Raw genomic sequence first — 110,982 nt, forward strand, 5'->3', positions numbered from 1 at the left:
GCCAACCGCTGTTTTAGGTCAATCCCCCCCGCGTATGGCGCTCCCGCCCCTCGCTCGGCCGCAAGGACCAGCACCGGGGGCAGCGCACCGGCCCCGGTCCCCACGTCCAGGGGCCGCTGCCGCGGCTCGGGCCAGTACGCGCAGGGCAGGTTCATCCACGCGTTGTCCCAGGTCTCGAAGGGCGCGCGGCGGGCCAGCCGGGTGTTGTCCCGGTCCCAGACCGCCCAACTCGTGGGCCAGGGCGCGTCGTTGCACTCGACGGCCGTGTACACGGCGCCGCCGTTCTCCGCCGCCGCGGCCGCCTTGGGATCCGGCGAGGCCAGCGTGACCAGCGGCTTCGGGTCGCCGTGCAGATAGGCCGAGAGCGCGGCGGCCCGGCCCGGCCAGTAGCTGTCGTAGTACGCGGCCGTCAGGAACGCGTTCTGCAACTGGCCCGGCCCGACCTTCCCGCCCGCCGGTCTCCGGGCGAGCCGCGCGGCGGCGGTGTCGTAGCTCGCCTGCACCTTCCGCGGCGTGTCACCGAGCCGGTAGACGCCGTCGTGCCGGGCGATCCAGTCCCGCACGTCCGCCCAGCGCCGCTCGAACGCGGCCGACTGGTCGAGGTTGCCGCGGTACCAGATCTTCGCCGGGTCCGGGTCCACCGGGGCGTCCAGCACCATGCGGCGCACATGGGAGGGGAACATCGCCGCGTACAGGGAGCCGTAGTAGGTGCCGTACGACGCGCCCATGAACGTCAGCCGGTCCTCGCCCAGCGCGGCCCGCAGGACGTCCAGGTCCCGCGCGTTGTTCAGGGAGTTGACGAAGCGCAGCCCGGAGCCCGAGCGCCGGGCGCAGCCGCGGGCGTACGCCTTCGCCTCCGCCACGCGCCGGCGTTTGTACGACTCAGAGGGCCGCGTCGGCGCCAGGGTGGGCGCCTTGCCGTACTGCCTCGGGTCCTCGCAGGACAGCGGCGCGGAGCGGCCCACCCCGCGCGGGGCGTAGCCGACGAGGTCGTACGCGGCCGCGATCCGTTTCCACACGGGCAGCGTGCCGGCCAGCGCGAAGTACATGCCGGAGGCGCCGGGGCCGCCGGGGTTGTACACGAGGGCGCCCTGCCGGGGGACCGCGCGCCCGCCGTCCTTGCCGGTGGCCGGGGTGCGGCTGACGGTCAGTTCGATCTGCTCGCCGTCCGGGTGGGCGTAGTCCAGGGGGACGGAGACGGTGCCGCAGCGCAGGCCGGCCGGGGGATGCGGGACGGCCGGCACCTCGGCGGGGTCGCAGTCGCCGTAGCGGATTCCGGTGGCGCGGGCGCGGAGGGCGGCGACGATGGTGCCGCGCAGCTCGGCGGCGGCGCCGACCGGGCCCGGCGCGGCACTCGCCGGGGCGGCGGTCAGGGTGGCGAGCAGCAAGGACGCGGCGGCCGAGCAGCGGGCGAAAGCTTTCATCCGGCATCCCTTCGGGCGCGGCGAGGCGGCGGACACCAGGGATGTTTCGTTCCCGCGCCGGGGAAGGCAAGCACCGCACGGGCGGTGTCGGCCGCCAACGCGCCTGTGCGCCCCCCGGAGAGGTCTTAGTCCCGGTGTGGCGCGTCGCGGTGGGTGAAGGCCGCGCGCAGCTCCGGTTCGCCGATCGCGCGGATGCCGCGCAGCGCGACCCGGACGAGGAACGGCCGCTCGGCGCCGCGCCGCCGCAGCAGCGCGCCCAGCAGCCGCTGCCCGGCGGGGGAGGCCCAGGGCGAGTACGGGTGCACCTCGAAGCGGGCCAGGACCAGGCAGCTCAGCGACAGCGTGAGGGGCAGCAGGAACCACAGGCCGACCAGCAGGCGCGAGGTGCCGGCCTGGACGGGCAGCAGCAGCGCGGCGCCGCCGAGGACCGCGACGGCGAGCGCGGCGGCCCGCACCTGGCGCACCGCCGCGCCGATGGTGAGGCCCCCGGTGTCGGGCACGGCGAGACCACTGCGCACGAGGCGGTCGGCGAGGCGTCGTACGGCGTCGGCGCGGGCGGTGCGGGTGCGCACCGGCGCGATGCGCGACTGCCCGTCGGGGCCGATCGCGCCTATGACGGACCGCTCGATGTCGTCCCGGCCGTGCGGGTCGACGACGGTGGCCCAGCCGGTGTGGGCGAGGTGCAGGCGGCGCTGGCGGGCCATGGCGAGGAGGGAGACGTCGGCGACCCGCTGGGGTCCGCCGGACAGGAACGCCGCCTCGTACAGGGTCAGTTCGTGGTCCGCGCCCACCGCTTGGGGATCCGGGTCCGAGTCCGCGGCGCGCACCGCCGCGAGGCAGAGGCGGGCACAGGCCGTACCGGCGAGCGCCCAGGCGGGGAGCAGAAGGAGGAGCCAGAGCATGAGGTGTTTTGTATGTGAGGGATGAGGGCGTGCGCGAGGTGATTTTCACATGCGGAGGGGGGTCGTGCCGGTTGGCTGACCGCCGTCGGGCGCGGGAGCGTCGTGGCTGGTCGCGGCTGCGTGTCGAGACAGTCCCGCGCTCCTTCCGGCCGCCTCAGGACCGTCCCCGCAACAGCCTCCGCGCCGTGCGTGCCACCCGCCCCCTCGGTGCCGGGCCCGACCGGTCCAGCCACCACTGGCGCAGCTCCCGCCGGGGGAGCCCCGGCCGCTTCCCGTCCAGCAGGAACGCGGCGAAGTCCAGCGCGTCCCACCGGTAGCCCCCGCGCATCGGCCGCTTTCGCGCGTACTCCAGGAACGCCTCCCGGTACGACGCCCCCAGCAGCACCGGCAGTTCCGGCGCCACCTTCGCCACCACGTCCGCCCGCTTCGCCGCGAGCGCCCGCGCCTGCACGCCGAGGCGTACCCGGTCGAACCCCTCGGGCACGGGCGTCCCGGCCACCAGCGAGGACAGCACGGCGGCCTGGGCGACCCCGAGCCGCTGCCGGGCGTCCTCGGCGTCCGCGTAACCCGACGCGTCCGCGTCGTCTCCGGCGTCCGCGTCGTCCGCGCGGTCCGTCCTCTCGGCCGGAACGGACCGCTCGACCCCCTCGGTAACCTGCCGCCCGCCCTCCACCACCTTCCGGATCGCCGCCAACTCCCGCTCCAGCTCGGCCGGTTCGGGGAAGTTCTCGTCGCGTTCCAGCAGCACTCCGGGCGGGGCGGCACGGGAGGCGAGGTCGGCCAGGATGCCGAGCACCGCGTCCGGCACCGGGTGCGCGTGGCTGTCGTGCCATACGCCGTCGCGCTCGACGCCGCCCGCGACATGGACGTACGCGATCGCCTCCAGCGGCAGCCCGGCCAGCGCCTCGGCCGGGTCCTCGCCGCGGTTGACGTGGTTGGTGTGCAGGTTGGCCACGTCGATGAGCAGCCGCACGCCGGTGCGCTCCGCCAGCTCGTACAGGAACTGCCGCTCGGTCAGCTCCTCGCCGGGCCAGGAGAACAGCGCGGCGATGTTCTCCACGGCGAGCGGCACCGGCAGCGCGTCCTGGGCGATGCGCACGTTCTCACAGAGCACGTCGAGCGCGTCGCGGGTGCGCGGCACGGGCAGCAGATGGCCGGCCTCCAGATGCGGCGAGGCGGTGAGCGCGCCGCCCGCCCGGACGAACGCGATGTGCTCGGTGACCAGCGGCGACCCGAGCGCCGTCACACGCTCGGCGAGCGCCGCGAGCCGGCCGGGGTCGGGCCGCTGCGCGCCGCCGAGCCCGAGGGAGACCCCGTGCGGCACCACGGTCACCCCGCGCTCCCGCAACCGCACCAGCGACTCGGGGAGATGGCCCGGACAGACGTTCTCCGCGACGACCTCCACCCAGTCGATCCCGGCCATCCGCTCCACGGCTTCCGCGATCTCCGGCCGCCAGCCGATCCCCGTCCCCAGTCTCCCCACGACCCGTCCCCCTCTCCGCCCCCGGCGCACGCGTCATACATGACCCGGCCACCCGGCCCCGAACCCTTTGCGCGCCGCCTTCAGAGCAACATTTGAGGTTCAGGCCGACCGCACGTCCCGGCCGATCCGGTTGACGCGGTACAGGTCCGGGACGCAGAGGTTGAGCAGGGTCGCGGCGGCGATCAGCGCGGCGCACGCCAGGAGCACCCCCTGGCTGCTCCACACACGGGTCGCGAGCGCGGTGAGGAGATAGCCGAGCGGGATGGCGAGCCGTTCCCCGACGCCGTTGAACGCGCTCATCCGGCCCTGCTCCGCCGTCGGCACATGCTGCTGGAACGCGGTGTTCCAGGCGACGACCGCGACATCGAGCGCGACGCCCGCCAGGAAGGCGGCCCCCACGACGAGCGGCAGCGGCAGGCTCCAGGCCATGGCCGCCGGCGGGAGCGCGAGCCCGCCGCCCGCGGCGACCGCGACCGCGAGCAGCCGGTACGGTTTCCACCGCAGGCAGACCAGGGTTCCGGCGAGCAGGCCGCAGGAGAGGGCCGCCTGGACCAGACCCCAGTCGCGTGCCCCGGCGTACCGGCGGGCGGCGACCAGGGGGCCGAGCAGTTCGAAGCCCGCCAGCCACGCGGCGACGAGGAGCGTACCGGCGGCCGTGTACGTCCACAGCCAGGTACGGGACCAGAAGCCGGTCCACCCCGCCCGCAGGTCGGCCAGGACGCCGCGCGCGGTGGTGGGCGGGGCCGCCAGGCGCAGGCCGAGCAGCAGCACGGCCGCAGCGGCGAAGGTCGCCGAGTCCCAGGCCAGGGCCCATGCCGCGCCGCTGAGGGCGACGATGAAGCCGCCGACGACCGGAGCGAGCACCCTGACCGTGTTGCCGGGGAGCCTGAGCAACACGTTGGCCTGCTGCACGTGCTCCTCGGGCACGATCTGTGCCACGGCACCCTGTGTCGCCGGGACGATGAACGACGCCGCTGTCCCCGACATGAAGCCGCACACCGCGATAGACACCGTCGTCGCCTGTCCCGTGGCCACGGTGACGGCCAGCGCACCCTGGGCGGCCGCCGCGACGAGATTGCCCAGGAACAGGATCCGGCTGCGCGACAGACGGTCGGCGAACAGGCCGCCCATGAGCAGGAACAGGATGGTGGGCACCGTGTTCACGGCGAGCACGAGCCCGAGCGACCCCGCCCCACCGCCGCCCTCGATGACCGAGTAGGCCAGCGCGAGCGGCGCCATCGCGGACCCGCTCGCCGAGATGAGATTCGCCGCCACGAACCGCCGGAAGGCGGGGATCCTCAGCGGCGTACCGACCGGCTTCGGCGGCTCGTTCGCGGTCCCCACGTCAGCGCAGCGCCGGATGATCCGCCACCACCGTGCACGAATCCGGGGCGATCTCCGTGAAACCGGCGTCCCGGACCAGTGGCAGGTCGCTGTGGGTGAGGCGGGTCCAGTCGGCGGGGGTGGCCGTGCGGACGGAGAGGGGGTAGCCGGCGGCCCGCCAGGCGGTGCGGGCGCTGTCGGGCAGGGCCCACCAGGCGAGCTGGGCGCCGTGGCCGGTCTGCGCCATGGTCTTGCCGGCGGACATCGCGAGGTGGGGGTTGAGCCAGAGGACGGGGGCGGTGCGATCGGCGTCCGAGGGCGGCTCGGGGTCGTCCAGTTCGGTGCCGGAGACCTGGAGCTTGGCCAGGTCCTTGGGCCAGCCGTCCAGCGGGATCGGCGGGAAGACCCGTACCTCCGCGGACCTGCCGGTCACCGTGATGCCGGGCAGCGTCCCGGCGCGCCGCCACTCGGCGCCGCGGGCCCGCCGGACCACCTTGCGGATCCGGGCGTCCTCCCAGTTCCGCACGGCCTGCGCCCATTCGCCGTCGCCGCGGGCCCGTTCGTCGCCGAGCAGGGTCAGGACCGCCCGCGCGGACGTCTCCAGGGCGTCGGTACGGGCGGGCGGCGCGTCGCGCTCGATGCGGACGACGAGGGGCAGCACGTACTGCGGGGCCTCGTCACGGGGGTTTTCGGCGGGGACCGGAACATCGCTCACGAGGGGCCACCCTACGAAGCCGGGCGTGCGCCGATCAACGCGCGTCCCGGATCGGGCCATCCGGATCGAGCGTCCCGGATGGCGAGGACCGTCCCGGTGGCCCGGCGGCTGAAGAAGAATGAGCCCATGCACCGTGACCTGCGACTGACCGCCGTGGGCCGCCGTTACGGCGTCCGCGGCCCCTGGGTGTTACGAGGCGTCGACCTCACGATCGCCCCCGGCACCCTGACCCGGATAGAGGGGGCGAACGGCACCGGGAAGTCGACCCTGCTGCGCCTGCTCGCCCGGCTCGACGCGCCCACCGAGGGCCGGATCACCGGCCGCCCCCGCACGGCCTATGTGCCGGAGCGGTTCCCGTCCGCGCTGCCGTTCACGGCCGCCGGGTACCTGACCCGGCTCGGCACCGTCCAGGGCCTGTCCCGCGCGTCCGCCGCCCGCGCCGCCGGGACCTGGCTGGAGCGGTTCGGCGCGGCCGCGTACGCCGGGACGCCGATGGCGCGGCTGTCCAAGGGGAGCAGCCAGAAGATCGCCGTCGCGCAGGCGCTGCTCGCCGACCCCGAACTGCTGGTCCTGGACGAGGCGTGGACCGGGCTCGACGCGGCCGCGCGCGACGAGCTGGAGTGGGCGGTGGCCGAACGGACCGCCGCGGGCGGCGCCGTCGTCTTCGTGGACCACGACCCGCGACGGCTGGCGGGGGCGCCGGACGCGACGTACACCGTGGCCGGCGGCGGGGTCCGGGCCCGGACGGGCGGCGGCGGTCCGGGCCTCGGGGCGCTCGCCGTCATCGTCGTACAAGGCGGCGGACCACTGCCGTCCGACGCGGCACGGCTCGTCGCCACCGCCGCGGAGACCGGCCCCGGCCGGCACCGGCTGACCGTCCCCGCCTCCCACTCCGACGTCCTGCTGCGCACCCTGCTCGCGACCCGCCCGCCCTGGCACGTCGTCAGCGTCACACCACCCCCCGACGCCGGGTCGCCGCCCGGTGCCGAGCCGTCCCACGATTCCGGGAGCCGGGCATGAGCGCCCTCCTGCGGTACCACGTCGAACTGCTGCTGCGCTCGCAGCGGTGGCTGGCTCCGGTGATCCTGTACGCCGCGTTCCTCGGGGTCGGGGTGCAGAGCGGCCAGCCGGTGCTGGACTCGCTCGGATACACGGCCGCCGGGCTGCTGCCGGTGGCCGCCTGGCTGGTGCGGATCTGCGTCACCGGCGAACCGCCCGCCGCCCGCGCCGTCGTGGCCGCGCCGCACGGACCCGCGCGGGCGCACCTCGCCTGTCTGCTGACGGCGCTGCTCGCGGCGGCCGTCCTCGGTACGGCGGCGACGCTCGTCGTCACCCTGATCAGCAACCCGGCGAGCAACGGCGCCCAGATCAGGGTGGACCGGCTGAGCGCCGGTGCCGCCGGGCTGGCCGCCGTGTACGCCTGCGCCCTGCTCGGCGCGGCCGTCGGCGCGCTCACCCACTGGCCGCTGCTGCGCTCCGCCGGGCGCGCGGTGCCCGCGATGCTGCTGGGCGCGCTGCTGGCGACGGTGCTCGCCGGCTCCCCGGCGCAGGCCGCGGTCAGCGGCCTGGTCACCGGTTCGCAGTCCGGGCGGGTGCCGGTGCCGCTGCTGCCGCTGGCCGGGGCGGCCCTGCTGGCGGGCGCGGCCTTCGCCGTGGCCTGCGCGTGCACCGCCCGCAGGACGCCCTGACCGTCAGCGGTGGCCCTGGCTGGCGGCGATCATCTGGGAGACCTTCACGAAGGTGTAGCCGCGCTTGCGCAGCTCCGGTACGACGGTGCGGACGACCCGCTCGGTGGTCGGGGCGGCGCTGCGGGTGCAGTGCATGATGACCACGGAGCCGGGCCGCACCCCGTCCAGCACCTGCTTGGCCACCGCGTCGGCGTCGGTGGCGAACGCGTCCCCGCTCACCACGTCCCACTGGATCGCGGTCACCCCGAGTCCGCTGAGCGCGCGCAGCGACGGCTGGTCGTAACAGCCGCCCGGAAAACGGAAGTACGGCAGCGCGTTGCGCAGGCCCGCCTTGCGGAAGGCGGTGTACGCCCGCTCGACGTCCGCGCGCGCGTGGTCCGCGTCGATGGTCGGCAGGCCGTAGCAGCTGGGGGTGAACGCGTAGTGGCTGTAGGAGTGGTTGGCGACCTCGAACTGCGGGTCGCCGCCGAGGCTGCGGGCCTCGTCCGGGTACTGCTCGGCCCACCGGCCGGTCATGAAGATGGTCGCGGGCACCTTCAGCGTGTGCAGGGCGCCGATCAGACCGGGGTTGTCGAAGTGCTCGCCGGCGGCGGCGCGCGGCCCCTCGTCGGCGGTCATGTCGGCGTCGAAGGTGAACGCCACGATCTTGCCCTTGTCGCGCGGGCCGTGTTCGAAGACCGGGGTGAGGCCGCCGGGGCCCGGAGTGAGCACGGGCGGGCGGGTGGCGGACGGGGAGGCGGAGACGGGGGACTTCACCGCGGCCGGGCGGGTGCCGGCCGCGGGGCCCGCGGTACCGCAGGCGGCGAGGGCGGCGCCCAGGGCGCAGGCGGCGGTGGCGGCGGAAAGACGGCGTGCTAGTGGGATCACCGTACGAACGTAGGACTGATTGACCGTTTGTATGGCGATATGTTCTGCGGCGCGGCGGTATGATCACCCGCGCGGCGGTCGTCTCGAAGGCGCCCTGGTTGGCCGCGGCCCGCTCGGACCCGCCGCTCACTCGACGTCGCGCTCGGCGTCCTCCGGTGTGCCGCTCGGCGCCTCTTCGAGGTCCCGCTGCTCCAGCGGCCGTACCGCCGGGCCCTGGAGCACCCGCCCGTCGACGTCGAAGCGGGAGCCGTGGCAGGGGCACTCCCAGGCGCGTTCGGCGCGGTTGAAGGCGACCAGGCAGCCCAGATGGGTGCAGCGGGCCGAGACGGCGTGCAGCGCGCCCGCGTCGTCGCGGTGCACGGCGAGCCGCTGCTCACCGGCCCGCACCAGCGCGCCGTCGCCCGGCTCCAGGTCGTCGAGGGCGACGGCGGGCTTCAGCCGGTCGCCGACGAAGTGCCGGGCCACCTCCGCCTGCGTCTTGAGCAGCGCGGGCGCCTCGCGCACCACCGACTTCAGGCGCCGGGGGTCGTACAGCTCCCGCCAGGGGCAGTCCCGGCCGGTGATCAGCGCGCTCAGCAGCAGCCCGGCCATGATGCCGCCGCTCAGGCCCCAGCCGCCGAAGCCGGTGGCCACGTATGTGTGCCGGGCGGCCGGGTGCAGCGGGCCGACCAGCGGCACGGTGTCGGTGGCGTCGTTGTCCTGGGTGGCCCAGGCGTGGTCGAGGCGCACGCCGGGGAAGTGCCGCTCGGCCCACCCGGCGAGCCCCTCGAAACCGGCGCCCGGATCGCCGGTGCCGGGTGTGAAGTGCTCCCCGGTGACCACGAGCAGCCGCCCGCCGTCGTATGGCGCGGTCCGCACCGACCGGGTGTTCTCCTCGGGCGTGATGTACATGCCCTCCGGGTCCGGGCCGTCGCCCAGCGGCCCGGCGACGACCAGTTCGCGGCGCGGGTGCAGCCGGGCGAACAGCAGCGCGCGGTCGAAGATCGGGTAGTGCGTGGCGACGACGACGTCCCGCGCGGTGACGGTGTGGCCCGTCTCGGTCGTCAGCTTGCAGGGGCCCGAGGCGCCGCCCTCGTCCAGGCCGACGACCCGTGTCCCCTCGTACACCCGGCCGCCGCGCGCGATCAGGTCCTCGGTGAGCGCCCGCAGGTATTTCACCGGGTGGTACTGCGCCTGCCCGGTCACCCGCACCGCGCCGGCCACCGGGAACGGCAGCCCGGTCTCCGTGGTGAACGACGCGTCCAGGCCCGCCTCGCGCGCGGCCCGCGCCTCCGCCCGCACCTCGTCCGCCCGCTCTGGGTCCCGGACGAAGGTGTACGCGTCCCGCGTCTCCCACTCGCACTCGATGCCCAACTCGGCCACCAGGCGCGCCGCGTGCTCGATCGCCTCCGACTGCGAACGGGCGTACAGCCGGGCACCCTCGGGCCCGCGGGTGTGCCGCAGCCGGTCGTAGATCAGGGTGTGCTGGGCGGTCAGCTTGGCCGTGGTGTAGCCGGTGACCCCGCCCGCCACCCGTCCGGCCTCCAGGACGACGACCCGCAGCCCCGCCCTGGCCAGCTCGTACGCGGTGCTCAGGCCGGCCATCCCGGCGCCGATCACGGCCGCGTCGGCCTCGGTGTCCCCGGTGAGGGCGGGGTGGGCGGGGCCGGGGGCGGTGCCCAGCCAGTACGACTCGGTGACGGTGCGCATGCCCGCCGGGTACCCCCGGCCGGGGGCGGCTCACGTCTCCTTCAGCAGCCGCTTACGCCACTCGGCCGGATCGAGGCGGGGCTGCGGGTACTTCGGGTCCAGCTCCCGCAGGTGTTCGAGGAGCAGCCGGCCGACGGCCCAGTTCCGGTACCACTTGCGGTCGGCGGGGATCACGTACCAGGGCGGGGTGGCGCAGTGGGCGAGGGCCAGCTCGTACGCCTCCTGGTAGGCGGGCCACAGGGCGCGTTCGCCGATGTCGGAGGGGGCGAACTTCCAGCGCTTGTCCGGCCGGTCGAGGCGGCGCAGCAGCCGGCGCCGCTGCTCCTCGTAGGACAGGTGGAGGAAGCACTTGACCAAGGTCACGCCGTCCTCGGCGAGGGTGCGCTCGAAGTCGTTGATCTGGCCGTAGCGGCTGCCGGTCACGGCGGGCGGGACGAGGTGCCGTACGCGGGGGACCAGGACGTCCTCGTAGTGCGAGCGGTCGAAGATGCCGATCTCGCCGGGCCGCGGGAGTTCTTTGCGCACCCGCCACAGGAAGTCGTGCCGCAGCTCCTCGGCGGTGGGTGCCTTGAAGGCGTGAATGCGGCAGCCCGAGGGGTTGAGGTGGCCGATCACATGCTTGACCGTGCCGCCCTTGCCGCTGGTGTCCATTCCCTGGAGCACCAGCAGCACCCGGCGCCGGTCGCCTGCGGTGCCCGCCGCCCACAGCCGCTCCTGGAGTTCCGCCAGTTCCTTGCCCATGCGCTCGGCGTCGGCGAGCGAGGCGTGTTTGCCGCCGGGGGCGCCGGGGGTGGCCGCCGGGTCGTGGGCGGCCAGGTCGACGGGCTCGCCCGGCGGCAGGCGCAGCCGGTGCCGCAGATCTCGTTTCGCCACGGGCGTCCCTTCCGGCTCGGTGTGCTTCGGCTCGGCGCCCTTCGATGGTGCGTCGGCCGGCGCCCGGCACGCCAGCCCGCGGCCCGCTCAGCGGCCGTAACGGCCGGTCAGGGTGCCGGTGGCGAGGGTGTGGCCGGACAGGGCGCGCCGGAGATCGCCGGGGGAGGCGCCGGGCGAGGCCGCGGGGGAGAGGGGCGGGCGGCGGTCGGTGGCGTAGACCGTGAGGACGTAGCGGTGCGGGTGGTCGCCGTGCGGCGGGCACGGCCGCTGTAGCCGGTCCTGCCGAAGCTGTTGCGGCCCTCGACGGCGCCGTGCGGGTGCGCCCCGGCGGGCAGCCGGCGGGTGCCCGCGGCGATGTCCCAGATGAGCCAGTGGGTGAACGTGCCGCCCGGCGCGTCGAGGTCCCGCACCGTCACGGCGAGGGAGCCCGTGTCCGCGGGCACCCCGGAGAGGGCGAGCGGGGGCGAGACGTCCGCGCCGTCGCAGGTGAAGCGGCGGGGGACGGTGCCGCCGTCGCGGTACGCCGTGCTCGTCACGGTGAGGTGGCGGGCGGGGGCGGGGGACGTGGCCGTCGTGGTCGTCGCGTCCCCGGGGGAGGCGGTACCGGCTCCGCAGCTCGTGACGGCGGCAAGGACGACCGCCGTGATCGCCGGGCTCTTGCGCATACCGGGAGGCTAGTCGGGGCGGGGGCCTCCGCCGGGGTTCGGCGCGAGACTGCGGCGGGCGATCTCGGGATCGGGACCCGGTGCGCCGTTGAGATCCGGGGCTTGGGCCCGGTCGCCGTTCGGGGTGGTCTCCCGAGGGACGGCGCTTTCCGGCGGGGTGGTCTCAGGGGCGGCGGTTTCCTGAGGGGTGATCGCGGGCGCGCCGGTCTCCTGGGGTGCGATCCGAGGCGCGGCGGTTTCCTCGGGGGCGATCTCCTTGGGGCCCTGATCCGCGTCCGGGTGCGACGACCCGACGGCGGCCGGCGCGTCGGTGGCGCGCGCCTCGGCGGCCGGTGCCTCCCCCCGGTTGCCCCGCTCCAGGAAGTGCAGCAGCTCCACCGGGATCGGCAGGACCAGCGTGGAGTTCTTCTCGGCCGACACCGCCATCACCGTCTGGAGCAGCCGCAGTTGGAGCGCGGCCGGGGTGCCGGACATCTGCTGGGCGGCCTCGGCGAGCTTCTTGGACGCCTGGAGCTCGGCGTCGGCGTTGATGATCCGGGCCCGGCGCTCCCGGTCCGCCTCGGCCTGGCGGGCCATGGACCGCTTCATCGTGTCGGGCAGCGAGACGTCCTTGATCTCGACCCGGTCCACCTGGATGCCCCAGCCCACGGCCGGGCTGTCGATCATCAGCTCCAGGCCCTGGTTGAGCTTCTCGCGGTTGGAGAGCAGATCGTCCAGGTCGCTCTTGCCGATGATGGACCGCAGCGAGGTCTGCGCCATCTGCGAGACGGCGAACTTGTAGTCCTCGACCTTGATCAGCGCGCTGGCCGCGTCGACCACCCGGAAGTAGACGACCGCGTCCACCCGCACGGTCACGTTGTCGCGGGTGATGCCCTCCTGGGCGGGGATCGGCAGCGTGACGATCTGCATGTTGACCTTCGCCAGCCGGTCCACGAAGGGAATGATCAGCGTGAACCCCGGTGGCCGCACCTCCCCGGCCACCCGGCCGAGCCGGAACAGCACCCCGCGCTCGTACTGCTTGATCACACGGGCCGACATCCCCGTGTACACCAGGGCGACGCAGAGCAGTGCGACGATCGCCCCCACCAGCTCCTGGACCATGACGACCTCCTCACACAGAGGTCAGATTCGTCTGTCGATGTAACGATATGCCTTTTTTGGGCCAGGGGGATCGCGAGGAGATCGCCGGGGGATCAGAGGGATTCGAAGGTGTCGGTCTCCGCCCGGTGGGCCCGCACCGCGCCGGTGTGCACCTCGTAGTACCACCCATGCAGTCCCAGCCGGCCCTCGGCGAGTCCCCGCTCCACGCACGGGTACGAGCGCAGCCGCAGCAACTGCGTCAGCACATGGCACTGCACGGCCTCGGCGACCTCCGGGTCCTCGGGTGCGCCCGACGGGCGCGGCGCGGCATGCGCCAGCCAGTCGCGCACGGCCGGTACGGCGGTGAGGTCGTCGCCCCGCACCAGCGCGCCCACCGCGCCGCAGTGCGAGTGGCCGCAGACCACGATGTCGCGGACGCCGAGCACCTCCACCGCGTACTCGATGGTGGCCGCCTCGCTGGTGGGGTGGGAGGAGGTGTACGGCGGGACGATGTTGCCCGCTGTGCGCAGCTCGAACAGCTGGCCGGGGCGGGCGCCGGTGATCAGGGCCGGGACGACGCGGGAGTCGGAGCAGGTGATGAACAGGACCTGCGGAGACTGGCCGTCGGCGAGCCGGGCGAAGTCCTCGGGGCGGTGTCCGAAGTTACGGGCATTGTCGATGAGGGGCTGCATAGGGGTCCATGCCTCTCGTGCGAGCCAACCATTGGTCAACGGCAGGTCAAGAAAGACATTAGCGTGGCAAAGCCGCCTGTGGGCGGCAATTCACCCTATAGAGGGACGCCAGCCCTCTGCTCGGACACCACCGGCCCTCTCGCCCTCTCCTCAGGAACCGACGAGCCCCTTCGCGTCGCGGGCGAGCGCCGTGAGGCGGGATATCGCCCGGAAGTACTTCTTGCGGTAGCCGCCGTTCAGCATCTCCTCGCTGAACAGCTTGTCGAACGGCAGTCCGGACGCCAGGACCGGGACCTCGCGGTCGTAGAGCCGGTCCGCGAGCACCACCAGGCGCAGCGCGGTCGACTGGTCCGGCACCGGGCGCACACCGGTGAGGCAGACCGCCTTCAGGCCGTCGGTCAGCGCGCCGTACCGGCTCGGGTGCACCTTGGCCAGATGGTCCAGCAGATGCGGGAAGTCGTCCAGGGAGGCGCCCTCGGTGGCGTACGCCGCCTTGGTCACCTGCTCGTCGGTGAAGGGCGCCGGCGCCTCGGGCAGGCCCCGGTGGCGGTAGTCCTCGCCGTCGATGCGCAGGGCGCGGAAGTGGGCGGACAGGCCCTGGATCTCGCGCAGGAAGTCGGCGGCGGCGAACCGGCCCTCGCCCAGCTTGCCGGGCAGCGTGTTGGAGGTGGCGGCGAGCGCGACACCGGCCTCGACCAGCTTGCCGAGCAGCGTGGAGACGAGCACCGTGTCGCCCGGATCGTCCAGCTCGAACTCGTCGATGCACAGCAGCCGGTGCCCGGACAGGGTCTGCACGGTCTGCTGGAAGCCGAGGGCGCCGACCAGGTTCGTCAGCTCCACGAAGGTGCCGAACGCCTTGCGGGAGGGCTCGGCGGGGGTGGCGTGCCACAGGGAGGCGAGCAGATGGGTCTTGCCGACGCCGTAGCCGCCGTCGAGGTAGACGCCGCGGGGGCCCGCCGGGGTTTTCGGCGCCCTGGCCCGGCCGAAGCCGAGGAAGCCGCGCCGCCCCGCGCCAAAGGCGTGCGCCCCGCCGAGCCCGGCCGCGAAGCCCTCCAGGACCCTGACGGCCTCGGTCTGGCTGGGCTGGTTCGGGTCCGGTATGTACGTCGAGAAGCGGACCGCGTCGAAGCGCGGCGGCGGCACCATCTCGGCGACCAGCCGGTCCGCGGGGACGTGCGGCTCGCGCTCGCACAGGGAGAGGGGGCCCGCTTCGGTCGGCGCGCTGGATCCGGGGGCGGTGGTGGAGGACGACACGATTACCCATGCTAAGCGCCGTGTCACACTGCACGACATGCGACGCCTGTTCCCTGTGACCGACGAAACACCAGCCCAGGCTTCCGGTGGGGGCGAAACCGGCGGGGGCAAAAGGGGCGCCGCGGGCGCCGACCGCGAGTGGAGCCTCGCCGAGCTGGCCGCCGCCTACGCCTACCCGGCGAAGCGGCCCTGGCTGCGCGCCAACATGGTGTCCTCGCTCGACGGCGCCGCCCAGCACGACGGCCACTCCCAGCCCATCTCCAGCGCCACCGACATGCGCGTCTTCGGCACGCTGCGGGCGCTGGCGGATGTCGTGGTCGTCGGTGCGGAAACGGTACGGCAGGAGGGGTACCGGCCGGCCCGCGCACGGGCGGAGTTCGCCGCGGCGCGCGAGGCGGCCGGGCAGGGCCCCGCACCGGCGATCGCGGTCGTCACGGCGAGCCTGGAGCTGGATTTCTCCCTCCCGCTGTTCTCCTCGCCCGTGGTGCCCACGCTCATCCTGACCGGCGCCGCGGCCGCGCCCGAGAGAGTCGCCGCCGCCGAGAGGGCCGGTGCGCGGGTGGTCGTCGCCGGTGAGGGCATGGGCGTCGACCCCGAGCGCGCGGTACGGGCCCTCGCCGGGCTCGGCCACCACCGGCTGCTCACCGAGGGCGGGCCCCGGCTGCTCGGCCAGCTGATCGCCGCCGAGGTGCTCGACGAGCTGTGTCTGACCCTCTCGCCGACGCTCACCGCGGGGGACGCGCAGCGCATCGCCGGGGGCCCCTCGGTCGCCGTGCCGCGCCGATTCGAACTGGCGTCCCTGCTGGAAGAGGACGGATTTCTGTTCGGTCGTTACCGCAGGCCCTGAAATCAGCGGAATCTTCCGTTCCGTTTGACCTTCGGCGGGCACACTTAGTCCCGCAGTACCCGTGCAGGCGCGGGGAAAAATGGTTTCCGCAGGGGGCTGCCGTGGCCCACGGAGGAGAAGAGGCGTTTGGTGTTCACAAGCGTACTGATGATCGAGAAGGCGCTGACGTCCGCGGACGTCGAGTTCGTCACCACCTTGCACGGCGACGAGCCGGTCGCCTTCCATGTGCTCCTCCAGCCGCGCGGCGACCAGGCGGACCGCCTGCTGCGGGCCATCGACGACATCGCGCTCGGCGAGCTGGACGAGGCGGTGCGCGAGCACGAGACCCCGGAGGGGGAGGACGCGCGCAGCGTCGGCCGGCAGGCCCTGGACGTCTCCGTCGCCGCCCTGCGGGCCTCGGGCAGCGCGGCGGACGGGCGGCTGGTCGAGGACCATCCGCTGGACGCGCTGAAGGCGATGGTGGCGGAGGTGGGCGCGGACGAGGTGATCGTCCTCACCGATCCGCACTACGTGGAGGAGTTCTTCCACCGGGACTGGGCCTCGCGGGCCCGGCACAAGGTGGGAGTGCCGGTGCTGAAGCTGTTCTCGCACAGCAAGGCGTAGGGGCTTCGCCGAAGTCAGGGGCCGAGCGCATAGGCTAGGCCCCGCTCAAGCTCGTACCGTCTCTGGGGAGAAACGCATGGCACCCGGCCTTCCTGCCGCCATGGACCGACCGCACTTCATCGGCATCGGCGGCGCCGGGATGTCGGGGATCGCCAAGATCCTCGCCCAGCGCGGGGCCGAGGTCGCCGGCAGTGACGCCAAGGACTCGGCGACCGCGCGGGCGCTGCGCGCGCTCGGGGTCACCGTGCACCTCGGGCACGCCGCCGGGCACCTCGCCGACGACGCCAGCTGTGTCGTCGTCTCGTCCGCCATCCGCGCGGACAACCCGGAGCTGGCCCGCGCCGCCGAGCTGGGCATCCCGGTGGTGCACCGCTCGGACGCGCTGGCCGCGCTGATGGAGGGGCTGCGCCCGATCGCCGTGGCCGGGACGCACGGCAAGACGACCACCACCTCGATGCTGGCCGTCTCGCTCGGCGAGCTGGGCCTGAAGCCGTCGTACGCCATCGGCGGCGACCTGGACGCGCCCGGCTCCAACGCGCTGCACGGCGAGGGCGACATCTTCGTCGCCGAGGCGGACGAATCGGACCGCAGCTTCCACAAGTACGCGCCCGAGGTCGCCATCGTCCTCAACGTGGAGCTGGACCACCACGCCAACTACGCCTCGATGGACGAGATCTACGAGTCCTTCGAGACCTTCGCCGGGAAGATCGTGCCCGGCGGCACCCTGGTGATCTCCGCCGACCACGAGGGCGCCCGCGAGCTGACCCGGCGGCTGGCCGGATCGGTGCGGACGGTGACGTACGGCGAGGCCGCGGACGCCGATGTTCGGGTCACCGCCATCGTCCCGCAGGGGCTGAAAAGCCTGGTCACCGCGGTGCTCGACGGCGAGGAGCTGACCTTCGCGGTCTCCGTGCCCGGCCGGCACTACGCCCTCAACGCCGTCGCCGCGCTCGCCGCCGGTGCCGCGCTCGGCATCCCGGCCGCGCAGCTGGCGCCCGCCATCGCCGCCTACACCGGGGTCAAGCGGCGCCTCCAGCTCAAGGGCGAGGCCGCCGGGGTGCAGGTGATCGACTCCTACGCCCACCACCCCACCGAGATGACCGCGGACCTGGAGGCGATGCGGGCCGCCGCCGGCGACACCCGGATCCTCGTCGTCTTCCAGCCGCACCTGTTCTCCCGCACCCAGGAGCTGGGCAAGGAGATGGGCCAGGCGCTGGCGCTCGCCGACGCCTCCGTGGTCCTGGACATCTACCCGGCCCGCGAGGACCCGATTGACGGGGTCACCAGCGAGCTGGTCATCGACTCCGCGCGGGCCGCGGACGCCCAGGTCACCGCGGTGCACGACAAGGCGGAGATCCCGGCCGTGATCGCGGGAATGGCCCAGCCCGGCGATCTCGTTCTCACCATGGGCGCGGGCGACGTGACCGACCTGGGCCCGCTGATCCTGGACCGCCTGTCGCAGCAGTAAGGGGCTGAGACCCATGTCGTACGACATCGAGAAGCCGGACGAGCAGTGGCGCGCGGAGCTGAGCCCGAGCGAGTACGCGGTGCTGCGCCAGGCCGCGACCGAGCCGGCCTTCACCGGTGAGTACACGGACACCACCACCAAGGGCGTCTACTCCTGCCGCGCCTGCGGGGCCGAGCTGTTCACCTCCGAGACCAAGTTCGCCTCGCACTGCGGCTGGCCGTCGTTCTTCGACCCGAAGGACAGCGACGCCGTGGAGCTGGTCGAGGACCGCTCCCACGGGATGGTCCGCACCGAGGTGCGCTGCGCCCGCTGCGGCTCGCACCTCGGGCATGTCTTCGCGGGGGAGGGGTATCCGACCCCCACCGACCAGCGGTACTGCATCAACTCGATCTCGCTGCGCCTGGCGCCCGAGGAGAGCTGACACACCTCGAACGCGCCGAAGGAACCGGGCCGTTGCCGTCTAGACTCTCGCGGCAGCGGCCCGTGCGTCGTAGGCCGTGCCGTGGCCGCGGGCGGGCGGAGAGCTGTCAGACCCGAGGGGTGTTCGGCGTTTTGATACGGATAGATGCAGTCACGAAGCGGTACGACGACGGCACGGTCGCGGTCGACCGGCTGTCGCTGGAGATACCGGACCGCGCGATCACCGTCCTCGTCGGGCCCTCCGGCTGCGGCAAGACGACGACCCTGCGGATGATCAACCGGATGGTGGAGCCCACCGAGGGCAGCATCGTCCTGGACGGCGCGGACATCCGGCAGCAGCCGGTCAACTCCCTGCGCCGCTCGATGGGTTACGTCATCCAGAACGCCGGTCTCTTCCAGCACCGCACCATCCTCGACAACATCGCCACCGTGCCCCGGCTGCTCGGCTGGAGCAGGCAGAAGGCGCGCGGGCGGGCGGCGGAGCTGATGGAGCGGGTCGGGCTCGACGCCTCGCTCGCGCGGCGCTATCCGTACCAGCTCTCCGGCGGCCAGCAGCAGCGCGTCGGGGTGGCCCGCGCGCTCGCCGCCGATCCGCCGGTGCTGCTGATGGACGAGCCGTTCTCCGCCGTCGACCCCGTGGTCCGCAAGGGCCTCCAGGACGAACTGCTGAGGATCCAGGCCGAGTTGGGCAAGACGATCGTCTTCGTCACGCATGACATCGACGAGGCGATCAAGCTGGGCACCATGGTCGCGGTGCTGCGCGAGGGCGGTCGGCTGGCGCAGTTCGCCCCGCCGGCCGAACTGCTGAGCGCACCGGCCGACGCCTTCGTGGAGGACTTCCTCGGCGCCGACCGGGGCATCCGGCGGCTGTCCTTCTTCCCCGCCGGCGGGCTGGAGTTGACGGCCGCGCCGCTCGTCCCGCTCGACGCGGACGCCGAACGGCTCGCCGCCGCCGGCGGCGCCCCCTACCTCCTGGTCACCGACGCCGCCGGGCGCCCGCTCGGCTGGGCCACGCCCGGCGGCCCCCTCGACCGGGACCGACTCCTGGACCATGGGCGGCCGTTCCGGCCCGGCACCGACTCGCTGCGCACCGCCCTGGACGGGGCCGTGCTGTCGCCCACCGGGTGGGCGGTCGCGGTGGACGGCGAGGGGCGCGCGGTGGGCGTCGTATCGCAGACGGCCATCGGGGAGGCGATCCGCGCCGCTCACGGCCGGGCGGGCGCCGAGGCGAAGGCCGCCTCATGAACGGCTTCTTCGATCTGCCGAGCGACCTCCAGTACAGCTATCTCGGGCTGGTCGGACTGCATCTGCGCGAGGCGCTGATCCCGGTGCTGGCCGGGCTGCTCGTCGCGCTGCCCATCGCCCAGCTGTGCGCCAGGTTCCGCTGGGTCTACCCGCCCGTGCTCGGCCTGACCACCGTGCTCTACTCCATCCCCTCGCTGGCCTTCTTCGTCGTCCTCATCGACTACTTCGGGCAGAGCGAGACCACGGTGATGATCCCGCTCGCCGTCTACAGCCTGGTGGTGCTGGTCCCCGGCATCGTGGACGGCGTCCGCTCGGTGCCGCAGGAGACGCTGGCCGCCGCCGAGGCGATGGGCTTCGGCCCGCTGCGCCGCTATCTCCAGGTCCAACTCCCCATCGCCGCACCGGCGATCATCGCCGGCCTCAGGGTGGCGGTCGTCTCCAGCCTGTCCCTGGTCAGCGTCGGCATGCTGATCGGCAACCAGGGCGCCCTGGGCAACATGCTCTACGACGCCAACGCCTACCACCGGCCCGTCCTGGCCGCCAACTCGGTCCTGACCACGGCGGTGCTGGCGATCCTCGCCGACGCCCTGCTGGTGCTCCTGCGCCGGCTGCTGACCCCCTGGACGCCGAGGAAGGGCGCCACCCGGTGAACGTACTGAACCTCGTCCACGCCTTCTTCGGCGACGGCGCCCACTGGCACGGCTACGACGGCATACCGGCCCGGCTCGCCGAGCACGTCACCTACTCGCTGGAGGCGCTGCTGGCCGCCGCCGTGATCGGGCTGCCCGTCGGCCTGCTCACCGGGCACTACGGCCGGGGCGGCAACGCGCTCGCGCTGATCGCCACCGCGGGGCGGGCGCTGCCCAGCTTCGGGCTGCTGGTGCTCATGGTCCTGTGGCTCGGGCTGGGCCTGGTGCCGGTGATGATCCCGCTGGTGGTGCTCGCCGTACCGCCGATCCTGGTCACCACCTACGAGGCGGTGCGCGCCGTCGATCCGGCCCCGGTGGACGCCGCCCGCGGCATGGGGATGTCGGAAGCCCGCGTGCTGTTCCGGGTCGAGGTGCCGGTCGCGCTGCCGCTGATCCTGTCCGGGCTGCGCACGGCGGCCGTGCAGATCATCTCCACGGCCACCATCGCCGCGTACGTCGGTCTCGGCGGGCTCGGCCCGTACATCATCGGCGGTCTCGCGCAGCGCGACTACGAGAAGGTCGTCGGCGGCGCCGCGCTCGTGGCCGGGCTCGCCCTGCTGACCCTCGCGCTGTTCTGGGCGGTGGCCCGGATCACGGTGTCGCGGGGCGTACGCAGAAGCGCCTGAGCGATCGGCCGGCTTCTTCATCAAGAATGCGTTACAAGAGCCCGGCGCGCGGTTGACTCCGTGTCAAGCCCGTGGATTGGATCAGGTGGTGACTTCAACAACCCAGATCAGCAGGACCATACGGAGGAACCGGGGCGCGGCGGCGGTGGTCGCGCTCGCGACGGCCACGGCCCTGCTCGCGGGCTGCTCCGCCAAGTCCGGCGGCGTCGTCGTCGGCTCCAACAACTTCCCCGAGAGCAACCTGCTCGCCGACATCTACGGCGAGGCGCTCAAGGCCAAGGGGGTCGATGTCACGTACAAGCCGAACATCGGCAGCCGGGAGACCACGTACGGTCTGCTGAAGAACGGCTCCGTCGCCGTGCTGCCGGAGTACAACGGCGCACTGCTGGCCTACCTCGACCCCAAGGCGACGCCGAAGACCGCCGAGGCGACCACGGCGGCCATCAAGGCCAAGCTCGACTCCAAGCTGACCCTGCTGGACGCCTCGGCGGCGCAGGACAAGGACACCCTGGTGGTCAACGCCGCGACCGCGCGAAAGTACCACCTCACCACCCGCTCCAGCGCCGCCGACCTGAAGGCCGTCGCCAAGGACCTGGTGATCGGGGGCTCGCCGGAGTTCCAGACCCGGCAGCAGGGCCTGGTGGGCCTGAAGTCCGTCTACGGGCTCGGCTTCAAGTCCTTCAAGGCCCTGGACGCGGGCGGCACGCTCACCCAGACGGCGCTGAAGAAGAACGACGTCCAGGTCGCCGACCTGTTCAGCACCGATCCCACGATCACCAAGGAGAAGTTCGTCGTCCTCCGGGACCCCGAGAACCTCTTCGGCTTCCAGAACGTCCAGCCGCTCGTGTCGAAGACCGCTCTGCCCAAGAAGGGCGTCGCCGCCCTGAACGCGGTCTCCGCCAAGCTCGACACCACGACCCTGCTGAGCCTGGACGCGCAGGTGCAGCTCCAGCACAAGGACCCGCTGGACGTCGCGAAGGCGTGGCTGAAGTCCGCGGGGCTCGACTGAGCCGTCCGGCACAGGAGGGGGGGGGGGGGGGGGCGGGGAGGGAAACCCACCCCCCCCCCCCCCCCCCCCCCCCCCCCCCCCCGCCGCGTCGGCTCAGAGGTCGAACTCGTGCGGCGGCAGCTCCAGGGTGTAGCACGCCTCGCGGACGACGGCCTGCTCGGTCTTGTCGAAGTCGCCGTCGGCGCCGCCGATGACGATGCCGATCTGGATGACGGCACGGGCCTCGGCGGGCTTCTTCTTGGCCTTGGCGATCTCCTGCAGCACGCTCACCTTGCCGAAGGCGAAGTCGGTGGTGAGCTTGTTCAGATTGTCCTCGAAGCGGCGGCGCAGGTCGTCCGCGGGGAAATTGGCCAGCACGTCGTTGGTGGCGATGAGCTGGGCCACGCGCTGGCGCTCGGCGGGGTCGATGGTGCCGTCCGCGGCGGCCACGAGGGCGCACATGGCCATGCTCGCGTCCCGGAAGGCACCGCTTTTCAGGTCGTTCTTCTTCGCCACCAACTGGGTCTGCATCTGCGACGCGGACTCCTTGACGCGGTCCCACAGGGCCATGCTCGCTCCTCGTATCCACGGCGGATGCCCCGCGGCACCCACCGGCAACTTCTACAACACCGTAGAAACTGACGGTGGGGCCGGAAAGTTCCGGGACGTCAGGCCGCGGTCGTCCCGCCCTCCTCGGCGAGGGCCCGCGCCTGGCGGCGCCGCTTGCGGCGGCTGGTGCGCGGCTCCTGGTCCGGCAGCCAGCCGAAGGCGAGGCAGCTGCCGACGACGCCGAGCAACAGCCCGATGAAGAAGCCGCCCAGATTGGAGGTGACCCAGGTGCCCAGCGACACCAGCACCCCGAGGATGGAGTAGAAGAGTCGCTGGGCGGGGTTGAAGAGGATCAGCAGCCCCAGCAGCGCCATCAGGCCCGGCAGCAGATAGCCGGCCAGCCCCTGCATGCCGATGTGCATCACGACCTTCAGCGACGCCTTCTCGGTCAGCAGGATCTCGCCGCCGGCCAGGGCGAGCAGCAGCCCGCCCCAGAACGGCCGCCGGGACCGCCAGGCGCGGAAGGTACGCCGGGGACCCGGTCGGGGACGGTCCGCCACGGCGCTCAGCAACCCGAGTCGCTGAAGCGCAGCTTGAGACCCGGCAGCTTGAACACCCCTGCCGTGGTCGCGTAGTTGGTCTGCCGCAGGTTCTTGATGTACACGCTGTCGGCCTGCTGGCTGAAGACGCCCTTCGGGCCCTTCGCGTTGGCCTCGGTCAGCTCGCTCGCGTCGTTGCCGATCTCGATGTTGTTGAACGACGCGTCACCCGACATCTCGGTGGAGTCGGTGGTCAGATCGGACGCGCTGACCTGGGTGCTGCCGTTGCCCGCGGTGATCAGCAGGTTGGTGCCGCCGAGGTCCACGCTCTGGCACAGCTTGGACAGCGTGGCCTTCTTGATCGCCGAGGTGACGATGAGGACCTGGCCGCCGGTGTCACCGGCGTTGGGGCTGCCGTCGGCCATGTTGTCCAGGCCGCCGAACTGTTCGAAGCCGGTGCCGTGCAGCTCGTTCGCGGTGACCGTGAACGGCATGCCGGAGATCGAGAACTGCACGCCGAGCGCGCCCTGCGCGGTGAGCACCGCGAGGCCGGCGGCGACCAGGGTGGCGGGCACCGCCATGATCGCGGCGCGCCGGGCCCGGACGCGGCCCCGTCTGCCGGCCGGGGGCGCCGTGGTGGCGCCCGGTGCCTGCGACGGGGAAGCGCTCTCCGGGTTCTCGGGGGTGTTGCCGGTGGACGGGTTGTCCGGGGACGAGGCCATGTCTGCTCCCATGGGCATGGATCAATGCGGGTTGGGCTTCAGTGGCACGATGTCCTGGCGCGGACAGCGGCCGCCGCGGACGCCTCCTCGCACTCCCGGCGGGCGCAAGGGCTTTCTCGTTACGCGGCGGTAGCCTTTCGAGGAAGTTACCGCCGGTTACATTTTGGGGTCAAGGGAGATGTGAAAAAAGGGTGTCGGCGGTGCGTGCGGGCCCGCGCGGACCCCCTGGGCCTCCAACTTCCGCCGCATATCGCGGTGTTGACCGGTCCGACGGGTTGACGCCGATGGTTGACGGCGTTACAAATTCTTCAGATTCCATGGATCCGTGGCGCCGGATCCCCGAGCGGCAGCGGCCGTGTCCGGCAAGGGCACCGGCCGCGTTCCCGGCCCTTACGCGGCACCCGCTCCAGCACACGGCGACCGATGCGAACCGCCGGTCGCCGCGCACGCCGGCCCCCTGAGCGGCGGCCGTTCACGCACGGTGATCTTCCCGTACTTCGCGCGAGCACGGCACGGACAGCTCCCCCACGGGTCCGTACCGGCACCTCCCTCGTTCGTCCGGCCCGGCCGATTCCCTCCGGGCACCGGCCGGTGTCCGGCCCGCCGCCGTCGCCGGTCCGTCGCGTAAGGAGAAGGCGTGACGGACCCGCGCCGGCGGCGACATTCCCACCGCACCCGCACCGCCGCGCACCGCCCCCGCCCCCCCCCGCGTCCCCAAATCCCCACCCCCCACCGCCCCGTTTCCCCACATCCATCAGAGAGGCACCCGCATGCGTACGCGTACCCTCATCGCTCTCGCCGGCACCGCCACCGCCACCGCGCTCGCCCTCGTATCGGCCGGTCCCGCCTCCGCGGCCGGTACGGTCCTCACCACCGGCAGCGCCGGCGGCACCGCCGTCGCGGTCGGCGACACGCTCACCGCGCCGCTGGCGAGCGGCACTTCGGCCACCTTCTACTCCAGCTCGACCGGGACCAGCGGTGTCAAGTGCGGCACCTCCCAGTTCACCGCCAAGGTCACCGCCAACCCGGCCGCGCCGGGCACCGCCACCGAGTCCCTCACCGGGCAGACCTTCAGCGGCTGCACCAGCAACGTCACCGGCGTCCTCGGCGTCGGCAGCGTGACCATCGACAACCTGCCCTACACGGCGTCGGTCGCCTCCGCCGGCACCCTCACCGTCGCGCCCCCGAGCGGCTCCGTCATCCAGTCCACGGTCAAGCTCAACACCCTGCTGGGCAGCGTCACCTGTGTCTACCAGGGCCCGAGCCTGTCCGGGAAGGCGGCCAACGCCGACAACAGCATCAGCTTCACCAACCAGCAGTTCACCAAGACCTCCGGGTCCTCGCTCTGCTTCTCCACCGCGTACTTCAGCGCCAAGTACGCGCCGGTGACGGACAGCGGGGCCTCGGTCTACGTCAACTGACGTCCCCCGGTCGGTCATTTCGGGCCAATCTGAACGCAGCGCCCAGGCGGCGCCGACGCGGTGCATTCCGGCATCGCGGCGGCGCCGCCCTGCTGTGCGCGGTCCTGCCGAGGACGGCCCTAATCCCTTACGGCGCAAGGCAGTTGCGCTTTTTCGACCCTCCGGCGAGACGCCGTTGAGGAGCCGGACGCCGGCCTCGTATCGTGGCGATCATGGGGCTCCCGTTGCCATGCGGTGAGTTATCGTATGCAAGGGGTTAAAAACAAACCGCACGTCCCGTTCGTTCGTCTCGCGAGGAGGGGTCCCGACATGGCGAGGCAGTTACGCGCCGAACAGACCAGGGCCACGATCATCACGGCCGCCGCCGATCTTTTCGACCAGCATGGCTATGAATCCACCAGTCTGAGCGACATCGTCGCACACGCGAAGGTGACCAAGGGGGCCCTCTATTTCCACTTCGCCGCCAAGGAGGACCTGGCGCACGCGATCCTGGAGCTGGAGGCCCGCGCGGCCCGCCGGCTGGTGGCCGATCTCGACGGCCGCGGCTACTCCTCCCTGGAGGGCCTGATGCGCACCACCTTCGGGATCGCCCGGCTCGCCGTGGACGACCCGGTACCCCGCGCCGGGCTGCGCCTCGCCACCGCCGACGTCACCGTGCGGCCGCCGCTGCGCCACCCCTACACCGAATGGCTGGAGTTCGCCGGCCGCAAGTTCACCGGGGCCGTGCGCGAGGCCGATGTGCACGGGGACCTCGACGTCTCCGCCGCCGCCCACTCGCTCGTCTGCTTCTTCTTCGGCACCCGTGTCGCCGGCCGCTTCGAACCCGTGGGACGCCTGCCGCGCCGGGTCGCCGAGATGTGGCACCTGATGATCCGCGGCCTGGTCCCGGTGCACCGCCGCCCCCGCTACGTCACCCTCGCCACGCAGCTGGAGCGGGAGATCAGGACCGCGTGAGACGCGCGGTACGGTGACGGGCATGCCCGAAACCCCGTTCGCATCCGTGATCCTCGGCAACGAACCCGGATCGTTCCCGCACGGTGTGCTGGCCGAGCGGCACCCGGCGATCATCCGTCAGGTGCGGGACTGTCTGCCATACGGCCCCGATCGGCACCGGGCGCTGGACGAACTGCTGAGGAGCTGCACCGAGGGGACCGTCGAACCCCTGCCCGCCGACGCCCCGGACCGGGCGGCGTGGCACGCGTGGGGTCTGGCCGAGTACGCCGGGCGCTCCTGGTTCGACGTGCCGTGGCTGTGGTCCGAGAGCTACTTCTACCGGCGACTCCTCGAAGCCGTCGGCTACTTCGGCGCCGGGCCCTGGCGGGGCATCGACCCCTTCCGGCCCGTCAAGCGCGCGGAGCTGGACGCGCCGGAGACCGACCGGGAACTCGCCGCCCTCGACGGCCTGCGGGAGCTGCCGGAGCCGGAACAGGGCCGCGCCCTGCTGCACGGCTCGCTGTGGGGCAACCGCGCCGACCTGGGCTTCCGGCTGTCCGCCGAAGGGGCCGAGGCCGGGGAACCGGCGCCCGCGCTGGTCGCCGACGACAGCGAGCGGCTGTGGTCGCTGCTGCCGCCCGGTGGCGCCGCCACCCTGGTCCTGGTCGCGGACAACGCCGGCCGGGAACTCGTCCCCGACCTGCTGCTGCTCGCCCATCTCATCGCCGGGGGCCGGATCGCGCGGGCGGTGCTGCACGTGAAGCCGTACCCGTACTACGTCTCGGACGCGGTCATGGCCGATGTACTCGACGCCCTGGAGCGGCTGAGTGCGGCGCCGGGCGCGGCCGGTGAGCACGGGCGGCTGCTGCGCTCCGCGATGACCGACGGGCGGCTCGCGGTGCGCGCCCACCCCTTCTCCTGCGCCCCGCTGCCGTACGAGCGGATGCCGCCCGAGCTGCGCGCGGATTTCGCCGCCACCACCCTCACCGTCTTCAAGGGCGACCTCAACTACCGCCGCCTGGTGGGGGACCGGCGATGGCCGCCGACCACGTCCTTCGCGGCGGCGACCGCGTACTTCCCGGGCTCGGTGGCCGCGCTGCGCACCCTGAAGTCGGAGGTGGTCACCGGGCTGACCGCCGCCACCGAGTCCCGGCTGGTGGCGGCGGAGGGACAGCGCTGGCGGACGGCCGGCACGCATGCGCTGATCCAGGTCAACCCGCGCACAGCGGAAGCGACTTGAGCCCGTTGATGAAGTTCGACACCAGCCGCTCGGGCGGACCCGCGGGCCGCAGGACGGGGAGTGCGCGCAGCACCTCCGCGTAGAGCAGCCGCAGTTGCAGCCGGGCGAAGTGGGCGCCCAGACAGACGTGCGGGCCGTCCCCGAAGGAGACGTGCGGGTTGGGGGAGCGGGCGAGGTCCAGCCGGTCCGGGTCGGCGAAGGCCCGCTCGTCGCGGTTGGCCGAGGCGTGGAAGACCACGACCTTCTCGCCCGCCGCGATGCGCCGGCCCGCCAGCTCGGTGTCCCGTGCGGCGGTGCGCCGGAAGGTCAGCACGGGCGGGTGCCAGCGCAGCAACTCCTCGACCGCAGCGGTGAGTTCGATCTTTCCGGCGCGCAGCAGGGCGTACGGCCGCGGATGCCCGGCCAGCGCCAGCAGGCCGCCGGGGGCCGCGCCGCGGACCGTGTCGTTGCCCGCGACGGTGAGCAGGAAGAAGAACATCTCCAGCTCGGGGGCGATGAGTTCGGGGTCGGTGGCGAGGGTCGTCATGATGTCGTCGGCGGGGTGCCGGCGCTTGTGCGCGGCCAGTTCGTGGGCGTAGCCGAACATGTCCCGCAGCAGCGCGGGGGAGCGCGGGTTCAGCGGCTTGCCCGAGCCGTCCAGCACCACGGGGGCGGCCTCGTCCGGGTCCTGGTAGCCGATCACCCGCCGGGTCCACTCCAGCAGCAGCCGCCGGTCGCCCTCCGGAACGCCCAGCAGGTCCGTGAGGTTGAGCAGTGCGTACTCGTCGGTGACGGCCGCCACCAGATCGAGGGTGCCGTCCTGGTGCGCGGCCCGCTCCAGCGCCGCCGCGAGCAGGGTGCGCGCCCGGCTTCGGGCGAGGGCCGCGAACCGCTCGATCCGCCCCGGCGTGAACGCCCGGCTCACCAGCCGCCGCAACCGCCCGTGTCCCGGCGGGTCCTGATTGAGCATCATGCGCCGGATGAACGGCAGGTCCGCCGGATCGGGGTCCCGGATCTGCGTCGCGCCGAGGTGCGAGGAGTACGTGGCCGAGTCCTTCAGGACCCGGACGACGTCCGCGTGCCGGGTCACCGCCCAGAACCCCGGCCCGGCGGGCCAGCCCAGCACCTCGGGCTCCGCCTGCCAGGCCACCGGGTGCTCGTCGCGCAGGACGCGGTAGGCGTCGTACGGCACCCCGGTGGCGTACCGCCGCGGATCGAAGACGTCCGGCACCGGCGCGGCCTCGCGCACGCTCATGCGGGGCCGTCCGCGCGCAGGAAGTCCTCCACCACCCGGATCAGCTCCAGCGGTGTCTCGTCCATCGCGTAGTGCCCGGCACCGGGCAGGGTGACGAGCTGTCCGTTGCGGTACCAGGACAGCCAGGTCTCCCGCAGCAGTGCGGGCGACATGGCCGGGTCCAGTTCGCCCGCCACGGCCAGCGCGGGCACCTCGCTGCCGGTCACCTCGGTGTGAAAGTCCTCGCCCGCCCACGAGTCGAGCCAGGCCCGGAACGCCTTCGGGTCGCTGCGCCCGAGGGAGAGCGCGACCATCCGGTCCAGCCAGGCGTCCGGGCGGCGCCCGCCGGTGGTGAAGTCGATGATCGCGCGCCGGTTGGCCGCCTTGTGCGCCGCGTCCGTGAACAGCGCGCCCTGCTCGCCCGAAAGTGGCATGCCCGCGGCGGGCACTGGGGAGACGCCGACGATCCGGCGCAGCCGCTCGGGGGCGAGCGCGAGCAGCCGCTGGGCCACCGCGCCGCCCATGGAGTGCCCGACCACCGAGAACCGCCCCCAGCCGAGCCGGTCCGCCAGCGCCACCAGGTCCCCGGCCGCGCGGGTCGTCGTATACGGTCCCTCGGCGTCCGCGGCCTCGCCGTAGCCGCGCAGGTCGACCGGCACATACGTGAAGGCGGCACGGTCCAGGTCGGGCAGGACGGCCGCGTAGGCCGAGCGGTCCGCGAACCAGCCGTGCACGGCGAACACCCGGTGGGCGCCGTCGCCGTGCACCTCATGGGGCAGTACGAAGGAGTTCATGCGCCTACCGTGACCCGGACGCCCGAGCACGGCAAGGGCGCGGACGGGGCACCTCTCGGGGTCGGTTCACGCGATGGTGTGATCATGTCCCGTGCGGGGGATGGGTGTTCGGGGCCGGGGGTAGGGCCCTGCCATGACGCAGCCGTTCGAACTCCCGCACTTCTACATGCCGTTCCCCGCGCGGCTCAATCCGCACCTCGACGAGGCCCGCGCCCATTCCACCGCGTGGGCGCGCGAGATGGGGATGCTGGAGGGCTCCGGGATCTGGGACCAGGCCGACCTGGACGCGCACGACTACGGACTGCTGTGCGCCTACACCCACCCGGACTGCGACGGCCCCGCCCTGTCGCTGATCACCGACTGGTACGTGTGGGTGTTCTTCTTCGACGACCACTTCCTGGACATGTTCAAGCGCACCCAGGACCGCGCCGCCGGCAAGGCCCACCTCGACCGGCTGCCGCTGTTCATGCCGATCGACCCCCATGCCCCCGTGCCCGAGCCCGAGAACCCGGTCGAGGCGGGTCTGAAGGACCTGTGGGCGCGTACGGTGCCCGCGATGTCCGCCGACTGGCGCCGCCGCTTCTCCGTGGCCACCGAGCACCTGCTCAACGAGTCGATGTGGGAGCTGTCCAACATCAACGAGGGGCGGATCGCCAACCCCGTCGAGTACATCGAGATGCGCCGCAAGGTGGGCGGCGCGCCCTGGTCCGCCGGGCTGGTGGAGTACGCGACGGCCGAGGTGCCCGCCGCCGTCGCCGGGACCAGGCCGCTGCGGGTGCTCATGGAGACCTTCGCCGACGCCGTCCACTTGCGCAACGACCTCTTCTCCTACCAGCGCGAGGTCGAGGACGAGGGCGAGAACAGCAACGGCGTGCTCGTCCTGGAGACCTTCTTCGGCTGCACCACCCAGCAGGCCGCGGACATCGTCAACGACATCCTCACCTCGCGCCTGCACCAGTTCGAGCACACCGCGCTCACCGAGGTGCCCGCCGTCGCCCTGGAACACGGCCTCACCCCCGCCGAGACGGCCGCGATCGCCGCCTACGCCAAGGGACTCCAGGACTGGCAGAGCGGCGGCCACGAATGGCACCTGCGCTCCAGCCGCTACATGAACAAGGGCGCGCGGGACGACTCGCCCTGGCGGCTGCCCAGCGGCCCCGGCACCTCGGCCGCCCATGTCGGCGCCCTGCTCGCCGCCGCCGCGCACGAACGCCTGCGCGCCTACTCCCATGTGCCCCACCAGAAGGTCGGCCCGTCCATCCTGCCCGAGTTCCACATGCCGTTCGCCCTGCAACTCAGCCCCCACCTCGACGCCGCCCGCCGCAATCTGCGCGCCTGGTGCGACCGCATGGGCATCCTCCAGGAGGGCGTCTGGGACGAGGACAAGCTGCGCGCCTGCGACCTCGCCCTGTGCTCCGCCGGACTCGACCCCGACGCCACCCCCGAGGCCCTCGACCTCAGCGCCCAGTGGCTCGCCTTCGGCACCTACGGCGACGACTACTACCCCCTGGTCTACGGCCACCGCAGGGACCTGGCCGCCGCCCGCCTCACCACCGCCCGGCTGTCCGCCTGCATGCCCCTCGACGGCGAGCCCCCGCTGGTGCCCGCCAACGCCATGGAGCGCTCCCTGCTCGACCTGTGGGCCCGCACCACCGCCCCGATGAGCACCGGGCAGCGCCGCACCCTCAGACAAGCCGTGGACACCATGACCGAGAGCTGGGTGTGGGAACTGTCCAACCAGCTCCAGAACCGCATCCCCGACCCGGTCGACTACCTGGAGATGCGCCGCGCCACCTTCGGCTCCGACCTCACCCTCAGCCTGTGCCGGATGGGCCGGGGCCCCGCGGTCCCGCCCGAGCTCTACCGCAGCGGCCCGGTGCGCTCCCTGGAGAACGCCGCCATCGACTACGCCTGCCTGCTCAACGACATCTTCTCCTACCAGAAGGAGATCGAGTACGAGGGCGAGATCCACAACGCGATCCTGGTCGTACAGAACTTCTTCGGCGTCGATTACCCGACCGCGCTCGGCGTCGTCCACGACCTGACCACCCAGCGCATGCGGCAGTTCGAGCATGTGGTCGCCCACGAACTTCCCGTGCTCTACGACGACTTCGGGCTGTCCCCGCAGGCCCGCAGGGCGATGGACGGCTATGTCGACGACCTGCGGAACTGGCTGGCCGGCATCCTCAACTGGCACCGCAGCGTGGACCGTTACAAGGACTCCTGGCTCGGGCGGCGCGCCCACGGCTTCCTGCCCGACCGCCCGCCCGCGCGCCCGCTCCTCGCTCTGGGCTGACCGGCCGCTGGGGCACATGGGCCGAGCCGGCTCCGGGCCGGGGCCGGTGCGCGGGGCGTCCGTAGTGACTACCCGCCGCCGGCCTCCGGGCAGTCTCACTCGTTCGTGTCTCGTCGCGGGCCGGTGCGCCGGGTAGGTCACCGGCCGGAGGCGAGCGAACCATGGAACACACTGCGTTGCGGCCCAGGCCGCTGCCGGGCCGGGGACCACGGGCGGGCGGCAGCCTAGCCCACCACCCGCACGGCGCGTCCCGGCGCGGTCGGCGGCTGCGGACCCTCGTGCTCGGCGCCTGCGCGGGCACGCTCCTGGTGCTGTCCGGCGTGGGCATCGGCGCGGTCGGCGCCACGGTGCTCGGCGCGGGCCGCGGCACCGGGGCGGGGCCACGGGCGGCGGTCGCGCGGGAGAGCGGGCCGGGAGCCACCCTGGGCGTGGAGGCCGTCGACTACGGCAGCCCCGGCGCGCTGGTGGTGGGCGTGCACACACCCGGCCCCGGCTACCGGGCGGGCCTGACCCGCGGGGACGTCCTGCTCCAGTTCGGCGGCGCCCGCGTGGACACCGCCGCCGACCTGGCCCGCGCGGTCGCCCACGCCCGCCCCGGCAGCGAGGTCCTGCTCACCGTGCGGCACCGCGACGGCGGATTCCAGCAGCTGACGGTGGTACCGGGGGTGGTGACGTGAGTGTGCCGGACCTCCGGGGCCTGCCCGAGTTCACCGGGTGACGGCCTGAGGCTGCCCGAGTCCGCCGGGCTGCTGGGTCATGTCCGGTGACCCGCGATCGGCCGATGGGGTCGCGTGGCCCGGTCCGGGCGGGCAGGATGCTGCCCTGGGGGCGCCGACGGTGCCCGCACCCGCCCGACCAGCCAGAACCGCCCGGAGGCCCGGATGACCGGCAGTACGACCACGCCCTTCAGCGCAGCCGACCACAGGGCCCGCATGGAGCGCGCCGCGCGTGCCGCGGCCGACGCCGGTCTCGCCGGGCTGCTCGTGGCACCGGGTCCCGACATGGTGTGGCTGACCGGCTACACCCCCACCGCCGTCACCGAGCGGCTCACCCTGCTGGTCCTCGCCCCCGGCCAGGACCCCGTACTGGTCGTCCCCACCCTGGAGGCCCCGGACGCCGAGCACTCCGCCGCCGGCGGGGTACTCACCCTGCGCGACTGGACCGACGGCAAGGACCCCTACGCCGTCACCGCCGAGCTGCTCGACGGCCGCGGCCGCTACGGCATCAGCGACAACACCTGGGGCATGCACGTCCTCGGCCTCCAGCGCACCCTGCCCGACAGCTCCTACGCCGCCCTCACCGACGCCCTGCCCATGCTGCGCGCGGTCAAGGACGCCGCCGAGGTGGAGCTGCTCGCGGCCGCCGGAGCCGCCGCCGACGCGGCGTTCGAGGAGATCCGCAAGGTGACCTTCGCCGGGCGTCGCGAGTCCGACCTCGCCCGTGACCTCGCCGCGCTGCTGCGCCGCTTCGGCCACTCCCAGGTCGATTTCACCATCGTCGGCTCCGGCCCCAACGGTGCCAACCCGCACCACGAGGTCGGCGATCGCGTCATCCGGCGCGGCGACATGGTCGTCCTCGACTTCGGCGGCCTGAAGGACGGCTACGGCTCCGACACCACGCGCACCGTGCACGTCGGCGAGCCCACCGAGGAGGAGCGCCGGGTCCACGACATCGTGCGCGCCGCCCAGGAGGCCGGCTGCCAGGCGGTACGGCCGGGCACGGCCTGCCAGGAGGTGGACCGCGCCGCCCGCGAGGTGATCACCGACGCCGGGTACGGCGAGTACTTCATCCACCGCACCGGACACGGCATCGGCGTCACCACGCACGAGCCGCCGTACATGATCGAGGGCGAGGAACTGCCGCTGGTGCCCGGCATGTGCTTCTCGGTGGAGCCCGGCATCTATCTGCCCGGCCGGTTCGGGGTGCGCATCGAGGACATCGTCACGGTGACCGGGGACGGCGCCCGCCGCCTCAACAACACGATGCGCGAGATGGTCATAGTGGACTGACGGCCCGAGCCCCGAGCCCACGACGGGCCCAGGGCGACCACACCCGACGACACCCGGAACGGCGACGCGCGATCCATGACCCAGGCACCGACCCCCACCGCGGACACGGTCCGCCAACTGGTCCGTACGCTGCTCAAGGAAGGGCCGCAGGGCGACGGACCCGACGTACGGCCCGTGCGCGAGGAGCACCCGTACACCTGGTGGGTCGGCACCCGCCAGGTGCTGCGCCTCGCCCCCGACCGGGAGGCGTCCGCCCGGCGCCGCCGGGAGCTGCGGCTGCGCGCCCTGGTCCGCCCGCACGTCCCGGTCGCGGTGCCGGTCAGCGTCGCACACGCCGACTGGGCGCCCGGCCTCGCCTGCACCCTGGACACCGTGGTGCCCGGCGGCACCGCCGAGGAGCACGAGGTGTCGGCGGCCGGCGAGGCCGATCTCGCTGGGCTGCTCACCGGGTTGCGCGCGGTGCCGGTGCGCCAGGCCGAGTCGCTCGGCGTGCCGCGCGCCGCCCCGCGCTCCCTGGAGGCGCTGCGCCGGATGGCCGTGCACGCGGCCGAACGGCTCGCCGCCGCCGACGAGTTCGACGCCGCGCCGATGTACCAGCTCACCCCGGCCGGCGCCGCCCAGCTCGCCGCGCAGCCCGGTGCCGCCGTGCTCACCCACCACGGGCTGACCGGCGAACACGTGGTGGTCGCCGCCGACGGGCGGGTGCGCGGCGTCCTCGACTGGACCGAGGCGACGCTCGGCGACCCCGCCGAGGACATCGCGGGGCTCGCCGTCGCCGTCAGCTCCCCGGCCGCCGTCCGCGCCGCCACCCTCGCCGGATACGGCGCCCGCCCCTGCCTGCGCGGCCTGTGGCTCGCCCGCTGCGACACCGTGCTGCGCCTCGCGGACCGCCTCGACGGCCGCACCGCGGGCGACCCGGCGCTGCCGCGCACCCGGCTGCGCCGGGCGTGGGAGCCGATCCTGCTGGAGCGGGTGACGGACTTCAAGACGGCGGGGGAGGAGCCCTGACCGCCGCTCAGGGCTGGCTGAGCACCACGCACGACTCGCCGGGCAGCTGGAGCACGCCGTCCGCGCCCGGCGCGGCCACCGGCTCCCACGCGGCGAGGACCAGCGCCGGGCGGGTGCCCAGGGGAATGGCGGCCGGCTCCTTGCCGAGGTTCACCGCGACCCGGACATCGCCGCGCCGGAACGCCAGCCAGCGGGCCTGCCCGTCGTAGGCCACCTTCGTGTCGGCGAGATCCGGGTCGGTGAGGTCCGGCTGGTCGCGGCGCAGCGCGATCAGCCGCCGGTACCAGTCCAGCATCCTCGCGTGGTCCGGGCGTCCGGGCTCCGACCAGTCGAGGCAGGAGCGCTCGCGGGTCGCCGGGTCCTGCGGGTCCGGTACGTCCTCCTCGGCCCAGCCGTGCGCCGCGAACTCCCGGCGCCGGCCGCGTCGTACCGCCTCCGCGAGGCCGGGGTCCGTGTGGTCGGTGAAGTACTGCCAGGGCGTGCCGGCCGCCCACTCCTCGCCCATGAACAGCATCGGCGTGAACGGCGCGGTCAGCACCAGCGTCGCCGCGCAGGCCAGCAGGCCGGGGGAGAGGAGCGCGGACAGCCGGTCGCCCCGAGCGCGGTTGCCGATCTGGTCGTGGGTCTGGGCGTAGCCGAGCAGCCGGTGCCCGGCGAGGCGCGCGCGGTCCAGCGGACGCCCGTGGTGCCGCTCGCGGAAGGCGGAGTACGTGCCGTCGTGGAAGTAGCCCCCGGTGAGCGTCCGGTCCAGCGCGGCGAACGGATCGCGCGCGAAGTCGGCGTAGTAGCCCTGGGATTCGCCGGTGAGCGCGGTGTGCAGGGCGTGGTGGAAGTCGTCGTTCCACTGCGCGTGCAGCCCGAGCCCGTTCTCCGCGCGCGGTGTGATGAAGCGCGGGTTGTTCAGGTCGCTCTCGGCGATCAGGAACAGCGGCCGGTCCAGCTCCGCCGCGAGGTGGTCGACGGCCGCCGACAGCTCCTCCAGGAAGTGGACGGCGCGGGTGTCGTACAGCGCGTGCACCGCGTCCAGGCGCAGCCCGTCGAGCCGGAAGTCCCGCAGCCACGCCAGTGCGCTGCCGGCGAAGTACGCCCGCACCTCGTCCGAACCGGGGCCGTCCAGGTTCACCGCCGCGCCCCACGGCGTGGAGTAGGCGTCGGTGAAGTACGGCCCGAAGGACGGCAGATGGTTCCCGGAGGGCCCCAAGTGGTTGTGCACGACGTCCAGTACGACACCGAGCCCCAGTTCGTGCGCCCGGTCCACGAACCGCTTCAGCGCCTCGGGGCCGCCGTACGGCTCGTGCACCGCCCATGGCGCCACCCCGTCGTACCCCCAGCCGTGCCGTCCGGGGAACGGGCACAGCGGCATCAACTCGACGTGAGTGACGCCCAGTTCGGCCAGATGGCCGAGGCGCCGCGCCGCCGCGTCCAGGGTGCCCTCGGGGGTGTACGTGCCCACATGCAGCTCGTAGAGCACCGCGCCCGGCAACTCCCGCCCCGGCCACGGCACCCGCCACGCGTACCGCTCCTGGTCCACGACCGCGCTGAGCCCGTCCGGGCCGTCCGGCTGGCGGCGCGAGCGCGGGTCGGGCAGCACCGGACCGTCGTCCAGCGCGAACCCGTACCGGGCGCCGTCGCCCGCCCGCGCCTCTCCCTTCCACCAGCCCGCGCGCTCCGGATCGCGCGCCAACGCCTGTGCGGCGCCCTCGCACTGGAGCGTCACCCGGTCTGCCTGCGGTGCCCACACCTCGAACTGCACGGACGGTTCCCCTTCGTCTGCTCACCGTGATGTCCCGCGTTCCCATCGTGCCCGCCCGCGCCGCCGATCCCCCCTTCCATCGGGGGCTTTTCACCGGGTGTCGTGCGATGTTTCCCGGCGGGCCGCACGGAAGTACCGGCGCGGGGGCGCCGATTGCCCGCTTTCTGGACACTCGCCGCCCGCTGACCGACAATCACAGGCGTGACGTCGTCCTTCGAGTTCCCCACCGCCCCGGCCCCGGCGTCCGCGCGGCTGTCCGACACGGAGCGGGAAGCGGCGCTGGAGGTGCTGCGGGACGGCGCGGCCAAGGGCCGGCTGTCGCACGACACGTTCGTGCGCCGCATGGAACTGGCGCTCGCCGCGCGCCACGCCGGTGAACTCGCCGTCCTCGTCGCCGACCTGCCCCGCGAGAGCCGCTTCTCCCGCGCGGTCTTCGGCACCGTGGAGGCCGTCTCCGGGTTCACGGTACGACTGCGCCGCGCCTGGCAGGCCGAGCGGCTGCCCAAGCTGCTGCTGCCGGGACCGGACCACATCCGCCCGCTGCGCATAGGCCGCGACCCCGGCAACGGGCTGCGGCTGACCCACGAGACGGTCTCGCGGGTGCACGCCGAACTCAGCCACCAGGGCGGGCTGTGGATCCTGCGGGACCTCGGCTCCACCAACGGCACCACCGTCAACGGCCGCCGGGTGATCGGCGCGGTCGCGGTCCGCGAGGGCGACCAGGTCGCTTTCGGGCGGGTGGCGTACCGGCTGTCGGTGAGCTGAGCGCGCGGCCGCCACCGCGGTCGTGCGAACGGGTGACCCGCACTGCGGAACCGGGGGCGTCCTGCCGATGCAACGGGCATGACGCACTTCACCACCAGAGCGGCCGCGGCCGCCGGCGTGCTGCTGGCCGCCGCCGGTCTCCTCGTCGCGGGCCCCGCCCAGGCGGCACCCCGTCTCCACGGCAACCGGCTGCACCTCACCATCACCCCGTCGGGCGACCGGGCCGGCGGCGAGCACAGCACCCTGCTGCGCTGCCTGCCGCCGCACGGCCACCCGTACGCGGCCGAAGCCTGCGCCGAACTGACCGCCGCCCGCGGCGACATCGACCGCATCCCGGCCCGCAAGGTCTTCTGCCCCCGGATCTACTCCCCGGTGACCGCCACCGCGCACGGCCGCTGGAACGGTCGGCTGGTCGACTTCCGGCGGACGTACACCAACTCCTGCGAACTGCGGGCGCGCACCGGCTCGGTCTTCGCCCTCGGCGGCTGATCCGCCGGCGACCTCACTGATACGCCTGCTCGCGGGCCTGCCGGGCGGCCAGCAACACCGTGCGGGACTGGTGTTCCACCTGGTGGTCCAGCGGCACCCAGCGGGCCCGGAAGCGCCGGGCGAAGGCGTCGGACCAGGCGGCGACGAGCCGTTCGAGGTCCGGCGCCGCCCGGTCCCCGCTCTCCCGCAGCACCCGCAGCAGCATCGCGGCCGCCCGCAGCGGCAGCCGCCGCCCGAACGCGTCCACGCTGCCCACGTACGCCATCGTGGTGGCGGCCGGCGCGGTGCGGGTCCAGTCCTCGGCCAGCCCCGGAATCAGCTCCAGCGCCCAGCGCGCCGCCCGCAGCAGCGGCCCGTCGGCGCCGTCGAGCCGGGGCAGCGCCTGCGCGAGCACCCGCTCCACCTCCAGCGAGTCCCGCAGCAGCCGCCGGGCCAGCCGCCGCATCGCCGCCGCCGGCGCCGGGTGCGGCGCCGGGTCGTCCACCAGGTCGCTGGCCCACATCGGCACCTCCACCACCGCGGTCAGACCCCCGTGGCGGTGCGCGTGGTACCAGGTGCTGTGCCGGGCGTCGTCCGGCATGCTCGGGTAGGCCGCGCCCGTCTCGGGGCCCGGCATCACATGCACTCCGGGCCCGGACGCCGGCCAGCCCGCGGCGTCCGAGGCGCCGGTCTCCACCGGGATGTGCAGCTGCGCCGCCGACTTGGCGAACGGCTCCGCGAGGCCCGGCACGTCACGGGTCAACTGCACCCAGCTGCCGCCCAGATCGGTGCCGTGCAGGGTCACCTGGAGGTAGGGGCGCAGCTCGTCGATGACGTCGGTCAGGGTGCGGGTCTCGGGCGGCAGCCGGTCCGGGGGCAGCACGGACGGCGACCACTCCGGCTGCTCGGCGTTGGTCGGCCGGTAGAAGCCGAGGTGGTAGTCGAGCAGGGTGCGCGGGGCGGGGGTGACATGGAGGGCGGCGCCGTCCGGGTCCGCGCACAGCAGGAAGTGCCAGGAGGTGCCGGTGCGCAACTCCCGTTCCGCCAGAACCCGTCGGGCCAGCGCCCGCAGGGTCGAGCCGCCGGCCGGCTCGTTGGCGTGGGCGCCCGCCACCACCAGCACCGACCGGCGTGCGTGCCCCACCGACAGCAGGTGCAGCGGCCGTCCCGCGCGCGAGCGGCCCACTTGCCGCAGCACGCACAGCCCCGGCTCCGCGGCGGCCAACGCCCGTGCGCAGGCCACCAGTTCGGGAACGCTGGGATAGCGCAGCTCCGGCAGGAGACTCACCCCCGATGCGTCCGCCCTGCTTCGCCCTCCCAGTCCCGCACGGTGCGCGGTGACTGTCAAGCGTTGAACCGGATGCCCGCACGGCACATGCCAACCGGAGCCGGAGCCACCGCGTCCGCCGTGCTCACCGCTGGTGCAAACCCCGTCCCGCGAGCGCCAGGAACACCTCGCCCACCGCCTCCGACAGCGTCGGATGCGGATGCACGAGCCGCGCCACATCCGCTGCTCCGGCCTCCCAGCCGACGATCAGCTGGCCCTCGGCGATCAGCTCCGAGACGTGCGGGCCGACGCCGGGGTTCACCCTGCGGACAGCGGTGCGGACCGAGCAGTGATCGATGTCCGTACGGCACCCACCGTCGCCGCCTTCACCGAGCTGCTGCGCGTCCGCTGGGCCGCCCTGGGCGGTGTTCCGGAGCGGCCCGGACGGCTGTCGCTCACTCCCGCGTGACCCGCTCCAGCAGCGCCACCGGCAGCGGCCCGAACAGGTCCGCGAGGAGCACGCGGCCGGTGAACTCCCGCTCCGGCGCGAGCACGTCACGCCACCGGCCGGGCGGCAGCGGCAGGCCGGTGTCCCGCCAGCCGCCCGACTCCGCCAGCCGCAGCGACAGCCGGGTCACCGCCGTGATCACCTCCCCGGAGCGGCCGAAGGCCGTGCAGTGTTCCGCCGCCGGGCCCTCGGCGGGCAGCGGGTCGTACGACGCGGACGCCCCGAACGCACCGGGCCTGCGGGCCCGCAGCCCCAGCGCCGCGCGCGTCAACGCGCCCTTCTCGCCGGGGGTTTGGGGCGGCAGGGGCACCGGTCGGCGGTTGTCCGGGTCCACCAGCGCGCGGAACTCGCCCTCGGCGCCCTGGTAGACGTCCGGGACGCCCGGCATCGTCAGGTGCACCAGGGCCGTGCCGAGGACGTTGGCCCGGATGTGCGGCTCCAGCGCCTTGCGGAAGGCGGTCACGCGTTCGCCGGGCGGCCCGCAGGGACCGGCCGCGACGAACGCGGCCACCGCCTCCTCGTACGGCGCCTCCCGCTCGGTCCAGCTGGTGTACATGCCGGCCTCGCGCACGTGCTTCAGCAGGTACTCCCGCACCCGCTCCTCCCCTGCCGGGCCGAGCCCGAACACCGTCTGCCAGGCCGCCCACACCAGTTGCCCGTCCGGCGTGCCCTCCTCGGGCCGGGTCACCCCGGCCACCAACTCCGCCCAGCGGCCGGGGCATTCGGTGAGCACGGCGAGGGCCGCGCGGACATCGGCGCTGCGCTTGGTGTCGTGTGTGGTGACGGCCGTACCGGTGAGCGGCCACTCGCTCTGCACACGGGCGCAGTACGTGTGGAACTCGCGCGGGGAGATCCCCGGCCGGCCCGGATCGCCGCCCACCTCGTTCGCCGACAGCAGCGGCACATAGCGGTAGAACGCTGTGTCCTCCACGGACTTGGCCCGCAGCGCCGAGGCCGTCTGCGCGAACCGGGTGCGCAGCTCCAGCCGGTCGGCGTGGTCCGGCGCGGCCGGGTCGCCGGGCGCCTCGACGAGCAGGTGCCGCACCAGGTCGACCGCCTCCGCCTCCTCCCGGACCACGAAGGCGAGCCGGGCCTCCTCGGCGGCCTCCTCGGTGATCACGGCGGCCGCGTCCCCGGAGGCGTACGGCCGGTAGACCCGCATCCGGACCAGGAGTTCCTCCAGGGCCGTGCGCAGCGCCCAGGGGGCCCGGTCGCGCAGCGCCAGGTCCGGCGAGGTCGCGCACAGCCGCGCCGCGACCCGCGTGAGCCGCTCGGTCTCGGTGGCCAGCTCGTGCGTGAGCACCTTGTAGGCGGCCCGGCGCGCCGTGGCGTCCCAGAACCCGCCCCGGTCCGCCTGCGGGGCCGCGAACCTCCGGTACTCGGTGAGGAGTTCGGCGGCTCCGTCCGGGTCCGTGAACAGGCCGTCCACCCGGCGCAGGGCGTCGTAGCCGGTGGTGCCCGCGACCGGCCAGGAGGGGGGCAGGCGCTCGTCGTCGGCGAGGATCTTCTCGACCACGGTCCAGCGGCCGCCGCTCGCCTCGTGCAGCCGGGCGAGATAGCCGTCGGGGTCGGCGAGCCCGTCGGGATGGTCGACGCGCAGCCCGTCGGCCACGCCCTCGTCCAGCAGCTGGAGGATCTTGGCGTGGGTGGCGTCGAACACCTCGGGGTCCTCCACCCGCACCCCGATCAGCTCCGAGATGCTGAAGAACCGCCGGTAGTTCAGCTCGGTCCGGGCCAGCCGCCACCACACCGGGCGGTACCACTGGGCGTCCAGCAGCTCGGGCAGCGGCAGCCGCTCGGTGCCCGCGCGCAGCGGCAGGACGTGGTCGTGCACGCGGAGCGTGTCGCCCTCGATCCGCAGGTGCTCCAGCTCGGCGCCGAGCGGGGCGCCGAGGACGGGCAGCAGCACCCGGCCGCCCCCGGCGTCCCAGTCGATGTCGAACCAGCGCGCGTACGGCGACTCGGGGCCCTCGCGCAGCACCTCCCACAGGGCGCGGTTGTGCGCGGGCGCCATCGCCATGTGGTTCGGCACGATGTCCAGGACCAGGCCGAGGCCGTGCTCGCGGGCGGTCCGGGACAGCGCGCGCAGCCCCTCCTCGCCGCCCAGCTCCGCGCGGACGCGGCCGTGGTCCACCACGTCGTAGCCGTGGGTGGAGCCGGGCACGGCCTCCAGGACGGGGGACAGGTGCAGATGGGAGACGCCGAGCGAGGCCAGGTACGGGACGGCCGCCGCGGCGGCCGCGAACGGGAAGGCGGGCTGGAGCTGAAGCCGGTAGGTGGCCGTGGGCACCCCCGGTCCGGGTCGGGCAGAGGTCATGGGGACCTACGTACCCGCCCCGCCGCGTTTCGTGTCACCCGAGGCGGTGCCGGTGGGCGAGGCGGCTCATTCGCGCTCACCCACACGGCCTACGGCGCCGCACGCCGTGCCGCGCCGTCCCCCGCAGGACGGCGCTCCGCGTGCTCCTACTCCGGCCGGCGCAGGACCAGGAGGCTGCGGCCCTCAAGGGTGAGCCGGTCGCCCGCCCCCGCCTTCGCCCCCGAACCCGGCGGCACCCCCTCCGCGCGGGCCGTGTCGACCACCACCTGCCACTGCCGGCCATGGTTCACCGGCACCCGGAAACCGAGAGCCTCCGGGGAGGCGTTGAACATCAGCAGGAAGGAGTCGTCGGTGATCCGCTCCCCGCGCGGGCCCGGCTCGGAGATGGCGTTGCCGTTGAGGAACACGGTCAGCGCGGACACCCGCGCCGCGTCCCAGTCCCGCCGGGTCATCTCCGCCCCCTCCGGGGTGAACCAGGCGATGTCGGACAGCTCGCCGTGGCTGCCCTCCACCGGGCGGCCGTGGAAGAAGCGGCGGCGGCGCAGCACCGGGTGGTCGCGGCGCAGCCACACCATCGTGCGCACGAACTCCAGCAGCTGCCCGCCGTCCTCGGGGCCCTCGGGGTCCTCGGGCCAGTGCAGCCAGGAGATCTCGTTGTCCTGGCAGTAGGCGTTGTTGTTGCCGCCCTGGGTGCGGGCGAACTCGTCGCCGTGACTGATCATCGGCACGCCCTGCGACAGCATCAGCGTGGCGACGAAGTTGCGCATCTGGCGATCACGCAGCGCGAGCACTCCGGGGTCGTCGGTCTCGCCCTCCACCCCGCAGTTCCAGGACCGGTTGTGGCTCTCGCCGTCCCGATTGCCCTCCCCGTTGGCCTCGTTGTGCTTCTCGTCGTACGACACCAGGTCGCGCAGCGTGAAACCGTCGTGGCAGGTGACGAAGTTGATGGAGGCCAGCGGGCGGCGGCCGTCGTCCTGGTAGAGGTCGGAGGAGCCGGTCAGCCGGGAGGCGAACTCCGCGAGCGCGCGCGGCTCGCCCCGCCACAGGTCCCGTACGGTGTCGCGGTACTTGCCGTTCCACTCGGTCCACAGCGGCGGGAAGTTGCCCACCTGGTAGCCGCCCTCGCCCACGTCCCAGGGCTCGGCGATCAGCTTCACCTGGGAGACCACCGGGTCCTGCTGCACCAGGTCGAAGAACGAGGACAGCCGGTCCACCTCGTGGAACTGCCGGGCCAGCGTGGCCGCGAGGTCGAAGCGGAAGCCGTCGACATGCATCTCGGTGACCCAGTAGCGCAGCGAGTCCATGATCATCTGGAGCACGTGCGGGGACCGCATCAGCAGCGAGTTGCCGGTGCCGGTGGTGTCCATGTAGTAGCGGGGATCGTCCGCGAGCCGGTAGTACGACGGGTTGTCGATGCCCTTGAAGGAGAGCGTCGGGCCCAGGTGGTTGCCCTCGGCGGTGTGGTTGTAGACGACGTCCAGGATGACCTCGATCCCGGCCTCGTGCAGCGCCCGGACCGCCGACTTGAATTCCAGCACCTGCTGGCCCCGGTCGCCCCAGGAGGCGTACGCGTTGTGCGGGGCGAAGAAGCCGATGGTGTTGTAGCCCCAGTAGTTGCTCAGGCCCAGGTCCACCAGCCGGTGGTCGTTGACGAACTGGTGTACGGGCATCAGCTCCAGCGCGGTCACGCCGAGCCGGGTCAGGTGGTCGATGACCGCCGGGTGGGCGAGCCCCGCGTACGTGCCGCGCAGCTCCTCCGGAAGACCCGGATGCCGCATGGTCAGGCCCTTGACATGGGCCTCGTAGATCACCGTGTGGTGGTACTCGGTGCGCGGCGGGCGGTCGTCGCCCCAGTCGAAGTACGGGTTGATCACCACCGAGGTCATGGTGTGCGGCGCCGAGTCCAGGTCGTTGCGCCGCTCGGGCGCGTCGAAGTGGTAGCCGTACACCTCCTCGCCCCACCGCACGGCGCCGCCGACCGCCTTCGCGTACGGGTCGAGCAGCAGCTTCGCCGCGTTGCAGCGCAGCCCGCGGCCGGGGTCGTAGGGGCCGTGCACCCGGAACCCGTAGCGCTGTCCCGGCATCACCCCCGGCACGTACGCGTGCCGGACGAACGCGTCACTCTCGCGCAGTTCCACCGCCGTCTCCGAGCCGTCGTCGTGCAGCAGACACAGCTCCACTCGGTCCGCGGCTTCCGTGAACACCGCGAAGTTGGTACCGGCGCCGTCGTACGTGGCGCCGAGCGGATACGCCTCTCCAGGCCAGACCTGCATGGTGACGACTCTCCCAGGTGAGCGGCGCGCGCGGGGGACGGTTCGCGCGACGGCACGAAGTCTCCCCGAAAGCAGGAACGGGCCCGGCCGGGTACCCCCGGTTATGAAACCGCTCACTCCCGGCGTCCGGGCGGTGCCAAACGGCCCGGAAACGCCAAGCAGTTGAGCGAAGCAGCCGGGGAACCGACCTGTCCATCCGGCTGCACCGCGCGGCGCTCCCGGAGTACCCTTCCTTGATCGTTGAGACGGGAAAGGCCCCGGTGGCGGAAGGCGGTGCACGGGTGGGCTCGGGAGGGCTGGAGCTGCCCCCTGGTGGCGAGGGTCACGAGGGAGACTCCGCGGACGTCCCGCCCGGCGCGGTGTCCCTGGCACGGCCGATGGACGCGGGATCCATCGGCCCGGAGCTGGACTGGGGCGCCGACGCCTGGCACGAGGTGCGCACCCGCGCCCAGCGGGCCGGCCGGGCCTACATCTGGCTGAACCTCGTGGAGCAGCGGCTGCGTTCGGTCGTCGCCGCCGTCCTGCGGCCCGTCTACGAGCCCGTGCACGGCGACGAATGGGTGGTCGCCGCGGCCGGACCGGCCGGGCAGGAGTGGGTGCAGCGCGCGGTCGCGGTGCGCGAAGTCAGCCGCCGCAAGGGCTACTTGCTCGACCCGGCCGACGACAACGTGCTCAGTTTCCTCACCTTGCCCCAGCTGCGCGAGCTGATGGTGCAGCACTGGCCCTGCTTCGAGCCGTACTTCGACGAGCGCCGCGACCTCGAACTCGCCCTGGACGAGCTGGAGGTGACCCGCAACGTCGTCTCCCGCAACCGCGCCCTGTCCGAGGCGGTGCTCGGCCAGGCGGAGCGCGCCTCGGCCCGGCTCCTGGAGATGCTCGGCGCGGGCGGCGACGTGCCCTCCGCGCGCCGGCTGCCCGTCGACGCGGTCGAGGACCTGGTCGGCGACCGGTACGCCGACGTGGTCGCCGTGCACCCCGACCGGGTGCGGCTGATGCGGCAGTTCCCGGCCGAGGACATCTTCGGCGGCGCCCGCCGCCTGGACGCCATCGGCATCGGCCTCAACCTGCTGGTGCAGAACTTCTCCGGGCGGCGCCTGGTCCGGCTCGCCGAGTCCGGCTGCCGGGTCCGGCTGCTGTTCCTCAACCCCGCCTCCAGCTCGGTCAAGCGCCGCGAGCGCGAACTCGGGATGAAACGGGGCGAACTGAGCCGCTCCGTCGAGATGAACATCCTGCACATGCGCCGGGTGCGCTCCCGGCTGCGCGATCCGGGCGCCTTCGAGATCCAGGTGTACGACGAGACACCGCGCTTCAGCGCCTACCTGGTGGACGGCGACGGCACCGACGGCGTCGCCGTGGTGCAGTCCTATCTGCGCGGGGCGCGGGGGATGGAGTCGCCGGTCCTGGTGCTGCGCAACGGCAGCCGGCTGGTCACCTCGGACGACACGGGCGAAGCCGGACTGTTCCCGACATACCGCGAGGAATTCGAGCTGGCCTGGGCGGATTCGCGCCCTGTGTCCTGAAGTGCCCCCCTGGCTCCGGCGCGAAGCGGAACGCGGTCCTTCGATTGTCAGTGCCCCGTGCGAGGGTTATGACCACTGGGGGAACGCACCATCACGAAGGGGGACCGCCCATGGGCTGGCACCAGGAGCTGCTGGTCGGCTTCGACCTGGAGACGACCGGCACGGATCCGCGCGAGGCGCGCATCGTCACCGGCGCGGTGATAGAGGTCAGGGCCGGTGAGCCGCTGGGCCACCGGGAGTGGCTGGCCGATCCGGGTGTCGAGATCCCGGCCGACGCGGTCGCCGTGCACGGGATCAGCGGCGAGCGGGCGACCGCCGAGGGCGAACCCGCCGACCGGGTGGCCGACGCCATCGCCGGGGCACTGGTGTCGTACTGGCAGGCGGGCGTCCCGGTCGTCGCCTACAACGCGGCGTTCGACCTCACCCTGCTCTCCGCCGAACTGCGCCGGCACCGGCTGCCCTCCCTCGCCGACCGCCTCGGCGGCTTCGCCCCGGCACCGGTGATCGACCCGTACACCATCGACCGCTGGGCGGACCGCTACCGCCGCGGCAAGCGGAACCTGGAAGCGGTCTGCGCCGAGTACGGCATCGTCCTGGACGCCGCGCACAACGCGTCCGCCGACGCCCTCGCCGCGGCCCGGCTGGCCGCCGCGATAGCCGTCCGGCACCCGAAGATCGCCGCCCTCGGCCCGGCCGAACTGCACCGCCGGCAGATCGAGTGGTATGCCGAATGGGCGGCCGACTTCCAGGCCTTCCTGCGCCGCAAGGGGGACGGGGCGGCGGTGGTGGACGGGCTGTGGCCGCTGCGGGAGCTGACAACCGAGGCGGTGTGAGGCCGAGGCGGGTGTGAGGAGGGTCCCCTCCAAGGGGGCGGCGGATCGCAAGGGCCGGAGCGGAGGGACCCGGACCCGGAGGGGTCAGAAGGGGTACCAGCGCACCGACTCGTCCCCGTCCCGCAGCGACGCCACCCGGCGGCGGAACTCGGCCAGGGCCTTGGGATTGCCCGGCGCGTGCTGGGCGACCCAGGCGCAGCTTGCCGTCTCGCGGGCCCCGCGCAGCACCGAGCAGCCCTCCCACGCGCGCACGTCCCAGCCGTAGGTCTCGGTGAAGGCGTCGTAGGACGCGGCGGGCAGCCCGTAGCGGTCGCGGGAGAGGGCCATCACCACCAGGTCGTGCTCGCGCAGATCGGCGGAGAAGGTCTCCAGGTCCACCAGGACCGGGCCCTCGGACCCGATGTGGACGTTGCGGGGCAGCGCGTCACCGTGGATGGGACCCGGCGTCAGCTGGGGCGTCAGCGCGGCCGCGGCCGCCGCGAAGCCGTCCCGGCGCGCCCGCAGATAGGCCGCGTCCTCGGGGTCGATCGCCGCGCCCGCGAGCCGCAGCCAGCGCTCCACCCCGCCAAGGAGTTCACGCCGGGGCAGCGCGAACGGGGGCGCTGGCAGGGCGTGCACCAGGCGCAGCAGCCCGGCCAGGTCGCGCGGCTCGGCGGGCCGTACGGCGTCCGGCAGCCGGTGCCACACCGTCACCGGATGGCCCTCCACCAGCAGCGGCTCCGGCTCGGCCGCCCGCACCGCCGGCACACCCGCCGAGGCGAGCCAGTCGGCGATGGCCAGCTCCCGCCGGGCCCGCTCCAGCAGCTCCGCGTCCCGCCCCACCTTGACGACCAGGTCACCGGCGGCGAACACCGCGTTCTCGCCGAGTGCCAGCAGCCTCGCGTCCCCGGTCGGCACCGCGGGCAGCCCCGCCGTGGCCAGTACCCGCCGCGCCCGTGCCTCGTCCATCGTGGTGCCTCCGTGCCGCCGTCTTCGCCGAGCCGTCGTCCGGGGACCCGGCAGCCGCCGTTCCCCCCGGTCAGTCTCCCATCCGGCCGGCGCCGGCCGGGCCGGGCGTCATGGGATGTCCGTTCCGCCGTCAGAGATCCACTTTGTGATTACGAAAGCTTGTTGAACAAGTCACAGCTGTGTTCAGAGGTTGATCCGGCCCCCGCCGAACCGGCATTGTTTCGCGCAGCCCGCCCCCACGGGGCCGGGCCCCGGCCGTCGTGCCCGCCCCCACGGGGCACGACGGCCCCTCTAAACTGATGCCGTGACGACCTATGCGGCGCTGTTGCGCGGGATCAACGTCGGCGGCAACCGGAAGCTCCCGATGGCCGACCTGCGCGCCCTGCTCGCCGCCCTCGGCCACACCGGCGTGCGCACCCATCTCCAGAGCGGCCAGGCCGTGTTCACCACCGGCCGGGGCGACGAGGATTCCCTGGCCGCGGAGTTGGGCCGGGCGATCGAGGAGCGCTTCGGCTTCGCGGTGGACGTGCTCGTGCGCGACCACGCCTATCTCGCCGGGGTGGTCCGCGCCTGCCCCTTCCCGGCCGCCGAACTGGCGGCCAGGCAACTGCACGTCACCTACTTCTCGGCTCCCGTCACCGCCGACCGCTACGCGCACATTGACCAAGTCGCCCATCTTCCCGAAGAGTTCCGCCTCGGGGACCGCTGCCTGTACCTGTACGCCCCCGACGGCCTCGGCCGCTCCAAGCTCGCCGAGGCGCTGAGCCGCCCGCGGACCGCCAAGGGCCTGATCGCGACCAGCCGGAACTGGAACACCGTGGTGAAACTCGCCGAGCTGACCGCCTCCCCGGCGTGAGCGCGGTGTGATGGGATCGGGATCATGCGCTACATCGTGATCGGGGCGGGAGCGGTCGGCGGTGCCGTCGGCGGACGGCTGGCCCAGGCCGGACGCGAGGTCGTCCTCGTCGCCCGCGGCGGACATCTGGCGGCACTGGCCGAGCACGGGCTGCGACTGCGCGTCCCGGAAGGCGAGTTGACCCTCCGGCTGCCGGCCGTCGCGGGGCCGGAACCGCTCGGCGAGCTGCGCGCCGACGACGTCCTGCTGCTCGCCGTGAAGACCCAGGACACCGCCGCCGCCCTGGACGCCTGGGCGGGCGCCCCGGTGGCCGGCGGCGGCACCGCCGGCGAACGGCTGCCGCTGCTGTGCCTCCAGAACGGCGTGGAGAGCCCCCGGATGGCGCTGCGCCGCTTCCGCCGGGTGTACGGCGTCTGCGTCTGGCTGCCCGCCGGCTTCGTGGAGCCCGGCGTCGTCTCCGCCGCGGGCACCCCGCTCACCGGCATCCTCCACCTGGGCCGCGCCGAGGGCGGCACCGACGACACCGCCCGGCGGATCGCCGCCGACCTCGCGGCCGCCCGCTTCGAGGCGCCGGTCGTGCCGGACGTGGCCCGCTGGCAGTACGCCAAGCTGCTCGGCAACCCCGCCAGCGCGCAGGAGGCCCTGAGCGGTCCCGTCCAGGGCGCGGACGCCGAGGAGCTGTGCGCGAGGGTGCGGGCCGAGGGCGAGGCGGTGCTGGCCGCCGCCGGGATCGCCCACGCGAGCGCCGCGGAACAGCGCGCGGTGCGCGGCGACAAGGTGACCCTGGTGCCGCTGGCCGGCGCCCCGCGCGGCGGCGGCTCCTCCTGGCAGTCCCTGGCGCGCTCCACCGGCAGCATCGAGGCGGACTACCTCAACGGCGAGATCGTCCTCCTCGGCCGGCTGCACGGAGTTCCCACACCCCTGAACGAACTCCTCCAGCGCCTCGCCGGCACCTTCGCCCGCGAGCGCCGGGCGGCCGGCTCCCTGCCGCTCGCCGACCTGATCCGGATGGCCGACGAGGCCCAGCGGGCGTCGGCCTGAACCACGCCCGGCGCACGGGGGGGGGGAACGGCCCCGCGCGCCGAACTCCACTTGCCCTGAAGCGGAGTTCGAACCACCCCCCGCCGGTGTGGCCGATAACCGCCCCCGCACCGCGCCGACTTGGCCTTCCCCTGTGACACCCCGCTCGTCCGGAACGCAGAACGGAGTGCCGCCGCGGTCCGACGTCACAGGGGAACGCCGGACCGCGCCGGCCTTTTACCACGGGCCTCACCCGTAAGGGGACGGCTCGGCGAACAACGCGACAAGTCCATGCCGTTGTCCCTAGGGTGAAGCACGCCGGACGGCCGGAACGGCACCGCCCATTCCCGCGCCGGAGCGCGTGCGCGCCGTTCCGCTCCCGAGTCCGGGGCCGTCGACCGACCCCCGGCCAGCCGCGGAAGTGGCGATTTTCGGCCTACCTCCGATCCACGAACGAGGACTGGACATGAGCACCTATGACTACGGACACCACAACGGACCCGGACAGTACGGTGAGTTCCTGCGACTCGACCTGACCCACGGCACCCCGCCGCTGGAGGCCCTGATCGAGGTCTCCGCCCGGCTCACCGAGGCGCTGCGCCGGGAGTGCCCCGGACTGATCCGGCAGGGCCAGATCATCGAGGCCGCGTTCGCGGAGTCCGCCGACGACGGACTGCCACCCAACCGCGGCCGCATCCGCTCCGCCCTGGACGACATCTGCATCGGGGCGTCGGCCGGCACCGTCAGCCTCGCCTACACCCGGCAGCTGGTGCAGGCCCTCGGGCTGTGACACCCGGCCGCGTCCGGGCGGCCGTCAGGCGCCGAGCACCTGGAGCGCCGGGCGGCACGCGGCGTCGTACCGGCGCAGCAGCAGCCGCGCCACCTCCGGCGCGGGCCCCAGCACCTCGGCGAGCACGTCCGCCCCGGCCGCGCCGCGCGCGATACGGTCCGGCAGGAAGCCGGGGGCGAGGACGTACGGCGCCACGGCGACCCGCGCGCAGCCGAGCGCGCGCAGCTCCCGTACGGCGTCCTCGGTGCGCGGCAGCCGGGCGGAGGCGAACGCGGGCCGCACGGCGCACCAACCGGTGCCCCACCACTCCCGCGCGATGTCGGCGATCACCGCGCTCGCCTCCGGGTCACTGGACCCCGCCGAGGCCAGCACGACCCCGGTCGAGGACTTGTCGGCGGGGCCGAGCCCGGCCTCGTACAGCCGTCGCTCCAGCGCCCTGAGCAGCAGCGGCGACGGGCCGAGCACCGCGGCCTGCCGGATCCGCAGCCGCGCCGGGGCCGCCCGCAGCACCGCCGGGATGTCGGCCTTCGCGTGGAAGGCGCGGGTGAGCAGCAGCGGCAGCGCCACCACGTCCCCCACGCCCTCCGCCGCCAGCGACTCCAACACCCCTTGTACGGACGGCACGTTGAAGTCGAGGAAGCCGGTCTCCACGCGCAGTTGGGGGCGCTGCGCGCGCACCCGCTCCACCAGGTCGTGCACGGTGGCGGCGTGCCGCGGATCGCGGCTGCCGTGGGCGATGACGAGGAGCACGGGCGCTGCCATACGGATCAGCCTTTCACCAGCAGGCCGCGGCTGCGCAGCACCCACCGCTCCAGCGGGCTGAAGATCAGCAGGTCGATGGCGATGCCGACGAACAGGATCAGCAGGATGGCCTCGAACACCATCGCCATGTCGCTGGCGGTGCGCGCGTTCTCCAGGAGCTGGCCGAGACCGGTGCCCAGGTCGGGGAAGTTGGCGATGATCTCGGCGGCCATCAGGGAACGCCAGGAGAAGGCCCAGCCCTGCTTCATGCCGGCCACATAGCCGGGCAGCGCGGCCGGCAGGGTGATGTGCCAGGTGCCCTTGACGCCGGTGGCGCCGAGCGTGCGGCCCGCGCGCAGGAACAGCGGGGGCACCTGGTCCACCCCGGACACCAGCCCGTTGGCGATGGACGGCACCGCGCCGAGCAGGATCACCGTGTACATCATGGAGTTGTCCAGGCCCAGCCAGATCACGGCCGGGGGCACCCAGGCGACCGACGGCAGCGACTGGAGGCCGGACAGGATCGGCCCGATGGCCGCGCGCACGAACTTCACCCGCGCCACCAGCAGCCCCAGCGGGGTGCCGATCACCAGGGCGAGACAGAAGCCGAGCAGACCGCGCGAGACGGAGGTCCAGATGTAGCCGAGCAGCTTGCCCTGGAGCCAGTCGTCGCGGAAGGCGGCGAAGACCGCGCCCGGCGTGGGCAGCTTGGTCGGGTCGTCCACGATCTTCAGCGTGATCAGGCCCTGCCACACCGCGAGGACGACGACGATCGCGGCGAGCGGCGGCAGGATCTTGTCGATCAGGGTACGGCGGAAGGGGGGCCGGCCCGGCTGCGTGGTCTCCAGCGCGTCGAGGCCGGCCTCCACGCTGCCCGTGGCCGGGGCTTCGGTGGTGGTCGTGTCAGTGCTGGCCATGGCGGCGGATCTCCCCACGCAGTACTTCGGTGATCTCCAGGGACAGTTCCGCCACGGGCGCGTCCTCGATGCGGCGCGGCTGCGGGATGCCGACCTCCCACGCGCGGGCCACCCGGCCCGGCCGGGAGGACAGCAGCACGACCCGCTGCGCGAGGCGCACGGCCTCGCGCACGTTGTGGGTGACGAACAGCACGGACAGGCCGGTCTCCGACCAGATCCGGGTCAGCTCGTCGTGCAGCACGTCCCGTGTGATGGCGTCCAGGGCCGCGAACGGCTCGTCCATCAGCAGCAGCCGGCTCTCCTGGGCGAGCGCGCGGGCCATCGCGACCCGCTGCCGCATGCCGCCCGACAGTTCGTGCACCCGCTTGCCGTACGCGCCCTGGAGACGGACCAGTTCGAGAAGTTCCTCGGCCTTGCCGCGTCGCTCGGGGCGGGAAACTCCCCGCAGTTTCAGGGCGAGTTCGATGTTCTTCCCGGCGGTCAGCCAGGGGAACAGGGCGTGTTCCTGGAACATCAGCGCGGGGCGGCCGTCGGTGCGGATGGTGCCGGCGGTGGGCTGGTCCAGGCCCGCCACCAGGTTGAGCAGCGTGGACTTTCCGCAGCCCGAGGCGCCCAGGAGGGTGACGAACTCGCCGGGCGCGACATCGAGGCTGATGCCGTCCAGGACGAGCTGGGAGCCGCCCGGCGTGGCGAAGGACTTCGAGACATGCTCAAGGCGTGCGGCGTACTCCACCGACCGCGCGGCCTTGGCGAGGGTCGTGGCCATGGTCGTCACCTCCTGGGACGTCTTCGGGCGGCCGTCAGCTGGTGCCGAGGCCGGCGGCGTCGACCGGGCTCTCGCCCTCGGCCCTGAGCACCTTGTTGAGGATCGTCAGGTCGTAGATCCCCTTGAGGTCCGGCTTCTTCAGCAGGCCGGCCTTGACCGCGTGCGCCGACTCGGTGTCGAGGGTGGCGGCCAGCGGGTCGTCGGTGAACTGGACGGACTTCCACGCCGGGTCGAGCACATCGGCCGGCAGCGCCTTGCCGGAGTCGTCGGCGAGCTGCTTGTTCGCGGCCTGCTTCGCCTGCTCCGGGTTGGCGTTGATCCACTTGTTGGCCTCGACGGACGCCTTCAGGACCGCCTCGACCGCCTTCGGGTGCTCCTTGAGGAACGCCTGGCGCACGATGATGTTGGTGATCACGAACTTGTGCCCCGGCCACAGCGAGGACTCGTCCAGGAGCACCTTGCCGCCCTCGGCGACCAGCTTGGACGCGGTCGGCTCCGGCACCCAGGCGCCGTCGATGGAGCCGGACTTGAAGGCGTCCGGGGTCACCTTGTTGTCGCTGCGGACGACCGTGACATCGCCCTTGCCGCTCTGCGGATCGACCTTCCAGCCCTGCTCCGCGGCCCAGTTGAGGAACGCCACGTCCTGCGTGTTGCCGAGCTGCGGGGTGGCGATCTTCTTGCCCTTGACGTCCTTCAGGGACGTGATCTTCTTCGGGTTGACGACCAGCTTCACCCCGCCGGAGGCCGAACCGCCGATGATCTTCAGGGACTTGCCGTCGGACTTGGTGTAGCCGTTGATCGCCGGGGACGGGCCGATCCAGCCGATGTCGATGGAGCCGGAGTTCAGCGCCTCGATCTCGGAGGGCCCGGCGTTGAAGGTGGCGTACTCGGCCTTGGTGGCGCCCAGTTCCTTCTGGAACAGGCCCTGTTCCCGGCCGACCAGGGCGGTGCCGTGGGTCAGGTTCGGGAAGTAGCCGATCTTGACGGAGCCGAGACCGTCGATCTTCTTCGCCCCGGCGGCGACCTTGGCGGTGTCGTCGCTCTTGGCGTCGGAGCCGTAGCCGCACGCGGCGAGCGTGAGCAGGGGCAGTGCGGCGAGCGCGGCTATCGAGCGGCGCAGGAACGGGGAGTTGAGGGCAGGCACGGGAGGTGTTCCTCTCGTTGGCCCGGCGGGTCACGGTCTCTCAGGTCGTGGCCGGGAGGTCGGCAGGTCTTCGTCTACGGGGGTGGGGGGTGAGGGCGCGCGAGCGGTGCGCGTACGTCAGCGCACACATCGCGCGACCCCGCCCTGCCCGCTGCCGAGGGCGCCGCTGCCGACCCGGCCGCCCTCCTTCGCGAACGTGGAGTAGAAATCGGGGGAGTTCATGCTCAGAAGTCCCAGCCCTCGTCGTCGGCCGCGTCCTTGACGGGCTCCGGTGCGGCGAAGGACTCGCCGACCATGCCCGCGGTCAGGGTGGTGCCGTCGGCGGGGTCGATCAGGATGAAGGAGCCGGTGCGGCGCGAGTCGGCGTAGGCGTCGACGGGCAGCGGTTCGGCGGTACGGATCTTCACCCGGCCGATGTCGTTGGCGGCGAGCCGGCCGGGGTGCGGGTGCAGGGACAGGTCGTCCAGGGTGAGCCGGGACGGGATGTCCTTGACGATCGCCTTGACGGTGCGGGTGCCGTGCTTGAGCAGCACCCGGTGGCCGACGGCCAGCGGCTGGTCGGCGACATGGCACACCGTCGCCTCCACGTCCTGCGTGGTCGGTGGCGCGTCCTTGGCCGGCACGATCAGGTCGCCGCGCGAGACGTCGAGGTCGTCCGCCAGCAGCAGGGTCACCGACTGGGCGGTCCAGGCGACCTCGACCGGCTCGCCCAGCAGATCGATGCCGGAGATCGTCGTGGTCCGCCCGGACGGCAGGACGGTGACCTGCTCGCCGACCCGGAAGCTGCCCGCGGCGATCTGGCCCGCGTACCCCCGGTAGTCGGGGTGCTCGGCGCTCTGCGGGCGGATCACGTACTGCACGGGCAGCCGGGCGTGGCAGTGCGCCAGGTCGTGGCTGACCGGGACGGTCTCCAGGTGCTCCAGGACGGTGGGGCCGCCGTACCAGTCCATGTGCGCGGACGGCTCCACCACGTTGTCCCCGGCGAGCGCGGAGATCGGGATGGCGGTGACCTCCGGGACGCCCAACTCGGTGGCGTAGGCGGAGAATTCCTCGGCGATCGCCGCGAAGACGGGCTCCCGGTAGCCGACCAGGTCCATCTTGTTGACGGCGAGGACCACATGCGGGACGCGCAGCAGCGCGGCGATCGCGGCGTGCCTGCGGGTCTGCTCGACCACCCCGTTGCGGGCGTCGACCAGGATCACCGTCAGCTCGGCGGTGGAGGCGCCGGTGACCATGTTGCGGGTGTACTGCACATGGCCGGGGGTGTCGGCGAGGATGAACCGCCGCCGGGGGGTGGCGAAGTAGCGGTAGGCCACGTCGATGGTGATGCCCTGTTCCCGCTCGGCGCGCAGCCCGTCGGTGAGCAGGGCGAGGTCCGGTCCGTCCTGGCCGCGGCTCGCCGACGCCCGCTCCACGGCCTCCAGTTGGTCGGCGAGCACCGACTTGGAGTCGTGCAGCAGCCGCCCGACGAGGGTGGACTTGCCGTCGTCGACGGAACCAGCGGTGGCGAAGCGGAGCAGCGTGGTGGCCGGCAGCGCCTCGGTCGTGACAGTGCTCATGGCTAGAAGTACCCCTCGCGCTTGCGGTCTTCCATCGCGGCCTCGGACAGCTTGTCGTCGGCGCGGGTCGCGCCCCGCTCGGTGAGCCGGGACGCGGCGATCTCGGCGATCACGGCGTCCAGGGTCGTCGCGTCGGAGTCGACGGCGCCGGTGCAGGACATGTCGCCGACCGTGCGGTAGCGCACCCGGCGCTTCTCCACCGGCTCGTCCGCGCGCGGGCCGCCCCACTCACCGGCCGTCAGCCACATCCCGGCCCGCCGGAACACCTCGCGCTCGTGCGCGAAGTAGATCTGCGGCAGCGCGATGCCCTCGCGGGCGATGTACTGCCACACGTCCAGCTCGGTCCAGTTCGACAGCGGGAACACCCGGACGTGCTCACCGGGCGCGTGCCGCCCGTTGTACAGGTTCCACAGCTCGGGGCGCTGGCGGCGCGGGTCCCACTGGGAGAACTCGTCGCGCAGCGAGAACACCCGCTCCTTCGCGCGGGCCTTCTCCTCGTCCCGGCGCCCGCCGCCGAAGACCGCGTCGAACCGCTCCGACTGGATCTTCTCCGTCAGCGGCAGCGTCTGGAGCGGGTTGCGGGTGCCGTCCGGGCGCTCCTTGAGCACCCCCCGGTCGATGTAGTCCTGCACCGAGGCCACGTGCAGGCGCAGCCCGTGCCGCTCGACCGCGCGGTCCCGGTACTCCAGCACCTCGGGGAAGTTGTGCCCGGTGTCCACGTGCAGCAGGGAGAACGGCACCGCCGCCGGCGCGAACGCCTTCAGCGCGAGGTGCAGCATGACGATCGAGTCCTTGCCCCCGGAGAACAGGATCACCGGGTTCTCGAACTCGCCCGCCACCTCACGGAAGATGTGCACGGCCTCGGACTCCAGCGCGTCCAGGTGCGACAGCGCGTACGGGCTGTCCGTACCGCCCTGGACCCCGGCGAGCGTGGTCATATCAGTCCCTTCTCGCTGAGCAGGGCGGACACGGCGGCCGCGGACTCCTGCACGGTCTGGTGCTGCGACTCGATGCGCAGTTCGGGCGCGGCGGGCTCCTCGTAGGGGTCGTCCACCCCGGTCAGCCCGGTCAGCTCGCCCGCGGCCTGCTTGGCGTACAGGCCCTTCACATCGCGGACGCTGCACACCTCGACGGGCGTCGCCACATGCACCTCCAGGTACGGGGTGGCGTTCTCCTCGTGCCGCTTGCGTACGGCGTCCCGGCTGTCCGCGTACGGCGCGATCACCGGTACGAGTGTCAGCACGCCGTTGCGGGACAGCAGTTCGGCGACGAAGCCGATGCGCTGCACATTGGTGTGCCGGTCCTCGCGGGAGAAGCCGAGGCCCGCGGAGATGAACTCGCGGATCTCGTCGCCGTCGAGCACCTCCACCCGGTGGCCCCCGGCGCGCAGCCGGCCCGCCAGTTCATGGGCGATGGTGGTCTTGCCGGCGCTCGGCAGACCCGTGAGCCAGACGGTGGCTCCGGTGGTCACGTCGTACTCCTGAGTCTGAGGCTGTATTCGCGTCATGTGCCGGGACCGCGACCGGAATTGATGATCCGTCATCCGTGCAGCCCGCATTCGGTCTTGGCGCGCCCCGCCCAGCGTCCGGCGCGCACGTCCTCGCCCTCCAGCACCCGGCGGGTGCAGGGGGCGCAGCCGATGGAGGCGTAGCCGTCCATCAGCAACGGGTTGGTGAGGACGCCGTGTTCGGCGATGTAGGCGTCCACGTCGTGCTGGGTCCAGCGGGCGATGGGGGAGACCTTGACCTTGCGCCGCTTCCCGTCCCAGCCGACCACCGGGGTGTTCGCGCGGGTCGGGGACTCGTCGCGGCGCAGACCGGTCGCCCACGCCCGGTAGTTCTCCAGGCCCTCCTGGAGGGGGCGCACCTTGCGCAGGGCGCAGCACAGGTCGGGGTCGCGGTCGTGCAGCGCCGGCCCGTACTCGGCGTCCTGCTCGGCCACCGTCTGCCGCGGGGTGAGGGTGCGGACGTTGACGTCCATCACCGCCGCCACGGCGTCCCGTGTGCCGATGGTCTCCGGGAAGTGGTAGCCGGTGTCGAGGAAGACCACGTCCACGCCCGGACGCACCCGCGAGGCGAGATGGGCGACCACGGCGTCCTCCATCGAGGAGGTGACGCAGAACCCCGCGCCGAAGGTGTCCACCGCCCAGCGCAGGATCTCCAGCGCGGGGGCGTCCTCCAGCTCACGCCCCGCCCGCTCGGCCAGGGCCCGCAACTCGTCGTCGGTAAGGACGTCCTGACTGCTCGTCACGTCGGCTCGCTCCCTTGGTCGTCGGCCCGGCGCAGGCCCTGCGCGAGCAGTCCGAGGAACTTCAGCTGGAACGCCCGGTTGCACGCCCCGCACTCCCAGGCACCATGGCCCTGCTCGCTGGGCCGCAGGTCCTCGTCGCCGCAGTACGGGCAGTAGAAGGGGGCCGCGCGCTCGCTCACGACAGGGCCTCCTCGTCGGCGCGGGCCGCCCAGACGGCGAACCGCTCGCCGTCCGCGCGCTCGGCGAGATAGCGCCGCAGCACCCGCTCGATGTAGTCGGGAAGCTCCTCGGAGGTGACCTTCAGACCCCGCACCTTGCGGCCGAAGCCCGCCTCCAGGCCGAGCGCGCCGCCCAGGTGCACCTGGTAGCCCTCGACCTGGTTGCCGTCGGCGTCCAGGACCAGCTGGCCCTTGAGGCCGATGTCGGCCACCTGGATCCGGGCGCAGGCGTTCGGGCAGCCGTTGAGGTTGATGGTCAGCGGCTCGTCGAACTCGGGGAGCCGGCGCTCCAGTTCGTCGATCAGCGAGCTGCCGCGCGCCTTGGTCTCCACGATGGCGAGCTTGCAGAACTCGATGCCGGTGCAGGCCATGGTGCCGCGCCGGAAGGTGGACGGGGAGACGGTGAGGCCGAGCGACTCCAGGGCCGAGGACAGCGACTCGACCTGGTCCTGCTCGACGTCCAGCACGATCATCTTCTGCTCGACGGTGGTCCGTACCCGTCCCGAGCCGTGCGCCTCGGCCACCTCGGCGATCTTGGCCAGCGTGGTGCCGTCCACCCGGCCGACGCGCGGCGCGAACCCGACGTAGAAGCGGCCGTCTTGCTGCCGGTGCACCCCGACGTGGTCGCGCCAGCGCTGCACGGGCTGCGCGGGCGCCGGGCCGTCGATCAGCTTGCGCCCCAGGTACTCGTCCTCCAGGACCTGCCGGAACTTCTCCGCGCCCCAGTCGGCGACGAGGAACTTCAGCCGGGCGCGGGTGCGCAGCCGCCGGTAGCCGTAGTCGCGGAAGATCGAGATGACGCCCTCGTGGACGTCGGCGACCTCCGCCAGCGGCACCCAGGCGCCCAGCCGGACGCCGATCTTCGGGTTGGTGGACAGCCCCCCGCCGACCCACAGGTCGAAACCGGGGCCGTGCTCGGGGTGTTCGACGCCGACGAACGCGATGTCGTTGATCTCGTGCGCCACGTCGAGCAGCGGCGAGCCGGAGATCGCGGACTTGAACTTGCGCGGCAGGTTCGAGTACGCGGGGTTGCCGATGACCCGCCGGTGGATCTCCTCGATGGCGGGGGTGCCGTCGATGATCTCGTCCTCGGCGATGCCGGCCACCGGGGAGCCGAGGATCACGCGGGGCGTGTCACCGCATGCCTCGGTGGTGGACAGGCCGACCTCTTCGAGCCGCCGCCAGATCTCCGGCACGTCCTCGATGCGGACCCAGTGCAGCTGGATGTTCTGCCGGTCGGTGATGTCGGCGGTGCCGCGCGCGAACTCCTGGGAGACCTCGCCGATCACCCGCAGCTGCCGGGTGGTCAGCCGGCCGCCGTCGATCCGCACCCGCAGCATGAAGTACTCGTCGTCCAGCTCCTCCGGCTCCAGGATCGCGGTCTTGCCGCCGTCGATCCCCGGCTTGCGCTGGGTGTACAGGCCCCACCAGCGCATCCGGCCGCGCAGATCGTTCGGGTCGATGGAGTCGAAGCCGCGCTGGGAGTAGATCGTCTCAATACGTGTCCGTACGTTGAGACCGTCGTCGTCCTTCTTGAACTGCTCGTTGCCGTTGAGCGGCGTGAAGTGGCCCTGGGCCCACTGGCCCTCACCGCGGTGACGGCTCACCTTGCGGCGGGGCGCTGAGGCGGCGGGGTTCTGTGGGGTGGCGGCCATGGTGGCTACGTCCTTCGGACAGACTACGGACAGGGAGAAGCGGCGCTACAAGCGCTCTGACCTGCACAAAGGTGCTCGCCACGGCAAGGGGTGGGGGCCGTGCGCGGACAGGGGCCGGGTGCGGACCGGGGCAGGGGGACGGCGGTGCTGTAAGGGTCAGCTCGCCGGACAGATGGCGCTGGACATGCGGCCGAGGTCGACGTGCCGCCGACTCACCAAGGCAATTCCAGTTCCAGGCATGACGGCAGCGTGTCACGGCGATCTGGACACAGTCCAGCTTCTTCCGGCATGTGGACACCCTTGTCTCGGATGGCGGGACAAGGGTGGCTTCGCTCACATGTGCCGCGGGGCGGCTTGTCGGGGCAGGTCAGGCGGGGTACGCGCCCGGCCAGGGGCCCGGATTCGGCACGTCCGGCGCCAGCTCGACGTGGGTGTCGTACAGCTTGAAGCCGCGCCGCTGGTAGTTGGCCATGGCGAACTCGCCGTCCTTGTCGCAGGTATGCACCCACACCCGCTTCGTCGGCGTCAGGCCCGGCCAGCGCTCGGCGAGGTCCCAGGCGCGGGCGGTGCCGCGCGCCAGCAGGTGCCCGCCGATGCCGCGACCGCGGAAGGCGGGGAGCAGCCCGAAGTAGAGGATCTCCACCGCGCCCTCGTCCTGCGCCGCCAGCTCCAGGAAGCCGGCCGGGGTGCCGCGGTCGTACGCCACCCAGGTCTCCACGCCGGGCCGTTCCAGCAGTTCACGCCAGCGCGCGTACGGCCAGCCGAGCCGGTCGGTCCAGCGGATGTCCCCGCCGACGGCCGTGTAGAGGAACCGGTTGAACTCGGGCGACGGCACCTCGGCCCGTACGATCCGCACGTCGCCCTCGGGCGCGGCGGCGGGCAGCAGATCGGCCGGGGACGTCTGCTCCAGGTACCAGGTGGTGACGGGAACGCTGCTCATGCGGGCCAGGGAATCATCCCGCCCCGGCCCCTGTCGATCGACCGGCCCCCCGCGCGCGAGGCCGGACAGGGGACGGTCGTACGAGACCGGACCGGGAACGGTCGTACCAGACCGGACCGGGAACGGTCGTACCAGACCGGACCGGCGAACGTTCGCGCAAGGCCGGGCCGGGGGCGAGCGGGCGAGCGCGGCCGGGGGTCAGCCCAGCGACCGGTCGAGTTCCGTCAGCGGCACCGCGAACAGCATCCGGTCGGACAGCGACCACACCTCGCCGGTCTCCCGCCTGTACGACAGCGAGCCCGGTGCCTGCGCCCAGCAGCGGTGCGTGGCGTCCGCGCCGCACTGCGCGGCCTTCGCGCCCTCGGTGTCCTGCCGCCACAGCCCCCCGTGCCCGTCTTGCGAACCGGGCAGCCGTCCCACATACCAGGACGTGCGCGGGGCGCCGGCCTCCCGGTACGACAGCACGCCCCGGATCCCGGTCACCTTCGTCCGGTACTCCTCCACCGCGTCCACCCGGCCCCCGGCGTCCGCGGCGAGCAGCCCCGCGCGGCGCGGGTCGGTGCTGAACGCGTACCGCCACAGCCGGGCGGGCCGGTCGCCGCCGGGGGAGGTCCACTCCGCGGCGACCAGGCTGGGCGGTGCCGTGCCCGCGTCGAGGGAGAGCGCGCCGGGACAGGGCGCCCCGCCGGCCGAGCAGTCGCCCGCGGTGAAGCTGTAGCTGCCGACCGCGGGCATCACGTACCGGTACCCGTCGGCGGACCAGCCGCCGCGCACCCGGCCGATCGCGGGCCCGTCGACCGTGGCGCGCTGGATCCGGTCGAGGTCGTACACGTAGAGCGCCGCGGCGCTGCCCCGCCGGGCGGTGACCAGCAGCTTGTCCCGGTACCAGACCATGGAGGAGACCCGTGAACCGAGGCCCCGGTAGTCGCGCCCGCCGTCCTCGGGCACCACCAGCAGCACCCAGCGGTAGGTGGGGCGGTCCGGATCGTCGGCGTCCACGAAGGCGACACGGGCCAGGCCGCGCTCCGCGCTCGGGCCGGTGCGGGTGGTGTGGGTCCAGCCACTGAGGAGGACCTGGTGGGCGCCCCGCACCCCGTCGTCGCCGGTGTCCCCGGCGGCGGTCACCGAGGCCGGACGCCAGCCCGTGGCGCCGGTGTCGGCGGGGTCCCAGCAGTAGGCGCGGGCGGGGGCGGGCGCGACGGGCAGGGAGGCGCGGTCGGTGTCGGTGCAGCCGGAGCCCTCGCGCAGGGCCCGGTCCGCGCTCGCCAGCACGGCGTCCACACCGACCGGGCGGCCCATCGAGGCGGCCAGCGTGTCCAGGGTGCGGGCGGGCACCAGGTGCTCGCGCAGCCGCAGCAGGCCGGTGTCCGCCGGGGAGGTGAGCGGCTGGAGCGCGCCGGGGCGCTCGGTGACCTGTGCCTGGGAGGTGCTGATCAGGGTGGCGGCCGCGGTCAGGGCCAGCGCGGTCCCGGTCAGTACGGCGCGCAGGGCCGCGCCCCGCCTGCGCCGGCGATGTCTGCCGCGTTGCTTCATGTCGTCCCCTCTTCAGGGCCCTTTCGCTCCGGCGCGCGCCGCCGCCCCGGCCCCCGGCCGGCGCGGGTCAACTGCGCCCGCCGGTCCCTGCGTTGACGCCGCGGTCGGGCCCGTAGGGGATGCTACGGCAGTGACGGTCCGCGCAGGGCGAAGACCCCGCAAATACCCGGAAGTCCCGCCGGAAGTGCCGCGCCCCCGCTGTCACGCGGGCGCCGGACACTCCGTCGGCGGGGCCGTCCGGCGGCGCGCCACCGCCGTCGCCGTGGAGCGGGGCAGCAGGTCACGGGGGTTCTCCGGCAGCACCACCGCGACATCCGCCGCGTCCGAGAAGCGGTACGGCCGATGCTGGAGAAGTCCCCCGAGATAGCGGCGTATCCGCGACATCTCCGCCCGCACCGTCACCGTACGTGACGGGTCTCCGAAGAGGTCACCGGCCAGTTCCGCCGCCCCCCGACCGTCCGGGTGTTCGGTCAGCAGGAACAGCAACTCGGCATGGCGCGGGCTCAGTTCCCGCGTCCACGCGCCCGCGGGGGTGGACGCCGACACGCTCACCGTGGCGCGCTCGGGCCGGGACAGGTCCAGGACGACGCGGGAGGCGGTCGCGGTGCCCGGCTCCTCGTCGGCCCGCAGCAGCCAGCCCTCGCCGAGCGGTTCCGCCGCGCACCAGCCGAGCGAGGGCAGCCACCGGCGGCCCGGCACCAGCGACTTGGGCAGCGTCACCCGCCGCGGATACGGCATCCCGGTCACGGCCGCCGTCCAGCCGTCCCGGTCCACCACCAGCGCCCGCCCGTCCAGCCGGGCCAGCACCGGCGCCGCCACCGCCCGCAGCCGCTCCAGCGAGCCCAGGTGCAGCTCCCGCAGCCGCGCCTCGGCGAGCTTGGCCACCGCGTCCACCCAGGAGAGGGTCGCCGGATGCATGGTCTCCAGCGGGCCGCTCACGTCCACCACCCCGAGCAGCCGGCCGTCCCTGGGATCGGTGATCGGCGCCCCCGTGCACGTCCACGAGGTGTGCGACCGTACGAAGTGCTCGGCGGCGAACACCTGTACCGGCCGCCGTACGACCGCGGGGGTGCCCACCCCGTTGGTGCCGACGACGTCCTCCCGCCAGTCCGCGCCCAGTTCGAAGCCCAGCCCGTCCGCCTTGCGCAGCACCGGCAGGGACCCCTCGCGCCACAGCACCCGCCCGTCCGCGTCGGCGACGACCATGATGTGCTGCGCTTCGTCCGCGACCGACAGCAGCCCCTCGCGCAGCACCGGCAGCACATGCCGCAGCGGCGACTCCTCGCGCCGTCTGCGCACCTCGTCCGGGGGCAGCGGACGGGATCTGAAGTCGCGGTCCGGATCGACGCCGCTGCGCAGCATCCGCCCCCAGGACTGCTCGATCACCGGCCGCGGCGCGAGCGGCGCACGCCGGCCGGTGAGCGCGGCCTCGCGCACCTCGCTCAGCACCCGCGCCGCCCGCACCGCGTCCACGGCGGCCAGGCGCGCCACGTTCATCGGCGGGTTCATCACGGATTCTCCTCCCGGAGACGGGGGCGTACACACTTTTCCGGCCGTCCGGGCGGCGCTTTCCGGTCGGCTGTCCCTCACATACTGCCGGTCCGCGCACGCCGGAGGCACAGACTCCGCGCATGTGCGCCGCCACGTTGCAACCCCCTGCAACCCTGGTGAACCCTCGCATCCCGGCCGAGACTTGACCAGGACGCCCCGCGTGGCGTGCACGGGCCGTACCGAGCCCGTACGGCGGGGGTGGTGCCGTGTCGGCGCGGCACCACCCCCGGCCGGGCACCAGCGCTTTCCGGCCAGCGGACGGTCAACTCCCTTTCTCTTCCCGGTCCTTCAGGAGACCGGCCGCGCCCGCTCCACCACCGGCGCCAGATCCAGGCCCCCCGGCAGCGTGCCGAACGTCCCGCCGTGGTCCCCGCCGAGCCGGGAGGCGCAGAAGGCGTCGGCGACCTGTGGCGGCGCGTGCCGCACCAGCAGCGAGCCCTGGAGCACCAGCGCCAGCCGCTCCGCCAGCCGCCGCGCCCGGCCCTCCGCCCCCTCCAGATCGGCGAGTTCGGTGAACAGGTCCTTCACCGCGCGGTCCAGCCGGTGGTCGGCGCCGTGCGCCCGCCCGATCTCCGTCAGACACGCGTCCAGCGCGCCCGGCTCCCGCTGGAGCGCCCGCAGCACATCGAGCGCCTGCACGTTCCCGGCGCCCTCCACACGGAGTTGAGCGGCGACTCGCGCACCAGCCGGGGCATCCCCGACTCCTCCACGTACCCGTTGCCGCCCAGGCACTCGGCGGCCTCCACCACAACGGGCGGGCACCGCTTGGTGATCCAGTACTTGGCGGCCGGCACCGCGAGCCGCAGGAAGGCGCGCTCCCGCTCGCCCCCGTCGTCGTACGCCGCCGCCAGCCGCAGCGCCAGCGCGGTCGCCGCCTCCGACTCCAGCGCGAGGTCCGCGAGCACAGTGCGCATCAGCGGCTTGTCCAGCAGCCGCCCGCCGAACGCCTCCCGGTACGCGCAGTGGTGCACCGCCTGCGCCACCGCCTGCCGCATCAGGCCCGCCGAGCCGAGCACGCAGTCGAGGCGGGCCGCCGCGACCATCCCGATGACGGCCCGCACCCCGCGCCCCTCCTCGCCGACCCGGCGCGCCAGGGTGCCGGCGAACTCGACCTCGGCGGAGGCGTTGGAGCGGTTGCCCAGCTTGTCCTTCAGCCGCTGGAGCAGGAAGGCGTTGCGGGTGCCGTCCTCCAGGACGCGCGGCACCAGGAAGCAGGTCAGGCCGCCGGGGGACTGCGCCAGCACCAGGAAGGCGTCCGACATGGGGGCGGAGCAGAACCACTTGTGTCCGGTGAGCGCGTAGGCCCCCTCTTCGGCGAGCGGCCGGGCCTCGGTCGTGTTCGCGCGCAGGTCGCTGCCGCCCTGCTTCTCGGTCAGCCCCATCCCGATGAGCGCGCCGGGCTTGCGCGCGGCGGGCCGCGGCTCCGGGTCGTACACCGTGGACGTCACCCGCGGCTCCCAGCGGGCGGCGAGCGCGGGATCGGCGCGCAGCGCGGGCACGGCCGCGTGGGTCATGGACAGCGGGCAGCAGGTGCCCGCCTCGACCTGGGTCCACAGCAGGAACGCGGCGGCCCGGCGCACATGCCCGGCGGGCCGGGTCCAGGCGCCGGTCAGCCCCGCCGAGACGCCCTTGCCGAGCAGCCGGTGCCAGGCCGGGTGGAACTCCACCTCGTCGATCCGGCGGCCGTACCGGTCGTGCGTGCGCAGCCGGGGCGGCTGCTCGTTCGCCAGCCTGCCCCACTCCTGGAGCTGCGCCGAGCCCCCGGCCCGCCCCAGCGCGCTCAGCTCCGCGCGCACCTCGCCGAGCAGCTCGTCCGGCGTGTGCCGCCCGACGGCGTCCACCAGCGCGCGGTCGGCGGCGAAGAGGTCGTAGCCGGCCAGCGGGGGCGGCTGGTTCGTCACGGTGTGGGTGGAGAAGCCTGCCATAGGGCCGAACCTACCCGCAGCGGCGGCGGAACGAGCCTGCGAGGTGCCACCGGGTGGCCGGTCCGGCGGGAGGAAACGGGACAGCCGGGTGCGGGTGGTGCGCGGGCGGGCGCCGGATCGCCCCGCGAGGTGAGGAGGGGCGCTCGCTGCGGATACCTTTGGGTGGTGCAGCCAGCAAGTGATTCCCCCGAACGGCCGGTCGGACGGCTCCACCGGGCCCGCGCTCTCTACCGGAACGTGTCCAAGCGCAGGACCGCCTGGCTGCTGCTCAAGGACACCGTCAACTCCTGCATGGAGTACCGCATCCTCGGCCTCGCCGCCGAGGCCGCGTTCTTCACCCTGCTGTCCGTGCCCCCGCTGCTGCTGTGCCTCATCGGGCTGCTCGCCTACGTGGACACCTGGACCGGCGCGCACACCATCGGCAGCCTGGAGACCAACCTCCTCGACGCCTCCCGTACCGTCCTGTCCGAAAAGGGCGTCAAGGAGATCACCGAGCCGATCCTGCACGACGTCATCAGGGGCGGCCCGCCCGACGTCATCTCCCTCGGCTTCCTGTTCGCCCTGTGGTCGGGCTCCCGCGCGGTGAACGTCTTCATCGACACCATCACCGTCATGTACGGCCTCGACGGCGTCCGGGGCATCGTACGCACCCGGATCATGTCCTTCGTGCTGTTCATCGTGGCGCTGCTGATCGGCTCGGTGGCGCTGCCGCTGATGGTCGCGGGGCCGGACGCGGTGGTCCGGGTGGTGCCCTGGTCGGAGACGGTGGTGCAGGTCCTGTACTGGCCGGTCGTCATCGTCCTGTCCGTCGTCTTCCTGACCACGCTGTACCACGTGTCCGTGCCGGTGCGCTCGCCCTGGATCGAGGACGTGCCCGGCGCGCTGGTCGCCCTCGCGATGTGGGTCTTCGGCAGCTTCCTGCTGCGCATCTACCTCGTGCACACCATCGAGGGCGCCACGATCTACGGCTCGCTGGCCGCGTCCGTCGCCATCATGCTGTGGATCGGGGTGTCCGCGTTCGCCGTGCTGGTCGGCGCGGCGGTCAACGCCGCGATCGACCGGGTCTGGCCGGCCGCCGCCACGGCCGCCGCGCGCGAGGCCAACGAGCGGGTGCGGCGGGCGCAGGTCGCCGAGTACGTCGCCCGCGCCGCGGCGGCCCGCGAGGCCGACCCCGACGACCCGGACATGCCGTCCGAGTTCCCCGAGCGCTGGTCGCGCTTCCTCCCCCCGGAGGACGTCACCTCCCGGCTGCGGACGCATCCGCGCGGCGGCCACGGAGCGCACCGACGGGAACCGCACAAGGAGGAGAAGGGCGGCGGCGCGAAGACCGGCGGCGCGCACGCGGCGGGCGGCGGCTCGCGGACGAACGGGCCCGGACCCCAGGTGAACGGGGCCGGCCCGCAGACCAGCGGAACGGACCGGCAGACCCATGGCACCGGCCCGCAGACCCACGGGACGGGCCCGCAGACCCACGGCGGCCCGCCGCTGCTGCCCGGCCACGGAAACGGCCCCCACCTCCCCGGCAACGGAAACGGCGAGAACCCCTACCGCCAGTGGTGAGCCGGGGGAGGCCGGGGGCCTGAGTGGGCCGGGCTCGCGCCGCTGAACCAGCCACCGGAACCCACCGTCGTCGTATCCACCGCCGTCGTACCCTGGCCCCCATGTACGCGGAGCGGGCCTCCCGGCTGGCCGGGGCGGTGGTGTGGGTCAACGCGCCAAACGCCGGTGGGAGCCACGGCCGGGCCGTGCTGCCCGACGGGTGCATGGATCTGCTCTGGGACGGGGAGCGGCTGCTGGTCGCCGGTCCCGACACCGGCCCCTACCTCCCCGAAGGCCCGCACCGCCGCTGGGCCGGGGTCCGCTCCCAGCCCGGCACCGCACCCGCCCTGCTCGGCGTCCCCGCCCACGAACTCCTCGATCGGCGCGTGGAGTTGGCCGAGCTGTGGCCCGCCGCGCGGGTCCGCCGGCTGCGCGACCGTACGGCGGCGGCCGGCGACCCGGCGCGGGCCCTGGAGGACATCGCGCTGGACCGCACCAAGGCGGCCGGGCCCCCCGACCCCCGGGTGCACCGGCTGGTACGACGCCTCGACCAGGGCACCCCGGTGGGCGACGCCGCCGCCGAACTCGGCCTCGGCGCCCGGACCCTGCACCGCCGCTGCCTCGGCGCCTTCGGCTACGGACCCAAGACCCTGGCCCGCATCCTGCGCCTGCGCCGCGCCCTCGCGCCGGCCCGCGCCGGCGTACCGGGCGCCGAGACGGCGATCCGCGCGGGCTGTGCCGACCAGCCCCATCTCGCGCGCGAGGTGCGCCGGTTGGCGGGCGTGCCGCTCGGGGAACTACTCGGCGGCCGGTAGCGGCGCGAACAGGTCGACGCCGTTGCCGTCGGGGTCGAGGACGATGGCGTACCGCTGCCCCCAGACGGCGTCCCAGGGCCGCAGCTGACCGTGGTACCCGGCGCCGACCAGATCCCCGTACACCCTGTCCGCCTCCTCGGGCGCCCCGCACCGGAAGGCGAGCGAGATCCGGCCCCCGGCGGCGGGCGGGCGCCAGCCGGGGTGGAAGGAGCGGACGGTCTCCTCGCTGTCGAGGGCGAGGGTGAGCCCGCCGGGCAGTTCGGCCTCGGCGTGCGGCAGGGTCTCGGCGCCCTCCGGGAACACCAGGCCGAGGCGGCGGTAGAAGGCGAGCGAGGCGGCCATGTCGGAGGCCACCACGCCGATCAGGGCGAAGTGTGCGGTCATGCGGCCACCGTAGGCAGCGGCCGGGCGGCGGGTCTTGAAGAAATCGGACACCCCGGCCGGCCCGGCCGCACACGACCGGTTCCGTTCCGCCTCCCGCGCTCACCCGGACGGCGGAAGCCGTTGGGCGGATCGGCCCCTTCAGTGACGTTTCTGCGGTGAACGGATTGCGCCATTCCAGTGAGTAAAGCTGGCGTCACGGCATGCCAATGTGAGTATCTAGAGATGCTCTTGGATTGGTAAAGGGCACTGAGGCGCGGCGGCCCCCGCCGCCGTGCCGTACCCACAGAAGGAGCCGGACCTTGACCCACGGTAAGAAGCTGCGCGACCGCATCGCCGGGCCCGGGACCACACCGCTGATCGGCGTCTACGACATGTATTCGGCGTCCATCGCCGCCAAGCACTACGACGGCATGTTCGTCTCCGGATTCGGCTTCGCCGCCTCGTACTACGGCCTGCCGGACATCGGATTCATCGCCTGGCCCGACATGGTGGCCTTCGTCCAGCGCCTGCGCGGCGCGTTCCCGCACCACCACCTCCTCGTGGACATCGACGACGGGTACGTCGACCCCGAGGTCGCCTGCCATGTCGTCGAGCACCTGGAGCGCATCGGCGCCTCCGGCGTGATCCTGGAGGACCAGAAGCGGCCCCGCCGCTGCGGTCACGCCGACGGCAAGCAGGTGCTGCCGCTGGAGGAGTACCTGGAGAAGCTCCACCAGGTCCTGGAGACCCGCAGGGATCTGGTCGTCGTCGCCCGCACCGACGCGACCGACGAGCACGACATCCTGCACCGCGCCGAGCGGCTCGCCGCCACCGACGCCGACGTGGTGCTGGTCGACGGGGTGCGCAGCGTGGAGTGGATCAAGCGGATCCGGGAGGTCGTCGGCGACAAGCCGCTGCTGTTCAACCAGATCGCGGGCGGCAAGTCCCCCCGCCTGTCCCTGAGCGAGCTCTCCGAACTCGGCGTGGATGTCGCGATCTACAGCACGCCCTGCCTGTTCGCGGCGCACGAGGCGATGGACTCGGCGCTCAGCGGGCTCAAGGCCGCCGACGGCCGGCTGCCCGTGGTGGACCCGGCGAGCGGGGTCGGGGTGCAGGCGTCCACCAGCCTGCTGGAGCGCAACATCGCCCGCGACCGGCTCGTCGCCGAGGGCGTGGGCGTGTGAGAGCCGCCCGCATCGGTACGGCGGCCGCGCTCACCGCCGCCTTCGTCGGCGCGGGCGCCGCCCCGGCGCTCGCGGACAACAGCCTGGTCACCCTGGTCGACAACTCGCATGCCGACTCCTGGCTGGAGGTCGACCGCACGGCCAACGTGCAGACCGGCAAGGGCGACGCGGGCAGCGACCACGACGGCAGCGCGGTGGACGCGATCCAGGCCCTCTTCGGCAACCCTCCGTCCCCGGACGAGGACTGAGGGCCTGAGAGAGCGGTCGCGCGCACGCGGTCGGCGGGTACGACCGCGTGCCGGGGCGACGAGGGCCGGGCACCTCCGCGAGGAGGCCCCCCGGCCCCCGTCGCCCCTCCTCACATCCGGCCGAAGCCCTCCCGCCCCGGTACGCCGAACGGCCCAGTCAGAGGTCTGTGCACCGGAATACAACACCGTCCTGTGGTGCTGTAAAGGTGAAAGGTGCATGACGGCGAAGGGCTGGTGGGCGATGGCGGCAGACCCGATGGGCCCGGTGGTCCGCACCCCGCACGGCGCCGTACGCGGCCGCTACGAGCACGGCGTCGCCGTGTTCCGGGGGATCCCGTACGCCGCCCCGCCCGTCGGCCCCCGCCGCTTCCGGCCCCCCGAGCCGCCCGAGCCCTGGGACGGTGTGCGGGAGGCCGCCGCGTTCGGCCCGACCGCGCCGAAACCGCCGTACTCCGAGGCGTTCGCCCAGTACCTGTCCGACCCCTCGATCCCCGGCGACGACTGCCTCAACCTCAACGTATGGACGCCGGACCCGGCCCCCGGCGCCCGGCTGCCCGTCCTGGTCTGGCTGCACGGCGGCGCCCTGACCAGGGGTTCCTCGGCCGTGCCGGTCTACGACGGCCGTACCTTCGCCCGCGACGGCGTCGTCTGCGTCTCCGTCAACTACCGGCTGGGCATCGAGGGGTACGGGCTGTTCCCGGACGCCCCGCCCAACCCCGGCCTGCGCGACCAGCTCGCCGCGCTGCGCTGGGTGCACGAGACGATCGCGGCGTTCGGCGGCGACCCGGACCGGATCACCCTGTGCGGCCAGTCGGCCGGCGCGATCAGCGCGGGCGTCCTGCTCGCCTCCCCCCACACCGACGGCCTGATCCGCCGCGCGGTGCTGCAGAGCGGCCCGCCGGAGGTCTTCGAACGGGACAAGGTACGGCGGATGGTGCGCCGGATGGCCGCCCGGCTGAAGATCCCGGCCACCGCCGCCGCCTTCGCCGCGGTGGACCGGGACCTGCTGCTGCGCACCCAGGCCGAGGTCGGCCGGCTCGCGAGCCCGGTGCTCGGCGGACCGGCGTTCGGCATCGTCGTGGACGGCGACCTCGTGCCCCGCGACCCGCTCGACGCCCTGATCGACGGCGACACCGCGCGGGGCGTGGACCTGCTGATGGGCTGGACACGGGACGAGTACCGGCTGTGGCTGGTGCCCGGCGGCCTGCTGGAGCACATCGACCGGCTCGGTGCCGTCGCCGTCGCCGGGGCCATGGCCCGCTGCCACGCGAGCCATGAGATCCCGCGCGGCTACCGCGCCCTGCACCCCGACGCCGGCGCCGCCGAGACCGTCGGCCAGATGGTCACCGACCACATCCTGCGCGTACCGCTGCACCGCCTCGCCGACGCCCGCCCCGCCACCAGCCACCTCTACGAGTTCGCCTGGCCCTCCCGCCGCCCCGACCTGCGCGCCTGCCACGCCCTGGAGCTGGGCTTCGTCTTCGACTCCGGCGACATCCCGGAATCCCAGAAACTGGCCGGCGAGGGCGCGCCGCAGGAGCTGTGCGACGAGATGCACGGCGCCTGGGTGCGCTTCGCGACCACCGGCGACCCCGGCTGGGAAGCCTGGAACCCCACCCACCCCGTCCGCGTCTTCGGCGACGGCGCGCCCTACACCGCCCACGGCCCCCGCGACGCCGAGTACGCCCTCTGGTCCACCACCCCCCGCACTCCACCGCCGCGCCCCGCCTCCGTCCCCCGCGCCCCCGGCGCCGAACTGGCCGCCGCCATGCGCCGCCTGCGCCGCTCGGTGGGGGCGCGGCGCCACTGAGTGAGGCGGAAGGGCGCGCCCGGCTTCGGCGGCGCCCGGTGTACGCCGGTCCGTGCCCGGTCTCAGCCGGCCCCGGTGAGGAACTCCTCGACCAGTCCGGCCAGTTCGGCCGGCCGTTCCACCCGCGCCACATGGCCGCTCGCCAGCTCGGCGTAGCGGCTGTGCGGGATGCCGGCCGCGAATTCGCGCGCGTTCTCGACGGGGATCAGCGCGTCCAGCGTGCACCCGATGACCAGGGTGGGGGCCTGGACACGGGGGAGCGCGGCGCGGATGTCCGTCTTCAGGTCGGCGTCGATCTGGCGCAGCAGGTTCGCGCTGGGCCGCATGGCGGTCGCCAGCTCCTCCACGGCCTCGCGGCCGAGGGAGTCGAGGTAGGGGCGGCTGAACGCCGTCAGCATGGCATAGCGCGCGAAGGCCCTCGGACGGTCGGCCAGCGAGCGCCAGACGGCCATCCCGTTCTGGATGTACGGGTCCTCGGGCCCGCACCAGCCGGACAGCGCGATCAGCCGGCGCACCAGTTCCGGGCGGTCCGCGGCGAGCAGCGCGGCGACGGGCGCCCCGAGCGAGTAGCCCAGGACGTCCACCGGGCCGCGCCCCAAGTCCTCGACTACGGCGGCCAGTTGGGCGGCGAGCACCTCGACGGTCAGCTCCCCGCCGTCGTCCTCGGCCGCCTCGCTGCCGGACAGGTCAGGGAGGACGACGGTGTGCCGGGCGGTGAAGTAGCCGAGGGACGACTCCCAGGTCACCGACCCCGCGCCGGTTCCGTGGAGCAGCACGAGAAGGGGCCCGGAGCCCTCCAGGCGGTAGGGGATGCGGGCACCGTCGACGGTCACAACAGGCATGGTTCCTCTTCCGTGGCGGGTGGTGGCGTCCGTGTCGTGCCGCCCACGATCCGCCGTCCGGGCCCGGTCGGGGAGCGGAGCGTTCTTCCTGGGATCGGTGGTCCCAGGCTCCGGCGGCCCGAAGGGGCCGCCGATGCCGGACCATGGGGGCATGCGGACCGAACTGAACCGCCGTGAACTTGCCGACTTCCTGCGCCGTTCGCGGGAGCGGCTGCGCCCCGACGACGTGGGGCTGGCCGCCGGGCCCCGGCGCCGGACGCCGGGACTGCGGCGCGAGGAGGTGGCGCAGCTGGCCGGGATGTCCACCGACTACCTGATGCGCCTGGAGCAGGCGCGCGGCCCGCAGCCGTCCACCCAGCTCCTCGGCGCCCTGGCCCGTGCGCTGCGGTTCACCGAGGACGAGCGCGATCACCTGTTCGTGCTGGCCGGGCACCGCCCGCCGGAGGGCCGCCGGGCGGGCGGCCATGTGCGTCCGGGGCTGCTGTACCTCCTGGACCGGCTGACGCACACCCCCGCGCAGATCCTCGGCGACCTGGGCGACCTGCTGGCGCAGAACGCCGTGGCGGAAGCCCTCTTCGGCTGTGTGTGCACCGTGGCGGAGCCCGACCGGAACGTGGTGTGGCGGTGGTTCACCGAGCCCTTCGTCCGCGAGGCGTATCCGCCCGGCGAGCACGAGCGGCACGGCCGGCTGCTCGTCGCCGACCTCCGCACGGCGGTGGCGCGCCGCGGTCCCGGCGACGCGGAGGCGGCGGCGCTGGTGGCGCGGCTGCGCGGGGCGAGTGACGAGTTCGCCGCCCTGTGGGACCGCCATGAGGTGGCCGTCCGGCGGCGGAGCCGGCTGCGGGTGCGGCACCCGGAGGTCGGGCTGATCGAGTTCGACTACGAGGCGCTCCTCAGCCCCGCCGAGGACCAGCGGCTGCTGGTCTTCACGCCCCCGCCCGGCTCACCGAGCGCCGACGCCCTCGACCTGCTGCGGGTCCTCGGCCCGGAAACGGCACACCGCGGCCACCGGTGACGGCCGGCCGGGAAACCGCCGGTCAGCTCGGCAAGCCGCCGGTCGGCCCGCGAAATCGCTGGTTGACCCGGAAACCGCCGGTCGGCACGGAAAAACGTCGGCCGGGGCCCGGAAACCGCCCGTCAGTCCGCCCCCGCCTCTTTCTGCGGTTCCGCCCCCACCCCCGCCCCCGTCCCCAGGGTCCGCGCGATCGAGGTGATGCTCTCCGGGCCCACCCGGCAGCAGCCGCCGATCAGCCGTGCGCCGTGGGCGCGCCAGGACGTGACCTCGGCCGGGCCGAAGGTGGCGGGGCCGGTCCATGAGTGGGTGTCGGCGTGCCAGGATTCGCCGCTGTTGGGATAGACGACCACCGGTTTGCCGGTGACGCGGGCGGCGAGGCCGACGGCGGAGGCCGCGTCCTGCGGGGCGCAGCAGTTCACGCCGACCGCGATGATCTCGTCCGCGTCGGCCGCGAGGGCGAAGGCCCGCTCCAGGGGCTGCCCGGCGCGGGTGCGGGGGCCGTCGATCGTGTACGACAGCCAGGCCGGGATCCCGAGGCCGCGTACCGCCCGCAGCAGCGCGGTGGCCTCGTCGGTGTCCGGGACGGTCTCCAGCGCCAGCACGTCGGGACCGGCGGCGGCCAGCGCTTCCAGGCGCGGCCGGTGAAAGCGCTCCAGCTCGGTGACGGTGAGCCCGTAGCGGCCCCGGTACTCGGAGCCGTCCGCGAGCATCGCGCCGTACGGCCCGGCCGAGGCGGCCACCCACAGGGGACGGTCGACGCCCGCGCCGTGCGCCCGCCGGGCCGCGTCCCGAGCCAGCCGGACGCTCAGTGCGAGCAGGCGCGCCGCCTCCGCGCGGTCGATGCCGCGCCGGGCGAAGCCCTCGAAGGTGGCCTGGTAGCTGGCGGTGATCGCCACGCTCGCGCCCGCCAGGAAGTAGGCGAGGTGCGCCTCGGTGATCGCTTCCGGCCGCTCGGCGAGCAGCCGCGCGGACCACAGCTCGTCGCTCAGGTCGTGCCCGGCGGATTCCAGCTGGTTGGACAGCCCGCCGTCGAGGACGACCGTCCCGGCGGCGAGGGCCGCGGCGAGGGTGAGGGTGGAGGCGTTGCCGGTCATACCGGTGACGCTAGTCCACCGGCACGGGGAGCGGCCCCGGTGTCCAGGAGGTGGGCAGGCCACCGGGCCACACGTTCCGGTGCGCGCCGAAGCGGTCCGGGGCTAGCGTGGCCGTATGACCGCAGACCTCACAGGAACGTCTTTCGCCGCGCTGCACCGGCCCGGCGAGCCGCTGCTGCTGCCCAACGCCTGGGACCATGCCTCGGCCGCCGCCCTGGCCGCCCGTGGCTTCGCCGCGATCGCCACGTCCAGCCTCGCGGTGGCGGCGGCCGTCGGGCTGCCCGACGGGGCGGCGGCGACCCGCGAGCACACGGTACGGCTCGCCCGCAACCTCGGTTCCGGGCCGTACCACCTGTCCGTCGACGCGGAGGGCGGCTTCAGCGACGACCCCGAGGAAGCGGCGCGGCTGGCGGCGGAGTTGTGGGCCGCCGGCGCGGTCGGCGTCAACCTGGAGGACGGGCTCGGGGCGAGCGAGCTGCTGGCGGCGAAGATCCGCGCCGTCAAGGCCGCCGTACCGGGGATGTTCGTCAACGCCCGCACGGACACGTACTGGTTGGGCGACGGCGACGAGAAGGACACCCTCCGCCGTCTCGGCGCCTACCAACAGGCGGGCGCCGACGGCGTGTTCGTGCCCGGACTCACCGACCCGGCCCGCATCGCCGGCCTGGTGCCGCGCCTCGGCGCCCCCCTCAACATCCTCCACTCGCCCACCGGACCCACCGTCGCGCAGCTCGCCGACCTCGGCGTGGCCCGGATCAGCCTCGGTTCCCTGCTGTACCGCAGGGCGCTGGGCGCGGCGCTGGACGCGATGACCGACATCGCCGCGGGGCGGGCGCCGGGCGGAACGACGCCCTCTTACGACGAGGTGTGCGCACTGGAGCGCAGCGCCCCGGTCAGCAGGTCCGCGAACTCCGCCGGGTGATCGAGCACCCCCAGGTGCCCGCCGGGGAACTCCATGAACGCCGCGCCCAGCCGCCCGGCCAGCAACTCGGCCGTACGGTACAGGAGTTGACCGCGTGAGCCGGTGCCCGCGACGAGGGTGAGCGCGGGGGCCGGGCCCGGCGCGGGGACCGGTGTGTAGGTGGTGAACGGACGCAGCACCCGGCCCAGGAAGACCCCCATCGGTGTCGCCGAGTCGCCCTCGGCGGGCGGCCGTTCGCCGCCGTCGAGCTGTCCGATCAGCTCGGCGCGCCGCTCGGCACCGTCGGGCAGCACGGTCACGCACGGCGGCTCGTGCGCGACCACATGTGCCAGCCGCTCCGGATGCCGCGCGAGCAGATCGAGCGCCGCGATCCCGCCCGAGCTGGTCCCGAACACGTACGCCGACTCGCCCTCGGGCAGCACCGCCGCCAGCACCCGGTGCGCCCCCTCGCTCCAGTCCGCCACCCGCTGCTCGGGCACCGGCAGGCCCAGCCGGCCGTGGGCGAGCCCCAGCGGGTCGTACGCCACCACGGTGAACCGCGCGGCCAGCCGCTCGATCAGCGGCCCGAACCCCATCGGGTGCCCGGCGCCGCCCGGCAGCAGCAACAGCACGGGCCCCTCGCCCGTGACGTCGTAGTGGTCGCGGCGCTCGTCCGCCGGCTCGCTCATCGCTCGTCCTCTCCGGGGCCGGCGCCCGAGGTACGGGCGCCGATCTTCCTGACCGGCCGACCCTACGTCCCGCACGGCTCCGGAGCCTCCGGATTACGCGGCGCCCGGATCGGGGGAGAAGACGAAGGAGAACTCCGCCGGCCGCGCCCGCAGTTGGTACGGGGGAAGCGGGCCGGGGCCGCAGGACTGGGAACCGATGCCGTGCTGGGCGTGGTCCAGGTTGACCCAGACCGTGTCGCCCGGCACCAGACCGGTCCGGTGGGTGGCGGCGTCCAGCTGCTCGGTGGTCCAGCGGCGGGCCGTCAGGAGGAAGACGGGGTCGCCCTCGACGCGCAGACCGCCCAGCTCCGCCCAGCGGACGTCGATCCGGGCGCCGTTCTCCTGCGGACGGACGTACGGCGTCTGGAGGTCCGCCACCGCCGCTTCCCAACGCCCCGTCATCGCAGCCGACTTGGTGTCCGGATACGCCTCTCCCGGACCGCCGCCGAACCACCGCACCCGGTCGGTGGCGACCGCCGGCAGCCCGAAGCGGATGCCGAGCCGGGGGAGCGGCAGCGTCCAGTCGCCCTCCGGTACGACGCTCATGGTCAGCCGCAGCCGGTCCCCGTCCGCCGTCCACCGGTACCCCGCCGACAGCCCCAACTCCGTTGCGGCGGGCGCCACTCGGGTGCGCACGGTCAGCGCGGCGCCGTCCGCCTCCACCGTGTCGAGCCGGTGCCGCATCCGGTGCAGGCCGAGCCGGCGCCACAGCGGTCCGCAGCGCGGGTCGTCCTGCCAGGCGGCGCCCTCGTCGTTGTCGGTGGCCGCCCGCCACACGTCCAGCCTCAGACCCGTGACGGCCACGTCACCGATCGCCGTCAGGGCACCGGTGCGCGCGTCGAACCTGCCGGGACCCAGGGTGAACTCGCCCCCACGAGCGCGGAGTCGGGCGGTCGCCGGGACCCGTGGCGGCGTGCGGTCCGAGGCCGGGAACTGGCCCCACGCGACGACATGCCCCCGCCCCGCCCACGGCGCGTCGGCCGCCAGTACCGCCCTGATCAGCCAGTGCGCCTCACCGTCCGGCGCCCCGGCCGGCGGCGCGGGCAGCTCGACCTCCGCCGACGCGCCGGGCGCCAGGGCGGGCACCGGCAGCGGTCCGGAGGCCAGCGTCACCCCGTCCACCTGGTACGACCAGGAGAACCCGAGCGCGGACAGATCGGCGGTGTCGTACCCGTTGACCACCCGGACCGCCCCGTCCCCGCCGTCGCCCGTGATGGCGACCGGCTCCAGCACCTTCTTGTACTCGGCCAGGCCGGGGGAGGGCCGCCGGTCCGGGAAGACCAGCCCGTCGCAGACGAAGTTCCCGTCGTGCAGCTCCTCCCCGAAGTCCCCGCCGTAGGCGAACCCCAGCTCCGGATGGGCGATGCCGTGATCGATCCACTCCCACACGAAGCCGCCCTGGAGCCGGTCGTACGACGTGAACAGCCGCTGGTAGTCGGCGAGTCCACCGGGTCCGTTGCCCATGGCGTGCGCGTACTCGCACAGGAGGAAGGGGAGCCGGCGCCTGCGCGCCGGGCCGCCGTCCAGGTGCCGGCCGATGCGCTCCACCTCCGCGTGACCGGCGTACATCCGTGAATAGACGTCCGTGTCACGGCAGTTGCGGTCACCCTCGTAGTGCAGCGGGCGGGAGGGGTCGCGGGCGCGGATCCACTCGGCCATCGCGGTCAGGCCCCGGCCCGTGCCCGCCTCGTTGCCCAGCGACCACAGCACGACCGACGGATGGTTCTTGTCCCGCTCGACCATCCGGGCCGCCCGGTCCAGCAGGGCGGGGGTCCAGCGGTCGTCGTCAACCGGGTTGTCCCGCCAGCCCACTTCAGTGAAGCCGTGGGTCTCCAGATCGCACTCGTCGATCACCCACAGGCCGTACTCGTCGCACAGGTCGAGGAAGGCCGGGTGCGGCGGATAGTGGGAGGTGCGCACGGCGTTGATGTTGTGCCGCTTCATCAGCAGCACGTCCGCGCGCATGGTCGCCAGGTCCAGCGCCCGGCCCCGCTCCGGATGCCACTCGTGCCGGTTGACGCCCCGGAACAGCACCGGCCGCCCGTTGACCCTGAGCAGCCCGTCCGCCACCTCCACCGTGCGGAAGCCGATCCGCAGCGGCACCCGTTCGCCGCCGGTGGCCAGCACCCCGTCGTACAGCCGCGGCACCTCCGCCGACCAGGGCCGCACCGGCACCGTCACGGGCTCCCCGGCCGGGACGTCGATGCCGAGGTCCGGGACGGTGACCCTGCCCGCCACGTCCGAGTCGACGCGCAGGGTGCCGGTGCCCGTGCGCGGGTCGTAGGAGGCGCCCATGAAGAAGTCCCGTACGGCGCCGGGCGGGCGGTGCAGCAGGGTGACATCGCGGAAGATGCCGGGCAGCCACCACTGGTCCTGGTCCTCCAGATAGGAGCCCGCCGACCACTGGTGCACCCGTACGGCGAGCACATTGCCGGCGGTCCGCAGCAGCGGTCCGACCGCGAACTCGTGCGGCAGCCGCGACCCCTTGAAGGTGCCCAGCTCCGTGCCGTTCAGCCACACCCGTGCGCAGGACTCCACCCCGTCGAAGCGCAGCACCGCCCCGTCGCCGTCGGCGTGTGGCCAGTCGTCGGGGAGGTCGAAGACCCGCAGGTGGTCGCCGGTCGGGTTCTCGGTCGGCACGCGCGGCGGATCGACCGGGAACGGGTAGCGGTGGTTGGTGTAGACGGGGGAGCCGTGGCCCTGGAGGACCCAGTGGCCGGGGACCGTGATGTCGGCCCAGCCACCGGCGTCGTACCCCTCCCCGCACCCCTCCCGCGCGAACGGCCCGGCCCCGGCCGTCGGTGACAGCCGGAAGCGCCAGGTGCCGTTCAGGCAGAGGGACTTGGCGTCGGAGGACGCGTACCAGGCGCGGGGCGGCAGCGCACCGGAACCGGGCGAGACATCCTCGACGTACTCGGTGTCCTGGTCGTTGCCGGGAGTGGAGGCGGCGGACATCGGTCTCCGATCTGGTGCCACACGCGACGAAAGGTGGGGTCAGCCGGGAGGGATGCTCACGCGAGGCTAGGCGCGGCGCCCGGCCCCCGGCAAGGGGGCCGGGAACACCCTCAGGCGTCCAGGACGCCGGCGACGAAGGCGTTGGTGAACTTGCCCGTGGGGTCCAGGGATCGCACGAGCTCCCGGAAGTCGCCGAGGCGCGCGTACCGCCCGCGCACCACCTTTGCCGGTATGCCGAACACCTTCCCCCAGTGCGGACGCGGCTCGAACGGCTCCAGCGCCTCCTCCAGGCGCCGCACCGCGGGCAGTACGGCCGCCTCGTCCCGCACCCAGGTGAAGTGCAGCGCCACCGAGTCCCGCCCGTGCGCCGGGCTGAGCCACTGCCGGTCGGCGGCGACCGTCCGCACCTCGCAGGTCTGGAGCACCCCCGCGACGGCCTCCCGTATCCCGTGCACCGCTTCCAGCGCGCCGAGGGCCGCCGCGCGCGGCACCAGGTACTCCGACTGCGTCTCCGCCCCGCTGCTGGGCGTGAACTCCGCCCGGAAATGCGGCAGTCGCTCATGCCAGGGGCCCGCGACGCCCAACTGCCCGGTGCAGTTGACGGCGGGCATGCCCGGCACCGGATGCACCGGGCGCCCGGCCGGCGCCGCCCAGGGGAACTCCACCGCCGGCTGGTCGGTGCGCCGCTTGACCCACACCTGGCGGAAGCCCGGCTCCCGCCAGTCCGTGAACAGGCTGACGCTGTACGCCGATCCGGCGACCGCCTCGAACTCCAGTCCCTCCAGCGGCAGTTCGGTGAACACATGCTGCTCCACCTCGAACGCCAGTTCGAGGTCGAGGGTGAGCGCGGTGACCACGCCCAGCGCGCCCAGCGAGGTCACCGCGCCGCCGAAGCGGGCGTCGCCCCGGCCGATCGTCACCGTCGTACCGTCCGCGACCACCAGCTCCACCTCCCGCACCGCCGAGGCCAGCGGCGGATTGGCCACGCCCGAGCCATGGGTGCCGGTCGCCACCGAACCGGCCACCGAGATGTGCGGCAGCGAGGCCAGGTTCGGCAGGGCGAGACCACGGGCGTGCACCGCGCGGGCCAGCTCGGCGTAGCGGACCCCGCCCGACGCGCGGACCGTCCGCGCCGCCGTGTCCACCTCGATCACCGGCGCCAGTCCCGCCGCCGACAGCAGCACACCGTCCGGTCCCGGATCGGCGACCCGGTTGAAGGAGTGCCCGCTGCCCAGCACCCGCACCTTCGCCGCACCGGACACCACGGCACGCAGCGCGTCGAGCGACGCCGGGCGCTGGAACTCCTTCGCCTCGTAGGCGATGGTGCGGGCCCAGTTGGTGACCGTCTCCCTCATGCTGCCGATCCTCTCGCCGGGGCGGCGGGTCCGTTGACCCTCTGATCCGCCGCGACCTACCGTAGAGACCGCTTGCCGCCCGCGCCGCACCGAGCCCGAGGGGTCCGTCCTTGCCCGAGCGCCCGCCGGCCGTGTTCGCCATGGCGGCCGAGAACGTGCCGTACCTCTTCCCGCCCGGCCTCCTCGCCCGCCTGCGCACCCACCTCGACCTCGATCCCGCCCTGGTGGCACAGGACTTCACCGGGCCCCAGGCGCGCGCGGCCCTCGCCCGCGCCGAGGTCCTGGTCACCGGCTGGGGCTGCCCCCGCCTGGACGCGGCGGCCCTGGACCGCGCCCCGAAGCTGCGGGCCGTGCTGCACGCGGCCGGGTCGGTCAAGGGGTTCACCACCCCCGAGGTGTGGCGGCGCGGCATCCTCGTCTCCTCGGCCGCCGACGCCAACGCCCTGCCCGTGGCCGAGTACACCCTCGCCATGATCCTGCTCACCGGCAAGGACGTCTTCGCGCTGCGCGAGGAGCTGCGCGAGCGCCGGGACGTCCCATACGGCGCGATCCGCCCCGGCCTCGGCAACCACGGCCGCCGGGTGGGCGTCGTCGGCGCCTCCCGCGTCGGCCGCCGGCTGATCGGACTGCTGCGCCCCCACGACCTCGCCGTCAGCCTCGCCGACCCCACCATCGGCGCCCCCGAGGCCGAGCGCCTCGGGGTGCCGCTGCTGCCCCTGGACGAGCTGCTGCGCACCAGCGACGTCGTCACCCTGCACGCCCCCGCGATCCCCGCGACCCGGCATCTGATCGGCGCCCGCGAGCTGGCCCTGATGCCCACCGGGGCGGTGCTCCTGAACACCGCCCGCGGCTGTCTCGTCGACCATGACGCGCTGGCCGCCCAGGTGCGCGCCGGGCGGCTGCGCGCCGTCCTGGACGTCACCGACCCCGAACCGCTGCCCGCCGGCTCCCCGCTGCTCGACCTGCCGGGCGCCTTCGTCACCCCGCACCTGGCCGGCTCCCAGGGCAACGAGCTGGCCCGCCTCGGCCGGGTGGTGGTCGAGGAGGCCGCCCGGCTCGCGGCCGGCGAGGCACCCCGCCACGCGGTCGACCCGGCCACGCTGGACCGGATGGCCTGAAGCCGGATCGCATGGCCTGAACCCGGACCGGACGGTCTGAACCCGGATCGGACGGTCTGAACCCGGATCGGACGGTCTGAACCCGGACCGCCGGGGAACCCCTGACCGGCCGGGGGACCCTGACCTCCGGGGAACCCCTGACGGACGCGCCCACGGGACCCGGCACCGCTCCGCGCGAGCCGGGGGCATACGGTTGGGCCGTACGCCTGAGCCGGGAGGAGACATACGGATGGGCACACGCACCGCACTGGTCGAGGATCTGATGGAGCGCTTCCCGCACGTGCCGCGGGAAGCCGTCTTCAAGGAGGACCTGCTCCGCGGCGGTGTCGCCTTCGACAAATCCGCCCTCAGCGACAACGAGGGCGGGGACGTCAAGCCGAAGTCCTACTTCATCTTCTCCTTCGACCACGGCACCCTGCCCGAGCTGGGCGAGGCCGCGCTGCGCCGGCCCCCGGAGGAGATCATCCTCACCGGCGGGCCGTACGACCTGCGCCGTACGGTCGTCTCCGTACGGGTGAACCCCGCCTCCCCCTACCGGGTCGCCGCCGACGACTCCGGAGTGCTCGGCCTCTACCTCGACGGCAAGCGCATCGCCGACGTCGGGGTGCCGCCGATGCCGGAGTACTACCGGCACACCCTCTCCAACGGGAAGTCCGTGATGGAGGTGGCACCCACCATCCAGTGGGGCTACCTCATCTATCTGACCGTCTTCCGGGTCTGCCAGTACTTCGGCGCCAAGGAGGAGTGCCAGTACTGCGACATCAACCACAACTGGCGCCAGCACAAGGCCGCCGGGCGGCCCTACACGGGCGTCAAGGACGTGGAAGAGGTCCTGGAGGCCCTGGAGATCATCGACCGGTACGACACCCAGAAGGCGTCCACCGCCTACACCCTCACCGGCGGCGCCATCACCAAGACGGTCGCCGGGCGCGACGAGGCCGACTTCTACGGCCACTACGCCAAGGCCATCGAGGAGCGCTTCCCCGGCCGCTGGATCGGCAAGGTCGTCGCCCAGGCGCTGCCCAGGGACGACGTGCAGCGGTTCAAGGACTACGGCGTGCAGATCTACCATCCCAACTTCGAGGTGTGGGACCGCCGGCTGTTCGAGCTGTACTGCCCCGGCAAGGAGCGCTACGTCGGCCGCGACGAGTGGCACAAGCGGATCCTGGACTCCGCCGAGATCTTCGGCGCGCGCAATGTGATCCCCAACTTCGTGGCGGGCGTGGAGATGGCGGAGCCCTTCGGCTTCACCACCGTCGACGAGGCGATCGCGTCCACCACCGAGGGCCTGCGCTTCTTCATGTCCCACGGCATCACGCCCCGCTTCACCACCTGGTGCCCGGAGCCGACCACCCCGCTCGGCAAGGCCAACCCGCAGGGCGCCCCGCTGGAGTACCACATCCGGCTGCTCCAGGCCTACCGGCAGACCATGGAGGACTTCGGGCTGTCCTCCCCGCCCGGCTACGGCCCGCCCGGACCCGGCCGCGCGGTCTTCTCGGTCAGCTCCTTCATGGACAGCCTGCCCGCGCAGGAGACGGCCGGGGACGAGGAGCCGGTCAGGGCCTGAACCGCGACCGTGCGTGACCGGCCGCGCACGGGGCGCTTGTCAGCGGGGCCGGGCCCGTGAAAGGCTCGGTTCCGCGAGGTTTACGCCAACTCCGTCGTCCCTGTGGTGAGTTGACCTCGCCCGTGATGCAGGAGTCCCATGCCCGACCTGCCGACCCCTCAGGACGACGCCGAGACCGCGCTGTTCGCGGAGTCCTGGGCCGCGGTGCTCTCGTACGCCGCCCTGTGCGCCTCCGGCCCCGGCACCGCCCACCGGCTGGCCACCGAGGCGTTCACCCGCGGCATGCGCGAGGTCCGTGCCGCCGGGCGCACCCATGTGCGCGGCGCGGGCCGCCGTCCCGCCCCGCTGCCCATGATCCCGGCCCTGCTCACCGCCGTCCGTGCCACGGCCGCCGCCTGGTCGGCCGCGGGCCAGGACCGGCTGCTCGCCCCCGGTCTGCCCCAGTGGCTGGCCTCGCCCGAGGCGTCCCGCCTCACCGGCTCGCCGCGCGCCCACCCGCCGGTGCTGCGCGCCCTGCGCGAACTCGGCGGGCGGGACGCGGCGCTGCTGTGGCTGGCCGAGGTGGAGGCCCTGCCGCTGCCCACGGCGGCCCACCGGCTCGGGCTGGACCCGGCCACCGCCCGGAGTGAACTCGACCGGGTGCGGGCGCTGTTCCGGGAGCGCTGGCGGCGCGCGCGGGGTGACGAACCGGAGCCCGAGAGCGCCCGGCTGGCCGCCGTGCTGGCGGACGGGGTGCTCGGCTGGGGCGGGCCCGGCTATCTGGAGCGGCGCCGGCGGTCCGCCGAGACACGGCTCGGGAACGGGCGTGCAGGTGAACCCCCCAGGGGTGAACCCGAGGAGCGTCCGGGGCTCGGGCGGCTGCTGCGCGGCGGCGGGATGTTCGCCACCGCCCTGCTGCTGTCGGCGCTGGCGCTGGGCGCCTCGCTCATGGCACCCGGCGGTTCGGGCGCGGATTCCTTCACCGCGCGGGACGACACCGCCGCCACCCGCGACGACGGCGGGACCCCCGACGACACGGGCGCGCCCGGCGACACCGCGGCGCCCGGCGACGCCCCCGCCCGCGGCCGTACCGGCGCCCGCCCCACCCCCGCGCACTCCGCCCCGGCACCCGAGCCGAAGCCGACCCCGACGCCGGACCCGGCGAAGAAGCCGGCGCGGACGTCCCCGGCCAAGCCTGCGCAGACATCCGCGGCCAAGCCGGCGCCGAAGCCCGCCTCCCCGACCGCCCCCGCCACCCCCGGCGGCCGGAACTCCGGTCCCGCGAAGCCCGGTCCGGCCCCCGCCTCCCCGCCCCGCGGCCTCTCCTCCCTGGTCCACGGCCCGCTGGGCGTCCCCGCGCCCCCGACCGCCCCGCCGCCCCCCTGCCACGTCGTCTACGACCTGGCCGGCGAGTGGTCCGGCGGCTTCCAGGCCACCGTCACCGTCACCAGCGAGCGGGCCCTGGACGGATGGCGGGTCGGCTGGACGTTCCCGGACGGCCAGCAGGTCGTCCGCGTGTGGGGCGCCACCGCCCGGCAGGACGGCGCCCGGATCACCGCCACCGGCCCCGGCCGGACCGTCCCGGCCCGCACCCCGGTGTCCTTCGGCTTCACCGGCACCCGGACGGCCGCCGACCGCGCCCCCGCCGCCTTCGTACTCGACGGCCGACCCTGCCGATAGCCCCGCCGCGAACCCCGGCCGGGCCGATTGGTCTCTACCTCACGAGGCGTCGTACACCCGTCCCACCTGGACGTATCACGATTCGTGATCGTTCTCAGAGCGGATTGCGTCTTGGAGGGCCCCCGGCGCGGTGCTGGACTGGGGCCACGGCGGATCCCGGCCGAACGGGCCGCGGACCGTGCGCCATCGGCGCCACCTCGATCCAGGAGAAAGCAATGCCTCTCATCCACGTGCAGCAGACCCCCGGCAAGACCGCCGAGCAGAAGGCCGAGTTGGTCCGCGAGCTGACCGACGCGTACGTCCGGGCCACCGGCAGCAAGCCGGAGAGCGTCTGGGTGACCGTGCAGGAGATCGGCACCGACAGCTGGTCCATCGCCGGTGAGACGCTCGCCGCCCGCGCCGCCAAGCGCTGAACCCGCGGGTCGGCCCCGATCCGCCGTTTCCGGGCGCACACCCCCCGTTCCGCCCGGAAACGGCTTCCCCTCCGGTGACCCAAGGAAGTTGCCACGTGTCATGAAGACCGCATCCACCCGGACCCCCTACGCGCTGCTGCTCGCCGTCCTGTCCTCGCTGAACGCGGGCGGCCTGTTCGCCTCCGACATCAACCTGCCGGGCGTCCCGGCCACCGCGCACGCCTTCCACACCCCGGTCGCGTCGGTGCAGTGGACCTTCAGCGCCTTCATGATCGGCATCGCCCTCTCGCAGGCGGTCTACGGCCCCATATCCGACGCGTACGGCCGCAAGCGCGTCATCGTCTCCGGGCTCGGCCTGTTCGTCCTCGCCTCGCTGGTGTGCGCCGCGGCGCCCACGGTCGAGGTGTTCGGCGCGAGCCGGCTCCTCCAGGCGCTGGGCGCCGGCTCCGGCATGGTGCTCGGCCGGGCCGTGATCAGCGACCTGTACGAGGAGAAGGACGCGGCCCGGATGTTCGCCACGGTCATGCCGATCGTCGGCGTCTCCCCGTCCGTCGCCCCGCTGATCGGCGGCTACCTGACGACGTACGTCTCCTGGCGCGCGCCGTTCGTGGTCACCGCGGCGATCGGCCTGGTGACCCTGGTCGCGATGGTCACCGCGATCCCCGAAAGCCTGCCGCCCGAGCGGCGCAGCAAGCACCTGGGCGCCACCCTCAAGAGCTACCCCAAGCTGCTGTCCCGCCCGCTGTTCTGGGCCTACACCGTCAACCTGTGCGTGGCGTACGGCGGTTACTTCGGCTACCTCGCGGCCTCCCCGCTGGTGTTCGAGCGGATGCGGCTGGCCACCGAGACCACCAGCTACTGCTACATCACCGTCTCCCTCGCCTACGTCGCCGGCAACCTCACCTCGCGCGCCCTGGTCCGCACCCGGTCCGTCAACCGGCTGCTGTGGACGGGCCACGGCTTCTTCCTCGTCGGCGCGCTGATGATGCTGGGCCTCGGGCTCAGCGGGGCCGGCGGGCGCTGGGGTCTGCTGGTGCTGGTCTTCATGCCGGTGATGACGTTCGGCAACGGGTTCCTGCTGCCGCTGTCGATGAGCGCGGGCGTCACCACGTTCCGCTCGACCGCCGGTTCCGCCTCCGGCCTGATGGGCGCGCTCCAGCTGCTCTCCGCCTCGCTGGGCATCTACCTCTCCAGCCGGCTGCCCGCCGGTGACCTGTTCGCCCTCGGCTGGTTCGTGCTGACCGCCGCGGTGCTGGGCATCTGCGCCTTCGGGCTGTTCCTGTCGCTCGCCTCCCGCACGACCGCGACCGCACCCGCGCCGGTGTCCGCGCCGGTGCGCGACGGCGGCGAGCGCCCGGCCGACCGGCCCGCCGCCGACCTCCAGGAAGCCGCCGTGGACTAAGGCCGCGCAAGGCCGCCCGGCCGACGGCAGCGGTACCCGTACGACGCCGACGCGCGTACGGGTACCGCTGTCACGTGTGCGAGGATTCCTCTGCGACGGCCCCGAAGTCTGTATTGATCTATTCATCAGCACAGGTTTTCCGCATTTCCCGCACAGGGCCGCCGTCGAGGATTGGGGGGGTCCTGTGGAACTGCGCCAGATCCAGTACTTCGTCGCCGTCGCGGAGGAACTGCATTTCGGCAGGGCAGCCGAGCGGCTGCACATCGGCCAGCCCGCGGTCAGCCAGCAGGTGCGCCGGCTCGAACGGGAGCTGCGCACCCAGCTGTTCGACCGCTCCAGCCGCTCGGTCACCCTCACCGCGGCCGGGCAGGCCCTGCTGCCCGAGGGCCGCGAACTGCTGAAGGCGCTGGACTCCTTCGCCGCCAAGGCCCGGCGGCTGGCCGCCCAGAAGGACGCTACCTTCCGGGTCGGGATCAGCTCAGCGCTGGGGGAGCGCCTGGACGACTTCCTGGACGCGCTGCCCGACGCCGGGTCCGGCACCCGCTTCGAGTTCCAGACCCTCGGCGCCCACCACCGCCTGGAGGGGGTGCGGGCCGGACGGCTGGACGCCGCGTTCGTGCGCGGCGTCGAGAGCGCCCCCGGACTGCGGCTGCTCACCCTCTGGTACGACCCCCTGGTGGCGGCGCTCCCCGCCGCCCACCCGCTGTCCCGCCGCACCAGCCTGAACCTCGCCGACCTGGCGGGAGTGCCGCTGCGCATCGCCTCCCGCGGCGAGAACCCCGCGCTGTTCGACGCCGTCGTCGCCGCGTGCCGCAAGGCCGGATTCGAGCCCACCTACGGCGCGCCGTTCACCGGATTCCAGGACACCCTCGCGGAGATCGGCGCGAGCGGCGACGGCTGGACCCTGATGTACCCGACGGCGGCCGAGTCGGTCACCTCGCGCCGGATCGCGCTGCTCCCGCTGGACGGGGAGCCCATCACCATGCGGATGTTCCTCGCGCTGCGGGAGGACGCGGACCCGCTGCGGCTGCAACTGCTCACCGAGACGGCGGCACGGGTCCGCCACAAGACGATGGGTGGGGCCTGACCGGCACGCACCGCGCCCCGCACGGGACCCGACTGGGGTCCCGCACGGGGCGGTTGCCGTCCGGCCTGCCCGGCCGGGTTACAGGGCGAGCATCCGCAGTGGCGCGTCGCGCACCACCTCGGTGATCCGGGCCTCGTCCAGACCGGCCTTCCCGAACCAGTCCCGGCTGTGCGCCGTCCACTCCCCGATGTCCATCTGGGAGGTCTGCCCCAGGTCGGAGCTGTAGACCACGCGCGGCACCCTGGCGAGGACGGCGGAGAAGTCGTCCCAGTCCTGGTAGCCCAGCAGGTACGTCAGCGCGGTCTGCTCGGCCCAGACCGGTTCCGCCGAGGCGATGTCCAGGAGATCGGCGCAGCTCAGACCGGTCATCGGGTTGGCCGGCTGGTTGAGCATCAGCCGCGGTACGCCGAGCCGCACCGCCTCCTCGACCAGCAGGGCCACCTCGCGTCCGTCGGCGTGCCCGGTGGAGATCACGACCGGCAGGTCGCGGGCCATGCGCAGGATCTCCCGCACCTCCGCCTTGAGCGCGCCGTCCGCGTCCGTGACGGTGAGCGGCCGCAGCCCGTCGCGGGCCAGCAGCGGATGGGCCGGGGTACGGGCCAGGCGGCTGGTGTGGGTCCGCCCGGTCACCGTCGGCAGATGGACGATCAGGCGCAGCCCGCTGTCCTCCCCGTGCTGCACGACCGCCTGCTCCACCGCCCGCCGATCCAGGCCGCCCGCGATGTCGTTGAGCACGATCGACCCGGAGACGGGCAGGCCCCGCTGCCGGGCCTCCCACGCCTGGGCCGCGGTGGAGCCCAGGTGGTTCTTCAGCACCACCCAGCCGCCGAGCCGGGCGTACTGCTCGCCGGCCGAGGCGGCGGTGTGCCGCCGTACATAGGCGTCCGGGCCGACGTGGTAGTGGACGTCCACGAACGCCGCCCGCGCGGCGGTCGCCGCGGGCCGCGGCTCAGTCGTCGTCACGGCCCTCGTCCTCCCAGGGGCGCGCGTAGCCGTAGCGGGCCCGCGCCTCGTCCAGCCGGCTGCCGTCCGCGGCGGCGGCCCGGATGCGCCGCTCGGTCCGCTCGACCGCCTCTGCGCGCCGGACCACCTCGCCGACCAGGCCGGCCGGGATGCGCAGCGCCCCGTTGTCGTCGGCGAACACCAGGTCGCCGGGGCGGACCGGGGTGCCGGCGATGTCCAGGTCGGCGCCGGTGCGTTCGAGCACCACCCGGTTCTTGCCGCTGACCATGGTGACGGCGGTACTGAACAGCGGGTACCCGGCCTCGCGGGTCTCCCGTACGTCGCGCACGGCGCCGTGCACGACGGTGCCCGCGAGCTTGCGGCGCAGCGCCACGGAGGTGAGCAGGGAGCCCCAGTTGGTGCAGGCGCCGGTGCCGCCGTTGTCCACCACCACGACCGAGCCGGGCGGCACGTCGTCGATGTAGTCGGCGGCGTTGTGGAAGGCGCCGTCGTCCTCGATGGGCCGGTAGCGCAGGGTGAACGCGGGCCCGAAGGCGATGGTGCCGGGCGTGCGGGCGGCGATGCCGGGCAGCACGCACGGCGCGGCCCGCAGGCTGTCCATCGCGTCGGAGAGGGCGGCCGTGTCCAGCCGCGCCAGGCGTGCGCGCAGCTCGCTGCCGAGCAGCGGATCGGCGGATGCGGTGGTCATGCGGTCTCCTCCACGAGGCGGCGGGCGATGGTCCAGGCGGCGAACTGACCGGCGTACCCGATGACTTCGGGGCCCCGGTTGGGGACGGTCAGCTCGCCGGTGTGCTCCCGGTCCCCGTCGTGCACCGTGCACAGCAGGCGGACGGTGCCGGTGTGGTCCCGCGGGCCGCCGCCGTCCCAGACCGCGTCCAGCGTCACGGCCACCCGGCCGGACGGCTCCGGCTCCCCGGACGACCCGGTCTCCCCGGACGGCTCCCGCTCCCCGGCCGGCCGCCGCTCGGCGGCCACCTCGGCGGCGAACCGGCCGCCGGTGACCCGGTCGTCGGCCGCCAGGTTCAGGCCGCGCGCGTCCAGCAGCTCGGCGAGCTCCTGGACGGCGGTGCGCTCGCGGCTGGTGACGACGTACGCGCCGAGCGCGTCGTCCAGCCGCTTCGCCAGCTCCGCCGCGCTCTCGGGCGGGCAGTCGATCCGGATGTCCACGTAGGGGTAGTGCCAGCGGTAGGCGGGCTTGACCCGCAGCCCCAGGTCCCGGACCAGGGCGTCCACCGCGGCGGCGGCGTCCGCCTCGATGACGCCGAGGGTGCGCCGGAACACCGTGACGACGGGCTCCGGTTCGGGGAGATGGGCGATGCCGTCGCGCAGGAAGGCGTCGAGCATCGGCAGGCACTCGCGCGGCGGGCCGGGCAGCATCACCACGGTGGTGCCCTGGACCTCGACGCGGCAGCCCCAGGCGGTGCCGTTGGCGTTGGGCAGCAGCTCGGCGCCCTCGGGGAACAGCGCCTGACGGCGGTTGTCCTCGTGCACGGCGACCCCGAAGCGGGTGAGCCGCTCGACCACGCCCCGCCACGCCTCCTCGCGGTGCTCCAGCGGGCGGCCCACCGCGCGGGCGACACCGACGCGGGTCACGTCGTCCGAGGTGGGACCGAGGCCGCCCATCACCACGATCACGTCGTCGCGGCCGAGGGAGGAGCGCACGGCGTCCGCGATCGCGGCCTCGTCGTCGCCGACGGTGTGCCGGACGCGGACCGGTACGGCGCGGGCGGCGAGCCTCCGGGACGCCTCGCCCGCGTTGCTGTCCTCCAGGACGGCCCGCAGCAGCTCGTCCCCGACGGTGACGACGGCCGCGGTGTGGACGCGCGGCACGGCACGGCAGGCGTCCAGCACGGACGCGGCGCACTCGCTGGTGGTCGCCGTACCGCCCAGGTCGTACGTCACCCGGTCCCGGCGGCGCGTCACATGCCCGACCGCCTCCCGCACCTGCCCCGCGGCCTCGCCGAAGCCGAGATGATCCAGGAGCAGCCCGATGGTCAGGAACGCGGCGAGCGGGTTGGCCCGGCCGGTCCCGGCGAGGGCGGGGGCGCTGCCGTGCACCGGCTCGAAGTAGTTGCCCCGCTCCCCGATGTTCGCGCTGGGCGCGAGGCCGAGCCCGCCCATCACACCGCCGCCGAGGTCGGACAGGATGTCGCCGAACATGTTCTCGGCGACGACGACCCCGAAGCGCTCCGGGCGGCGCGCCATCCACAGCGCGACGGCGTCCACGTTGAGGATCTCGTACTCGATCTCCGGATAGTCCGCGGCGATCAGTTCAAGGCGCTCGCGGGCGTAGGCGCTGCTGCGCCGCAGCACGTTCGGCTTGTCGGCGAGGGTGACACGGGGGTGCCCGTGGGCGCGGGCGTGCTCGAAGGCGAAACGCAGGATGCGGTCGAGGCCGTGCCGGGTGAGCATCCGCACGCTCGCGGTGGTGGCCTCGCGGCCGCTCAACCGGGCGTTGGGGTGGCCGGCGACGAGCGGCCACATCTCCTCCGGCACCCGGTCCCAGTCGAGGCCCGCGTACAGGCCCTCGGTGTTCTCCCGCACGACGCAGAAGCGGTACGGCGCCCCGCCCAGGTAACTCTCGACCGGCCGCAGGTTGGCGAACAGGTCGAGGCGCTGGCGCAGTTGGATGATCGGCGACACGTACTGCGGGGCCCGCTCGCGCAGCTGCGGCGCGAGGTCGGCGAGCGCCTCGCGGCCCGGCTTGCTGGTGGTGGCGCCGAGCAGCACCGCGTCGCTGCGGCCGATCAGGTCCCAGGTGCGCTGCGGCACCGGGTCGCCCTCGGTGCGCCAGAACTCCCAGCCGATGTCGCCGTGTTCGAGGGTGATCGGCAGCCCGAGGGCGTCGATCACCGGGAGGGCCGCATCGAGTACCTCGGGGCCGATGCCATCGCCGGGAAGTACCGCGACGGTCTTACTGGTCATGGATCCTCTTCGTGTGCTGTGGTGCCAGGAACGCGGCGACGGCCCGCCGGGTGGCCTCCGGCTGGTCGGCGTGGGGACGCATGCCCGCCCCCGGAACGCCGACGCTCGTGTGGCCGGGGCCGGTTGCGAGGTGCTGGGGCCCCACGAGGCGGGACGCGGTGCCGTAGACGTGCAGCAGCCTGCCGGGGAACGCCTCGACGCGGTCGCGGAGGTCGGCCCGGTGGAGCAGCCGCAGGCCGGTGGCCAGCCGCCATCCGGACAGCGGGTCCTCGTCGCGGGGGGAATCGCCGGGGGCGGGCGCGGGGTCCGCCGGGCCGCGGACCACCTCGTGCAGCAGGTCGAGCGCCGCGGCCGTACCCCTCTCGGACACGGCCGCCGCGATGCGCTCCAGGGTTGCGTCGAGCGCGGCGTCGGCGACCGTGGGGGAGGACAGCAGGATGACGTCGGCCCGGTGCGTCCAGGGCCGGCCGAGGAGATGCTGGACGACGGCGCCGCCCAGGGCGTTGCCCACCAGGACGTCGGGCTCCTCGGCGCGCAGGACCCCTGCCCACCGGTCGGCGAGGGCCGCGAGGTCGTCCCCGTCGCGCAGCAGCGACAGGGTGTCGTACACCGTCACCCGGTGACCGGTCGTCACCACCGCCCCGGCGACCGGCGCGAAGAAGGCGCCCTGGTCCCACCGGGCCAGCACGGGCGCGAGCACACAGGCGGTGCGGGGCGCGCCCGCCTCGCCCAGCCGCACCGCGACCGGGGGAGCCAGCGTGGTGGGCGAGGTCATGCCGCGACCACCGGGGAGGTCAGCTCGCGCGCGGCGCTGAAGGCGGCGCCGATGTGGTCCGCGGGCAGCTTGGCGCGCTCCTCGACGGAGAGGTCGAAGTGGCCGAGGACCAGGTCGGGCAGCGGCAGCGAGGGCCTGGCCTCGGCGATCTCGGACTCCATGCGGTGCGCGAGGGTGAGGATCCGCCCGAGGTCGTACCGGTCGGCGCGGCCGGCCCGGCCCAGGTAGGCCAGCCACTGCTCGGTGATCAGGTTGCCGGGGCCCTTGCCCATGCCGAGGACCGAGGAGTCGATCCAGGTGGCGCCCGCGTCGACCGCCGCGATGGAATTGGCCAGCGCCAGGCCCAGGTTGTTGTGCGCGTGCAGGCCGATGGCGCAGCGGGTCACCGAGCGCACCAGGGTGACCAGCCGCGCGACCTCGTCGGGCAGCAGGCTGCCGTTGGAGTCCGCCAGGTAGATCACGTCCGCGCCCGCGTCCTCGGACAGCGCGGCCAGCTCCACGAGCCGGCGCCGGTCGAGCTGGCTGACGCGGGTGATGTTGACGGTGGTGGTGAAGCCGAGGCCGGCCGCCTTGCGGAGCACGGCGAGACCGGGCTCGGGCGTCGTGGCGGGCAGGCAGAACCGTACGAGCCGTACGCCGGCCTCGTACATCCGGGTGAGGTCGTCGTCGCCGATGTTCTTCGGGTGCAGGATCATGCAGATCCGCTCGGGCGGTATGACCTCGGCCATGGCGCGTATGTAGTCGTCGGCGCCCACGCCGGTCAGCCCCAGGTCCGGTCTCGGCTGGAAGGACCCCTTGCGGTACCCGATCTCGACCCACTCGATGCCGGCCGCGACGCTCTCCTGTGCGTGCCGCAGGGCGTAGTCGAGCGTGAAGCCGAAGTTATTGCGGTATCCCCCGTCTCGCAGCGTCACATCGAGATTGGTGACCATGTCTCCTCCGTTGACTGTCCGAGGTGGCGGCCGGGAAGGCGAGAAAATTGATGTGCGTCGTGAACCGCAAACGAAAAACCGGTGCCGATGAATAACTGACACATGGTGGCGATTCCCCCCGTCCCCCATTGCCCTGATTGATACTTCGACGGGTCCGTATGAATACGAACCCGGAATTCATGGGAGCCTGGCTAATACGTAGTCAATTTACCGGCCATGCCCCCGAAGGCGGAACGGATGCTAGCGGTTTCGGCGTGGAAGGTGCAAGGTGAGGTGCGGTGACGGAACGTCACTCTCATGCCGCGTCGCATTAGTGGAAGAATTTACTTCCCATATACCGTCGCATGCGGGGGCCGTTCGTCGCGCGTGGTCCGTCACGCGCCAAGTCCAGCATCGGGCCCCGAGTCGTCCAAGACTCAATTTGCTCTGGTACCGATCATGATCGGTGATGAATCGAGGTGGCTGCCACTCTGTCATACTCGCCGGACTCGCCCGCGAAACCGAACGTTCAAATGCGTGTTACGGGATCGGGAAATGACAGCGTTGTCGTGTCGGTGCGGAGCCGTCCGGCGTCATTCCTCGGTGGGCAGCCAGGTGCCGTGCAGACCGAGCGGGACGCGGACGGGGATGCGGACACGGGCCACCGGTCCGCCGGCGGGGTCGGCTCCGGGCAGGACGAGCAGCCAACTGGTGGCGTCCGTGCGGTCGGTGGCGAACGTCAGCCAGTAGCCGTGCTCGGGGTCGCGGGTGCCGGGCACCGGCGCGAAGACGGGCTCGCCGACGGACAGATCGCCCGCGTCCCAGGTCCGCGCCGTGGCGCCGCCCGCGCGGACGTCGTACCAGCGCAGCGCGTCGTACTCGCCCGGCAGCAGGCCCGCGCCGCGACCGCTGTCCGCGGCGACGGCGAGCCGCTCGTAGGGGCCGGTGAGGACGCGGTCGTCGACGCGCGGCAACTCGACCCGCGCGTCGTCCAGCCGGACCCGCCGCACGCGGCCGGCGACCGGGTCGACGACGGCCCGCGTCAGGCCGTGGTGGGCGTCCCCCCGCGGCCGGCCCGCGCCGGGGTCCGGGCCGAGCGAGAGGGCCGGCCACTGCACGTAGTCCACGATCACGCGGCCGTCGCGCGGGTCGTCGTAGGCGTTGACCGTGTGCCACAGCCAGAACGCCTCGTCGCCGGCCCAGCGGACGGGACCGCCGTCGCGCGGGATCAGCGCGATGCGGGTGCCCCGCTCGGGACGCCACGCGAGGAACGAACCGCCGTTCAGGGCCGCCTCGATGTCGAAGAACGCCGGCGCCAGCACGAGGACCAGATAGCGGCGGGTGAGCGCCATGTCGTGGATCATCTGCGGCGCGTCGACGCCGTCCACCGGCGTGGGACCGCGCCGGACAGTGCCGTCCGGGCCGATCAACGCCCAGGTCAGGTACGGCGGTTCGAGCGCGTAGCAGAACACGGCCAGCTCACCGGTCACCGGGTCGATCTTGGGGTGCGCGGTGATGCCGGCGGGCAGTTGCCCGTCGAACGTCTCCTTGCCGAGGGTGTCCAGCTCCGGGCTCATCCGGTACGGGCAGTCCGACTCGGCGAGGGCGAGCAGACGGCCGGCGTACCGGACGACATTGATGTCGGGCAGCGGCTTGAAGGTGTGCGCGAGCACGTCCCCGACCTCGTCGGCGCCGGGAAGGATCATGGACTCCAGGCCGCCCCACAGGGCCCGGCCGGCCTTCTCCTCGGCGATCATGGCCGGGGTGCGGACGAAGCGGTTGCGGTAACGGGCCCGGCCGTCCGACAGCCAGACCCCGTGGATCATGCCGTCGCCGTCGAGCGGGTACAGATAGCTGCCGATCGGCGTGAAGCGCGGATTGGGGCCGTTGCGCAGGTAGACGCCGTCCAGCTCCTTCGGCAGCTCCCCGGTGACCGCCAGGTCCACCGCGTCGACCTCCTCGGTGACCGGGGCGAACCGTCCGGTGAGATGGGCGACGCGGGTCGGATCGAAAGCGGCGGACGCGGTCATGGCACTCTCCCCGGCCGGAGTACGGGCCCCCACCAGTCAAATACCGGCCGCCACCGCCCGCCACTCCGGCACCGCGGGCACCTGCGCGGCTCCGCGGGCGCGGCTCGGGTCCGGCCGCGGGCGCGTTAATTCGATGGTGCTCGCCGGGCGCTCCGTCCTAGGGTGGGATCACTTCGCGCGGCGGCCGTTCGGTCGCCGCCGCCGGCCGAGCAGGGGAAGGGGAGGTGTGACCGATGACTGTCACCGCGGTGGGCGCTGCCCGCATCCAGGAACTTCTCGAGTCCACCTCCGTGGCCACCGGCTGACCCGAGCGCGTCGCAGCCGACCGCTCCCTCCGGGGCCACCCCTGTGAAGGGTCCCCCTTGACTTCCAGCTCCGCTGTGCACACCGCCCTGGCCCCCTACGGCTGGGACGACGACTGGGCCCGCGCGTTCGCCCCGTACGCCACCGAAGGGCTGCTGCCCGGCCGGGTGGTACGGGTCGACCGCGGCCAGTGCGACATCGTCACCGCCGACGGAACCGTCCGCGCCGACACCGCGTTCGTCACCCCCCACGACCCGCTGCGGGTCGTCTGCACCGGCGACTGGGTCGCCGTGGACGCGGGCGGCAACCCCCGGTACGTCCGGGTGTATCTGCCGCGCCGCACCGCCTTCGTGCGATCCACCTCCTCCAAGCGGTCCGACGGGCAGATCCTCGCGGCCAACGTCGACCACGCGGTCATCGCCGTCTCCCTCGCCGTCGAACTCGACCTCGGCCGCGTCGAACGCTTCCTCGCCCTCGCGTGGGAGTCCGGGGCGCAGCCCGTGGTCGTGCTCACCAAGGCCGACCTGGTGACCGATCCGGTCACCCTGGCCCACCTCGTCCAGGACGTCGAGCACAGCGCGCCCGGCGTGCCGGTGCTCGGCGTCAGCGCGCACACCGGCGACGGACTCGGCGTGCTGCGCGCCCTCGTCGGCGACGGCACCTGCGTGCTGCTCGGCCAGTCCGGCGCGGGCAAGTCCACGCTGGCCAACGCGCTCGTCGGCGCGGACGTGATGGACGTACGGGCCGCCCGTGACGTCGACGGCAAGGGGCGGCACACCACGACCACCCGCAACCTGCTCGTCCTGCCCGGCGGCGGAGTCCTCATCGACACGCCGGGGCTGCGCGGGGTCGGCCTGTACGACGCCGGGAGCGGGGTCGGGCAGGTGTTCGCCGAGATCGAGGAACTGGCCGGGCGGTGCCGCTTCCACGACTGCGCCCACGAGAGCGAGCCGGGCTGCGCGGTGCGCTCCGCGGTGGACGGCGGGGAACTGTCCGTCCGCCGCCTGGAGAGCTACCGCAAGCTCCTGCGCGAGAACCAGTGGATCGTCGCCAAGACCGACGCCCGGCTGCGCGCCGAAATCCGCCGCGACTGGAAACGCAAGGGCGCCGAGGGCCGCGCCGCCCTGCGCGCCAAACAGGGCCGCTGGGCGTGAGCGGGTGGGCCGGGCGGGGGCGCTGGGCGTGACCGGGTGGGCGCACCCCCCACCCCCATCCCCACGCCGCCGGCCGAGCCCACCCCCTCACCCACATGCCGCACCGCCCCACCCCGACGGCCGTACCCCCGCCCTCGGGATCCTCCTGCTCCGGGAGGCCCGACCGGCGTCCGTCGTCCACGCGGCGCCGGGATCGGGGCGGGGTCGCGGCAGGCTTGCGCTGTGTCGCTCTCCCCGGTGAATGCTAGAAATGCACCATGAAGAGGCGTTTCGGCCTGTTTTCGGGGTGGGACGCTTCCGCCCCGGTCGAAGCGTCCCCGGCTGCCGCCGACTCCGGACGGCCGAGGTGGCTGCCGCCCGGTGTCCGGACCGTCGCCGGACAGATGTTCGTGCTGCAACTGATCATCCTGCTGCTGTTCGGGGTGGTGGCCGGCACCGTCCTCGTGGTCCAGGCCACCCAGGGCGGTGTCACCGCGGCGCGGCAGCGCACCTTCGCCGCCGCCGCCGGTTTCGCCCACGCCCCCGGCACGCTCGCCGCGATGCGCTCCCCGGACCCCACCGCCGTACTGCAACCCCGCGCCGAGCAGGTCCGCAAGGAGACCGGCATCGACTACATCGTGGCGTTCAGCCCGGCCGGGCTCCGCTGGACCCACCCCAACGTGCACCTCATCGGCAAGCACGTCATCGGCGACTTCTCGCGGCCGCTGCACGGGCAGCCGTACACCCACGACCTGTCCACCCCCATCGGCGTGGCCGTGGAGACCACCGTGCCCGTCATGGGCAGCCACGCCGAGGTCGTCGGGCTGGTCACCGCCGGCATCACCGTGCGCAACATCCAGCAGCAGGTGCGCCGGCAACTGCCCGTGCTGCTCGCGGCCGGCGCCGGCGCGCTGCTGCTGGCGACGGGCGGCATCGCCCTGGTCAACCGGCGGCTGCGGCGGCAGACCCGCGGCCTGGAACCGGCCGAGCTGCGCCGGATGTACGACCACCACGACGCCGTACTGCACGCCGCCCGCGAGGGCGTCCTCATCGTCGCCGCCGACGGCACCCTGCTGCTCGCCAACGACGAGGCCCGGCGCCTGCTCGGCCTCCCCGAGGACGCCGAGGGCCGGCGGCTGACCGACTTCGGGTTCGCGGCACCCCTGGACACGCTGCTGTCCTCCGACCACCCGGCCACCGACGAGGTCTGCGAGGCCGGCGACCGGCTGCTCGCGGTGAGCGTCCGGCCGACCGCGCCGCACGGCTGCCGGTCCTCCAGCGTCGTCACCCTGCGCGACACCACCGAACTGCGGGCCGTGGCCGGCCGCGCGGCCGTCGCCCAGCGGCGGCTGCGGCTGCTGTACGACGCCATGAGCCGGATCGGCACCACCCTGGACGTGCGGCGCACGGCCGAGGAACTGACCCGGTTCACCGTCCCCCGGTTCGCCGACTACGCCTGTGTGGACCTGCTCGACTCGGTCCTGCGGGGCGGCGAGCCCGAGGGCACGCTCATGCGCCGTACGGCCCTGACCGCCATCGACGGCGACCACCCGCTCTACCCGGTCGGCACCCTCGTGGACTTCGCCTCCCAGACCCCGCAGGCCATCGGGCTCGGCACCGGCACCCCGGTCCTGGAGCCCGATCTGCGCGAGGACGGCGGATGGCAGCAGAACGACCCCGACAACGCGCACCGCATCCTCGCCCACGGCATCCGCTCGATGCTGGTGGTGCCGGTGCGCGCCCGAGGCGTCCTGATGGGCGTGGCGAGCTTCTGGCGCACCGCGCGGTCCGAACCGTTCGAGGAGGAGGACCGGGCGGTCGCCGAGGAACTGGTGGCGCGGGCCGCGGTCGCCATCGACAACGCCCGCCGCTACACCCGCGAGCACACCACCGCCGTCACCCTCCAGCGCAGCCTGCTGCCGCGCGGCGTGCCCGAGCAGTCCGCGCTGGAGGTGGCCTACCGCTACCTGCCCGCGCAGGCCGGGGTGGGCGGCGACTGGTTCGACGTCATCCCGCTGCCGGGCGCGCGGGTGGCGCTGGTCGTCGGCGACGTGGTGGGGCACGGGCTGCACGCGGCGGCGACCATGGGCCGGCTGCGCACCGCCGTGGCCAACTTCTCCGCCCTCGACCTCGGCCCCGACGAACTCCTCGTCCACCTCGACGAACTGGTCAGCCGCATCGACAGCGACGAGCGGGGCGACGCCCAGGGCGCGGGGGAGGAGGGGCTGGACGGGCTGCTGCGGGACGGGCGGGTCGCGCGCGACGGCATCGCGAACGTCACCGGCGCGAGCTGCCTGTACGCGCTGTACGACCCGGTCGCCGGGCGCGTCACCATCGCGCGGGCCGGCCACCCCGGCCCCGCCCTCGTCCTGCCCGACGGCACCGCCACCTACCCCGACGTGCCGGTCTCCCCGCCGCTGGGCCTCGGCGACGGGATGCCGGTGGAGACGCTGGAGCTGGAGCTGCCGGAGGGCTCGTACCTGGTGCTGTACACCGACGGGCTGCTGGAGGACCGGCAGCGGGACCTCGGCACCGGCCTCGACCTGCTGCGCGACACGCTGGCGGAAGCGGAGGGGCACAGCCCCGAGGCGCTGTGCGCGGCCGTCCTGGACGCGGTCCTGCCGGCCCGGCCGATCGACGACGTGGCCCTGCTGGTGGCCCGCACCCGGCTGCTGGGCCCCGAGCACGTCGCCGAGTGGGACGTGCCCCGCGATCCGGCGGCGGTCGGCCCGGTCCGCGCCGAGTGCGCGGCCACGCTGGAGGCGTGGGGGCTCGGGGACATCGGCTACACCGCCGAGCTGATCCTCAGCGAGCTGATCACCAACGCCGTGCGCTACGGCTCCGCGCCCATCCGCGTCCGCCTGCTCCACGACCGGGGCCTGATCTGCGAGGTCGCCGACGGCAGCAGCACCGCCCCGCATCCGCGCCGGGCGGCGGCCACCGACGAGGGCGGCCGGGGGCTGTTCCTCGTCGCCCAGCTCGCCAGCCGCTGGGGCACCCGCTACACCGCCCGCGGCAAGGTGATCTGGGCCGAGCTGTCCCCCCAGCAGGACGCCCCGCAACCGGCCGGGGACACGGACGAGGAGAGCGCGGACGACATCCTGGACCAGTGGGAGAGCCTCTAGAACCGGGGTGTGCCGCAGGGCCGGGGCGGGGGGGGGGGGGGGGGGGGGGGGGGGGGGGGGGGGGGGGGGGGGGGGGGGGAGGGGGGGGGGGGGGGGGGGGGGGGTTGGGGGGGGGGGGGGGGGTGGGGAGGCACACGCCCCCCCCCCCCCCCCCCCCCCCCCCCCCCCCCCCCCCCCCCCCCCCCCACCCCGCCCCCCCCCCCCCCCCCCCCCCCCCCCCCCCCCGCCCCACCCCCCCCCCCCCCCCCCCCCCCCCCCCCCCCGGGCCGGGTCAGATGCCGAACGCGGCGGCGTAGCGGACGGTTCCGCCGGGGAGCGAGTGGCCGGGGCGGAGACTGAGCGCCATCAGGGCGTCGTCCGGGACGTCGATGGTCAGGCCGATGCCGTGGTCCGAGGCGCGCGTGAACCCGAACCGGGGGTAGTAGGCCGGATGCCCGAGGACGACCACGTGGTGTTCGCCCAGCGCCGTCGCCGCGGCCAGGGCGGCGCGGATCGCCGCGCCGCCCGCGCCGGACCGCTGCCGCTCCGGCCGGACCGCGCAGGGAGCCAGGCACAGGGCCGGGGCGGTGCCGATGTGGCACCGGGTCAGCAGGGCGTGCGCCACCGGCCGGCCGGTCTCGTCCGCCGCGACGAGGGAGAGGCCCTCGATCCAGGCGGCCGGGTCGGCGCGCAGCGCGTCGACGAGGTCGGCCTCGGCGGGGGTGGGGAAGGCGGTGAGGTTGATGTCGCGGATGGCGGGAATGTCGGCGCCGGTCTCGGCGCGCGTGATCCAGGTGTTGCCCATGACGTCGGATGTCCGTTCAGGGAGAGGTTCGCGTGGTGCCCCGCGAGCTCACGCTCTCGGCGGGGCAGGAGAGGAGGGACGGGGTCAGGCCACGGCCCGGAGCATGAGAAAGACCCGGACACCGCACGGGGTGGCCATGAGCGCGGTCATCGACCTCACCTCCGCATCCTCGGCTCCTGATCACACACGAACACGCCCAGGCTACCGGACCGGCTACGTGTCCGTTTTCCGCCAGCCGGTGCCCCGGACGAGGGTCACACTGGAACGCGTGATGGACGAGGACAGCAGGTACGAGGCGGTGCGCAGCCGGGACGGGCGGTTCGACGGGGCGTTCTTCTTCGCCGTCGAGACGACCGGGATCTACTGCCGGCCCAGCTGCCCCGCGGTGACCCCCAAACGGCGCAACGTGCGCTTCTATCCGACGGCCGCCGCCGCCCAGCGCTCCGGGTTCCGGGCCTGCCGCCGGTGCCGGCCGGACGCGGTGCCCGGCTCGGCGGAGTGGAACGTGCGCGCGGACGTCGTCGGCCGGGCCATGCGGCTGATCGCCGACGGCGTGGTGGACCGCGAGGGCGTCGCCGGGCTCGCCGCGCGGCTCGGCTACAGCGCCCGGCAGGTGCAGCGCCAGCTCACCACCGAGCTGGGCGCGGGACCGGTGGCCCTGGCCCGCGCGCAGCGCGCGCACACCGCACGGGTGCTGCTCCAGACCACCGGGATGCCGGTCACCGAGATCGCCTTCGCGGCCGGGTTCGCCAGCGTGCGGCAGTTCAACGACACGCTCCGCGAGGTGTACGACGCGACGCCCACCGAGGTCCGGGCGGCCGCCCCGCGCGGCGGCGCCCGCCGGGCCGCCTACGGCACCGGCATCCCGCTGCGGCTCGCCCACCGGGGCCCCTGCCCGGCCGCCCCTGTCTTCGACCAGCTCGCGCGGGAGGCGGTGCCGGGGGTCGAGGAGGTCACGGGCCGGCCCGGCGCGCGCACCTACCGGCGCACCCTGCGGCTGCCGTACGGCACCGGGACCGCCGCCGTCGCCGAGCGCGGCGGGGCGCCGCGCGCGGGCGGCGGCACCCGCCCCGGCGGCTGGCTGGACGCGCGGCTGCGCCTGACCGACCCGCGGGACCTCACCACCGCCGTGCAGCGGCTGCGCCGCCTGTTCGACCTGGACGCCGACCCCTACGCGATCGACGAGCGCCTGAGCGCCGATCCCCGCCTCGCCCCCCTGGTCGCGGCCCGCCCCGGTCTGCGCGCTCCCGGAGCCGCCGACCCCCTGGAGGCGGCGGCCCGCGCGCTGCTGGGCCCGGCGGGGTGCGGGCGGCTGGCCGAGGCGTACGGCAAGAGTCTCGACGCCCCGGACGGCGCCCTCACCCACCTCTTCCCGGAACCGGCGGCGCTCGCGGGGGCGCGGGGCGTGCCCGCGCCGCTGCCCGCGCTCGCCGCCGCCCTCGCCGACGGCGCCCTGCGCCTGGACCCCGGCGCCGACCGGGACGACGCACAGCGGGAGTTGCTCGCGCTGCCGGGGATGGACGCGGCCACCGCCGCGCTGATCCGGGCCCGCGCGCTCGGCGACCCCGATGTGGCCCCGCCCGGCGTGCGGGCGCCCGACGCCTGGCGTCCCTGGCGAACCTATGCCGTACAACACCTCTATGTGGCAGGAGAGTTGCCCCGATGACCGCCGGAAGCTACACCCACCTCGACACCCCCCTCGGCCGGCTGCTGCTCACCGCCGACCCGGACGGCGCCCTCACCTCGCTGCACTGCGCGCGGGACGTCCCGGCCGGGCTGCGCGAGGACCCGGAGCCGTTCGCCGCGGCACGCGAGCAGCTCGACGCCTACTTCGCCGGTGAACTCCGTTCGTTCCGGCTCCCGTTGCGGGTCCCCGGCACCGAGTTCCGCCGCCGGGTCTGGACCGCCCTCGACGAGGTGCCGTACGGCACCACGCTCACCTATGGCGAACTGGCCGCCCGCATCGGCGCACCGCGCGCCGCCGTCCGCGCCGTCGGCGCCGCCCTCGGCGCCAACCCCCTGCTGATCGTGCGCCCTTGCCACCGCGTGATCGGCGCCGACGGCTCCCTCACCGGCTACGCCGGCGGCCTCGACCGCAAGACCCGTCTGCTGACCCTGGAAGGCGTGCTCGGGACACGCCCCGTACGCTGACCGAGCCGTGGTGCGCGGCCGTGCGGTCGGAGGAACGTAGACATGGGTGACATGGGTGGCCTCGTAGTGGCGGTCTTCTTCGGCGTGTTGCTGTCGGCGCCGCTGTGGATGACCTGGGGCGCCGGAAAGTTGGCCGGCCTCTGCCCGAGGACCCGGACCAGGCCCGGAGGTGGCGCCGAGGCGGTGTTCATCGCCCTCGCCGTGGTCCTCCTGTTCGCGGTGGCCGCCGGGCTCGCGGTGTTCTCGGGGGTGTGAACTCCGGGCGGCGCCAAGGCGGTTCAGCCGGCCTCGGGGGTTCAGTCGTTCCCGGCGGTCGGCCGGAAGACGCGGTCCAGGTGGTACGCGAGGACCTCGGTGGCCGACTCGGCGCTCCGCTGGCCGACCAGGACGCTCGTGCCGAGGCCGGCGGAGAGGGCGAGGAGGCCGGCCGCGGCGAGGGCGGGGCCCGTGCCGGGGCGTAACCGGCCCTCTTCGGCGGCGCGTTGGAGGAGAGCGGTCACGGTCGCCTTGGCCGCGTCGGGTTCCTTGAAGAAGGGCTGGGCGGCAAGCGCCTCTGGCTGGAGCAGCCGGTCCTCGTCGTGCCCGAGCTGCACAGGATGATCCCAACCGGCGTGCGCGCCTACCGCATCCGGCGGCCCGCGCCGAAGCCGCTCACCGATGCCGAACTGGCCACCGTGCGCACGCCGTTGTACCTGCTGCTCGGCCGGCGCAGTCTGCTCGTGCACCCCGACCGGCAGGTCGAGCGCGTTCCCCGGCTCGTGCCGGGCGCCCGTGCCGAGATCATCGCGGACACCGGCCACGGCCCGCAGATCGACCAGCCGGGGCGACGAACCGGGCGATGCTGGACTTCATGGCCGGCGTCGATCAGGACCGGATCACGGCGCGGACTCCTCAAGTCCCCAGCTGAGCACGCGCTTCGGATGGATCCGGATCACCTCCTCGCTGAGCTGCGCTCCCAAGTCGTGCGGTCCGGTGAGGAGTTCGGCCTCGCCCCGGATGTCCACCCCGCGCACCCGCCAGGGATCGACGCTCACGATGTCGTCCACGACGAGCGCGACCCTCGGGTTCTCCCGCAGGTTGCGCCACTTCTTGGTGGTGCCCATGGCGTAGCCGCCGATCAGGATCGTGCCGTCGTCCTGGAGGCGGTAGCCGACGGGGTTCGCCTGCGGCTGCCCGTGCGGATCGACGGTGGCCATCCGGCCGAGGCGCTGGGAGCGCAGATACGACAGTTCCGCCGCGCTGAATCCGGTCATACCGCCAGCCAACCACCGCCGGGCGCACCCCGCATCGGCCGATCGCCCTGGACCCCGCGCCCTACGACCCGCGCCCTACGTCCCGGTGTCCCGCGTCCCGCCCGCCCATTGCGCCGACCGGGTGGAATCGCCGCCGACGTGCGGCGGTGCGGCCCGTCGCTGTGGCACGGTCGCCTGCGGCGGATCAGCCGGGGAAGGGCGGGCGCACATGGGCAAGGTGAAACGGGTCCTCGCGGTCCTGCTGATGGCGCTGCTCCTGCCGGGCGCACGGGCCACCGCGGGCGTCGCCGCCGCACCCGGCGCCGTCCGCACCGCCCCGCGCTGGAGCGGCAGTTGGGAGACCGCGCCCTCCGGGACCACCGCCGCCCGGCCCGGCGCGGCCATCCGCAACGTGGTCCGGCTCAGCGTCGGCGGCACCGCCGTCCGGGTCCGGCTCAGCAACCGGCTCGGCACCGAGCCGCTGCGGCTCGGCGCGGTCACCGTGGCGCTGCGCCGGGCGCAGGGACCGGACGCCGTACCCGGTACCCTGCGTCCCGTCACCTTCCGGGGGGCGCGCACGACGACCGTGCAGCCGGGGCGGGACACCGTCAGCGACCGGGTGGCGCTGACCGTGCCGGACGCCGCCGACCTCCTCGTCACCGTGTACACCCCCGAGGACGACGGCCGCGCCACCTACCACGCCAGCGCCCTCCAGACCAGCTACCTGGCCCCCGAGGGCGCGGGCCACGCCGCCGACGCGAGCGGGTCGTCGTACAAGACGATCATCAAGTCCTGGTACTACGTGACCGGCATCGACGTCCTCGGCCGCGCCACCGGCAGCGTCGTGGCCTTCGGCGACTCCCTCACCGACGGCACCGGGTCCACCCCCGACACCGACCGCCGCTGGCCCGACCGGCTCGCCGCCCGGCTGCGCGACCACGGGCTCGGCGTCCTCAACGCCGGGATCAGCGGCAACCGGCTGCTGCGCGACGGCACCGGACCGAGCGCCCTCACCCGCCTCGACGCCGACGCCCTCGACCGGGCCGGGGCGCGCGTCCTCGTCGTCTTCGAGGGCATCAACGACATCAAGGGCCTGCCCCCGGCCAACGACCCCGCCGCCTACGCCGACGCCTACCGCACCCTCGTCTCCCGCGCCCACGCCCGCGGCATCCGGGTCGTCGGCGTCACCCTCACCCCGTTCCGCGGCTACGCCGCCTACACCGACGGCCGCGAGGACGTACGGCAGCGGGTCAACGACTTCATCCGCACCGGCGGCGCCTTCGACGCGGTCGCCGACGCCGACGCGACCGTCCGCGACCCGGCGCAGCCGACCCGCATCCTCCCGGCGTACGACCCCGGCGACCACCTGCACTTCACCGACGCGGGGATGGCGGCGGTGGCGGAGACGGTGCGCACGGCACTCGGGGGGGCTCAGTCCGGCAGGCCACGGGTGACCCAGCCCCGCTCGTAGGCGTGCCAGCCCAGCTGGAGCCGGGTGGTCACCCCGGCCAGCTCCATCAGCCGCTTCACCCGGCGCTGCACGGTGCGCAGCCCCAGCCCCAGCTGCTTGGCCACGCTCGCGTCGGTCAGCCCGGCCAGCAGCAGCGACAGCACCTCCAGATCGGTGGCGTCCGGGCCGTCCGGCACCGCCTCGGCCGCGCCGTCCGTGTTCAGCCGCAGCGGCAGCGCCTCCCGCCACACCGACTCGAACAACCCCGCCAGCAGCTCCAGCAGACCACTGGCGTGCACCACCAGAGCGGCCGGCTCCGCGCTGTGCGAGGTCAACGGCACCATCGCCAGCGAACGGTCCGCCACCACCAGCTTCGTCGGCACCCGGTCCGTCATCCGCACCCGTTCGCCCCTGCCGAGCGCCTCGGTCAGCCCGCCGAGCGCCTGCGGCAGATCGAGCACCGCCCGCTCCACCACCACCCGGTAGCGCACCCCGCGCCCGGCCGCCTGCTCCTCCGCCTCGTTCTCCGGCGCGGTCACCGCCACCGGGTCCCCGGTCACCAGCGCGCACACCTCCTGCGCGGCGCCCAGCTGCAACTGGAGGAAGCGCTGCGCGACCGCCGAGGCGCCGGTCACCACCTCCACCAGGTCGTGCACCGCGGGCTCGGCCGCCGCCGCCCGGTACTCCCGCGCGAGCAGCGCCGCCGCCAGCTCCGCCTGCTCCAGCTCGTGCCGCTGCCGGGTGAGCAGCGCGCCCAGCGCCACCGCGGGCGGCGCCGCCACCCAGCGCCCCGCCCGCGCCGAGGAACGGGCCGCGAGCCCCTGCCGCTCCAGCCCCTGCAACGCGCGCTCGGTGTCCGGCACGCCCAGCGTCAACCGCCGCGCCAGATCGGCCACATCGGCCGCGCCCACCGCCACCAGCGCCCGGTACGCCGCCTCGTGCCGCTCGTCCAGACCTATCGCCGTCAGCATCGACCGCGCCCCTCCCTGCGTACGTCCCGCGCACATCCAAGCCACCCGAGCACCCGGCGTCCCGTCTACCGGCCGTCCGAGAACAGGCCGTCACGGAGGGCCGTGGCTGGCGGGAACCGGCCACGGCGTAAACCCGCCGTCGACATCATCGCCGGATCACAGGTGTGTCTGCCAGGGTGGGCCTCGGCGCGGCAGCCACGGGAGCCACGCGTGCGCCGCGATCCGGCCACCCGGCGGGTGGCCGACATGGACCGGTCCGCGAGGACCGAGCACGCCGCCGGGCGGTCCCCCCGTGGGGGGTGGGACCGCCCGGCGGCCGTTCACCTTTTCGCGGCCGGAATTTCCCGATGCCCCGTTTTCCGGGCGCCCGCGTGGTGACAATCAGGGCATGAGCCAGCAGGGGGGAAGGCCCACCGCCCGTCCCGAGGACGACTGGTGGGGTCGGCTGTACGACGACACCACCGGAGACACGGGCCCGACCACCGCGCCCGACTCCCTGGACGACCGCTACACCTCGATCCGCAACACGGTGCGGGAGAGACCGGCGCCGGTCTCTGTTCCGGGCCGGGTCGGCGGTCCGGGAGAGGACGACGGTTCGGGCCAGGGTGACGGTTCGGACCAGGCCGGTGGTGCGGGCCAGGCCGGTGGTGCGGGCCGGGACAACGGTTCGGGTCCGGACGGCGGTCTGGGCGAGGTCGGCGGTTCGGGGCAGGACGGCGGTCTGGGCCAGGACGACGGTTCGGGGTGGACGGATGTGTCGGTCCCAGGCGGTGTGTCGGTTCCGCCCGATGTCACGGTCCGGTCCGGTCCACTGAGACCGCCGCCGGATGCATCGGTTCCGGCCGACGCGCAGGGCCTGCCCGAGGTCCCCGGCCCGTCCCAGGGCGCCGCCTCAACTGGCTTTCGGGGGGCGTCCGATGCCGCAGCTCCGGCGAATACCCCGTCTTGGGCTGGGGTTTCGGGTGCGGGCGGTGTTTCCGGTCCGTCCGATGGCGCGGCTCCGTCCGGCGCCGGGAGATCGTGTGACGTCCCGGCTTCTGCCGACGTTCCGTCTCGGTTCGACGCCCCGGCTCCGCCGCCCGATCGCGTGGCCCCGACCGGCTCCACGAGAGCGCCCGTTGCCCCGGCCCCCGCCGACGCCTCCACCCCGCCCGATACCCCGAGACCCCCGGACGCCCCCACCCACCGCGTCCTCCCCATCCAGCCGGCCTCGCCCGACCTTCCCCGCCGAACCCCGGCCGCCCCCGAGCACCCCCCGGTGCCCGAGCCCGCCTCCGCCCTCGACTTCGTGGGGTCCGGGCCGCCCACCTATGACCCCGAGCCCACCGCCCTTCCCCTCGCCGAGCCGGAGGAGCTGGGGGAGTTGGTGGCGGACACCGTCCTGGACGGGGCCCGGTACGGGACGTGGACGCTGCGGTCGGTGTCGCTGCGCGGGGACTCCGCGCGCTACCGGGGCGAGCCCCGCCGGGACGCCCTGCTGACCGCCCGGTTCGGCACCGGCGCAGGCGCGCTCGTGCTCGTCGCGATGGCCACCGGCGCACGCGCCGCCCCCGAGGCGCACCTCGCGGCGGCCGAGGCGTGCCGCTGGATCGGCCGGGCGGTGGGCCGCAGCCACCGGCGGCTGGCCGAGGACATCCGCGCGACCCGGCGCGCCGACCTGAAGGCGGGCCTGCACCGGCTCACCGACCGGGGCCTGGGCCGGCTCCGCGCGAGCGCCCTCCAACGGGGCGTCTCGCCTCAGGAGTACACGGCGAGCCTGCGCTGCCTGCTGCTGCCCGCCGACCCGCACTGCCGTACCCGCGTCTTCTTCGGTGCCGGCGACGGCGGCCTCTTCCTGCTGCGCGACGGCACCTGGCGGGACATCGAGCCGGGCACCACGGAAGCGGGGCCCCCGGAGCCGCCCCCGACACCCGAGCCCGCCGAGGACGGCGACCGCCTCACCCTCGACCTCGGCGCCCCCGCCCCGCCGGGCCCGTACGAACCGCTGTCCGAGCCCCCGTCGCCGCCCGCCCGCGACCCCTTCCGCTTCCAGGTCTCGCTAGCCCGGCCGGGTGACGCCCTGCTGATGTGCACACCGGGCCTGGCCGAGCCGCTGCGCGGGGAGCCCGCCCTGAGCGCCTATCTGTCCCGGCGCTGGTCCGGCCGCCGCGCGCCCGGCCTCGCCGCCTTCCTCGCCGACGCGCGGGTACGGGTCAAGGGCTACGCCGACGACCGTACGGCCGCCGCCCTGTGGGAGGCGTAACCGCCCCTCGTATGCCTCCATGGAACCGGGGCACCACGCACGGATCCGGGACGGGTCCGGGACCTCGCACGGATCCCGGACCCCGGAAGGGGCAGACGAGAGAACATGGCCAAGCAGAACGTAGCCGAGCAGTTCGTCGACATCCTCGTCCGCGCCGGCGTGCGCCGCCTCTACGGCGTCGTCGGCGACAGCCTCAACCCGATCGTGGACGCCGTCCGCCGCCACTCCCACATCGACTGGGTGCACGTCCGCCACGAGGAGACCGCCGCCTTCGCGGCCGGCGCCGAGGCCCAGATCACCGGGAAGCTGGCCGCCTGCGCCGGCTCCTGCGGCCCCGGCAACCTGCACCTCGTCAACGGCCTGTACGACGCCCACCGCTCCATGGCCCCCGTGCTCGCCCTCGCCTCCCACATCCCCTCCAGCGAGATCGGCCTCGGGTACTTCCAGGAGACCCATCCGGACCGGCTGTTCCAGGAGTGCAGCCACTACTGCGAGCTGATCTCCAGCCCGAGGCAGATGCCCCGGCTGCTCCAGACCGCCATCCAGCACGCGGTCGGGCGCAGCGGGGTCAGCGTGGTCTCGCTGCCCGGCGACATCGCCGCCGAACCCGCCCCGGAGAAGGCCGCGCAGAGCGCCCTGGTGACCTCCCGGCCCACCGTCCGCCCCGGCGACGCCGAGATCGACGCCCTCGTGGAGATGATCGACAAGGCCGGCAAGGTCACGCTGTTCTGCGGCAGCGGCACGGCGGGGGCGCACGCCGAGGTCATGGAGTTCGCCGAGAAGGTCAAGTCCCCGGTGGGACACGCCCTGAGGGGCAAGGAGTTCATTCAGTACGACAATAAGTTCGACGTGGGCATGAGCGGTCTGCTCGGCTACGGCGCCGCCTACGAGGCCACCCACGAGTGCGACCTGCTGATCCTGCTCGGCACCGACTTCCCGTACAACGCCTTCCTGCCCGACGACGTGCGGATCGCCCAGATCGACGTACGGCCCGAGGTGCTCGGCCGGCGCTCCCGGCTCGACCTCGCCGTGTGGGGCGATGTGCGCGAGACGCTGCGCTGCCTCATCCCGCGGGTCAAGGAGAAGACCAGCCGGCGCTTCCTGGACCGGATGCTGAAGAAACACGCCGACGCGCTGGAAGGCGTGGTCAAGGCGTACACCCGCAAGGTGGACCGGCATGTCCCGATCCACCCCGAGTACGTGGCCGCCGTACTGGACGAAGTCGCCGCCGACGACGCGGTGTTCACCGTGGACACCGGCATGTGCAACGTCTGGGCGGCGCGCTACATCTCGCCCAACGGTCGCCGCAGGATCATCGGTTCCTTCTCGCACGGCTCGATGGCCAACGCGCTGCCCATGGCGATCGGCGCGCAGTGCACCGACCGGCGCCGGCAGGTGGTGTCGATGTCGGGGGACGGCGGATTCTCCATGCTGATGGGCGACTTCCTGACGCTGGTGCAGCAGGACCTCCCGGTCAAGGTGGTGCTGTTCAACAACTCCTCGCTCGGCATGGTCGAGTTGGAGATGATGGTCTCCGGGCTGCCCGCGTACGGCACCGCCAACGCCAACCCCGACTTCGCCGCCGTGGCCCGCGCGTGCGGGGCGTACGGCGTGCGGGTGGAGAAGCCCAAGCAGCTGGCCGGCGCGCTCAAGGACGCGTTCCGGCACAAAGGTCCGGCCCTGGTGGACATCGTCACCGACCCCAACGCCCTGTCCATCCCGCCGAAGATCAGCGCCGAGATGGTCACCGGGTTCGCGCTGTCCGCCTCCAAGATCGTGCTGGACGGCGGGGTCGGCCGCATGGTCCAGATGGCCCGCTCCAACCTGCGCAACGTGCCCCGGCCCTGACACCACCTGGACCGGGGAGCGAACCGCCGGGGCCGGGGAGCGAACGATCCGGACCGGGGAGCGAACGATCCGGGCCGGGGAGCGAACCGCACGGCCCGTCGGGCGGATTACCCGGATCGGGGAGCGGATTTCGGCCAGTTTCACGGGCCGTGACGGACCGCCGACCGGCTGTGCCGGGCGCGGCGGTCCGCCCGTCACGGGGCGTCAGCGGCGTCACAGGGCCGCCCGGAAGGCCGTCGCGCGTCTGCGGCGGCCACCCCGCGGCCGGGTGTGGCGGGCCCCGGCAGTGGCCGAACCGCCGGTCATCGGGCCGGTGCCAGGACTGGCCGTTGGTCCACTGGGCAAGCATCCCCCGTGAACGTGTTCGACCAGGAGGGGCAGGGTTCGAGCGGCGTGCGGGCGGGGGCCATGAAGAGGCAGGCACGAGGGGGCGGTCCCGTGACCACCGGGGCCCCCTCCGCGGAACCGGGGGACGGCACGGGGGAAACCTCGGGGGAAGTTCAGGGTGTCGTCAGGGAGACCGCGGGCACCCTGCGGGCCATGGGGACCGCGCAGGTCGCCGGGGAGTCGCCGGGGCGCCTGGTGCGGGTGCCCGCCGACGGTTCCCCGCGGGACGATTCCTTACGGGACGGGCGCGACCGGCGGGACGTCCAGGACCGGCGCGGCGGGCGCGGCCGGGCGGCACAGCGGACGCAGCCGCCACCACCACCGCAGTCGCCGCAGCGGCTGTGGCGCAGACTCGGGCGGGCGGATCTGCGCTCCGTGCCCGAGGCCCGGCGGGAGCTGCGCGAGCTGCTGCGGGACTGGGGCAAGCCGGGGCGCTCGGAGATCGCCGAGCTGCTCACCAGCGAACTGGTCACCAACGCGCTGGTGCACACCGACGACGACGCCGTCCTCACCGCGGTCGTGGCACCCGGCGGACTGCGCGTGGAGGTACGGGACTTCGTGCCCCGAAGACCCGAGGTGCGCGCCCCGGACCCGGACGACGACACCCACGGCCGGGGCATGGTCCTGGTGGAGTCCCTCGCGGACGCCTGGGGGGTACGGCCGCACGGGGTCGGCAAGTCGGTGTGGTTCGAACTGGGCGCCGAGGCGGCGTAGGGAACCACGGGCAGAGGCGGCGGCGGACATGGGGGGGGGGGGGGGGGGGGGGGGGGGGGGGGGGGGGGGGGGGGGGGGGGGGGGGGGGGGGGGGGGGGGGGGAGAGGGGGGGGGGGGGGGGGGGGGGGGGGGGGGGGGGGGGGGGGGGGGGGGGGGGGTAC

General features: G+C 73.9%; 96 protein-coding genes and 5 pseudogenes. 47 read left to right on the forward strand and 54 right to left on the reverse strand.

The window, feature by feature from the left end; translation table 11 throughout:
- The 5 genes from AC069R_RS07690 to AC069R_RS07710 all read right to left on the reverse strand — a co-directional run.
- On the reverse strand, nt 1-1,424 hold a 1,424-nt coding region (locus tag AC069R_RS07690; protein ID WP_478765410.1), incomplete at its 3' end, for an alpha/beta fold hydrolase.
- Nucleotides 1,425-1,549: 125 nt separating this feature from the next.
- Nucleotides 1,550-2,326, reverse strand: a complete 777-nt coding sequence (locus AC069R_RS07695; protein ID WP_478765412.1) for a TIGR04222 domain-containing membrane protein — start codon at nt 2,324-2,326, stop codon at nt 1,550-1,552.
- A 154-nt stretch (nt 2,327-2,480) separates the two neighbouring features.
- Nucleotides 2,481-3,809, reverse strand: a complete 1,329-nt coding sequence (locus AC069R_RS07700; protein ID WP_478765414.1) for an MbnB/TglH/ChrH family RiPP precursor modification enzyme — start codon at nt 3,807-3,809, stop codon at nt 2,481-2,483.
- A 99-nt stretch (nt 3,810-3,908) separates the two neighbouring features.
- Nucleotides 3,909-5,153, reverse strand: coding sequence for an MFS transporter (locus AC069R_RS07705; protein WP_478765416.1), 1,245 nt, complete (start codon nt 5,151-5,153; stop codon nt 3,909-3,911).
- Between the two features lies 1 nt (nt 5,154).
- Nucleotides 5,155-5,907, reverse strand: coding sequence for a peptidyl-tRNA hydrolase (locus AC069R_RS07710; RefSeq protein WP_478765418.1), 753 nt, complete (start codon nt 5,905-5,907; stop codon nt 5,155-5,157).
- A gap of 66 nt (nt 5,908-5,973) precedes the next feature.
- Here AC069R_RS07710 and AC069R_RS07715 point away from each other — a divergent pair, with 66 nt between their 5' ends.
- Entirely contained in the window at nt 5,974-6,867 is an 894-nt protein-coding gene (locus AC069R_RS07715; RefSeq protein ID WP_478765419.1) for an ABC transporter ATP-binding protein, read from the forward strand.
- Nucleotides 6,864-7,535, forward strand: coding sequence for an ABC transporter (locus AC069R_RS07720; protein WP_478765421.1), 672 nt, complete (start codon nt 6,864-6,866; stop codon nt 7,533-7,535). Before AC069R_RS07715 ends, AC069R_RS07720 begins: the two co-directional genes overlap by 4 nt.
- 3 nt (nt 7,536-7,538) lie before the next feature.
- On the opposite strand, the gene AC069R_RS07725 is transcribed toward AC069R_RS07720, so the two are convergent.
- The 7 genes and pseudogenes from AC069R_RS07725 to zapE form a co-directional block, all read right to left on the reverse strand.
- Nucleotides 7,539-8,402: a polysaccharide deacetylase family protein gene (locus AC069R_RS07725; RefSeq protein WP_478765423.1), complete on the reverse strand. Its 864-nt coding sequence runs from the start codon at nt 8,400-8,402 to the stop codon at nt 7,539-7,541.
- Between the two features lie 126 nt (nt 8,403-8,528).
- A complete protein-coding gene (locus AC069R_RS07730) occupies nt 8,529-10,091 on the reverse strand; it encodes an FAD-dependent oxidoreductase (protein ID WP_478765424.1) in 1,563 nt (520 codons plus the stop codon).
- A 30-nt stretch (nt 10,092-10,121) separates the two neighbouring features.
- Entirely contained in the window at nt 10,122-10,964 is an 843-nt protein-coding gene (locus tag AC069R_RS07735; RefSeq protein WP_478765425.1) for a PPK2 family polyphosphate kinase, read from the reverse strand.
- Nucleotides 10,965-11,051: 87 nt separating this feature from the next.
- Nucleotides 11,052-11,629, reverse strand: a pseudogene (locus tag AC069R_RS07740) (YbhB/YbcL family Raf kinase inhibitor-like protein).
- 9 nt (nt 11,630-11,638) lie between these two features.
- Nucleotides 11,639-12,730, reverse strand: coding sequence for a slipin family protein (locus AC069R_RS07745; RefSeq protein WP_478765427.1), 1,092 nt, complete (start codon nt 12,728-12,730; stop codon nt 11,639-11,641).
- Nucleotides 12,731-12,822: 92 nt separating this feature from the next.
- A complete protein-coding gene (locus tag AC069R_RS07750) occupies nt 12,823-13,401 on the reverse strand; it encodes a carbonic anhydrase (protein WP_478765429.1) in 579 nt (192 codons plus the stop codon).
- A gap of 150 nt (nt 13,402-13,551) precedes the next feature.
- A complete protein-coding gene (gene zapE, locus AC069R_RS07755; protein WP_478765431.1) occupies nt 13,552-14,655 on the reverse strand; it encodes a cell division protein ZapE in 1,104 nt (367 codons plus the stop codon).
- 37 nt (nt 14,656-14,692) lie between these two features.
- Here zapE and AC069R_RS07760 point away from each other — a divergent pair, with 37 nt between their 5' ends.
- The 8 genes from AC069R_RS07760 (at nt 14,693) to AC069R_RS07795 (ending at nt 21,562) form a co-directional block, all read left to right on the forward strand.
- On the forward strand, nt 14,693-15,502 hold the full coding sequence (locus tag AC069R_RS07760) for a pyrimidine reductase family protein (protein ID WP_478765433.1): 810 nt from the start codon (nt 14,693-14,695) through the stop codon (nt 15,500-15,502).
- Between the two features lie 129 nt (nt 15,503-15,631).
- Nucleotides 15,632-16,105 (forward strand): indole-3-glycerol phosphate synthase, encoded by a 474-nt coding sequence (locus AC069R_RS07765; protein ID WP_397983410.1) that lies wholly within the window; start codon nt 15,632-15,634, stop codon nt 16,103-16,105.
- 76 nt (nt 16,106-16,181) lie between these two features.
- Entirely contained in the window at nt 16,182-17,573 is a 1,392-nt protein-coding gene (gene murC, locus AC069R_RS07770) for a UDP-N-acetylmuramate--L-alanine ligase (RefSeq protein ID WP_478765434.1), read from the forward strand.
- 13 nt (nt 17,574-17,586) lie between these two features.
- Nucleotides 17,587-17,994 (forward strand): peptide-methionine (R)-S-oxide reductase MsrB, encoded by a 408-nt coding sequence (msrB, locus tag AC069R_RS07775; RefSeq protein ID WP_397983408.1) that lies wholly within the window; start codon nt 17,587-17,589, stop codon nt 17,992-17,994.
- A gap of 131 nt (nt 17,995-18,125) precedes the next feature.
- A complete protein-coding gene (locus AC069R_RS07780) occupies nt 18,126-19,238 on the forward strand; it encodes an ABC transporter ATP-binding protein (RefSeq protein ID WP_478765437.1) in 1,113 nt (370 codons plus the stop codon).
- Nucleotides 19,235-19,888 (forward strand): ABC transporter permease, encoded by a 654-nt coding sequence (locus tag AC069R_RS07785; protein WP_478765438.1) that lies wholly within the window; start codon nt 19,235-19,237, stop codon nt 19,886-19,888. The genes AC069R_RS07780 and AC069R_RS07785 overlap by 4 nt, the downstream gene beginning before the upstream one ends.
- Nucleotides 19,885-20,553, forward strand: a complete 669-nt coding sequence (locus AC069R_RS07790; protein WP_478765439.1) for an ABC transporter permease — start codon at nt 19,885-19,887, stop codon at nt 20,551-20,553. Before AC069R_RS07785 ends, AC069R_RS07790 begins: the two co-directional genes overlap by 4 nt.
- Nucleotides 20,554-20,641: 88 nt before the next feature.
- A complete protein-coding gene (locus AC069R_RS07795; protein WP_478765440.1) occupies nt 20,642-21,562 on the forward strand; it encodes an ABC transporter substrate-binding protein in 921 nt (306 codons plus the stop codon).
- Nucleotides 21,563-21,655: 93 nt separating this feature from the next.
- On the opposite strand, the gene AC069R_RS07800 is transcribed toward AC069R_RS07795, so the two are convergent.
- The 3 genes from AC069R_RS07800 to AC069R_RS07810 form a co-directional block, all read right to left on the reverse strand.
- The gene (locus AC069R_RS07800) at nt 21,656-22,111 is read right to left on the reverse strand and encodes a tellurite resistance TerB family protein (RefSeq protein ID WP_471066597.1); all 456 of its coding nucleotides are present in this window, start codon (nt 22,109-22,111) and stop codon (nt 21,656-21,658) included.
- A 98-nt stretch (nt 22,112-22,209) separates the two neighbouring features.
- Nucleotides 22,210-22,650 carry a DUF6114 domain-containing protein gene (locus tag AC069R_RS07805; RefSeq protein WP_478765442.1) on the reverse strand — a complete coding sequence of 147 codons (441 nt, stop codon included), beginning with the start codon at nt 22,648-22,650 and terminating at the stop codon, nt 22,210-22,212.
- Between the two features lie 5 nt (nt 22,651-22,655).
- The gene (locus AC069R_RS07810; protein ID WP_478765444.1) at nt 22,656-23,351 is read right to left on the reverse strand and encodes a DUF6230 family protein; all 696 of its coding nucleotides are present in this window, start codon (nt 23,349-23,351) and stop codon (nt 22,656-22,658) included.
- Nucleotides 23,352-24,121: 770 nt separating this feature from the next.
- Here AC069R_RS07810 and AC069R_RS07815 point away from each other — a divergent pair.
- From AC069R_RS07815 to AC069R_RS07825, 3 genes are all read left to right on the forward strand, one after another.
- Nucleotides 24,122-24,772: a Tat pathway signal sequence domain protein gene (locus AC069R_RS07815; RefSeq protein ID WP_478765445.1), complete on the forward strand. Its 651-nt coding sequence runs from the start codon at nt 24,122-24,124 to the stop codon at nt 24,770-24,772.
- 309 nt (nt 24,773-25,081) lie between these two features.
- Complete coding sequence (locus AC069R_RS07820) at nt 25,082-25,726, forward strand: ScbR family autoregulator-binding transcription factor (RefSeq protein ID WP_397983399.1); 645 nt, start codon at nt 25,082-25,084, stop codon at nt 25,724-25,726.
- A gap of 22 nt (nt 25,727-25,748) precedes the next feature.
- Nucleotides 25,749-26,945: a damage-control phosphatase ARMT1 family protein gene (locus AC069R_RS07825; RefSeq protein ID WP_478765447.1), complete on the forward strand. Its 1,197-nt coding sequence runs from the start codon at nt 25,749-25,751 to the stop codon at nt 26,943-26,945.
- Here AC069R_RS07825 and AC069R_RS07830 read toward each other — a convergent pair.
- The gene (locus tag AC069R_RS07830) at nt 26,917-28,179 is read right to left on the reverse strand and encodes a cytochrome P450 (protein WP_478765449.1); all 1,263 of its coding nucleotides are present in this window, start codon (nt 28,177-28,179) and stop codon (nt 26,917-26,919) included. The genes AC069R_RS07825 and AC069R_RS07830 overlap by 29 nt on opposite strands.
- The gene (locus AC069R_RS07835; RefSeq protein ID WP_478765451.1) at nt 28,176-28,952 is read right to left on the reverse strand and encodes an alpha/beta fold hydrolase; all 777 of its coding nucleotides are present in this window, start codon (nt 28,950-28,952) and stop codon (nt 28,176-28,178) included. Before AC069R_RS07835 ends, AC069R_RS07830 begins: the two co-directional genes overlap by 4 nt.
- A 133-nt stretch (nt 28,953-29,085) precedes the next feature.
- Between AC069R_RS07835 and cyc2 the strand changes: the two genes are divergently transcribed.
- The 4 genes from cyc2 to AC069R_RS07855 all read left to right on the forward strand — a co-directional run bounded on the left by cyc2 (nt 29,086) and on the right by AC069R_RS07855 (nt 34,265).
- Nucleotides 29,086-31,248: a germacradienol/geosmin synthase Cyc2 gene (cyc2, locus tag AC069R_RS07840; RefSeq protein WP_478765453.1), complete on the forward strand. Its 2,163-nt coding sequence runs from the start codon at nt 29,086-29,088 to the stop codon at nt 31,246-31,248.
- Nucleotides 31,249-31,409: 161 nt separating this feature from the next.
- Nucleotides 31,410-31,925 carry a PDZ domain-containing protein gene (locus AC069R_RS07845; protein ID WP_478765455.1) on the forward strand — a complete coding sequence of 172 codons (516 nt, stop codon included), beginning with the start codon at nt 31,410-31,412 and terminating at the stop codon, nt 31,923-31,925.
- Between the two features lie 204 nt (nt 31,926-32,129).
- Nucleotides 32,130-33,257 (forward strand): M24 family metallopeptidase, encoded by a 1,128-nt coding sequence (locus AC069R_RS07850; protein ID WP_478765457.1) that lies wholly within the window; start codon nt 32,130-32,132, stop codon nt 33,255-33,257.
- Nucleotides 33,258-33,332: 75 nt separating this feature from the next.
- Complete coding sequence (locus tag AC069R_RS07855; RefSeq protein ID WP_478765459.1) at nt 33,333-34,265, forward strand: aminoglycoside phosphotransferase family protein; 933 nt, start codon at nt 33,333-33,335, stop codon at nt 34,263-34,265.
- A 7-nt stretch (nt 34,266-34,272) separates the two neighbouring features.
- Here AC069R_RS07855 and treZ read toward each other — a convergent pair whose 3' ends face one another.
- Nucleotides 34,273-36,018 carry a malto-oligosyltrehalose trehalohydrolase gene (gene treZ / locus AC069R_RS07860; RefSeq protein ID WP_478765460.1) on the reverse strand — a complete coding sequence of 582 codons (1,746 nt, stop codon included), beginning with the start codon at nt 36,016-36,018 and terminating at the stop codon, nt 34,273-34,275.
- Nucleotides 36,019-36,219: 201 nt separating this feature from the next.
- Between treZ and AC069R_RS07865 the strand changes: the two genes are divergently transcribed.
- Together AC069R_RS07865 and AC069R_RS07870 are read left to right on the forward strand one after the other, a co-directional pair.
- A complete protein-coding gene (locus AC069R_RS07865) occupies nt 36,220-36,783 on the forward strand; it encodes an FHA domain-containing protein (RefSeq protein WP_478765462.1) in 564 nt (187 codons plus the stop codon).
- A gap of 78 nt (nt 36,784-36,861) precedes the next feature.
- Nucleotides 36,862-37,272: an SSI family serine proteinase inhibitor gene (locus AC069R_RS07870; RefSeq protein WP_478765463.1), complete on the forward strand. Its 411-nt coding sequence runs from the start codon at nt 36,862-36,864 to the stop codon at nt 37,270-37,272.
- A 13-nt stretch (nt 37,273-37,285) separates the two neighbouring features.
- Here AC069R_RS07870 and AC069R_RS07875 read toward each other — a convergent pair whose 3' ends face one another.
- The 4 genes and pseudogenes from AC069R_RS07875 to glgX form a co-directional block, all read right to left on the reverse strand.
- Entirely contained in the window at nt 37,286-38,539 is a 1,254-nt protein-coding gene (locus AC069R_RS07875) for a M14 family zinc carboxypeptidase (RefSeq protein WP_478765465.1), read from the reverse strand.
- Between the two features lie 124 nt (nt 38,540-38,663).
- Nucleotides 38,664-38,828 (reverse strand): annotated as a pseudogene (locus AC069R_RS07880) (dihydrolipoyl dehydrogenase); the annotation flags it as partial.
- A 145-nt stretch (nt 38,829-38,973) separates the two neighbouring features.
- Nucleotides 38,974-41,343, reverse strand: coding sequence for a malto-oligosyltrehalose synthase (gene treY / locus AC069R_RS07885; RefSeq protein WP_478765466.1), 2,370 nt, complete (start codon nt 41,341-41,343; stop codon nt 38,974-38,976).
- A 146-nt stretch (nt 41,344-41,489) separates the two neighbouring features.
- Nucleotides 41,490-43,616, reverse strand: a complete 2,127-nt coding sequence (glgX, locus tag AC069R_RS07890; protein ID WP_478765468.1) for a glycogen debranching protein GlgX — start codon at nt 43,614-43,616, stop codon at nt 41,490-41,492.
- Nucleotides 43,617-43,897: 281 nt separating this feature from the next.
- On the opposite strand from glgX, the gene AC069R_RS07895 reads away from it, so the two are divergent.
- Nucleotides 43,898-45,136, forward strand: coding sequence for an SAV2148 family HEPN domain-containing protein (locus AC069R_RS07895; protein ID WP_478765710.1), 1,239 nt, complete (start codon nt 43,898-43,900; stop codon nt 45,134-45,136).
- 110 nt (nt 45,137-45,246) lie between these two features.
- Complete coding sequence (locus AC069R_RS07900) at nt 45,247-45,969, forward strand: exonuclease domain-containing protein (protein WP_478765470.1); 723 nt, start codon at nt 45,247-45,249, stop codon at nt 45,967-45,969.
- A gap of 84 nt (nt 45,970-46,053) precedes the next feature.
- On the opposite strand, the gene AC069R_RS07905 is transcribed toward AC069R_RS07900, so the two are convergent.
- Nucleotides 46,054-46,917: a phosphotransferase enzyme family protein gene (locus AC069R_RS07905; RefSeq protein ID WP_478765472.1), complete on the reverse strand. Its 864-nt coding sequence runs from the start codon at nt 46,915-46,917 to the stop codon at nt 46,054-46,056.
- A gap of 304 nt (nt 46,918-47,221) precedes the next feature.
- Between AC069R_RS07905 and AC069R_RS07910 the strand changes: the two genes are divergently transcribed.
- The 3 genes from AC069R_RS07910 (at nt 47,222) to AC069R_RS07920 (ending at nt 49,583) form a co-directional block, all read left to right on the forward strand.
- Nucleotides 47,222-47,773 carry a DUF1697 domain-containing protein gene (locus AC069R_RS07910; RefSeq protein WP_478765473.1) on the forward strand — a complete coding sequence of 184 codons (552 nt, stop codon included), beginning with the start codon at nt 47,222-47,224 and terminating at the stop codon, nt 47,771-47,773.
- A 24-nt stretch (nt 47,774-47,797) separates the two neighbouring features.
- The gene (locus AC069R_RS07915) at nt 47,798-48,814 is read left to right on the forward strand and encodes a ketopantoate reductase family protein (protein WP_478765475.1); all 1,017 of its coding nucleotides are present in this window, start codon (nt 47,798-47,800) and stop codon (nt 48,812-48,814) included.
- 445 nt (nt 48,815-49,259) lie between these two features.
- Entirely contained in the window at nt 49,260-49,583 is a 324-nt protein-coding gene (locus AC069R_RS07920) for a hypothetical protein (protein ID WP_397983379.1), read from the forward strand.
- 24 nt (nt 49,584-49,607) lie between these two features.
- Here AC069R_RS07920 and AC069R_RS07925 read toward each other — a convergent pair whose 3' ends face one another.
- The 15 genes and pseudogenes from AC069R_RS07925 to AC069R_RS07995 form a co-directional block, all read right to left on the reverse strand.
- Nucleotides 49,608-50,345 carry a sirohydrochlorin chelatase gene (locus tag AC069R_RS07925; protein WP_478765476.1) on the reverse strand — a complete coding sequence of 246 codons (738 nt, stop codon included), beginning with the start codon at nt 50,343-50,345 and terminating at the stop codon, nt 49,608-49,610.
- A 5-nt stretch (nt 50,346-50,350) separates the two neighbouring features.
- Nucleotides 50,351-51,241, reverse strand: a complete 891-nt coding sequence (locus tag AC069R_RS07930) for an ABC transporter permease (RefSeq protein WP_478765477.1) — start codon at nt 51,239-51,241, stop codon at nt 50,351-50,353.
- A complete protein-coding gene (locus tag AC069R_RS07935; RefSeq protein WP_478765478.1) occupies nt 51,228-52,007 on the reverse strand; it encodes an ABC transporter ATP-binding protein in 780 nt (259 codons plus the stop codon). Before AC069R_RS07935 ends, AC069R_RS07930 begins: the two co-directional genes overlap by 14 nt.
- A 34-nt stretch (nt 52,008-52,041) precedes the next feature.
- Nucleotides 52,042-53,151 (reverse strand): aliphatic sulfonate ABC transporter substrate-binding protein, encoded by a 1,110-nt coding sequence (locus AC069R_RS07940; RefSeq protein ID WP_478765479.1) that lies wholly within the window; start codon nt 53,149-53,151, stop codon nt 52,042-52,044.
- 224 nt (nt 53,152-53,375) lie between these two features.
- Nucleotides 53,376-54,710 (reverse strand): sulfate adenylyltransferase subunit 1, encoded by a 1,335-nt coding sequence (locus AC069R_RS07945; RefSeq protein ID WP_478765481.1) that lies wholly within the window; start codon nt 54,708-54,710, stop codon nt 53,376-53,378.
- A 2-nt stretch (nt 54,711-54,712) separates the two neighbouring features.
- A complete protein-coding gene (gene cysD, locus AC069R_RS07950; RefSeq protein ID WP_478765483.1) occupies nt 54,713-55,648 on the reverse strand; it encodes a sulfate adenylyltransferase subunit CysD in 936 nt (311 codons plus the stop codon).
- Entirely contained in the window at nt 55,645-56,217 is a 573-nt protein-coding gene (gene cysC, locus AC069R_RS07955) for an adenylyl-sulfate kinase (RefSeq protein ID WP_478765485.1), read from the reverse strand. The genes cysD and cysC overlap by 4 nt, the downstream gene beginning before the upstream one ends.
- 32 nt (nt 56,218-56,249) lie before the next feature.
- A complete protein-coding gene (locus AC069R_RS07960; RefSeq protein WP_478765487.1) occupies nt 56,250-56,960 on the reverse strand; it encodes a phosphoadenylyl-sulfate reductase in 711 nt (236 codons plus the stop codon).
- Nucleotides 56,957-57,139 carry a hypothetical protein gene (locus AC069R_RS07965; protein ID WP_471066550.1) on the reverse strand — a complete coding sequence of 61 codons (183 nt, stop codon included), beginning with the start codon at nt 57,137-57,139 and terminating at the stop codon, nt 56,957-56,959. Before AC069R_RS07965 ends, AC069R_RS07960 begins: the two co-directional genes overlap by 4 nt.
- A complete protein-coding gene (locus AC069R_RS07970; RefSeq protein ID WP_478765489.1) occupies nt 57,136-58,833 on the reverse strand; it encodes a nitrite/sulfite reductase in 1,698 nt (565 codons plus the stop codon). Before AC069R_RS07970 ends, AC069R_RS07965 begins: the two co-directional genes overlap by 4 nt.
- 156 nt (nt 58,834-58,989) lie before the next feature.
- On the reverse strand, nt 58,990-59,073 hold the full coding sequence (locus AC069R_RS07975; RefSeq protein ID WP_310739661.1) for a putative leader peptide: 84 nt from the start codon (nt 59,071-59,073) through the stop codon (nt 58,990-58,992).
- Between the two features lie 127 nt (nt 59,074-59,200).
- A complete protein-coding gene (locus tag AC069R_RS07980; RefSeq protein WP_478765491.1) occupies nt 59,201-59,773 on the reverse strand; it encodes a GNAT family N-acetyltransferase in 573 nt (190 codons plus the stop codon).
- Between the two features lie 198 nt (nt 59,774-59,971).
- Nucleotides 59,972-61,306: a hypothetical protein gene (locus AC069R_RS07985; protein ID WP_478765492.1), complete on the reverse strand. Its 1,335-nt coding sequence runs from the start codon at nt 61,304-61,306 to the stop codon at nt 59,972-59,974.
- Nucleotides 61,307-61,507: 201 nt separating this feature from the next.
- Nucleotides 61,508-62,815 (reverse strand): GAF domain-containing protein, encoded by a 1,308-nt coding sequence (locus tag AC069R_RS07990; RefSeq protein WP_478765494.1) that lies wholly within the window; start codon nt 62,813-62,815, stop codon nt 61,508-61,510.
- Between the two features lie 330 nt (nt 62,816-63,145).
- Nucleotides 63,146-64,782, reverse strand: a pseudogene (locus AC069R_RS07995) (acyl-CoA dehydrogenase family protein).
- A gap of 165 nt (nt 64,783-64,947) precedes the next feature.
- Between AC069R_RS07995 and AC069R_RS08000 the strand changes: the two are divergent.
- A pseudogene (locus tag AC069R_RS08000) lies at nt 64,948-66,090 on the forward strand (YihY/virulence factor BrkB family protein); the annotation flags it as partial.
- A 353-nt stretch (nt 66,091-66,443) separates the two neighbouring features.
- Complete coding sequence (locus AC069R_RS08005; RefSeq protein WP_478765495.1) at nt 66,444-67,136, forward strand: helix-turn-helix domain-containing protein; 693 nt, start codon at nt 66,444-66,446, stop codon at nt 67,134-67,136.
- Here the strand turns inward: AC069R_RS08005 and AC069R_RS08010 are convergent.
- Nucleotides 67,119-67,520: a VOC family protein gene (locus AC069R_RS08010; RefSeq protein WP_478765497.1), complete on the reverse strand. Its 402-nt coding sequence runs from the start codon at nt 67,518-67,520 to the stop codon at nt 67,119-67,121. The two genes, AC069R_RS08005 and AC069R_RS08010, sit on opposite strands and share 18 nt — an antisense overlap.
- Before the next feature lie 299 nt (nt 67,521-67,819).
- On the opposite strand from AC069R_RS08010, the gene AC069R_RS08015 reads away from it, so the two are divergent.
- The 3 genes from AC069R_RS08015 (at nt 67,820) to AC069R_RS08025 (ending at nt 70,741) form a co-directional block, all read left to right on the forward strand.
- Nucleotides 67,820-68,683: an oxaloacetate decarboxylase gene (locus tag AC069R_RS08015; protein ID WP_397983361.1), complete on the forward strand. Its 864-nt coding sequence runs from the start codon at nt 67,820-67,822 to the stop codon at nt 68,681-68,683.
- On the forward strand, nt 68,680-68,931 hold the full coding sequence (locus AC069R_RS08020) for a hypothetical protein (protein WP_478765498.1): 252 nt from the start codon (nt 68,680-68,682) through the stop codon (nt 68,929-68,931). The genes AC069R_RS08015 and AC069R_RS08020 overlap by 4 nt, the downstream gene beginning before the upstream one ends.
- A 217-nt stretch (nt 68,932-69,148) precedes the next feature.
- Nucleotides 69,149-70,741, forward strand: a complete 1,593-nt coding sequence (locus AC069R_RS08025) for a carboxylesterase/lipase family protein (RefSeq protein ID WP_478765500.1) — start codon at nt 69,149-69,151, stop codon at nt 70,739-70,741.
- 62 nt (nt 70,742-70,803) lie between these two features.
- Here AC069R_RS08025 and AC069R_RS08030 read toward each other — a convergent pair whose 3' ends face one another.
- Entirely contained in the window at nt 70,804-71,583 is a 780-nt protein-coding gene (locus AC069R_RS08030; protein WP_478765502.1) for an alpha/beta fold hydrolase, read from the reverse strand.
- Nucleotides 71,584-71,734: 151 nt separating this feature from the next.
- Between AC069R_RS08030 and AC069R_RS08035 the strand changes: the two genes are divergently transcribed.
- Complete coding sequence (locus AC069R_RS08035) at nt 71,735-72,598, forward strand: helix-turn-helix transcriptional regulator (RefSeq protein WP_478765504.1); 864 nt, start codon at nt 71,735-71,737, stop codon at nt 72,596-72,598.
- A 122-nt stretch (nt 72,599-72,720) separates the two neighbouring features.
- Here AC069R_RS08035 and mmuM read toward each other — a convergent pair whose 3' ends face one another.
- Nucleotides 72,721-73,692 (reverse strand): homocysteine S-methyltransferase, encoded by a 972-nt coding sequence (mmuM, locus tag AC069R_RS08040; RefSeq protein ID WP_478765506.1) that lies wholly within the window; start codon nt 73,690-73,692, stop codon nt 72,721-72,723.
- 115 nt (nt 73,693-73,807) lie between these two features.
- Here mmuM and AC069R_RS08045 point away from each other — a divergent pair, with 115 nt between their 5' ends.
- The gene (locus tag AC069R_RS08045) at nt 73,808-74,614 is read left to right on the forward strand and encodes an isocitrate lyase/PEP mutase family protein (RefSeq protein ID WP_478765507.1); all 807 of its coding nucleotides are present in this window, start codon (nt 73,808-73,810) and stop codon (nt 74,612-74,614) included.
- On the opposite strand, the gene AC069R_RS08050 is transcribed toward AC069R_RS08045, so the two are convergent.
- The 3 genes from AC069R_RS08050 to AC069R_RS08060 form a co-directional block, all read right to left on the reverse strand.
- Complete coding sequence (locus AC069R_RS08050) at nt 74,548-75,282, reverse strand: alpha/beta fold hydrolase (RefSeq protein WP_478765508.1); 735 nt, start codon at nt 75,280-75,282, stop codon at nt 74,548-74,550. The genes AC069R_RS08045 and AC069R_RS08050 overlap by 67 nt on opposite strands.
- Nucleotides 75,283-75,375: 93 nt before the next feature.
- On the reverse strand, nt 75,376-78,276 hold the full coding sequence (locus AC069R_RS08055; RefSeq protein ID WP_478765509.1) for a glycoside hydrolase family 2 TIM barrel-domain containing protein: 2,901 nt from the start codon (nt 78,274-78,276) through the stop codon (nt 75,376-75,378).
- 110 nt (nt 78,277-78,386) lie between these two features.
- Entirely contained in the window at nt 78,387-79,631 is a 1,245-nt protein-coding gene (locus tag AC069R_RS08060; protein ID WP_478765511.1) for an FAD-binding protein, read from the reverse strand.
- A gap of 110 nt (nt 79,632-79,741) precedes the next feature.
- Between AC069R_RS08060 and AC069R_RS08065 the strand changes: the two genes are divergently transcribed.
- From AC069R_RS08065 to AC069R_RS08090, 6 genes are all read left to right on the forward strand, one after another.
- Entirely contained in the window at nt 79,742-80,749 is a 1,008-nt protein-coding gene (locus AC069R_RS08065) for a hydroxyacid dehydrogenase (protein ID WP_478765512.1), read from the forward strand.
- A 229-nt stretch (nt 80,750-80,978) separates the two neighbouring features.
- On the forward strand, nt 80,979-82,316 hold the full coding sequence (locus AC069R_RS08070) for a radical SAM protein (RefSeq protein ID WP_478765514.1): 1,338 nt from the start codon (nt 80,979-80,981) through the stop codon (nt 82,314-82,316).
- A 138-nt stretch (nt 82,317-82,454) separates the two neighbouring features.
- Nucleotides 82,455-83,975, forward strand: coding sequence for a cellulose binding domain-containing protein (locus tag AC069R_RS08075; RefSeq protein ID WP_478765515.1), 1,521 nt, complete (start codon nt 82,455-82,457; stop codon nt 83,973-83,975).
- A 215-nt stretch (nt 83,976-84,190) separates the two neighbouring features.
- Entirely contained in the window at nt 84,191-84,388 is a 198-nt protein-coding gene (locus AC069R_RS08080) for a 4-oxalocrotonate tautomerase family protein (protein ID WP_397983351.1), read from the forward strand.
- A gap of 100 nt (nt 84,389-84,488) precedes the next feature.
- Nucleotides 84,489-85,790, forward strand: a complete 1,302-nt coding sequence (locus AC069R_RS08085; protein ID WP_478765516.1) for a multidrug effflux MFS transporter — start codon at nt 84,489-84,491, stop codon at nt 85,788-85,790.
- Between the two features lie 184 nt (nt 85,791-85,974).
- Nucleotides 85,975-86,877, forward strand: coding sequence for a LysR family transcriptional regulator (locus tag AC069R_RS08090; protein WP_478765517.1), 903 nt, complete (start codon nt 85,975-85,977; stop codon nt 86,875-86,877).
- Nucleotides 86,878-86,955: 78 nt separating this feature from the next.
- On the opposite strand, the gene AC069R_RS08095 is transcribed toward AC069R_RS08090, so the two are convergent.
- The 6 genes from AC069R_RS08095 to AC069R_RS08120 all read right to left on the reverse strand — a co-directional run bounded on the left by AC069R_RS08095 (nt 86,956) and on the right by AC069R_RS08120 (nt 94,481).
- Nucleotides 86,956-87,840 (reverse strand): DUF6282 family protein, encoded by an 885-nt coding sequence (locus tag AC069R_RS08095; RefSeq protein WP_478765518.1) that lies wholly within the window; start codon nt 87,838-87,840, stop codon nt 86,956-86,958.
- A complete protein-coding gene (locus AC069R_RS08100; protein ID WP_478765519.1) occupies nt 87,827-88,528 on the reverse strand; it encodes an RraA family protein in 702 nt (233 codons plus the stop codon). The genes AC069R_RS08095 and AC069R_RS08100 overlap by 14 nt, the downstream gene beginning before the upstream one ends.
- Nucleotides 88,525-90,765: an isocitrate/isopropylmalate family dehydrogenase gene (locus AC069R_RS08105; RefSeq protein WP_478765520.1), complete on the reverse strand. Its 2,241-nt coding sequence runs from the start codon at nt 90,763-90,765 to the stop codon at nt 88,525-88,527. Before AC069R_RS08105 ends, AC069R_RS08100 begins: the two co-directional genes overlap by 4 nt.
- Complete coding sequence (locus tag AC069R_RS08110; protein WP_478765521.1) at nt 90,755-91,540, reverse strand: alpha/beta fold hydrolase; 786 nt, start codon at nt 91,538-91,540, stop codon at nt 90,755-90,757. Before AC069R_RS08110 ends, AC069R_RS08105 begins: the two co-directional genes overlap by 11 nt.
- Nucleotides 91,537-92,472 (reverse strand): beta/alpha barrel domain-containing protein, encoded by a 936-nt coding sequence (locus AC069R_RS08115; protein ID WP_478765522.1) that lies wholly within the window; start codon nt 92,470-92,472, stop codon nt 91,537-91,539. Before AC069R_RS08115 ends, AC069R_RS08110 begins: the two co-directional genes overlap by 4 nt.
- 572 nt (nt 92,473-93,044) lie before the next feature.
- A complete protein-coding gene (locus tag AC069R_RS08120; RefSeq protein WP_478765524.1) occupies nt 93,045-94,481 on the reverse strand; it encodes a carotenoid oxygenase family protein in 1,437 nt (478 codons plus the stop codon).
- Between the two features lie 362 nt (nt 94,482-94,843).
- Here AC069R_RS08120 and rsgA point away from each other — a divergent pair, with 362 nt between their 5' ends.
- Nucleotides 94,844-95,938: a ribosome small subunit-dependent GTPase A gene (gene rsgA, locus AC069R_RS08125; protein WP_478765525.1), complete on the forward strand. Its 1,095-nt coding sequence runs from the start codon at nt 94,844-94,846 to the stop codon at nt 95,936-95,938.
- Between the two features lie 383 nt (nt 95,939-96,321).
- A complete protein-coding gene (locus AC069R_RS08130; protein WP_478765527.1) occupies nt 96,322-99,042 on the forward strand; it encodes a SpoIIE family protein phosphatase in 2,721 nt (906 codons plus the stop codon).
- Nucleotides 99,043-99,313: 271 nt separating this feature from the next.
- Here the strand turns inward: AC069R_RS08130 and AC069R_RS08135 are convergent, their stop codons facing one another.
- On the reverse strand, nt 99,314-99,826 hold the full coding sequence (locus AC069R_RS08135) for a GNAT family N-acetyltransferase (RefSeq protein WP_478765529.1): 513 nt from the start codon (nt 99,824-99,826) through the stop codon (nt 99,314-99,316).
- 271 nt (nt 99,827-100,097) lie between these two features.
- Between AC069R_RS08135 and AC069R_RS08140 the strand changes: the two genes are divergently transcribed.
- From AC069R_RS08140 to AC069R_RS08150, 3 genes are read left to right on the forward strand one after another with little or no spacing between them, the layout of a single operon-like run.
- Nucleotides 100,098-101,492 carry a bifunctional transcriptional activator/DNA repair enzyme AdaA gene (locus AC069R_RS08140; protein WP_478765713.1) on the forward strand — a complete coding sequence of 465 codons (1,395 nt, stop codon included), beginning with the start codon at nt 100,098-100,100 and terminating at the stop codon, nt 101,490-101,492.
- On the forward strand, nt 101,489-101,977 hold the full coding sequence (locus AC069R_RS08145) for a methylated-DNA--[protein]-cysteine S-methyltransferase (RefSeq protein WP_478765531.1): 489 nt from the start codon (nt 101,489-101,491) through the stop codon (nt 101,975-101,977). Before AC069R_RS08140 ends, AC069R_RS08145 begins: the two co-directional genes overlap by 4 nt.
- Before the next feature lie 42 nt (nt 101,978-102,019).
- Nucleotides 102,020-102,232, forward strand: coding sequence for a hypothetical protein (locus tag AC069R_RS08150; RefSeq protein ID WP_478765533.1), 213 nt, complete (start codon nt 102,020-102,022; stop codon nt 102,230-102,232).
- 41 nt (nt 102,233-102,273) lie between these two features.
- Here AC069R_RS08150 and AC069R_RS08155 read toward each other — a convergent pair whose 3' ends face one another.
- Nucleotides 102,274-102,570, reverse strand: coding sequence for a TetR family transcriptional regulator C-terminal domain-containing protein (locus AC069R_RS08155; RefSeq protein WP_478765728.1), 297 nt, complete (start codon nt 102,568-102,570; stop codon nt 102,274-102,276).
- Here AC069R_RS08155 and AC069R_RS08160 point away from each other — a divergent pair.
- Nucleotides 102,532-102,884, forward strand: a pseudogene (locus AC069R_RS08160) (alpha/beta fold hydrolase); the annotation flags it as partial. The gene AC069R_RS08155 and the pseudogene AC069R_RS08160 overlap by 39 nt on opposite strands.
- Here the strand turns inward: AC069R_RS08160 and AC069R_RS08165 are convergent.
- Complete coding sequence (locus tag AC069R_RS08165) at nt 102,853-103,230, reverse strand: PPOX class F420-dependent oxidoreductase (protein ID WP_478765535.1); 378 nt, start codon at nt 103,228-103,230, stop codon at nt 102,853-102,855. The pseudogene AC069R_RS08160 and the gene AC069R_RS08165 overlap by 32 nt on opposite strands.
- A gap of 208 nt (nt 103,231-103,438) precedes the next feature.
- On the opposite strand from AC069R_RS08165, the gene AC069R_RS08170 reads away from it, so the two are divergent.
- The gene (locus AC069R_RS08170; RefSeq protein WP_478765536.1) at nt 103,439-104,680 is read left to right on the forward strand and encodes an SGNH/GDSL hydrolase family protein; all 1,242 of its coding nucleotides are present in this window, start codon (nt 103,439-103,441) and stop codon (nt 104,678-104,680) included.
- Here AC069R_RS08170 and AC069R_RS08175 read toward each other — a convergent pair.
- Entirely contained in the window at nt 104,641-105,630 is a 990-nt protein-coding gene (locus AC069R_RS08175; RefSeq protein ID WP_478765537.1) for a winged helix-turn-helix transcriptional regulator, read from the reverse strand. The two genes, AC069R_RS08170 and AC069R_RS08175, sit on opposite strands and share 40 nt — an antisense overlap.
- Before the next feature lie 1,258 nt (nt 105,631-106,888).
- On the opposite strand from AC069R_RS08175, the gene AC069R_RS08180 reads away from it, so the two are divergent.
- The 3 genes from AC069R_RS08180 (at nt 106,889) to AC069R_RS08190 (ending at nt 110,821) form a co-directional block, all read left to right on the forward strand.
- Nucleotides 106,889-107,872, forward strand: a complete 984-nt coding sequence (locus AC069R_RS08180) for a protein phosphatase 2C domain-containing protein (RefSeq protein WP_478765538.1) — start codon at nt 106,889-106,891, stop codon at nt 107,870-107,872.
- A 105-nt stretch (nt 107,873-107,977) separates the two neighbouring features.
- Nucleotides 107,978-109,720 carry a pyruvate dehydrogenase gene (locus AC069R_RS08185; protein ID WP_478765540.1) on the forward strand — a complete coding sequence of 581 codons (1,743 nt, stop codon included), beginning with the start codon at nt 107,978-107,980 and terminating at the stop codon, nt 109,718-109,720.
- Nucleotides 109,721-110,446: 726 nt separating this feature from the next.
- The gene (locus AC069R_RS08190) at nt 110,447-110,821 is read left to right on the forward strand and encodes an ATP-binding protein (protein WP_397987144.1); all 375 of its coding nucleotides are present in this window, start codon (nt 110,447-110,449) and stop codon (nt 110,819-110,821) included.
- The last annotated feature ends 161 nt before the right edge of the window (nt 110,822-110,982 follow it).

Source organism: Streptomyces sp. NPDC043952 (assembly GCF_056435325.1).

What these genes read in the sequence shown, in the direction of transcription:
- AC069R_RS08170 (WP_478765536.1), top strand. Translation starts at nt 103,439, where the DNA reads ATGGGCAAGGTGAAACGGGTCCTCGCGGTCCTGCTGATGGCGCTGCTC.
- msrB (WP_397983408.1), top strand. Translation starts at nt 17,587, where the DNA reads ATGTCGTACGACATCGAGAAGCCGGACGAGCAGTGGCGCGCGGAGCTG.
- cysC (WP_478765485.1), bottom strand. Translation starts at nt 56,217, where the DNA reads ATGACGCGAATACAGCCTCAGACTCAGGAGTACGACGTGACCACCGGA.
- AC069R_RS08085 (WP_478765516.1), top strand. Translation starts at nt 84,489, where the DNA reads ATGAAGACCGCATCCACCCGGACCCCCTACGCGCTGCTGCTCGCCGTC.
- AC069R_RS08120 (WP_478765524.1), bottom strand. Translation starts at nt 94,481, where the DNA reads ATGACCGCGTCCGCCGCTTTCGATCCGACCCGCGTCGCCCATCTCACC.
- AC069R_RS08140 (WP_478765713.1), top strand. Translation starts at nt 100,098, where the DNA reads ATGGACGAGGACAGCAGGTACGAGGCGGTGCGCAGCCGGGACGGGCGG.
- AC069R_RS07800 (WP_471066597.1), bottom strand. Translation starts at nt 22,111, where the DNA reads ATGGCCCTGTGGGACCGCGTCAAGGAGTCCGCGTCGCAGATGCAGACC.
- AC069R_RS07905 (WP_478765472.1), bottom strand. Translation starts at nt 46,917, where the DNA reads ATGGACGAGGCACGGGCGCGGCGGGTACTGGCCACGGCGGGGCTGCCC.
- AC069R_RS07815 (WP_478765445.1), top strand. Translation starts at nt 24,122, where the DNA reads ATGCGTACGCGTACCCTCATCGCTCTCGCCGGCACCGCCACCGCCACC.
- AC069R_RS07720 (WP_478765421.1), top strand. Translation starts at nt 6,864, where the DNA reads ATGAGCGCCCTCCTGCGGTACCACGTCGAACTGCTGCTGCGCTCGCAG.
- AC069R_RS07845 (WP_478765455.1), top strand. Translation starts at nt 31,410, where the DNA reads ATGGAACACACTGCGTTGCGGCCCAGGCCGCTGCCGGGCCGGGGACCA.
- AC069R_RS07855 (WP_478765459.1), top strand. Translation starts at nt 33,333, where the DNA reads ATGACCCAGGCACCGACCCCCACCGCGGACACGGTCCGCCAACTGGTC.
- AC069R_RS08115 (WP_478765522.1), bottom strand. Translation starts at nt 92,472, where the DNA reads ATGGTCACCAATCTCGATGTGACGCTGCGAGACGGGGGATACCGCAAT.
- cyc2 (WP_478765453.1), top strand. Translation starts at nt 29,086, where the DNA reads ATGACGCAGCCGTTCGAACTCCCGCACTTCTACATGCCGTTCCCCGCG.
- AC069R_RS07785 (WP_478765438.1), top strand. Translation starts at nt 19,235, where the DNA reads ATGAACGGCTTCTTCGATCTGCCGAGCGACCTCCAGTACAGCTATCTC.
- AC069R_RS08165 (WP_478765535.1), bottom strand. Translation starts at nt 103,230, where the DNA reads ATGACCGGATTCAGCGCGGCGGAACTGTCGTATCTGCGCTCCCAGCGC.
- AC069R_RS08045 (WP_478765507.1), top strand. Translation starts at nt 73,808, where the DNA reads ATGACCGCAGACCTCACAGGAACGTCTTTCGCCGCGCTGCACCGGCCC.
- AC069R_RS07695 (WP_478765412.1), bottom strand. Translation starts at nt 2,326, where the DNA reads ATGCTCTGGCTCCTCCTTCTGCTCCCCGCCTGGGCGCTCGCCGGTACG.
- AC069R_RS07835 (WP_478765451.1), bottom strand. Translation starts at nt 28,952, where the DNA reads ATGAACTCCTTCGTACTGCCCCATGAGGTGCACGGCGACGGCGCCCAC.
- AC069R_RS08100 (WP_478765519.1), bottom strand. Translation starts at nt 88,528, where the DNA reads ATGACCACCGCATCCGCCGATCCGCTGCTCGGCAGCGAGCTGCGCGCA.
- AC069R_RS08035 (WP_478765504.1), top strand. Translation starts at nt 71,735, where the DNA reads ATGCGGACCGAACTGAACCGCCGTGAACTTGCCGACTTCCTGCGCCGT.
- cysD (WP_478765483.1), bottom strand. Translation starts at nt 55,648, where the DNA reads ATGACCACGCTCGCCGGGGTCCAGGGCGGTACGGACAGCCCGTACGCG.
- AC069R_RS07830 (WP_478765449.1), bottom strand. Translation starts at nt 28,179, where the DNA reads ATGAGCGTGCGCGAGGCCGCGCCGGTGCCGGACGTCTTCGATCCGCGG.
- AC069R_RS08080 (WP_397983351.1), top strand. Translation starts at nt 84,191, where the DNA reads ATGCCTCTCATCCACGTGCAGCAGACCCCCGGCAAGACCGCCGAGCAG.
- treY (WP_478765466.1), bottom strand. Translation starts at nt 41,343, where the DNA reads ATGACCTCTGCCCGACCCGGACCGGGGGTGCCCACGGCCACCTACCGG.
- AC069R_RS08135 (WP_478765529.1), bottom strand. Translation starts at nt 99,826, where the DNA reads ATGGGCAACACCTGGATCACGCGCGCCGAGACCGGCGCCGACATTCCC.
- AC069R_RS07985 (WP_478765492.1), bottom strand. Translation starts at nt 61,306, where the DNA reads ATGAAGCAACGCGGCAGACATCGCCGGCGCAGGCGGGGCGCGGCCCTG.
- AC069R_RS07820 (WP_397983399.1), top strand. Translation starts at nt 25,082, where the DNA reads ATGGCGAGGCAGTTACGCGCCGAACAGACCAGGGCCACGATCATCACG.
- AC069R_RS07915 (WP_478765475.1), top strand. Translation starts at nt 47,798, where the DNA reads ATGCGCTACATCGTGATCGGGGCGGGAGCGGTCGGCGGTGCCGTCGGC.
- AC069R_RS08185 (WP_478765540.1), top strand. Translation starts at nt 107,978, where the DNA reads ATGGCCAAGCAGAACGTAGCCGAGCAGTTCGTCGACATCCTCGTCCGC.
- AC069R_RS08060 (WP_478765511.1), bottom strand. Translation starts at nt 79,631, where the DNA reads ATGAGGGAGACGGTCACCAACTGGGCCCGCACCATCGCCTACGAGGCG.
- AC069R_RS07715 (WP_478765419.1), top strand. Translation starts at nt 5,974, where the DNA reads ATGCACCGTGACCTGCGACTGACCGCCGTGGGCCGCCGTTACGGCGTC.
- murC (WP_478765434.1), top strand. Translation starts at nt 16,182, where the DNA reads ATGGCACCCGGCCTTCCTGCCGCCATGGACCGACCGCACTTCATCGGC.
- AC069R_RS07870 (WP_478765463.1), top strand. Translation starts at nt 36,862, where the DNA reads ATGACGCACTTCACCACCAGAGCGGCCGCGGCCGCCGGCGTGCTGCTG.
- AC069R_RS07980 (WP_478765491.1), bottom strand. Translation starts at nt 59,773, where the DNA reads ATGAGCAGCGTTCCCGTCACCACCTGGTACCTGGAGCAGACGTCCCCG.
- AC069R_RS08175 (WP_478765537.1), bottom strand. Translation starts at nt 105,630, where the DNA reads ATGCTGACGGCGATAGGTCTGGACGAGCGGCACGAGGCGGCGTACCGG.
- AC069R_RS07850 (WP_478765457.1), top strand. Translation starts at nt 32,130, where the DNA reads ATGACCGGCAGTACGACCACGCCCTTCAGCGCAGCCGACCACAGGGCC.
- AC069R_RS08005 (WP_478765495.1), top strand. Translation starts at nt 66,444, where the DNA reads ATGTACGCGGAGCGGGCCTCCCGGCTGGCCGGGGCGGTGGTGTGGGTC.
- AC069R_RS07925 (WP_478765476.1), bottom strand. Translation starts at nt 50,345, where the DNA reads ATGGCAGCGCCCGTGCTCCTCGTCATCGCCCACGGCAGCCGCGATCCG.
- AC069R_RS08110 (WP_478765521.1), bottom strand. Translation starts at nt 91,540, where the DNA reads ATGACCTCGCCCACCACGCTGGCTCCCCCGGTCGCGGTGCGGCTGGGC.
- AC069R_RS07760 (WP_478765433.1), top strand. Translation starts at nt 14,693, where the DNA reads ATGCGACGCCTGTTCCCTGTGACCGACGAAACACCAGCCCAGGCTTCC.
- AC069R_RS07935 (WP_478765478.1), bottom strand. Translation starts at nt 52,007, where the DNA reads ATGGCCACGACCCTCGCCAAGGCCGCGCGGTCGGTGGAGTACGCCGCA.
- AC069R_RS08150 (WP_478765533.1), top strand. Translation starts at nt 102,020, where the DNA reads ATGGGTGACATGGGTGGCCTCGTAGTGGCGGTCTTCTTCGGCGTGTTG.
- AC069R_RS08070 (WP_478765514.1), top strand. Translation starts at nt 80,979, where the DNA reads ATGGGCACACGCACCGCACTGGTCGAGGATCTGATGGAGCGCTTCCCG.
- AC069R_RS08025 (WP_478765500.1), top strand. Translation starts at nt 69,149, where the DNA reads ATGACGGCGAAGGGCTGGTGGGCGATGGCGGCAGACCCGATGGGCCCG.
- AC069R_RS07745 (WP_478765427.1), bottom strand. Translation starts at nt 12,730, where the DNA reads ATGGTCCAGGAGCTGGTGGGGGCGATCGTCGCACTGCTCTGCGTCGCC.
- AC069R_RS07825 (WP_478765447.1), top strand. Translation starts at nt 25,749, where the DNA reads ATGCCCGAAACCCCGTTCGCATCCGTGATCCTCGGCAACGAACCCGGA.
- AC069R_RS08030 (WP_478765502.1), bottom strand. Translation starts at nt 71,583, where the DNA reads ATGCCTGTTGTGACCGTCGACGGTGCCCGCATCCCCTACCGCCTGGAG.
- AC069R_RS07750 (WP_478765429.1), bottom strand. Translation starts at nt 13,401, where the DNA reads ATGCAGCCCCTCATCGACAATGCCCGTAACTTCGGACACCGCCCCGAG.
- AC069R_RS07730 (WP_478765424.1), bottom strand. Translation starts at nt 10,091, where the DNA reads ATGCGCACCGTCACCGAGTCGTACTGGCTGGGCACCGCCCCCGGCCCC.
- AC069R_RS07945 (WP_478765481.1), bottom strand. Translation starts at nt 54,710, where the DNA reads ATGAGCACTGTCACGACCGAGGCGCTGCCGGCCACCACGCTGCTCCGC.
- AC069R_RS07920 (WP_397983379.1), top strand. Translation starts at nt 49,260, where the DNA reads ATGAGCACCTATGACTACGGACACCACAACGGACCCGGACAGTACGGT.
- AC069R_RS08130 (WP_478765527.1), top strand. Translation starts at nt 96,322, where the DNA reads ATGTTCGTGCTGCAACTGATCATCCTGCTGCTGTTCGGGGTGGTGGCC.
- mmuM (WP_478765506.1), bottom strand. Translation starts at nt 73,692, where the DNA reads ATGACCGGCAACGCCTCCACCCTCACCCTCGCCGCGGCCCTCGCCGCC.
- AC069R_RS07810 (WP_478765444.1), bottom strand. Translation starts at nt 23,351, where the DNA reads ATGGCCTCGTCCCCGGACAACCCGTCCACCGGCAACACCCCCGAGAAC.
- AC069R_RS08075 (WP_478765515.1), top strand. Translation starts at nt 82,455, where the DNA reads ATGCCCGACCTGCCGACCCCTCAGGACGACGCCGAGACCGCGCTGTTC.
- AC069R_RS07930 (WP_478765477.1), bottom strand. Translation starts at nt 51,241, where the DNA reads ATGGCCAGCACTGACACGACCACCACCGAAGCCCCGGCCACGGGCAGC.
- AC069R_RS08055 (WP_478765509.1), bottom strand. Translation starts at nt 78,276, where the DNA reads ATGTCCGCCGCCTCCACTCCCGGCAACGACCAGGACACCGAGTACGTC.
- glgX (WP_478765468.1), bottom strand. Translation starts at nt 43,616, where the DNA reads ATGCAGGTCTGGCCTGGAGAGGCGTATCCGCTCGGCGCCACGTACGAC.
- AC069R_RS08145 (WP_478765531.1), top strand. Translation starts at nt 101,489, where the DNA reads ATGACCGCCGGAAGCTACACCCACCTCGACACCCCCCTCGGCCGGCTG.
- AC069R_RS07970 (WP_478765489.1), bottom strand. Translation starts at nt 58,833, where the DNA reads ATGGCCGCCACCCCACAGAACCCCGCCGCCTCAGCGCCCCGCCGCAAG.
- AC069R_RS08105 (WP_478765520.1), bottom strand. Translation starts at nt 90,765, where the DNA reads ATGACCAGTAAGACCGTCGCGGTACTTCCCGGCGATGGCATCGGCCCC.
- AC069R_RS07710 (WP_478765418.1), bottom strand. Translation starts at nt 5,907, where the DNA reads ATGGCCCGATCCGGGACGCGCGTTGATCGGCGCACGCCCGGCTTCGTA.
- AC069R_RS07900 (WP_478765470.1), top strand. Translation starts at nt 45,247, where the DNA reads ATGGGCTGGCACCAGGAGCTGCTGGTCGGCTTCGACCTGGAGACGACC.
- AC069R_RS08050 (WP_478765508.1), bottom strand. Translation starts at nt 75,282, where the DNA reads ATGAGCGAGCCGGCGGACGAGCGCCGCGACCACTACGACGTCACGGGC.
- AC069R_RS07990 (WP_478765494.1), bottom strand. Translation starts at nt 62,815, where the DNA reads ATGAACCCGCCGATGAACGTGGCGCGCCTGGCCGCCGTGGACGCGGTG.
- AC069R_RS08010 (WP_478765497.1), bottom strand. Translation starts at nt 67,520, where the DNA reads ATGACCGCACACTTCGCCCTGATCGGCGTGGTGGCCTCCGACATGGCC.
- AC069R_RS07975 (WP_310739661.1), bottom strand. Translation starts at nt 59,073, where the DNA reads ATGCCTGGAACTGGAATTGCCTTGGTGAGTCGGCGGCACGTCGACCTC.